This is a genomic window from Marinomonas sp. ATLA20 (genome assembly GCF_057180105.1).
Genome location: NZ_JBXUKU010000003.1, coordinates 173015 through 288357, shown reverse-complemented (window position 1 = coordinate 288357; position 115343 = coordinate 173015). Strand labels below are relative to the sequence as shown.

Sequence of the window (115343 nt, the reverse complement as noted above, 5' to 3'; positions counted from 1 at the left end):
CACTCACATTTGCATTATTAAAAGGCACCACATCTGTCACGCTTGGTTTGCCTTCTGTGAGCGTACCGGTTTTATCAAAGGCGATGGTTTTGATTCGGCCTAATTGCTCTAACGCCAATCCGCCCTTAATCAAAGCGCCTCGACGAGTGGCCGCCGCTAGACCAGAAGTGATCGCGGCTGGCGTAGAAATGACCAAGGCACAAGGACAGCCAATCAATAACAAAGCCAAGCCGCGATAAATCCAGGTATCCCAAGGTTGAGCGAAAGCCAGAGGTGGAATCAAAATCACTAAGACAGAAACCAGCATAATCACTGGCGTGTAGATGCGACTGAATTTATCCAAGAAGCGCTCAAGTGGTGCTCGGCGCTCTTCCGCTTCTTCAATAAGATGCAAAATCCGATCTATGGCGTTATTACCGGGTTGTGACACGACCTTGAGTCGCACCACTCGGTCAGCCAACAAGCTGCCAGCGGGAACTTTTTCATCTCGTAATCGCTCAACAGGTACAGATTCACCCGTCAACGCGCTTTCATCGAAGCTTGCCATTTCGGACAAGAGTTCCGCATCCGCAGGCAAGCGCTCACCCGGTGACACTTCAATTTCATCTCCTGGACGTAAATCCGCAATAGAGATTTTTTGGCGCTCACCATTTTTGATAATCAAGGCTTCTTCTGGCAGCAAGGCCATCAAGGCGCTGACGCCCTTGCGCGCACGATTTGCGGCAAAGGATTCCAAGCACTCGCCAATCATAAACAGCAACAACACCATGGCCGCTTCTGCGGTGGCACCAATAAATAATGCGCCTATCGCCGCGACACTCATCAAGGTTTCAATGGCAAACGGCGAGCCACTGCGCATCATTCGCCATGATTTTTTCACGATGGGCACTAAACCAACCAAGGTGGTAACAATAAACGCCGTCTCACCCAATACAGGATTTAATTGCGTTATTCCCCAGCTCAATAACATCAATAAGGCTAATCCAACAATTGGACCGTATTCCGTTAATTGCTGGCGAGAAAACCATGAAGCCGTTTGTTGTTCAGAGTGGATAGGCTTTTGGCTCTGCTGCTTGGAAGCACTGGCGTCAAAAGAAACTAAGTCAAAGCCAATACCTTTTACAGCGTTTTGAATTTTGTCTGACACATCAGCATTCGCCGACACTCGAAGTTTTTCAGTAGAGAAAACCACATTGGCACTTAATACACCTTCAACAGAAGTAACCGCCTTCTCAATGGAACGCGCACAACTGGCGCAATCCATTCCGCTAACTCGCCAACTATAGTTTTGTTTTCCGGTTACTTGGGCTGCAGGGGTATCGTCAGCTTCCGCGGATGTACAGCAACTGGCGTCGCCTTCGTCATCGGAAGAACAGCAAGAACTTTCTTTTTTCCCACTATCTTCGCTTGTGCAGCAAGAGGAAACCTCACTCGATGTCGAGCAACAAGAACGGCTCGTTTCTTGATGTGAGTGTGATGAATGGTCTTTTGCTTGATGACACTGACATGAAGAATGAGATTGGCAATTTTCTTTATGTTGATCTGATGATTGATGCATAAATCTCTCCTGTTATGAGTCTATAACAGGAGTGTAGACCTTGGAGCATACTCCAAGGTCAAGCAGCAGTTTGATATTTAATTTAAAAAGTGTGTTTACGCTTTCACCGAAACACCTTCTATTTCTAATACCGTTTTCGCGTCAGTGCGTTCCATGATTTTCACCAAGGCCGATTGTATCACTTCGTCTTCACGCACATCACTTTGGCCCGCAAAACGCTGATCTTGTGGCTCTGCGCCTTCTTCAGCCGTAAAAGTCACAATCACTTCTGTGGCGATCTCTTCTGTGTCACCAAAGTAGGCAATGGAGAGTTGCGGATAACCTTTGAAACCCATTTTGACTTTCTTCGCGATACGTTTTTTAGATTTGTCTATGTTCATGCTGCCTGCCTAAAGGGAAAGGTATTGAGTCTCAATAAAAGCCATTACTGAATTAAACCACAAAGCAGACTAATCAAGGTAAATTAAACATAAAATAACCCCACCCTAGGTACCCTCTTGCCAAGAAGATGGGAAGAAAAAGCTCTAAGCTCCTCCCCCTGGCAAGGGGGAGGTTGGGAGGGGGTAAATCACTTAATTAAACTAAGCGCCCCTCTAAACTCATCCGCTCGACAATCCCCAATCAATTCAAACAAGCACATTTCCAGACTGGTCACTTCCGCGCCTTTTCGAGCTAACTTGGCGAGTGCCATGTCTTTATTCTCTATCGTTCGTGACGAGACACAATCGCTAACCAACTCCACATCATAACCCAAATCAAGCAAGCCTAACGCCGTTTGATACACACAAATATGCGCTTCGATGCCGGTAATCAGCCACGAGTTCATCTTGACCTTTTTAACTGCATCAACAAAAGCAGGCTCGCCACAGGCGCTAAAGGAATATTTAGCGATCGGCTCCACCATGTCCAAAACTTCGCATAGTTCTGGCACGGTTGCGCCCAATTTTTCTGGGTTTTGCTCTAACCACAGAATCGGCATTCCCAGTAACTTGGCGGCTTTTACCAGCTTGACCAAATTGGAAATAAAGGCCTCGCTGTCATGAACAATAGTCGCTAGCTTTCCTTGAACGTCGATCACCACCAAACCAGTTTTGTCTTTTCTCAACATGCTATTTTCCTTTTTATTTTTATCCGTTGCTTTAAACCAATTTAATACCAAGGGACGTCAGCAAACTCACCGCTTCATATCGACAAAAGATGGCGTTTTTAATGGTGTTTTTCTTCACATCAATATCGTAGTTGGTCGCGCCATTAAAATCTGCGCCGGTTAGATTGGTATTCACAAACAAACTATTGGTTAAATCGGTTCCCGTAAAACGCGCTCGGGAAATTGTTGCTTCTCTAAAATCCACATCATGGGCTCGGCAATCTTCAAACACGATACCAGATAGTTTTAAGCCATAAAACGACGATGCATTAAGCAGACATTCTTTAAAAAATAACGGCGCACCGAGCTCCAAGCCACGCCAATAGGCTTTTGTCCAGTCCACACCCAAAACTTTTGATTCATAAAACTGCACGTCGGAGAACTTACTATTTCTGACATTTACCGCCGTTAATTTGCACTTACGGAACTGACAATCCTTAAACGTACAGGCATCAAAGAAGGCTTCACTGAAATCGCACGATTCAAACTCGCAAGACTCAAATACTTTACGACTCACCTTGCCCTGCTCCATAGACAAATCCATAAAGGTCTTACCATAAAAAACTTCATCGTTCGGCAATTGCTGTGAATTCGTTAAATTGGCCATTAAATTCTCCTGAGACTAGAAAAACTAAGGTAACAAGAGATGTCAGCGTGCTCAATCTAATAAGCTTATTTAGCTTAAAAAACCGTTCGCAAAAACTTTTTTGCACATATGTGCAAAATGTCATCGGTTTGTCATAGACAAAGATTATTGTTTAGAAAATTACATGTTTTTCTAAGGAATAACCTATGACCATCTTGCTCACCGCAGCAGAGCAAAAAAAGCCAAATATTTGGCAACGTGCAAGGCATTCATTTGCTGTTGCCCGACACGAGCCAGCCAATTTGATTGGTCTGGTTCTGGCTATTTTCTTTGCCTATTTGATTCTTGCACCTGTGCTCTCCATTCTTGTGGATTCCTTTATTGTACAATCCGGAGACGAAGCAAGAACCCATCAAGACGAAGGCAGTTTCACTCTTTACTATATTGTTCGCACTCTGTACTCACGCATTTCTGAAATCCTTTTATGGCAACCTCTCTACAACACCTTAGCCATTGCGGCCAGTACGGTGGTGTTTTCCATGAGTATTGGCGTAGTGCTGGCGTGGTTAGTCAATCGCACCAATATGGCAGGACGTGCTTGGTTCGCCACGGCGTTGATTGTGCCTTTTATGCTACCGACTTGGACCTTCGCCCTCGCTTGGACGACGATATTTAAAAACCGCACTGTTGGTGGACAACCTGGCTGGCTAGAATCTTTAGGCATCACCACTTCAAACAGCGTGGCTTACGGTTATTTCCCCATCGTTTTTATCTTGGTTTTGCATTACACGCCCTTGGTCATCTTGATTGTCGGCAATGCGTTACGTCGCCTTGATTCACAAATGGAAGACAGCGCTCGGGTACTTGGTGCACCATCACGAACCATCGCTTTTTCTATTGTTCTGCCGTTAATTCGTCCTGCGTTAATGTCTGCCGCTTTATTGATATTTGCCGATTGTATTGGCGAGTTCGCCGTGCCTTATATTTTAGGTTTACCTGTGCGCTATGACACCTTAGCAACGGGTTTGTATCGAGCGCTAGACACCCGTCAAAACGGCGTGGCTGCGGTCATTGCTGGCGTGATTATGATCATCGGTGTGATTACCTTACTGATTGATGTGCGCATGATGAAAGAGGCTCGGCGCTTCGTCACTGTTGGCGGTAAAGGCAATATGGACAGACTGCGCAAACTGGGCCGTATGCGTTTACCAGCATCTGGCTTTGCGGGGGCTTTTGTATTGATCGGAGTAGTTCTGCCATTACTGACCTTGTTCTTATCCACCATCATGATTTTGCCCGGCCGTTTTACACTGGAGAACTTCACCTTTGACTATTGGATTGGCAGTAATTTAGACACGGTTGCCCTACGCAATGGCATCTTGCTAACACCAGAATTTTGGCAAGCCGCATGGAACACTATTGTCATTGTCGGCTCGTCTTCAATGATCTCTGGCGTACTCGGTTTGCTAGTGGGTTATGCGGTATTACGCTGTTCATTCAAAGGCGTTGGCGCTTTCTTGCGTCAGATTACCTTCTTACCTTATTTGGTTCCCGGCATTGCCTTTGCGGCGGCGTTTTTATCTTTATTCGCTGTGTCGCGCGGCCCAATTCCAGCACTGTACGGCACGCCAGCCATATTAATTATTGCTCTAGTGGCTTCCAAAATGCCCTTTGCCAGTCGATCTGGTATCGCAGCTATGACACAGCTGGGCAAAGAGCCGGAAGAAGCGGCACGTATTGCTGGTGCTAACTGGTTTAGCCGCATGACCAAAATCATTATTCCAATACAAGCGGGACCATTGGCAACAGGGATTCTGCTGCCATTCATTTCCGGTATTAAAGGCGTCAGCCTATTCATTATTTTGGCGATTCCATCCACGGATGTTCTCACCACCTATTCACTGCGTTTACTCGATTACAACTACGACCAAGCTGCCAATGCGGTGGTCTTGATGATTGCGCTTATCGCTTGGCTTGGCACCGTATTGATCCAAAAGATCTCAGGTACCGGTTTGGCTCAAGGTCTGGAGAATTAATATGCCTACTATCACATTAACCAATCTAACGAAATGCTACGACGGCAACACTGAACCTTCCGTTGACCAAGTATCACTGACAGTGGAAGACGGCGAATTCATGTGTTTGCTCGGCCCTTCGGGCTGTGGCAAAACGACTATTTTACGCATGATTGCAGGTATCGAACATTCCACCAGCGGCGAAATTGCCGTGGATGATTTGGTGGTCGATTCGGTTCACCAATCCTGTTTTATTCCACCGGAACAGCGTCGTATTGGTTTTGTATTTCAAAACTATGCCCTTTGGCCTCACATGACAGTAGAACGCAATGTGGACTTTGGTTTGCGCTTACAAAAAGTACCAGCCCAAGAGCGCAAAGAGCGCTGTTTGGATGTGATGAGCAAGTTACGCATTTTGGAATACGCAGACCGTTATCCGTCTCAATTGTCTGGCGGCCAGCAACAGCGTGTCGCTTTGGCACGTATGCTGGCGGTGAATCCAGGTGTGCTGCTACTAGACGAGCCATTATCGAATCTAGATGCGACTCTGCGACTGGAAATGCGCGCCGAGCTACGTCGCTTACACCAAACTTTTGGTACCACGATTATTTTTGTTAGTCACGACCAATGGGAAGCCATGACGCTGGCCAACACCATTGCAGTGATGAATAAGGGACAACTACAGCAAATCGGCACACCCGATGAAATTTACGCTGAGCCAATTAATCGCTTTGTGGCGGAGTTCATTGGCAACCCAAAAATCAATATGATCAAGCTCACAGAATCATCAAGCGACCAAGTCGATATTGCCAACCATATCCTAGCAAGATTAGAGGAAAGCAAACACGCTGAAGTCTGCGCAATTCGTCCTGAAGAAATTGTGCTGTCCGATAAAGCCAATGCCAATACCTTGCCAATGACGATAGAAAACATCATGCCTACTGGTGGCAGTTGGGTGATTGAACTGAGTTTTGGTGATGACCGATTGTTTCACTCTACGCAATCACGTCCGATATGGCGTGAAGGTGAGCAAGTTAATGCGTATTTACCTACCCAATCACTGCACTTTTTTGACCAAGCTGGCCATCGTCTTGTACTGCCAGAAAGTCACATCGACTACACCAATGTATTTACAAATTTGACTAGTTCAAGCCAAGCACCAAATGCTCAACCTTTCGTTAATCAAGCATAGAAGACTCAAACTTAAACTCGAAACTAAGGACAATGTTATGACTTTCACCATGAAAAAAAGCCTTATTGCATTAACCGTTAGCCTAGCCACACTTGGGTCTGTTTCCGCATCAGCAGCAGACTCGTTTGATCTTCAAGCTCTGATAGAGGCAGCGAAACAAGAAGCGCCACTGACCGTGTACGATTCCACGGGGAAAATTGTTAAACAAGCAGAATCTTTCAGCCAAAAATACGGTATCCAAGCAACGGGGATTAAAGCCAAGGCTTCGCAAGTCCTCGAAATTGTGAGCCGTGAAGCCAAAGCCGGCAATGTAAAAGCCGACGTTGCCATTCTGGCCGATGCCCCTGCAGGCATAGAGCAGCTTTTATCAAAAGGTTATGTCACCAGCTGGGTTCCAACCGATCTAGCTGAACACATTCCTGCCACCTACCAAAACCCACTTACAGTCGTTTTAGCTCCCAACATTTGGGCTTACAACACAGGTCTTTATGACACTTGCCCAATCAGCAATATTTGGCAACTGACTCAACCAGAATGGCGTGGCAAAGTCGCCATGCAGGATCCGCTTGGCAAACCGTCATATACGGATTGGTTTAACCAGCTAGCCACACACCACGACAAAGCCATGGCCGATGCTTATCAAGCCGAATTCGGCAAACCATTAAAAACCAACGAAAGCAGCGCAACCGCGGCTTTCATAAAAGCACTTGCTGAAAACCGCCCATTGGTCACCAGTTCAGACACTGAAGCCGCCAACGCCGTTGGCGCACCAGATGTGAAGGACAGCTTTGTTGGCATGGTCAGCGCGGCTAAGTTCAGAAACAATAAAAATGGCATGAAGCTTGGCCTTTGTGCCGACATGGTGCCATTTAGTGGCTGGAGCTACCCAGGCTTAGGCTTTATCACCACAGGAACAAAAAGCCCTAATGCCGCGAAACTCTTTATTCATTACATGATGACAGCTGAAGGCATCGCGCCACAGGGCGTGGATGGTAAAATGTCCACCAATCAGACTGTTAAACTGCCTACTGACGAGCCTGCAGGGATTGATAAAGTACGCGATCAAATCATGGGGTATGACGCATCCACAGCAAAATCTGACTGGGAAAGCCGTCAAGATTGGCAAGACCTGTGGAGCTTGAGCTTCAAAAATTAAGCGGTAACAGTCTTTAACTATCACTAAGAATGAAATCAGTTGGGACGAGACTTTTCCAACTGATTTATATATAACAAATAGAAAAGGATCCCTCCTTGACCCTCAACAACATCAAAGAAAGCGAATTAGAAAAACGTGAGGCCGCCCTGCATGACATTACTCTTAGCGCAGGTGCATTAGCTTTGGAACGCTATCGCGCCAGAAACCCTGGTGACTTCAGCATGAAAGGCCAACAAGACTTTTTAACAGAAGCCGATGCGCTAGTGGAAGAGCACATTCGTCAGGCTATTTATCGACTTTTTCCTAACGATGGATTGCTTGGCGAGGAAACAGGAGGCTCAGTCACCAACGCATCCCTTTGGGTGGTTGATCCGATTGACGGCACCGCCAACTTCGCTCGCGGCATCGATCATTTCTGTATTTCCATTGCTTTTGTCCATAACGGCGAAACACTACTTGGTGCGATCTACAACCCTACGACAAACGAAATATATTTAGCGCGCAAAGGCCATTACGTCAGAAAAAATGGCCTACCGCTGCGAGTTTCTAGTATAACGAATACCCATAGCTCTTCCTTTGAATTAGGATGGTCTACACGGGTTCCCCAAGAAGTCTACTTGGCAATTGTTTCTTCATTACTAGCAAGTGGTACCAATATTCGTCGTGGCGCATCTGGCGCGTTGGCATTGGCTTGGGTAGCAGAAGGTAGAACTGACGGCTACGCTGAATCACATATGAATGCATGGGATTGCTTAGCAGGTTTACTCATGGTGCGTGAAGCTGGCGGTCGAACAGGCGTTTACCCTCAGACTCACGAGGAGATAGCGTATGGCGGGGCTATTCTAGCCGTCGCACCTGGAGTCGCGGAACAATTTTCCAGCGATACCATAATCTCGCTATCCGATAACGTTCATAACACTAAAGAAAGCACGCTTGGGCTCACCGCCTAAGCCTGTTCGACCTATACAATGAAAGAGACAGCTATGACCCTAGGAAAAGTAAAAAAACGCTACCCGCGCCCGCCAATAAGCCTAATTGAAAGCAACATTCCCGGCTGGGGTGTAGATATCTACATTGGCGGCTCGACCGGTGTGGCAGACGCAGAACTACTTGAAAAACATAATATAAAAGTGGTGCTTAACTGCGCGATAAATCTAGATATTGATCTTGTAAATTCACAAGAACCTAACCCACCAGAACACCTACTAAAACATGGTTGGGCGCCTGTGCGTTATTACAAAATTGGCATGATCGATGGCCCAGGAAATCCAGAGTCCATGGTATTAGCAGGTTATCACTTAATGCGTTCAGCTCTAGATCAGGTAATGCCTGAAAAAGCCTCCTATAAAGTTCGTGAAAAAGGCAATATATTGGTGAATTGTCGTGGCGGCCGCAGCCGTTCCGTCACCATAGTCGCCTTGTTTTTGCATTTGGAATACCCTGACCGCTACCCGACACTGGATTCAGCCATTGCGCACATTAGGGAAAAACGAGAGCTTCATCCAGATGAATGGTATGAAACCCCAAAACCTGCCTTAATTCACCTAGCAGAGCGAGCCGCCAGCATGGAAAAGATACTACGCGATGCGGGCTTTGGTCAGGATATGAGAAAAGCATGAAAAACCAGCAACCGAAAAATATCGCCAGCGCCGCAGAAGTAGCCAAACTCGCTGGCGTTTCTCGGTCTGCTGTTTCTCGCACCTTTACTCAAGGTGCGAGTGTTTCCAAAGACACTCGTGAGCGTGTACTGGCGGCGGCTGCAGAACTGAATTACCACGTCAATCATCTTGCCCGTGGCTTATCTAACGAGAAAAGCCGCCCCGTTTGTATTCTTGGTGCCAACCTGAATGCACCCTATCAAGCTAGCTTGCTCGATGCCCTCACCCAGCGTTTGCAATTAGCTGGCCGAGCTGTGATGGTGATCAATACGTCTGGCGGCGAAGCCAGTGCTGATGCAGCATTAAGACAAACGTTAAATTATCGCGCGTCGGCAACGATCGTTTTATCCGGGACACCACAAACCACTTTAATCGAAACCTGCGTAAAGAGTGGCCAACAAGTTATCCTTGTGAACCGTGCTGGCCAATTTGAAGGCACAGACCACATCAGTATCGACTATCAATCCGCCATGGCCGACGCACACCATATGCTTTTAAGAGCCGGCTGCACAAACCTTGCCGTTGTCTCGTCGACCATTCAATCACCCAGTTTACTGACTCGTGAAAAACTCTTTATTCAAGCCGCCGAAGACGCTCAGCAAACTTGTATTTTGTTGCGAGCAGGACCAACCAGTTACCAAACTGGCGTAGACGCAGCACGACGTTTATTAGCCTCACGCGAGAGACCTGACGGTGTCTTTTGCGTTACAGATTTGATCGCCTGTGGTTTTATAGATGTGGCTAAAAATGAGTTTGGTTTAAGAATTCCAGAAGACATCTGCATTGTCGGATTTGATGATATTGAGCAGGCAAGTTGGCTTGGCTACCAGCTCACCACTTTTTCACAACCATTAGGCGCTATGGTCGATGCCATTTCAGAACTCTTGGAAAACGTCTCTGACAAAGCGCGTAGCAAGCAACATTTAACCTTCCATGCACCACCCGTTTGGAGACATTCGGTTCGACCAAGCTAACCACATCGCCCCTTTTCTCTGTTAGTAAAGTCGAGCGATTTTGTTATTTTTTTCTCGATTGAAGCATCGTACTCTTTTGCGTCAGAGCTTTTTTAATAGGGAGTAATCATGCTCAACAAAACACAAATCAAAGTACGCGGCTATCACTTAGATCTTTTTCAACACGTTAACAACGCTCGTTATTTAGAGTTTATAGAAGAAGGCCGCTGGGCTTTCTTTGATCAGTTTTTCGAACGCGACGACTGGATGCAAGAGGATTTTGTTTGGCCCGTTGTTAATATCAATATCAACTTTAAATCGCAAGCAAATTTCGGTGACCTACTCGAGGTACAAACCCACTATACAAAGATAGGTAATCGCAGCATCACCATGAAGCAAACCATTGTAAAACTCCCTACCAATGAAATGGTTGTTGAAGCGGATGTAACCTATGTATGCTTCTCCAAAGCCGCCAAAGCCGCTGTTCCTTTTCCTGATGACATCAGACAAAAAGTCGAGCAATCTATTGCATCTTTAGAGTAGACATAAAGCCGTTCTGATTTTTTGTATGAACAGTGTGGGAAATAAGTGCAAAGGTCGCGTATAGATTAGGGAAAGCCTTGATTTTCATTGAGAAAAATCGCTCTGCCACTTAAGCTAAGTGTTAACAAGGAGACATTAGCATGAAAGCAGAACGACTGAAAAACACCATTACGTTTCTCGTAATGATCTTGAGTATTCTGATCATATTGAGGCTATATTTACCCTATTGGGCGCTTTATACAGTGAATCAAAAATTGTCCGATATGGGCGATTATTCAGGGCATATAGAAAACGTCGACATAGATATTTATCGAGGTGCGTATCAGCTGCAAGAGTTGTCTGTTTCAAAAGTAAAAGGCACACACAAAGTGCCCTTTGTTCGTGCTGACAACATAGATATTGCATTAAGCTGGCGAGCATTGTTTAAAGGCGAAATTCTTGCTGATATCTCCCTAGATTCGCCACAAGTAAACTTTGTCGACAGTGACAAAGCAGATAATGCCCAATCAGGTAAAGGTGGCGACTGGCAAGGCGTCGTCGAAGGACTTATACCCATTACCATCAGTAACATCAGCTTAAACAATGGCAATATTGCCTTTCGCAATTTCGAATCAGAGCCGCCGGTTAACGTTCAACTTACCGAACTTCACGCTGACGTGACCAATCTAACCAATATTGCCGGACAAGACGGTAAACGTGTGGCGAGCTTAAACCTAGACGCAAAGTTACTGAATTCAGCCTCTTTGGAAATGAACGCAGAGTTCGATCCTTTTGTCTCTGACGATTTTAACATCGCCTTAAAAACAGAATCCGTCTCACTGCCTTTGCTCAATGATTTTGCCCGAGCCTATGCCGAGTTTGACTTTCGAGCAGGCACAGGCGAAGTGGTCAGCGAACTAAAAGCAGAAAATGGAGAGTTAACAGGCTACGTAAAACCCTTATTCAAAAAAGTCGATATTCTGGATTGGCAACAAGATGCTGTAGAAGATGGCGATGGCCTATTCCAACTTTCTTGGGAAGGGTTAAGTGGCGGACTAACAGGCTTATTTACCAACAGCGATACGAACAAAGCCGCCACCATCATCGAAATTACAGGCTCACTAAAGGATCCTGAAATTAGTGCATTTGACGCTGTTTTAGAAGCATTGAAAAACGCCTTTATAGAAGCGTTCGATAACAAGTTTGAAGGGCTTAAACCAAAAAGTGATAATTGAACCTCACTAACATCAGATAATAAAAAAGGGCTAGCAGCCCTTTTTTATTATCTTGAGTCAAATCACCTCAATAGAAATTACCAGCTCAATGTCACTTTCTGCCCTGTTTCCAACGATTTCTGTGCGGCATCAGCAAGCATTTGCGCACGACGTCCATCTTCGAAACTTGGAGAAACAGGCTTCTTGGCCAAAACGTTTTCGATGAAAGACGTTAACTGCAAATTGTAGGCATCCACATAACGATCAATAAAGAAGTTATAAAGTGGGTCTTGTACTTGCGTAGTGTCTTTGGTGAAGCGCGTTACCGAGGTTGGCGTTTGGTTATTTGAAATCACCATGCCTTCTGAGCCAAACGCTTCCACTCGTTGATCATAGCCATAGATCGCACGACGAGAGCCATTAATGTGAATCAAACGACCAGATTGGCTTTTCATAATCAACATCACGCTATCCACATCACCAATTTCGGTGATCTTTTCATCCACCATAGCGCTACCAAAAGCTTGTAACTCAACAATCTCTTCACCTAAGACAAAACGCGCCATATCAAAGTCATGAATGATCATATCGCGGAAAATGCCGCCAGACGATTTAAGATACTCTACTGGCGCCATGCCTGGATCTCGACTAGTAATGATAATCTGCTCTAACTTACCAATACTGCCATCTTGCGCCGCTTTTACCACAGCCGCATGGCTTGGGTCATAACGACGGTTAAAACCAATTTGAATTGGTACATGGCAGTCTTTAATTTGCTCTAAACACGCATTAACCGTAGCCGTATCCAAATCAATTGGCTTTTCACACAAAATCGCTTTACCGGCTTTAGCTGCCTTTATGATCAAGTCCACATGAGTATCCGTACTGGTTGCGATCAAAACCGCATCCACGTCAGGATCAGCCAAGGCCACTTCTACACTATCCGCTACCTGAGCACCGGTTGCTTTTGCTACCGCTTCCGCCGCTGGTGCATAGACATCAAACACATATTTCAAATTCGATTGAGCAAACGCCTGAATATTTTGGGCGTGCATTTTTCCGATTCGACCAGCACCGAACAAAGCAAAATTAAGCATTTTATTATCCCTTCAATGTTATTTTCACTGCTCTCTAAAACAATATTGGCATCACCGAATACCCCCTCCCAACCTCCCCCTTAGCAGGGGGAGGAGCTTAGCACTTTTGTCCCCTCACTTATGCCTTCAAAGGGAACAGAACTTGGTACTTTTGTCCCCTCCCCTTATCTTCAAGGGGAGGGTTAGGGTGGGGTTATCTATTAAGTTACCAACAATAGTTTCGATAACAGCTGTTATTTTTATTTAATAATGTGTGTTCTAAACTTTCTTGTCACGCTCAATAATCCACTCATGATCCGGATCATTATGAAAAATCCAGTTACGACTAGGCCCTGCCATAACGTTCAGGTAGTAGGATTGGTAACCATGTGGCACGCCTACTGGATGATAACCTTCTGGCACCATGACAAGATCACCGTCTTCCACGGCCATGGTTTCGTCAATACTTCGGTCATCCGTATACACACGCTGGAAAGCAAAGCCTTGTGGCGGATCAATCTTGTGATAATAAGTTTCTTCCAGCTGAGTTTCAGCAGGCGCCGCATCGGTATCGTGTTTATGCGGCGGATAGCTTGACCAGCCGCCGCTTGGCGTAATCACTTCACAGACTAACAAGCTGTCAGCGGGTTCGTTACCGAATAAGATATTGCACACATGGCGAGTGTTGCTGGTGACGCCTCGCGTTTCGTATTGGCATTGCTCCGGTATGATCAATTTCGCTTGGAATCCACCTTTGCCTGGTGCCTTACAAAAAGCCACTTCCACATCGGTAATGGCTTCAATACAAATCTCGTCCTGTGCTGGCGAATACACCGAATAAGGTGCTTTTTGCTCGAACACACTCATACGATCACCAATGTCTTTCCATGCTTCCTGCTTGGTACTGGCATTGACTTTACCTGATAAAACCACCGCGCATACTTCATCGGTTCCAGTTTGAATCGTAACGGATTCGCCCGCTTTCAGTTGATAGGCTTCAAAGCCAACATACTGCCAATTGGCACTTTTAGGTGTCACTAATTGAGTCTGTGACAGCCCTGCTTTCTGATTTTTTTTACTGAGTCTGTTTTTACTTAATAAGGACATATTAAAAACCTCGAAACGGATTATTTCATGGTTGGCATTGAAAACTCTGGACCAGCTCGTAAGCCTGTTGGCCAGCGTGCTGTAATGGTTTTCATGCGAGTGTAAAAACGAACACCGTCTGGCCCATGCATGTGTAGAGGCCCAAACAAAGAACGCTTCCAACCACCAAAACTATGGAACGCCATAGGTACAGGTATTGGAACATTTACGCCCACCATACCGACTTGAACTTTCTCGGTAAACTGACGTGCTGTGTCTCCATCGCGAGTAAAAATAGCGGTGCCATTACCATATTCATGTTGATTAATTAGCGCCAAACCTTCTTCATACGAATCCACTCGGACCACACACAAAACTGGGCCAAAGATCTCTTCGTCATAAATGCGCATGCCCGCTTTAACCTGATCAAACAAAGTGGGCCCAACAAAATAACCTTGCTCGTGGTTCTTACGCACAAAATCACGGCCATCCACCACCAAAGTGGCGCCCTCTTCAACACCTGAAGTAATGTAGTCACGTACTTTTTGCGCATGTTCTTTGCTGATGAGCGGCCCCATGTGCGGCTCTTCTTCAATGCCAAATTGTTTGTACAAACCCGGCCCTATCGTCATGGTGGAAATTTCTGTTTTCAACTTGGTAATCAGATTATCGGCAACATCATCACCGACACACACCGCAACCGAAATCGCCATACAACGCTCACCTGCGGAGCCATAAGCCGCTCCCATTAGCGAATTAACTACTTGATTTGGATCGGCATCAGGCATCACCAACATATGATTTTTTGCACCACCCAGAGCCTGAACACGTTTGCCGTGAGCACTGGCAGTGGCATAAATGTATTCTGCGATTGGGGTAGAACCAACAAAGCTCACCGCTTGAATGCGTTCATCGGTCAGCAGGACATCAACCGACTCTTTATCGCCATTAACGACATTAAACACACCATCCGGCAAACCGGCTTCTTTTAACAACTCAGCAAGACGCATAATGGTACTTGGGTCTTTTTCAGACGGCTTCATCACGAAGGTATTTCCACAAGCGATGGACACAGGAAACATCCACATTGGCACCATGGCAGGGAAATTAAATGGGCTAATACCCGCACAAACGCCTAGTGGCTGCATCAGGCTATAGCTATCGACACCACGACCAACATTCAAACTGTGCTCACCTTTTTGTAGATGAGGAATACCACAAGCAAATTCCACCACTTCCAGACCACGAGTCAATTCACCCATTGCGTCTGAATATACTTTGCCGTGCTCGCTGGAAATCAATTCCGCCAACTCATGGCTATGTTGTTCTACCAAGGCTTTAAACTTAAACAGTACACGAGCACGATTTAATGGCGTCACTTGAGACCAAGTTTCAAAAGCCGTTTGTGCTGCGGCAATCGCACTTTGTGTTTCTTCAACCGTACTCAAGGAAATCTGCAATGAAACATCACCCGTTGCTGGGTTAAAGACCTTCGCTTGGCGTGAGGAAACACTTTCTACCGTTTGGTTATTGATGAAGTTACCCATAACGTTATTAGACATTTTCTTCTCTCTTCTTTCTTATCTTTTAAAGTACATGAATGACCAGTGCGGGTTAAAAATGAAAACCGGCCTTTGCTAAATTCGCTGACAAATACTCATAGCCTTTTGTCGCATAAGTTAATGGATGCGCAATAGCAGGATCTTGCTCTGCTTCCACAACAATCCAGCCCTCATAATCGGTGGCTTTCAGCACTTCAAAAATTGGGAAATAATTGATACCTCCATCGCCAGGCACGGTATAAACGCCCTCCAGAACCGCGTTCAAAAAGGCACTGTCGCGATTGAGGTTGTCTTTCAAAACATCCAGACGGATGTCCTTACAATGTACATGCACTATGCGTTTAGCGTGCTTCTTCGCCATCGCTAAAGCATCACCACCTGCAAAGGTAATGTGCCCTGTATCCAGCAATAACCCCACATTGTCGCCCGTCATTTGCATCAATTTATCAACCTCTTCCGCGGTTTCAATCACGGTGCCCATATGATGGTGGTAGGCCATTTTTACGCCTTCAGACGCCATATAATCAGCGACTGCTGTCATGCGTTTTGCGTATTCTTCCCATTGATTTTGGGTCATACGCGGACGTTGTGACAAAGGCACAGATTGATCCCCATGAACACACCCGCTGACTTCGGCAAATACCATGACGTTAGAACCCAAGGCCTTTAGTAGATTTAGATGGTCCTGCATGGCGGCAATTTCGTCTTCCACACTCCGCTCCAACAAACGAGCGCTGTACCAACCGGACACCAAAGATAAGTCGTGTTGCTTTAAAATCGGCCCAAGCACACTGGCATCACGGGGAAATTTGTTACCTAATTCAATACCGCTATAACCTGCTTGACGCGCTTCGCTCAAGCAAACTTCTAACGGTGTATCGGCACCTAATGATGGTAAATCATCGTTGGTCCAAGTAAGGGGATTAATGCCAATTCTGATCTTTAAATCAGTTGTCACATTATTATTTTTATTCGTGCTGTTCATGAAGTTGCTCCAAGATCTATGTTCTTTTTTCTACTTTTTACTTTCTATTTAAAAGTAAAAGTGAAAGTAAAAATTAATAAGGCTGCTGTTGTTTCGCTATTTTGTACTGACGCTCTGCATCGACCACCTGCTCACGAGTCGATACTTCTGGCACCGCTACATCCCACCAAGCACCGCCTTCTTGTGTACTTGGCATTGGGTCCGTATCTATAGCGATCACATAGGTTTTGTCACTGGCTTTGGCTCGAGCTAAAGCTTCTTCTAAATCGGCAAGACAAGCGATTTGTTCAGAATTAGCCCCTAAGGCTTTGGCATGAGCGGCAAAGTCAGTCTTTGGCGCACCCGCTTCAACGGTATGGCAGTGCTGCAATAAATTATTGAATGACTCGCCCCCACAAGCTTGTTGCAAGCGATTGATACAGGCGTAACCACGGTTATCCAAAACAACAATGATGAGCTTCAAGCCCAACATCACCGACGTGGCGATTTCAGAGTTCAGCATCAAATAACTGCCATCTCCCACCATTACAATCACTTCGCGCTCAGGCGTTGCCATTTTTACACCAAGCCCACCCGCTAACTCGTAACCCATGCAGGAAAAACCATATTCCACGTGATAACCGAGGTCTGATGAAGTACGCCATAACTTGTGCAATTCTCCAGGCAAACCACCCGCTGCTTGCACTAAAGTAGTGTTAGCCGTTGCTGCGCGATTAATAACACCAATGACATTCGCGTCGGTTGGCAAGTAGTTATGATCGCTTGCTTGTTTTGGTAAGGCTGTAACCTGATCCACTGCCGCGAGCCAATCAAGGTTCAAGGCTTTCGCTTTATCGCTCCAAGTAGATGGTGTTTGATAACTTTCAACCTCGGCCAATAACTCTTGCAGTGTGACTTTTGCATCACCAATTAAAGGCATAGCATTGTGTTTTTCGGCATCAAAAGACGTGACATTGATACTTAATAAAGTGTGATCTGGATTGGCGAACAAGGTACGCGATGCCGAAGTAAAATCTTGCAAACGCGTGCCAATCGCGATGATTAAGTCTGCTTCTTGCGCTGCGGCATTCGCAGCACTAGAACCCGTTACACCCACCGCACCAAGATTAAATTCATGATCCCAAGGCAATGCACCTTTGCCTGCTTGCGTTTCACAAGCGGGAATATGACATTGCTCAATTAAGGCAGTGGCTTCTTCAAGTGCCAAACTGTAATGCACACCGCCACCTAGTAGAATTAACGGCTTTTTCGCCTGCTTGATCGCGGCAACCGCTTTCGCTAACTGATCCACATCGGCGCGATTTCGACGCGGTTTATGAAGTTTTTTCGCAAAGAAACTAACAGGATAATCAAACGCCATAGTCTGCACATCTTGCGGCAATGCCAAAGTAGCAGGTCCACCAGTGGCTGGATCTAACATGGTATTAATAGCCACAGGCAAGCTGGTAATCAGCTGCTCTGGTCGATTGATACGGTCGAAATAACGCGATACGGGACGAAAACAATCGTTCACCGACATGGTAGGGTCGTTAAAATGCTCGACCTGTTGTAATACTGGATCAGGCGTTCTAGTAGCAAAAACATCACCCGGCAAAAACAGTATAGGTAAACGATTCGCCATCGCCATGCCTGCAGCCGTTACCATGTTAAGCGCGCCTGGACCAATAGAAGAGGTACAGGCCATAATACGTTGGCGACGATGTTGCTTAGCGTAAGCGCTAGCCGCTAGCGCCATGCCTTGTTCATTATGAGCTCGAAAGGTCGTAAACTCGTCTTTAACTTGAGCCAAGGCTTCGCCCATCCCAGCCACATTGCCATGACCAAAAATCGCCCACGCACCACCAAATAAAGGCACTTCCACGCCATCCACCACAGTGAATTGGGCCTGCAAATGTTTGACCAAGGCTTGCGCCATTGTTAAACGTATTGTGTCCATTATGCCTCCTTCCTTTTCATCATCTGGCTGTCGTTTCTCTGCTGCCACAATGCACTCATTTCTAAATAGTTTTGCGTTACACGTTCAACAAACACGGCATCATCAATGTCATTTCTTAACCAAGCTTTAACCGGTTCAGAGAATAGTGTTCGGCCAATGGCAAAGCCCTTACAAATGTCTTGTCCTGCAGCCGCTTCGAAGCCTGCTTTTAGTGCGTCTACTGGCGCATCCAAGCCTAACAGCACAACACCACGACAATACGGCGCTCGGGCCTTGATTAAGTCGCCAATATTTTGCCAAGCCGCTTTACTCGGAGAAGGTAATTTCCACCAATCTGGGAATATACCCAAGTTATAAAAACGCTCGATGGAACGTGACAAGGTATCGTCTTTTACTTCAGATCCCACAGGCGGAATGATCTCCACTAGTAACTCATGGCCCGTTGTGCAGCAAGCGCGATACAGATCCATAACCTTTTGCTCTTGCTCATTACGCAAACTGACGTCATCATCTGGATGATAAAACACCAAGCATTTCACAATATGATTGGCCGGCCATGTTGCAATCGCTTGTCCGACGTTATTGCCTAATTCGAAACGCAATGGGCGGCTACTTGGTAACTCCACTGGTCGAGCGATCCAAAAATCTTTACCGGTGATATCGTTTAAAACATCTTGGGCAAAGGTACCATCCGCCAAGATTCCCGTACCGCCAACCTTGCCTTCTAAAGCTGAAGATCCTTGATAAGCGGCTTGTAGAATCAATTTCTTTGCTTTCGAGATTTGCGACAAAGGCGCGCCCGCTTCACGACACATATCGACAAATTGGCGTCTGTGGTCGAATGCTAAGATACACATGTCTTGCCATGCTTTTGTTGGATCTTCGCGCAACATGCGCTGAGTGGTGACACGATGCAGATAGTTCAACACGGAATCAAGGTCAGGTCTTGGAATGTCATCACGATTAGCCAAATAATAATCCAGTTCTTCAAGACTAGGCATGGCAGGCGAACATCCATGGCGAGAAACCACAATCGCACCACACGCATTGGCGTAGTCGCAGGCTTTTTCCGTCGTTTCACCTGGAATCCAGCCACGTAAATAACCACTCATAAAAGCATCGCCAGCGCCCAATACGTTCAGCACATCCACAGTGACACCATAACGAGTGATACCTTCGTCTAAGGTTTCAGGAATGTCACCTTTAAAGACAGAACAACCCAAGGCGCCACGCTTCACCACAAACTCCGCTGAGGACACTTTACGAATGCGCTTTAAGCACTCAATGGTGTCTTCACTGCCACCAGCAATATGAAACTCTTCTTCCGTTCCGACCACCAAATCGCACAAAGGCATAATAGACAGCAAATGCTGAGTAACAGAGTCATTGGATACAAAACGATTTTCGCCTTCACCTTTCCCCGTCAACCCCCACAATACAGGTCGATAATCGATGTCGACCACCACTTTTGTGTTATTAGCTTTGGCGTATTTGATCGCTGCCCTTGCCGCCTGATCTGTGCCTTCGGTAGAAAAATGCGTTCCAGTAATGAGCAAGGCTTTCGCCGAAGCAATATAGGCTTCATCAAAATCGTTTTCACTGATCGCCATGTCCGCGCAGTTTTCCCGATAAAAAATTAATGGGAACGTGTCTTTGTCTTTGATACCAAGCAACACCAAACCAGTTAAACGCTCTTTGTCGGTCACCACATGAGAGACATCCACACCCGCTCGCTCAAGCTCTTGGCGCACAAATCGCCCCATGTGCTCGTCACCAACACGAGTTAACATAGCCGACTTCAATCCCATTCGAGACGTTCCAAAGGCGATATTGCAGGATGAACCACCAAGGTATTTTTTGAAACTACTCACGTCTTCTAATGGCGCACCAATCTGTTCCGAATATAGGTCAACCGCGGCGCGCCCTAAGCAAATAACATCCAATTTTTTATTATTCATTTTTGATCTCCATCGTATTGCTCTACCTCGACCCAAGCTTTTTTATCAACGGATTCCACCACGCTGTCGAGAATGATATTAACCTGGGTCGCAGCACGAAAATCTGGCCATAAAGGCGCATCATTAACAACACCTCGAAACAAGTCTCGAATTTCAACGGCTTTCATATCGTTGAAGCCTAAACCATGGCCTGCAGACACGCAAAAAGCTTGATAATCCGGATGCTCCGGTCCCACTAAAATACGTTTAAATCCTTGAGTCTGAGGATTACCTTCAGCAATGTACAAAGACAATTCAGACAAGGTTTCTTGGTCGAAAATTAAACTTCCTTTGGTGCCTGTAATTTCGAACGATAAACCATTTTTTCGCCCCCATGCGATACGTGATGCTTCTAATGTACCTTGGGCGCCATTGGCAAAACGCACCATCATATGCGCTTGGTCGTCGTTTTCGACTTCGCCAACACCGGGTTTCGAATCGTCGAGCGTTGGAGCCAGTGGACGTTGTTGATGCACGATTTTTAAATCGGCACACAATGATGTAATCGGCGCGACGAGATGAATGGCCAATTGCACAAGATGTGAGGCTAAATCATTCAGCGCTCCAGTTCCCGCAAATTGCTTTTGTAAACGCCAGCTAAAGGGCAAATTGGCGTCAGCAAGATAATCTTCGTTGAACACACCTCGAAAATGCACCACCTCGCCGATATCTCCACGAGCAATTAATTGCTTAGCAAATTGCACTGTTGGATTCTTAATATAATTAAAGCCAACCAGTGTTTTCACACCGGCTTTTTCGGCCGCTTCGGTCATTTCTTTGGCGTCTTCAGCGTTTAACGCTAAGGGTTTTTCACTGTATACATGCTTGCCGGCGGCAATGGCCGCCAAGGCGATCTCTTTATGCAAAAAGTTCGGCGCGCAGATATCGACCACATCAATGTCAACATCCTTAATCAAGGCCTTCCAATCCCCTGTTGAGCGGTTAAAACCTAACTCCAAAGCCTTCGCTTTAGCTAATTCAGCCGTGGCATCGGCTAACATTTCGCAGTGCAATTGACTGTGGGGAATGGCAAAAGCCGCCATTGCATTTCGATAAGCAATCGCATGAGCTTTGCCCATGTACCCTGAACCCACCAAACCAACACGCATTTGTTTTTTTGTCATGATGTCGTCCCTTATGCGGTGGCATCCAAACGGCTAAATTCTTCCAGTTCCGCCGTCAGCTCATCCAACTCTTGGCCGCCTGCCATCATTTCCAGTACGTCTTCGCGGCTCACTTCGGATTTCATAAAGGAACCTAGGCTCTGCCCACGATTCAATAACGTAAAACGATCGGCAATAGGATAAGCATGATGGACATTATGAGTAATCAAAATCACCGCCAACCCTCTGGCTTTGGCTTTCGCCACGACCTTCAAAACATTGGCAGATTGCTTCACACCAAGGGCCGCAGTGGGTTCATCAAGGATCAGCACCTTGGCACCAAAGTGAATGGCACGAGCAATCGCTAAACACTGCCTTTCCCCCCCTGACATAGTACCAATCGCTTGGGAAGGGTCACGGACATTAATGCCCATTTCGGCCATGCCTTTTTGAGCAATTTGATTAGCGGTTTCAATATCAAAACGCTTAAAAATGCCGCGCCCTTTGGTGATTTCTCGCCCCATAAAAAAGTTACGTGTCACACTCATTAAAGGCACTAATGCAAGATCTTGATAAACGGTCGCAATACCTGAATCAAGGGCTTCTACTGGTGATTCGAACACCACTGGTTTGCCTTCAAACAAATACTCACCATCGCTTGGTGCGTGAACACCTGCTAGGGTTTTGATCAAGGTGGATTTACCAGCGCCGTTATCACCTAGCAAACAGTGAACTTCACCCAGTTTCACCTTCATGTCGATGTCTTTGATGGCAATAACTGAACCGAAGTAGCGGCTCACTTTTTTTAATTCAATAATAAATTCGCTCATTTTGTTCTCCTAAATTCTGATTCTAAAAAGTCAACTCGAGTACGGGCTCGCCGCTAATGTCGGGCCTCTGTTACCTTTTTACGAATGTAGTTATTGAACAAAACCGCGATTAACAACATGGCTCCCAAAAACACGCGGAACCAATCTGAATCGATACCGGTGAAGAAGATGCCCATTTGTACGACACCAAAGATCAAGGCGCCAAAACACGCACCAATGACTGAACCATAACCACCGGTCAGTAACGCACCACCGATGACCACAGCAATAATGGCTTCGAACTCTTTTAAAACACCGCGGTCAGCGGATGCGGAACCAAATTCAAACACCTGACAAGCCGCGTAAACCGTTGCGGTGAATGCCGTAAACATGAACAAAGAAATTTTGACTTTATCAACTGGCACACCAACGTTTCGCGCCGCTTTGTCATCGCCACCCGTCGCAAAAATCCAGTTACCGTATTTCGTACGCAATAGAACCCAACTTGCAACGACGGCTAGGAATACACACCAAACAATCACCATTGGAATACCTTCAACCACTGGAGTGCCATCATCGTAAGAACTAATCAAGCCAATATTGGCGAACCAGGCAAACAGGCTTTTACCAATGACACCGCCAAACACCGCGGCGAGCCAATCTCCATCGGCGTATTTGTCGATACCGCCCACTATGGTGCGATTGGTGAATAGAATAGAAAGCGCGATGGTCAAACCACGCAACATGAAAAGGAATGCAAGACTCACAATAAAAGAAGGCAAACCAGTCTTAACAACTATGTAGCCATTCAGAAAACCAATTAGCATGGCACCAGCAAAAGCAAAAAGAATCGCCCCCCAGATTGGCCACCCCCAATAAACAGCAGGAATCGTCATCATCATGCCAGCAAAACCAATCATCGAACCAATCGACAAATCAAACTCGCCTGCAATCATCAATAGACAGGCACTAATAGCAATCAAACCTAATTGTGCTGATACGGTTGTCCAGTTCATGATGCCATCGGAGGCAAACATGCCGGAATCCCCTGCGGTGATAAAAAAGAAAACAAACACTAATAATGCACCAGAAATCGCCCCAAATTCAGGCCGATGCAACAACCGCTTCCACGTGGAAACCTTGCGAACTCGTTCATCTCCAGCTGATTTTTCTTCTCTTGATTTATCTTCTGCCATTTTAGATAAATCAACCGATTGAGTTTGATCAGTCATAGCGTCACACCTTACTTTTTATAGTTATTTTTTTGTGATTTCTAAACATGTTTAGCGAGCAGCCCTACTTGCCTAACAACTCGTTACGTCTCTTATTCTCGTACAAATTGCTCTTTAAGTAGCGTACTCAGTAACACGATAGAGCTTAATGTCTTTTCATTTCAACAATGGAACCATAATAGAATATTTATTTCATTTTATTCAATAGACAAAATAAAAATTTACATTAAATACAAAATAAATTGCCCAAAAAACATCAGAAAGTCTTTATAAAATGAAAATAAAACCATAAAAAACAATTAACTATTTAAAAAAATTCATTGCAGAATAAAAAATTTCGAAATATTGCAATTATGAAATATTCATTCTAACATCATTCCAATTCTGCTCAAAAATAGATCAGAGTTAGAATTTGCTAAATCCAAAAATAAGTAATAACAAAAATAATTAAACGAAACGGAGATAGTCGTAATGAAGAAATTCCTGAAGAAAGGTACAGCCATACTCGTCGCCGGCGCTGCGACTCTAGGCGTTATGTCCATGCCCACAGCGGCTCACGCTGAAGGTGAACGTTATGTGTTCATTTCCCATGCACCTGATTCTGATTCTTGGTGGAACGTGATTAAAAATGCGGTAAAACAAGCTGCTTCAGACATGAAGGTCACCGTTGAATACCGTAACCCGCCAACCGGCGATTTAGCCGATATGGCAAGAATCGTCGAACAAGCCGTTGCGACTAACCCTGATGGTATTGTGCTTTCAATTGCAGATTTCGATACCTTAGAAGGCCCTTTAGAGAAAGCCTCTAAAAAAGGCATTCCATTCATTACCATGAATTCAGGTACACAAGAGCAATCCAAAGCATTAGGCGCACTACTGCATGTAGGGCAACCTGAGTTTGCCGCTGGCTTCGGTGCTGGACAGCGCGCGAAGAAGCAAGGAGTAAAATCCTTCTTATGTGTTAACCACTACATTACCAACCCAGCATCTGTAGAACGTTGCATGGGGTTTGCCAAAGGCCTAGGTGTTGAGCTTGGCAACCAGATGATTGACTCTGGATCCGATCCAACCAACGTAGAAACCAAAGTATCGGCTTACCTTCGTAAGAACCCAAATACTGATGCAATCCTAACCTTAGGGCCAACCTCTGCTCATCCAACGTTGCGAGCATTGGAAAAAAATCGCAATCTGAAAAACATTTATTTTGGTACTTTTGATTTGAGCGGGCAAATTTCGGCCGCCATTAAAGATGGTCGAATTAACTTTGCTATCGACCAACAACCTTACTTACAAGGTTACTTACCTATTAGCTTCTTAACGCTTTACACGCGCTACGGGTTGATTCCAAGTAACGATGTGAACTCTGGTCCTGGTTTCATTACCAAAGACAACATCGCGCTTGTTGAAAAATACGCGGGGGAATTCCGTTAAATCTATTGATTAACAAAAGCTGAGGTCATCAACGACCTCAGCACAACCTCTCGGCAAGTATTTATAATAAAAAATCGCTATAATGCGAGTCGTTAAATACATAGCTAGATCACAATTTTAGGAGCCACTGTTTGGGCGCACCAACTTCTCTTGACCAACTACAGCAAGCCATTAGCCGAAACTACGACGATTTAAGCAAACGCTTACAACAAGTAGCACGTTTTTTACTAGAGCATCCTAATACTGTCGCTTTAGAAACGGTAGCAAGTCTTGCTGAGCAATGTGATGTGCCCCCTTCTACATTGGTTCGTTTTGCGGCAGCTTTTGAATACAATGGCTTTAGCGAGATGCAAAACCTGTTTCGACAAGCACTCGTTGAGCAGACATCCAGCTATAGCGAGCGAGTTAAGTTGAGCAAAAGCACTGTCAGTACCACGATTGATGCTTCGCACATTCTAGAAGAGTTCAGTAGCAGTAATGCATTTTCCATGAACCACATGAACCACCACTTCTCTCAAGAAATGCTCAACAAAGCAGTCGACTTGCTTGAAAACGCGCAGAATATTTACCTCATTGGTTTACGCCGTGCATTTCCAATTTCAAGCTACTTTGCTTACAGCTTAAGACACTTAAATAAAACGACCCACCTTATTGATGGCGGTGGGGGAATGCTGATTGAGCAAGCCAGCAATATTCGCAAAAACGACGTTATCATTGCGACGGCATTTAGCCCTTATGCCAAAGAGACCGTTAATGTCTGCGAATATGCATTCAAAGCAGGCGCTCAAGTCATTGCTATTACTGATAGCAAAATCAGCCCATTAGCCGCCCTTTCAGACGTTTGTTTTGATATAAAAGAAGCGGAAGTATTGGGGTTTCGTTCGCTAACATCCTCTATGACATTGGCACAGACCCTACTTGTCGCTTTAGCGTATCGACTCAACAGCGATGGTAAAATGGGCGACACCAAACAAATAGAGTGGAAACATTAGTTATCCTGTTCGAAGCGCTTTCCTAAGCCGACAACGTCATCATTGCCATAGCCAATTGCTTTGTAAAATTCGATGACGGTTTGATTCGTATTACGAACTTGCAGATTTATTTTAGGACAGCCTTTAGCAATGATTAATTCTTCAACCGCTGTCATAATTGATTGTCCGTAGCCTTTTCTTTGATGGTCTGGGCTAACAGCTAAATAGTTAATCCAACCTCGGTGACCTTCATAACCTCCCATTACCGTAGCAACCACGCTATTATTGACGACGCCAACAAGAAATAAATCGGCATCCACCTTAAGCTTACGAGCGATGTCTTTATCTGGGTCGTTCTGAGAGGCAAGCAAACCACATTGTTCCCATAGATCAATTACCACTTTTCTGTCTTTTTCTTCATAACGGCGAATATTCATAATCCTCAAATACCTCCTATTTAGTTGCCATCGCTAATGCTTTCTCTCCTCGCTTTAGCACCCAATACAAGTAAGCCACAACGATTAAATTAAACAGCAATACAGCAACGTTAACATGGCTAGGATTTTGGTAAATAGCATAAAGCTCAAAGGGAATATAAAGTGAGCCGCTGATGAAAGCGAACCACTCAGTCCAGCGCAATTTATGCCATAACCCATAGGCGATAACAAAGCGGAAACAGGCATACATTAGGGCGATAATTATCACCAATACATGATCTTGCTGGATAACTTTCTCAACGAAAGTTAACAGCAAATTAACGTAATAATTGTTTGGAGAGATGGGCCAGCTTTGCATGACCTGAGCCGCGAGCTGATGGAGGTCTTGCTTAGCGATAACATTGACACTAAGCGCTAGAAATAGAGCCAGTAGACCTTTCACTCCATCAACAACCGCAATTGCTTTTAAGCCTTCAAACTTCATATGCTCGACTTATTTGATAAAAAAACAGCATACTAGAATTGGATGACAAAAAAGTGATTGCTTTATGAATTTTGCTTAGCTCGACACAGTGTAGGACTCTTTGTAATAAAAAACCCCGCTATTCTTATGAATGCGGGGTTGAGTGTTGGTAACGCAAATAGACGCAGATAAGAGATTAAGCTAGATCAAAACGATCCAGCTCCATTACTTTGGTCCATGCTGCAATAAAGTCTTTCACAAAACGTTCTTGTGAATCAGAGCAAGCATACACCTCGGCAATCGCACGAAGTTGAGAGTTTGAGCCAAACACTAGATCGGCACGTGTTGCAGTCCATAAAATCTTACCGGTTGTACGGTCACGACCTTGGAACTCCTCCTCTTCTTCAGAAGTAGCAAACCACTTGACTCCCATATCCAATAAATTCACAAAGAAATCATTGCTTAGTGCTTCTGGTTGCTTCGTCAACACACCATGCTGAGATTGATCTACATTGGCATTTAGCACACGTAAACCACCTAACAACACTGTCATTTCTGGTGCTGAAAGGGTTAGCAATTGCGCTCTGTCTACTAACATTTCTTCAGCAGACACAGTGTATTTACCTTTTAAGTAATTACGGAAGCCATCTGCAGCAGGCTCAAGGAAAGCAAAAGATTCCACATCAGTTTGCTCTTGAGAGGCATCCGCACGACCAGACGTAAATGGCACAGTCACATCATGACCGGCTGCTTTTGCAGCTTGCTCAACACCAACCGATCCACCCAAAACGATCAAGTCAGCAATAGAAACTTGCTTAGTTGCACTTTGACTATTGAACTGGGTTTGAATGCCTTCTAACACAGACAACACTTTAGCAAGTTGTTCTGGCTGATTTACCGCCCAATCTTTTTGTGGTGCTAAACGAATACGAGCGCCATTTGCACCGCCACGCATATCTGAACCACGGTAAGTCGATGCAGAAGCCCAAGCAGTCGATACTAACTGAGCAACACTCAAACCAGATGCTTGGATTCTTGCTTTTAGATCAGCGATATCTTGGTCATTAACTGACACATACGTTACCGCTGGAATCGGATCCTGCCATACCAACTCTTCTTGTGGTACCAAAGGCCCAAGGTAACGAGCCACTGGCCCCATATCACGGTGGGTTAACTTGTACCAAGCTCGAGCAAACGCATCGGCAAGTTGGTCTGGATTTTCATAAAAACGTTTAGAAATTGGTGCGTAAATTGGATCATCACGCAATGCCAAATCGGATGTAAACATAATTGGCGCATGACGTTTAGATGAATCATGAGCATCTGGAACAGAACCTGCCGCCGCACCGCCTTTTGGAGTCCACTGCCACGCACCTGCTGGGCTTTTGGTTAATTCCCAATCATACTCAAACAAGTTTTCAAAGTAGCCGTTGTCCCAAGCAATTGGGCTCTTCGTCCACGCACCTTCAAGACCACTAGAAATCGTATCGACACCTTTACCCGTGCCCATACTGTTGTTCCAGCCAAAACCTTGCTCAGTAATACCCGCCGCTTCTGGATCAGCGCCAACTTGAGCCGCATCACCTGCACCGTGGGCTTTACCAAAAGTGTGACCGCCAGCAATCAAGGCAACGGTTTCTTCGTCGTTCATCGCCATACGCTCAAAAGTGTCGCGAATATCACGAGCTGAAGCCAGTGTATCTGGTTTGCCTTCTGGACCTTCTGGGTTGACATAAATTAAACCCATTTGAACGGCTGCCAACGGGTTTTCAAGCTCTCGATCACCAGTGTAACGCTCGTCATCCAACCACGTTTTCTCGGTTCCCCAGTAAATGTCTTCTTCTGGTTGCCATACGTCTACGCGACCACCAGCAAAGCCAAAAGTTTTGAAGCCCATGGATTCTAATGCACAGTTACCCGCTAAGATCATCAAATCTGCCCAAGAGATCTTACGGCCGTATTTTTGCTTAATAGGCCAAAGTAAACGGCGTGCTTTGTCTAAGTTAACGTTATCTGGCCAGCTGTTTAATGGTGCAAAACGCTGAGTACCTGACGTCGCGCCACCACGACCATCAGCCGTACGATAAGTACCTGCACTGTGCCAAGCCATACGGATAAAAAATGGACCGTAGTGACCGTAATCGGCAGGCCACCAATCTTGAGAGTCCGTCATCAGAGCGAACAAATCTTGACGAAGTGCGTCAAGATCCAAGCTATTAAATTCTTTGGTGTAATCAAAATCTTCGCCCATTGGGTTAGATTTTGGTGAATGCTGGTGCAGAATATTTAAATTCAACTGATTCGGCCACCAGTCTTTATTGGATGTACCACGGCCAGATGATTGATTTGCACCTGCGGCACCATGATTAAAAGGACACTTACCTTCGTTAGACATAACGCTCTCTCCTGCTTGCTGCTTAGAACATTTTATTTTTCAGTAACGCTTGATTAACTATAGTTATAAACTTAAAAAGAGTGAGTAACTAATAAATAAAAACTAAGAAGACAATAGGCAACCCCATCATCCTCAATTAAATTGTGTTGCTGAGGAATAGAATTTATTCGTAACAATAACAGACAAAATAGGTAGTATTACCACTATCTTCACTGATACTAAGTCATCATAGAGGCCTTTTATGCATGTTATCAACGCCCGTTTACGCCAACGTCCAGAACTGTTTTCTATCCATATTGACCAAGGCCAGTTCAGTAAAATTGAAGTTCAACAAGACACATTAGCGGCTTCAGAAGACACCATTGACGCTAGTGGAAACTTAGTCTGTGCGCCTTTTGTCGAACCACATATTCATCTTGATGCAGCATTAACAGCAGGCGAACCGGAATGGAACCAAAGCGGAACACTCTTCGAAGGCATCGAACGCTGGAGCCAGCGCAAACCGATGCTAAATGAAGCCGATATCCGACGCCGCGCGCTATCAACAATAGAATTATTAGTACAAAACGGTGTACAGGCGATTCGAACTCATGCTGATACCACAGACCCAACACTAATAGGCGTTCGTACGCTTTGTGCTCTACGTGATGAATTGAAAGACAAAATCGATTTACAAGTGGTTGCCTTCCCACAAGACGGTATGCTGTCTTACCCAAATGGCTTAAAGCTGATGGAAGAAGCCTTAGAAATAGGTGCCGATGTGGTCGGTGGGATTCCACATTTTGAGTACACTCGTGAATTGGGTGAGAAATCCGTCAAACTCATCGTTGAACTAGCGAAAAAATACGATCGCTTGATTGATGTACATTGCGATGAAATCGATGATCCAAACTCACGATTTTTAGAGTTTCTTGCCTGCGAAGCCTTGCTCCATGATATGGGATCGAAAGTCACAGCAAGCCATACCACAGCAATGCATTCATACGACAACGCCTACTGTTCGAAGCTATTTCGATTATTGAAGAACTCCGGCATTAACTTTATCTCCTGCCCAACCGAAAGCATTCACTTACAAGGTCGTTTTGATACCTACCCGAAACGCCGAGGCGTAACAAGAGTCAAAGAACTAAGAGAAGCCAATATCAACGTCTGCCTAGGCCAAGACTCTATCTTCGATCCGTGGTACTCACTCGGTAACGGCAAACTACTTCGTACGTTAGATTACGCCATGCACATCTGCCAAATGATGGGGTATCAAGACTACGCCCGAGCGCTAGATATGATCACAGACAACAGCGCAAAAACCATGTGCTTACAAGGTTATGGCATTGAAGTAGGCAATGCCGCGAATTTTATCTTGCTGGAAGGGCATGACGACTACAGCGTGCTACGTCAGCAAGGGGAAGTATTGTTGTCGGTTCGACATGGTGAAATCATCATGCAACGTCAACCATCTCAAGTCATTACTGAGCCTTGGATTACGCAAGCGATATAATCATTAATATATCAATGTTTTTTCAGAAAAGATGAAAGAGCGAGTCTTCTCATCTTTTCTGAATATCCAACGACCATTAAGCAAAACAACTCAACGTCATCATTCAAAACAACATAATAGATTAAAATTTGATCATTTTTTTGCGCTTACAAACATCCTTTCCTAGACTGTAAAGAACTTACAAGACAATAAAGGATTATAAATGCGCGTCCACTCTATTCGAATCAAAATGATGTTACCGATTATCTTCCTTTCGCTTATTTTAATCTCTCTATTTGCCTTCATGATGCTCATGAGCAATATGCAAAAAAACAATATGAAACTGCAAGCCGAACACTATTTCGAGGCGATTTCAGAAGTATTAAATGCAGACCGAGACATTTACCAAGCACGACTTGCACAAGAAAAAATGCTCGATGGGCAAGGACCTAAAAATGGGAACGAAGCCGAATTTAGAGAAAACGCTCAACAAGTTTTTGATCGCTTTCAGCTTTATCGAAAGTATCTCGAAGACGAACCATCAGACCTACTAACACCTTTTGAATCCTTTAATAGCCTTTATACTGAATGGATAAAAACAAGTGAGAGCCTTATTGCCACCTCAAAGGGCAGCATTCAATTCTCAGAAGCAATGATAAATTTAGATAATAAGTTCAAAGTTATTCGCGATATGCTCGACCAAGCTGGAGAAAAACTAAGAACACACACACATGATATAAAAGATCAAATAAACTCAGCCCAAGAATTGAATAACTATGTCGAAGCAATCACTGAAGTATTAAATGCTGATAGAGACTTATATCAGGCTCGCTTAGCCCAACAAAGATTCATTAATGGCATAGGTAGCAATGAGGAAAACATAGAAGAATTCAAACTCAATACAACACAAGCTTTAGAAAGATTCAGGGCTTACCGAGGCCACCTGATTAATGAACCGGAATTGACAAGACCTTACAGTAAATTTGATGTCCTCTTTAATGAATGGTTTGAAGGAAGTCTCATTAATTTTAACTCACCCGATGCTCAGACCACCCATAAACTTCCTAAAGAAATCATTGAAGCAGATGAAAAATTTGATGCCATTCGAGCCCTATTAGATAAAGCAGGTGACAGTGTTAGAAATCATTCCAGAGAAATAGAAGAGATAACTAAACAAAATATTGCCCGTAATCAAGACATTGCAATGATAGTCACAGGAATTGCTTTTGTTATTGCGCTTATTTTTGGCTACATTATCCCACTCAAAATCACCAAAAATGTCGAAAATATGGGACGTCGTATTAAAGAGATCGCTGAAGGCGATGGTGACTTAACTCAGCGAATCAATTCAGATTCAAAAGACGAACTTGGCGACTTAGCCCATGAGTTTGATAGCTTTGTCGAGCAACTTAGATCCATTATTAGCAACATCCACAAACAATCTTCTGCATTAGGCAGTATGACTACGGAATTAAAAAACGCCTCAGATACAACCAATAATATTACCCATGCACTAGTAAATGCATCGTCCTCTATGATCAATGCAGGGCAAGAAATGAACCTTTCAAATCAACAAATGGCGGAAGTAGCAAAAGACACCGAAACAGAAGCCACTACGTCTAGCCAATTAACATCACAAGGGATTCAAGCGGTCAATACATCCCACAAAGCCATATCTAGCCTTATAGGTGATATTGAAGAGTCCTTAAAACGAGCCGATCAGCTCGAAAAAAGCTCAGAGAATATATCATCTGTTCTTGAAGTGATAAGGAACATTGCCGAGCAGACCAACTTACTTGCATTAAATGCTGCCATTGAAGCCGCCCGTGCTGGCGAACAAGGTAGAGGATTCGCCGTCGTTGCCGATGAAGTTAGAACTCTAGCCACTCGAACCCAGAAGAGTACAGATGAAATAGAAACCATCATTGAGCAACTTAAACTGAATGTAAAAGAGTCTTCTATTTCCACTCAAAATAGTCGTGATAATGCCGACAACACAGCGTCAAACTTTGAACAAGTAATCACGATATTTGACTCGCTCAATACCTCATTTGAAAAAGTACAACAAATGGCCTCAAAAACAGCCCAAGCGACCCTCGAACAGTCGGCATTATCAGACGGAATCAACCAAAGCCTAGTCCAGCTAAAAGAACAAACGGATGGCGTTAAAGATGTTTCCGTTCTAATAAATGAACAGTCCACACAGATAACAGACTTGTATAAAACGCTTAATAATGAAGTGGGGAACTTTAAGGTCTAGCGTTACAGAAGGTGTTGCATGGCAATTAAGGCTGAATAGCTTCTTGCTCTTTAACAAGGATTAAAGGATTAAACAATTAAAGAGCAAGAGCAAAATGGTATATCTATTTCTCTGTTGGGCAGCTTTCCATACCAACGCGGTAAGTCGAGACAGATCCCATCCCAGAAAACTTACGGAAAGCGTTAAAAGCATCATAGCTAGGTTTGTAGCTCACAGTATAATTCATGTTTACTTGTGATCCATAATTACCACAGCAGTTAGGGCTGAAAGAGGCATCTTGGCTAATAATCTGAAAATCCTCTAGATTGTTCTTTTTACCAAAAGCAATAAGCTCGTCTGTTTTTGCCTTATATATCGCTCCCACATCCGCATCACTATTAGGCGGAATATTTTCCATATAAGAAAAAGACGTCATATCTTTTACATCGCAAACAGGCGCTTCAGAAGTTTCTTGAGCAACAAGCAGATTAGAAAAAAGTACAGCAGGCACGGCAATAAACAGTGCACATGAAAGAGTTTTCATATGAAACATCCTATGTGATTTAAAATATCCATTGAAGCAATGATGGCTCATTACTTCGGTTGATTAAAAATGAACCCAAACAGGCCAATAACTCATGAGATAATAGCATTAATCAGACTAAGATTTATGAAATTGCCACCAAATTTTCCGCTTTACCATCAGCAAACGCCACAACATTTTCAAAAGCGATTTTGAAGTAAATCTCATAACTGGCTTTTTCAACATAACCAATATGCGGTGTGCAGAGCACATTTGGTAAAGACAACAAAGGCTCATTCTCTGTCGTTGCAGGCTCGCTTTCAAATACATCAACAGCCGCTCGTTTATTCGGGTTAGCCAGCATTTCTGCATACAAGGCACCACTTTCGATAAGTTCAGCACGACTAGTATTTACCAACAAAGAATCCGCTTTCATCAAGGCTAAATCCGCTTCCGTCACAATGGCTTTAGTGGCGTCATTGAGTCGCAAATGCAAAGTAATAATATCCGCTGTATGAAAGAATTCAGCCTTCGATTCAGCGGCAGAAAAACCATGTTCCTTGGCTAATACTCTGGAGCTTTCACTACCCCAAACTAGCACCTTCATACCAAAGGCTTTCGCATATTGCGCGATACGTTGACCGATTTTACCGTATCCCCAAATTCCTAAAACTGCGCCATTCAACACTCGACCTAACCCCAACGAGCCAGACTGTTGCCAATGACCTTGTGAAAATTGAGAAACATATTCGGGAATATGTCGACTTGCCGACATAACCAAGCCCCAACATAACTCGGACGGCGCAACCGGGGAACCAATACCTTCTGCCACAGTCACACCATATTTGTGGCACAGTTTGACATCAATGTGATTGCTAATTTTGCCTGTTTGGCTGATCAGTTTTAAATTAGGTAAGTTAGCCAGCAAATCTTCAGAAATGACCGTACGTTCGCGTATCAAAACCAGCACATCAAAATCTTTTAAATTGACCACCAAATCATCAATACTAAGAAAGGTTTCGTTAAAAACATGTACATCGTGGCCTTTTAATACATCAAAGCACACAAGATCTTTAACCCTATTTTGATAGTCATCCAGAATCGCGATTTTCAACACCGTGTCTCCTTAAGGTAAAAGTATTTATTTTTTCCGCTATTTTCAGACCGATATGATGAACTTAAACCATAAAAACATCCAACCAAATACAGCCACAGCGTTTCAATTACCCTTAAGGTTAGCACCCTCTTGCGTTGTGTTAATGGCTCTTATTGGATAAGGAATGACAATACCTTCTTCTTTGAACCGTTTATGCAAAGCCTGTATGAACGCAGATTTAATAAAAAACCGCTGGAAGTACTCATGTGATCTCAGCATCACCGTAAAGTTGATGCTGCTATCATCAAAGGTATGAAACAAAATGAAGGTGTTGTAACTTTCTACACCAAATTCGTGATTCTGCAGTATTTCTCTGGCTACTTCTAAGGTCACTCGTTCTACATGATCTAAATCTGAATCGTAATGCACACTCACTTCAACAGGAACAGACAGCTCCTTAGTCGGATAAAAGTAATTAATAATTTTAGACTCAGATAACACACTGTTCGGCATAATTATCGTGTTATTTGGCAACATACGAATCCAAGTCGAACGCCAGCCAATTTTTTCGACAAAACCCTGCTCGCCTGAATCCAGTTCGATGTAGTCCCCCACTCGAATAGGTTTATCCATGACCAGTTGAACACCGGAAAAGAAGTTCACCAAGGTAGGTTGTAACGCCAATGCAACAGCAAGAGAACCAATCCCTAAAGAAGCAACCACAGGCATAATAGAAATGCCCAATGTCCCCATTAAGACCAAACCACCAATAGCCACAACAAAGGATCGACTCACCCCCACCACTATCGATTGACTGCTTAATAAAACTGATGAGCTTTTACTGTAATAGCGAATAAAGCCCGTAACCATACGATCAATAAATATAACCGCTGCCAATATCAACAAAAGTGGCAATACGTATTTCGCTATGCTTCTTGTCGCAGTGGCCATTGGTGAAGAACCGGAAGCGAGAGAATTTTCAAGCAACAAAAATCCTATCCAAAAAATCATTAAAGACAAAGGTATGCGAATGGCTCTTATCAGCAGACTATCAAAGAAATAATGAGTTCGATCGGTAATTCGAATTATGCGGATTAAAATAAGGCGCTTTACAAGCAGTAATGCACAGATAACAACCACGACAACCACTAGAATTAGGACCCAATTCGGAGTGCCCAAGAGCCAGTTAGAAGCTTGTGTATGTAAGGATTGAAAGAAGTCCATCAACATGGCCTCAACATGATTCACTTAACTAGAGGTTGCAAGATCCATTCCGAAAGACAGTCCCACCAATGTTAAATCAAGTTAAGAACACACCATGGCCTAAAAAAAGCCCCGCACATGGCGGGGCTAAAGACAGACATTACAATTTCAGATTTATTAAAGCTCTTGTACGACGTCACGAGCACAGTAGTCGTGCATTTACACGCGCTCGAATACCGTTGCTATACCCTGCCCCATACCAATACACATAGTAGCAAGGCCAACAGTCGCGTCTTTTTCACGCATCACATTTAGCAAGGTTGTTGAAATACGTGTACCTGAACAGCCAAGCGGATGACCAAGGGCAATCGCACCACCATTCAAGTTCACTTTATCGTCAACCTGATCAAGCAATCCAAGATCTTTTAGTACTGGAATAGATTGAGCAGCAAACGCTTCGTTTAACTCAACAATCTCGATATCAGCAATCGTCATACCTGCACGCTTAAGTGCTTTCTTAGTCGCTGGCACTGGTCCGTAACCCATAATCGCAGGATCACAACCCGCCACCGCCATGCTACGTACTTTGGCAATAGGCGTTAAACCAAGTTCCTCAGCTTTTTTCGCAGACATCATCAGCATAGCCGACGCACCGTCAGACAAAGCTGAAGATGTTCCCGCTGTCACCGTACCGACTTTTGGCATAAACACAGGCTTCAGCCCAGCCAAAGATTCCATAGAGGTTTCTGGACGAATTACTTCGTCCACTTCTACAAGGATTTTATTGCCATCAGCATCATGACCTTCGATAGATACGATTTCGTTATTGAAACGACCCTGCAAGGTCGCTTCATGAGCAAGACGATGCGAACGTACAGCAAAGGCATCTTGGTCTTCTCGGCTCACGCCATGCATTTTGCCTAGCATTTCCGCTGTAACCCCCATCATCATGGACGCTTTAGCCATATGTTTAGACAACGCAGGGTTAACATCTACGCCGTGCATCATATTGACGTGCCCCATGTGCTCGACACCACCAACAACAAACACATCACCTTGGCCTGTCATAATAGCTTGAGCGGCCGTATGGAGAGCAGACATAGATGAACCACAAAGGCGGTTCACAGTTTGCGCTGCACATGTAATTGGCAAACCAGCTAATAAAGACACTGCACGGGCCATATTAAAACCTTGCTCAAGGGTTTGGTTTACACAACCCCAGATCAAGTCTTCTACGTCTTTTTGATCCACATTTGGGTTACGCTTGAACAATTCTTTTACCAGCGCCGCCGATAAGTTTTCTGCACGTACATTACGGAACACGCCATTTTTCGTTTTACCCATTGGTGAGCGAACGGCGTCGATAATAACGACATCATTTGGATTCAGTTTCATGGAAATTCTCCTCTAGCCTATGGGAAATTATGCGCCGTAATAAGTGTCGTTGTTTTTCGCCATGTCACGCATTTTTGCGGTTGGCTCATACAACTTACCTAAGTGGCTGTATTTGTCTGCAAGGTCACAAAAAGCCTGCAGTCCCATTTGGTCTAGGTAGTGCAATGCACCGCCAAGGTATGGAGGGAAACCAATACCATAAATCAATCCCATGTCCGCTTCTGCTGGCGATGCCACTATATTCTCTTCAAGACAACGTACTGTCTCAATACAAAGTGGAATCATCATACGAGCGACAATATCGTCTTCGCTTAACTCAGATTTAGATACCACCACAGAGGAAAGCAAAACATCTATCTCTTCATTAAAGATCTTCTTAGGCTTGCCTTTACGGTCTGGCTCATAGGTATAAAAACCTTTGCCGTTTTTCTGACCAAATCGTTCCAGTTCAAACAAACGATCAACCGCATTAGTGCCTTCGTGCTTCATACGATCTGGGAAACCTTCCGCCATGACTTGATCCGCATGATAAGCCGTGTCAACACCAACAACATCCAGCAAATACGCAGGCCCCATCGGCCAACCGAATTTTTCCATAGTTTTATCAATCACTTGGAAATCCGCGCCTTCTTGCATCATCAAAGAGAAACCAGCGAAGTAAGGGAACAATACGCGGTTCACCAAGAATCCTGGGCAGTCATTTACCACAACCGGTGTTTTACCCATAGCTTGAGCATAAGCAACAGTTTTAGCGATAGCCGCATCGCTGGTTTTTTCGCCGCGAATAACCTCAACTAAAGGCATGCGATGGACTGGGTTAAAGAAATGCATACCACAGAAGTTTTCTGGGCGTTTCAGATCTTTTGCCAATTCAGTAATGGAAATCGTTGACGTGTTAGAAGTCAAAATAGCGTCATCGGCGATTTTACTTTCTACTTCAGCCAATACTGACTTTTTGATTTTGACGTTTTCAACAACCGCTTCAACCACAAGGTCAACGTGTCCAAATTCGCCATAGCTCAGCGCAGGAACTATCGCATTCATCGCTTTAAACGCTTTTTCAGTCGTTAAACGTCCGCGCTCTACTTGACCATTGAAAAGTTTATTCGCTTCACTCAAGCCCAATTCTAGGGCTTCAGGACGAATGTCTTTCATAATAATCGGCGTGCCTTTTGATGCGGATTGATAAGCAACACCGCCACCCATAATGCCCGCCCCCAAAACAGCGGCTTGCTTCACAGGCGTCGCACCTTTCGAGTATTTACCCGCTGTTTTCTTAATTTGTTGATCACTTAAGAACAAGTTAACCAAGGATTTCGCCACTGGACCTTTAGCTAGCTTTACAAAGCCTTTGATTTCAGTATCAAGCGCTTTTTCCATCTCTTGGCTGATGCCTTTTTCAATGGTTTTAATCGCCGCCATTGGCGCAGGGTAATGTTTACCCGCTTTTGCACCGACCACACCGCGAACCGATTCGAAGACCATCATTTTTTCGATAGGTGTAAATTCCATCGGTGCACGCAATTCATTACGACGAGCATGATAATCGAGCTTGCCATCCAACACTTGTTGAACAAGGTGACGAGCAGATTCATTGACTTTCGCCGCAGGAACAACCGCATCTACCGCACCGTCTTTAAAAGCATCTTCGCTGCGTTTCTGAGCACCACCACAAATCCACTCACAAGCATTATCCGCACCAATCAGACGAGGTAAACGAACCGTTCCCCCCCAACCAGGGTAAATGCCCAATTGCGTTTCCGGTAAACCTATTTTTGCTGTCGTTGCCATAACTCGATAATCACACGCCAACGCTAACTCCATACCGCCGCCAAGTGCGATACCATTAATGGCTGCTACCGTTGGACAACATAGATTCGATATATCATTAAAAATACTGTGGGCATGACGCAATTTATCGGATAGATCATCGTCCTCTAGTTTGAACCAAGAAGTAAATTCTGTAATGTCTGCGCCCACGACGAAAACGTCTTTTGCACTGGCAAAAATAACGCCTTGTAGATCATCAATGTGTTTAAGGGCATTAACGGCTTCGGCCAATTCATTCAAGGTAAGGCTATTGAATTTATTGACCGACTCACCGACCAAATCCAGAGTGACGGTTGCCACACTGGCATCATCGACTGCAACCTTGATTGCTTGTCCTTCGAAAATCATGCTGGTCTCCAATTATTTTTATTATGATGACGGTGGTTATCTAGCTCACCGTCATCCGGTGTGTAAAAAGTCAGTTGTTTTAAAAGTTAGTTTCTAAAAAAACTACAAACTCTTTTCTAATTCAGGCACGGCATCAAACAAATCGGCGACTAAGCCATAATCCGCCACTTGGAAAATAGGCGCATCTTCATCTTTGTTGATGGCAACAATCACCTTAGAGTCTTTCATACCCGCTAAATGCTGAATCGCACCAGAAATACCCACTGCGATATACAGATCTGGGGCAACCGTTTTACCGGTTTGGCCGACTTGTAAATCGTTTGGCACAAAGCCCGCATCAACAGCGGCACGTGAAGCACCAATGGCTGCGCCCAGTTTGTCTGCAACCCCTTCCAGCAATTTGAAGTTATCGCCGTTGCCCATGCCTCGACCACCAGAAATGATCACATTAGCCGCGGTCAATTCAGGACGATCAGATTCAGCCAATTGTTCTTTCACAAAACGGCTGCGATCAGATGCAATCACTTGAGAAAGCACTTGGCGTTCTGCGCTACCACCCGTACTTGCCGCGGCATCAAAACCTGTGGCACGAACGGTCAATACTTTTACTGGATCCGTTGTTTTTACCGTCGCAATGGCATTGCCAGCATAGATTGGACGAACAAACGTATCTGCAGATTCAACTTTAATCACGTCAGATAACTGCGCTACGTTCAATAATGCCGCCACTCGTGGCAAGGTATTTTTACCTGTAGTGGTTGCTGGCGCCAAAATGTGTTCGTAGCCGTTAGCAACCTCAACGATTAATTTAGAGACATTTTCAGCCAACTGATGTTCATAAGCGGCATTATCAGCAACCAAAACCTTAGTCACTCCAGACACTTGTGATGCTTGCTCAACAACGGTTTGGCACTCAAAGCCGACAACCAATACATGAACATCAGCGTCAATTTGTGTCGCCGCGGTCACTGTATTCAAGGTCGCAGGCTTTAGAGATTTATTATCGTGTTCTGCAATGATTAAAACGCTCATGACACCACCTTCGCTTCATTTTTAAGTTTGTCTACTAACTCAGCAACAGAGCCAACTTTAATACCACCAGCACGCTGCGGCGGTGGTGTAACAGAAACGATGCTGACATTAGACCCAACTTCCACACCTAAATCGGCAGGTGTTTTTACATCCAATGGTTTTTTCTTCGCTTTCATAATATTTGGCAGAGAAGCAAAACGCGGTTCGTTTAGACGAAGGTCTGTCGTAACAACCGCTGGCAGGGTAATCGCCAAAGTTTGCAAACCACCATCAATCTCACGAGTAACTTGTGCTTCGCCGTTTTCAATAACAACTTCTGACGCAAATGTTGCTTGAGGGTAATCCAATAGCGCTGCCACCATTTGACCCGTCTGATTATTATCAGAATCAATCGCCTGCTTACCCATAATCACCAAATCAGCAGCTTCGTCTTGAGCAACCTTGGCGAGGAGTTTGGCAACTGACAAAGAATCTAAACCATCCTCTGCTTCAACCTGAATTGCTCGATCTGCACCTAACGCCATTGCTGTACGCAAGGTTTCTTGACAAGATTTTGAACCAACAGAGACCACAACGACTTCAGAAGCGACGCCTTTTTCTTTTAGGCGTATAGCTTCTTCCACTGCAATTTCACAGAAAGGGTTCATGGACATTTTGACATTGGTAAGATCGACCGCAGTATGGTCGGATTTGACGCGAACTTTGACGTTGTAGTCTATGACTCGCTTTACAGATACTAAGATTTTCATAAGCCCCTCGTATTTATTATTAAGTTCTGTTTCATACATACCGTCTAGATTTTCACTAGATTGATAGCATGCAAATATTCCCTATCAATAGAACTCTTCACTTACCCTCTATAGTAGTTTGGGAATGCTTTTCATCAATAACAAAAAAGCGCCAGTTAACTGACAAAAATATTCACGCTTCGTTCAAATAGCGCATTATGTGTGAAATGGGCTCTGCACCCTTTCCACATAATGAGTCTAGTCCTAATAACAAAAAAGCCCCACTGATAAGTGAGGCTTGATTGACTTTATTAGAAGGTATTACTTATTACGCGATAAAAACGCAGTAAAAGCTTGATGTGCCTCTGTTGAACGTAGGCGGTCTTTAAAGATTCGACCTTCTCGCATTAACGCCATTTGAACATCATCCTGCGCTCGATACTTTAATAGATCTTTGCTTAATGCTACCGCTTCAACAGGCAGCGCCGCCGTTTTTTCGGCATAACGCAATGCTACTTTGTAGGCTTCACCTTCTTCGCATATGTGGTTAACCAGACCTAATTCATAAGCCTGCATACCATCTACAACCTCACCTAAAACAAGTATCTCAAAGGCTTTTTGATGGCCCACTAACTGGGGCAATAAATGACTAGACGCTGCTTCGGGCACCAGTCCTAATTGCACAAAAGGAAACTGCAATCGCGCTTCACGGGATGCAAGTACTAGATCACAATGCAGTAACATAGTTGCACCAACCCCAACAGCCCGACCTTCAACACCTGCTATAAGTGGTTTTTTATAACTACTCAGCACTTGTAAAAAAGCCATAATGGCTTCCATTTTCTCTGGCGTTTGAGCAATCTGCACAAATTCATTAATGTCATTACCCGAAGAAAAATCACTCCCCGCGCCATGAATTAAGGTCACCTTTATATCGGCGTCCAACTCTGCTCGACGTAATGCATTCGTTAATGCCTGATACATGTCCAATGTAATCGCGTTTTTCTTTTCAACTCTGTCTAAACACAGAATTTGTACACCAGACTCAATATTTTCAGTAACAAAATCACTCATTACTGGCTCCCTTATGATGGTAGTTTAAGTACCTGTTCATCAACCAATTTGCGTACCATTGGGCCGTCTTCAGACCAACCATGGCAGCTATTCACTAGCTTAGACACAGCGGCTGGAACTTGCTCAGGATATTTTTCTCCCAGCGGCCCCCACATTGTTTGAAAAGCGGTTGTCGCAATTACTGGAAAAAGCTCCAACACATGAGTACAACCTACTTTTCCGCTAAAGGTTTCTTTTAGCCAACGACTCCAGCCGGGTTTGAGACGAGTGCCTTTTAAAACCGAAAAACTAGGCACTGCTCCTGCGCAATTAGGAAAGGGATAGGAGTCCATAGTGACCGACACCTCTTTTATTAAAAAGGTGTCATCTAGGGTCAAACAGGCGCGAATATCATGAAAGGGACTGCCTTCAGGCACCAAGCTATCATCAAACTCACGCGTAACATCGTAGGATTTGAGGTCCTGCATGCTTGCCTCAATATCCCACAGCCCATCTTCGCGTAAAAAACCATACGACTCGATACAACGCCGGTGCATTAGCTTACGTTTAACCTGTGCCATTGCTGCTCTCCCAATACTTCAAAAAGCGGTAAACACAAGACTTAAGCATGCTCTTGTTCGCGCAACGCACGACGCAATACTTTCCCAACATTGGTTTTCGGCAACTCTTTGCGAACCTCAACAAACTTAGGAACTTTATAAGCCGCAAGGTTTTCTTTGCAATATATGCGCAACGCCTTTTCATCCAGTGTTTCAACATCGGCTCTTAGAACAACAAACGCTTTTACCGATTCGCCCGTTTTATCATCAGGCACACCAATCGCTGCAGATTCCAAAATCGAAGGATGAGAGGAAAGACAATCTTCCACTTCCGTTGGATACACATTAAAACCGGACACAATAATCATGTCTTTTGCACGATCAACAATTTGCAAATAACCATCGGGATGCTGCATCGCAATATCACCGGTGATTAAAAAGCCGTCTTCTGTCATGACTTCACGCGTAGCTTCTTCACGGTTCCAGTAGCCTTTCATTACCTGAGGTCCACGTACGCATAACATACCCGACTCCCCTTGTGGCAAGGCTTCACCATCACTCCCTTGGATCTTAATGTCCGTTTCTGCAACAGGTAGACCGATTGTACCGATACGTTCTTTGCCGATAGGGTTAAAAGACACAACTGGCGATGTTTCCGTTAGACCATAGCCTTCTACAATTTTGCAGCCAGTAACCCTTTCCCATTCATCGGCAGCGGCATGAGTTAAAGGCATGCCACCTGAACAAGTAAGTTTAAGAGTAGAAAAATCGAGGGCCTTGAACTCAGCTTTGTTACACAAACCAACAAACAAGGTATTTAATCCAACAAAGCCAGTAAATGGCCATTTTTTAAGCTCTTTGATAAAGCCTGGCAAATCTCGAGGATTCGGAATCAATACCGTATGAGCGCCACGCTCCAACAACGTCAGACCATGAATTAGAAATGCATAAATATGATAAAGCGGCAGCGGGGCAATATAGACCTCATTCTGATCATCAATAATCGAGCGGAGTCTAGAGCTTAACTGATACATATTGGCGACTAAATTGGCATGCGTCAGCATCGCCCCTTTTGCAACCCCAGTGGTTCCACCAGTGTATTGCAATACAGCAATTTGCTCTGGCTGAAATTCTACTTTTTCAACCGCTTTACCTTTGCCTTTCGCTATCACATCGTTAAGTGTAGAAGCACTGGAAATATGATATTCCGGCACCATTTTCTTCACGTACTTAACTACGGAATTTACTAATAAGCGTTTTAAAGTCGGATGAAAATCTGCAATTTCGGTGATAATAACGTGTTTTATTGACGTTTTAGCCAATATTTTTTCGACGTTATGCGCCATATTAGCAAACACCACCAATGCTTTTACGCCAGCATCGTTAAATTGATGCTCAAGCTCTTTTGGTGTGTAAAGTGGATTGGTATTAACAACAATTAAGCCAGCCTTCATAGCGCCAAACAGCACCACAGGATATTGAATAATATTAGGCAATTGTACAGCAATCCGATCACCGGGCTTTAAGTCGGTTTCGTGCTGAAGATACGCAGCAAAGGCGTCAGATTTTTCACCTAACTCACGGTAAGTCAGAGTGCGGCCGACGCTGGTAAAAGCAGGACGGTCGGCAAACTTTTTCGTTGCTAACGCTAAGACATCATTTAGTGACTGATAGCCATGTGGGTTAAGCGACTCTGGTAAATAGCTGCCCGGTGGTTTTCCAATATTTGCATTGCTTGGAGAAGAAGTATCCATAGTCATAATAAGCTCCATTTGTTTTTTTTATTTAGGAGAAAGTGATCAAGCATAAAAGCTCAACTACATAAAGTGTAGTTGAGCTTTAGAGCTATAAAATGATTAAAAGATCCCTTATTGAGGGAAAATTTGCGTCAATTTTGTCGCCAACATAATGTCTCCATCAGCACGGATTTTTCCCTGCATAAAAGCAGCCATGCCATCTAGCTCACCACTCATGACTTCTTTTAAAGTATTCAAATCCATACTCAGAGTCACAGTTGGATCGTCATGCTCCCCTTCTCCCATCGAGCATTTACCGTCCTCGATACTTAAGTGATAGCTGTCTGCATCATCTAAGTCAAATTGAAAAACCGCTTCCATATCATCCGCTTCATCAGCGTCGAAACGATTTAACATGGATTCAAAAACTGCTTTTGCTTCACTCATAATATCAACCTCTTCAATCTTTCAAAAACTTTATTACCCATGAACTAAAAAAGAATACATGGGTGGTTATTTATTGCGCTAATTAGGCATTCAAAAATAAGAAATTATCTTCTTCCATCGCCAATAAGTTATCAGCGCCAGACAGCATAGCCTCTACATGAGCGCGAGTACGTGGCAACAATCGATCGTAGTAGAAAGTTGCTGTTTGCAGTTTGGCAGTATAAAAGCCCACTTCATCTGTGCCTTCGTCTAATTTAGTCTGTGCGGTGACAGCCATACGAGCCCAGAAATAAGCTAGTACCACATAACCCGAAAACATCAAATAATCAACGGAAGCCGCACCCACTTCATCTTTGTTGCGCATGGCTTTCATGCCGATCTTCATCGTCACATCGCCCCATTCACTATTCAGTTTATCCAGGGCGGTGATGTAAGATTTAACACGCTTATCACCTTTATGCTCTTTACAGAACTTATGGATGATTTTGGTAAAACGACGCAGTGTTGCACCTTGAGTCATCAGTACTTTACGACCTAAAAGATCCAACGCCTGAATGCCAGTAGTGCCTTCGTACAACATCGAAATGCGGCAATCACGAACGTTTTGCTCCATGCCCCATTCAGCGATAAAGCCGTGACCACCAAACACCTGTAGACCATGATTTGCAGATTCAAAGCCGGTTTCAGTTAGAAAGGCTTTAGCAATCGGAGTCAGTAAAGACATCAATTCATCCGCCTCTTCTTTCTCTTCTTTAGAGCCCTTTTTAGTGATATCCACCAACTTAGAACAATAATGAATTAAAGCGCGACCACCTTCAGCAAAGGCTTTTTGCGTTAACAACATACGACGTACATCGGGGTGAACAATGATTGGATCTGCGGCTTTTTCTGGCGCTTTCGGACCTGACAAAGAACGCATTTGTAAACGATCTTTAGCGTATGCCACAGAGTTTTGTAGTGCCCATTCTGCATGTGCCAAACCTTGTAAAGCCGTACCAAGACGTGCCGTATTCATGAACGTAAACATGCAGTTCAGACCACGGTTCGGCTCACCAATGAGAAAGCCCTTCGCGCCATCGAAATTCATTACACAAGTCGCGTTACCATGAATACCCATTTTGTGTTCGATAGAACCACAAGATACCTGGTTGCGATCTGCCATTTCACCAGCATCATCAACATTGTGTTTTGGTACGATGAACAGAGAAATACCTTTTGTACCCGCTGGGGCATCTGGTAAACGAGCCAATACAATATGGACAATGTTGTCCGCCATATCATGTTCGCCCGCAGAGATGAAGATTTTAGTACCTGTAATGGCATAGCTGCCATCGTCTTGCGGCTCGGCTTTGGTTTTCAACATACCAAGGTCAGTACCACAATGTGGCTCAGTCAGACACATGGTGCCTGTCCATTCACCAGAAACAAGTTTCGTTAAATAGGTTTGTTTTTGCTCGTCAGTGCCGTGTAGCTCGATGGTATTCATCGCGCCGTGACTCAAGCCTGGGTACATCCCCCATGACCAGTTGGATGTGGCGATCATTTCCGTCACCATCATGCCAAGAGAATCTGGTAAACCTTGTCCACCTACTGCTTCAGGGTGCGACAATGAAGGCCAGCCACCTTCAACATACTGCTGATAAGCTTCTTTGAATCCGTCAGGCGTTGTCACAACACCATCTTTAAACTGACAACCTTGTTGGTCACCAACACGGTTTAGAGGAGAAAGCACTCGCTCGGCAAACTTAGCACCCTCTTCCAAAATCGCCGCCACCATATCTGGCGTCGCTTCTTCAGCGCCCGGCAAATTAGCATAGTGTCCGTGAAAATCTAGAACTTCTTCAGTGACGAATTTGATGTCGCGCAGTGGCGCTTTATATTCAGGCATGGCCTATGACCTCTTCTTGTTTTTATTCCATCCGTTCCAATAGGAACCTCTTATGGTAGAAAGGTTCCTCTATCGGAGGCTATCTCTCAATAACAAAAGGTGCCAAAGTTAATGACAAAATAGACCAAGCTTAGGATTTCACCAGTCAAACAAAGAGAATAATCACCATTCAAGCCAATACAAAGCTAGCAAATATAATCAGTTGAACCTTTATTAAAGCAGCTCGCCACCATGACTAAGAGCAAATTTCAGCCAATCACCTTCGATACCACCGATAATTTCTAAGCGACTGCCATCATGCCAAGAAGAAGTTGTTATCAAGACTTCGCCTCTCGCTACGTTCACCAAAAGCGCTTCGTTTGAACTAATTAAAAATACGCCTTTAATACGGTAAACCCCAGCAAACCTGGACAGTTCTTGAATAATTGACTTTACCTTTTCTTGAGTAAAGCAATCCTGTCTAGGCCAATGCCAGCCGACGACCTGCATGTCACCTTGTTGTTTGTGATAACTCCAATGCTTGTCTTGATCTGTCGTTTCAACGGCACCATGAACATGTTGATGAGAGGAATGGTGAGAGTGTTTTTCTGGTGTATGTGAGTGCTTTTCTACGGTAGAAGAAGCATTCGATAAATCTATCAGACCAATATCCAAAGAATCAGCACTCAAAGCCATAGGATCTGACATAAAAACAGTGGGAGTTGACCCCATTGAAGTAAGCGCACCAAAGCGAGCTTTTACTCGGTCAATATCTTCTTGCTGATAACGATCAACATGGCTCAATACAATACCGTCCGCAGACTCTATTTGGTCATTGAAAATATCGTGCTTTGTATAACGCTCATCATTTAAATTCCGAGCATCCAATACGCAAAATGCCCCCGTCAATAACAGCACATCTTGATAAGCCGCACTGCGTAACTTCTGCAGAATTTGCTTTGGATGACCAAGGCCAGATGGCTCAATAAGAATACGGTCAGGGTTATATTGGCGAATTAATTGGTTTAGCCCTTGCTGAAAAGTAGCCGATGTCGTGCAACAAACACAACCACCCGGAACCTCACTGATGGCGACATCTAAATCCGCATAAAACGCACTATCAAGACCAATATCACCAAACTCATTAACCAACACAGCCCAACGTTCATTTGGAGGCGACTGCGCAAGTAGATGACGAATTAAAGAGGTCTTCCCCGCTCCTAAAAACCCCGTCACCAACGTGACTTTTATACCCTGATAACGCATGGCGAAAAATTCTCAAAATGTATAAGCGAATATGATACTTGTCGTTCCATCTGTTTTCTTTTTGTTGTCCAAAACTTGGCTATTGTGGGTGAGGCCATAAGAAGCCTTCATACTAAGGTTATCTCTGAGTTTTACGCTAACAGAAGTCTCCGACTTCGAACGCGTATTCTTATTATCCTGCAAAGCAGCTTCCGTACTTAAAGATTGTTGGAAAGTCGCATTAGAACTAATTTCATATTCATACTGCAATTCCAAATGCACTATCGAAGTTTCATCCTCTTCGCCTTCGTCTGTCATACTAAAGGAATAACCTGGGCCAACACTGTAATCTAAAAACGAACTATCATGGTCGAACAAACGCGCGGAGTAACCAACAGACACTGTATTTTGGTATTCATAGCCACTAAATCGATCATCGGTATAAGACCCATAGACAAATACAGAAGTGTTATTACTGCTTAATTTGTAGTCACTTTGTGCGGATAAGAACATTTTTTGTGCCGTTGTTTTAGTGTCAACTTCGCCCTCATTTCTACCTCTTTTATAAAGTGTATCTAACTCATATTTGGCTTTCCAAGCCGTAAAATCCTGCTTAACGGTCGCTTTTGCTTTTACGGCCGTACTTTCAGTATTACCAGTAATAGCAATAACGCCTAATTCTAATTCCGCACTCAAAGGCTCTAAAGGGGTAAAGGGAGTATCAGCAGCATAAACAGCAGGCGCGGAACAAGCTAATACAGCAAGCACGACTCGTTTTATAGGCTCCATTTGTATGCGTTCCTTCTATCTCATCAAACTGATTCCATGATGGCTAAGAAAGGAAGTGACGGAGAATCCAATAACATTCAGATTCAGAAAAAACAGACCTCTAACCTCCTTCCTAATACAGCCATTAGGTTTAAGAGATATTTTTGCACTGATACAAACTTATCACAGTCAAAATTCTGCTAACTATATGCAAAGTAATAGATAAGAAAATCACACACCCTTACACTTAAAAATCCTACTTCTGAGTGTTAGAACGCACCCTCACATTATTATTAACGTCTTTACTCTGGCGAATCAGTTCGTCGCCAGCGAAGGTTTGAGAAGACTTAGCCAGACGATCGTAAAGCAGAACATTCACCGAGGCGGCAAGATTCATACAACCAACCGTTGGAACAAAGACAACAAAGTCGGCTCTATCAACAACCTTTTGACCTATCGTGCCGTCTTCCGGACCAAAAATATATAAGGCTTTTTCAGGGTGATGAAAAGAAGGTAATGGCGTCGCACCTTGGATTAAATCGACACATACAACCTTAGTATCGGTATCAACAGCATCAATTAAGCTATCAACACCAAGGCTTTCTATGTTGATCAATGGAATTGATGAAATGGCTTTTTTAGTGTCTGTCGACATTTTTTCTGCGCGATCATAACGATGGCCAGAATACAAAACTTGATCCACTTGATAACACCCTGCCGCTCTCATTACAGAACCAACATTTGAGGTACTCTTAGGATTAGTTAACCCTATGGTGACAAACTCATTTCCCATCAAAAAACTCACACTAGAATTAAATAAGAACAAGGATAATATCACTTTTATGCATTACGCTTGCCATTCTTTATAACGCTATCAACACGTTAAACATGACTTATTCTGTCGCAAAAAATAAGAAAAAAGCCGTACAACTTTCATTACCCCTTTCGATCATCATTGAAATAGGTACACTGAAAGAAATAAGAAACCAACAAAACCATTCAGGTATCCAATGAATTTTATCAAAAAATTTGGCCTAACCTTACTTGCGGCCGCTACATTTCAAACCCAAGCAGCTTCTGTTTGGAAGGTAACGTCAGGTGTTAATACGCTCTATATTGGCGGTACGATTCATTTACTCACGCCACAAGACTACCCTTTGCCAAAAGCCTACGATAAGGCCTATCAAGCCTGTGACAGCGTTGTTTTTGAAACGGATATGGAAACCTTAGGAAACTCAGCTTTCATAAGACAAATGCAATCAGAGTTGTCTTATTCCGATGGCACCACCATAGATGAAGTCATCTCACCTGAAACCTATCGATCACTAAAAATCTATTTAAACGCCAGACAAATCCCCATTACCGCGATTCAACACCTAAAACCCAGTGCACTTGCTATTTCCCTCAGCATGATTGAATTAAAACATCTTGGCTTTACCAGTGAAGGTGTCGATCAGTTCTATGCACAAAAGGCGCGACAAGACCACAAACCTAAGAGCTGGTTAGAAGAACCCCAAGCTCAAGTTGACATGCTCAGCAACCTCAATAACCAAGATAGTAACGAGGTCATTAATTACACTTTGTCAGATATCAAAGACATGCCAAAAACGATGGAAGACCTTAGAAAAAGCTGGCGCACAGGTGATATGGAAACCATGGCAGACATTGAATTAAAGGACTTTAAACAAGATTACCCAGAGGTGTATCAATCACTTTTAGTGGAGCGAAATGATCTGTGGATGCCTCAAATTGAAAACATGCTCACTAATGACGAAGTCGAATTCATCATGGTTGGGGCAATGCACCTTGCAGGTCCAGACAGTTTACTCGCAAAACTTGAAGCCAGCGGTTATCAAGTTTCGAGATTATAACCCCCCTTTCACTGTCTTTTAACGGTCAAAAAAGTCTCATCAAACAGTAAAAACACACAAAACTAGTGCGTTTTTACTGCTAAATCCTGCCTTAACGATTATTTATTACAATTTATCTCCCCAAATCACCTCGAATTTTTTATACTTGCCGCCGAAATTATTTACTGACCAAATGATCAGTTACTAAATTATCCCGGCGTTTCTTATTGTGATGCTACTGAATCCGTAAATTCGCAATAAAATAATCGCCGTCGTCTACTAGCAAAAGGTCCCCCTCATGCTCGAACGTTATTTTCAACTTAAAGCGCACAACACCACAGTACGTAATGAAGTTGTCGGAGGTATAACCACCTTCCTAACGATGGCTTATATTATTTTCGTTAACCCTTCTATTCTTGCTCAAGCAGGAATGGATCAAGGCGCCGTATTTGTCGCAACTTGTCTTGCTGCTGCAATTGGTTGCTTGATTATGGGCTTATACGCAAATTACCCCATTGCTCTTGCACCAGGCATGGGACTAAATGCTTTCTTTACCTACGGTGTAGTCTTAGGCATGGGCTACACATGGGAACAAGCACTTGGCGCGGTTTTCTTATCCGGTATTCTTTTCATTTTCATCAGTATTTTTAAAATTCGTGAATGGGTTATCAATGCCATTCCGTCTTCGTTGAAATTGGGGATTGCAGCTGGTATCGGTCTTTTCCTAGCAATGATTGCATTGCAAAATTCCGGCATCATTGTCAAAAACCCAGCTACTATGGTGTCTCTAGGCGACCTATCTTCACCATCAGCGATTTATGGCTTACTTGGCTTTTTTGTGATCTGTGCTTTGGCGTATTTAAATGTCACCGGCGCTGTGATGATTGGCATACTTTTCGTCACCATTTTGTCTATTCTCTTTGGTCAAAATGAATTTGGTGGCGTAGTTTCTATGCCACCATCTGTTGCACCTACTTTCCTCGCGATGGACATAGAAGGTGCTTTTCAAATCAGTATGCTAAGCGTGATTTTTGCCTTTTTCTTTGTGGATTTATTCGATACGTCAGGCACCCTAATCGGTGTTGGTCAACGTGGCGGTTTATTAGATAAAGAAGGTAAATTACCTCGCCTTAAAAAAGCCTTGTTGGCTGATTCTGGCGCAACGGTTGTGGGTGCTGCATTAGGTACCTCTTCTACAACAAGTTATATCGAAAGTGCTTCTGGCGTTGCCGCTGGCGGACGTACTGGTTTAACGGCTGTTGTTGTAGCGTTATTGTTTATTCTCAGCTTATTCTTTGCGCCGTTGGCTGGATCTATTCCTGCTTATGCGACAGCGGGCGCATTAATGTACGTTGCAGTATTGATGACAAGCAGCTTAGCGCACGTAGACTGGGATGATATTACAGAAGCCGCACCGGTTCTGATTGCCGCTTTTACGATGCCACTAACCTACTCGATCGCGGATGGTATTGCTTTGTCTTTCATCAGCTACGCTGTGATCAAACTATTGTCAGGTCAAGGTAAGCAAGTCGGCGCTGCTGTGTATCTATTAGCTGCGTTGTTTATCGCTAAATTCTTTATCTTCGTCTAAATCAGATAAAGCAGTAGCAATTTAAAGAAACAGGAGCAAAGTCAGACTTTGTTCCTGTTTTTTTTGCCTTAATTTTTCCAATTATTCCTATCTTCATTACTGTCTAAACGTTTTTGTAGTCGCGCGAAAGTATCTACTATATTATTCGCCCTCGAGTTTCACCTACCATATTAGCTACCCACCAAGTGAAGAAACATGTCTGACAACGCGCTCTATACGGATTTATCTGGCTATTACGACTTAATGTGTGCCGATATTAATTATCAAGCCCAGAGCAACAGTGCGCATCGGCTTCATCAAATTTTTGGAAATGGTGGGAAACAGCATTTAGATTTGGCTTGTGGAACAGGACCACATATTAGCTACCTTAGCCAAGAAGGTTATCAATCTAGCGGCTTGGATATTAATCAACCCATGCTAGATCTTGCCAAACTACGATGCCCTGATGCGCAATTCGAGCTAGGTAATATGTGTGCATTTGATACGACTGAGTCTTATGACTTAATTACGTGTTTTTTATACTCGGTTCATTACAGCGGGAACATCAATAACCTAACCAGTTGCATTCAAAGCGTACACAAATCACTCAGTACTGGTGGTGTTTTTTGTTTTAACTCGGTAGATAAGAACCATATAGACAATACGCTTTCTGCGAAGCACAGCGTCTCTCACGACAATAGCGAGTTCTCATTTGGCTCTTCTTGGTATTACTGTGGTGAAGGTGAAAAACAAACACTAAAGCTGAGCATTGAAAAAACCACCGCGCTACAAACTCAACTTTGGGCAGATGAACATCCTATGGTGGCATTAAGCTTTAATGAGCTACAGGCTCTGTTAACGCCATACTTTGATGTCCATGTCTTTGAACACGAGCACGACAAAATCATACCGTGGGATCAGCAATCTGGTAATGCAATCTTTTTGTGTGTCAAAAAATAAAGAAGTCTTGCTGGTTTAAACTTACGACTCAGTCATCGAACGGTATTTTAGAATCAAAGCAATAATTTCATGATCGCTAACGGAAGAAGATAAAGACTCGTTAATAGAACGTCTCTGTGGCAAACGAATATTGAATTTACTTTTCAATAATCCAACAACTTGCGAGTCGGAGTTAGGATCGAACGTCTGGCTTGCAAAATTGCAAATTCGCTGTAGTACAAATTCTTTGGCTGTATTTATCATGTATTACCTATGGTTTTAGAGAAAAACAACAAGGCTTCTCCCTTTTTTTGTTTTTAAAAACGGGTCTAAACAAATAGACCAAGCGCTTATTAGCAAACTTCTTATTTAAATAAAGTATAAAAAAGGCAAGGTGAGAGAGAAGTACTCTCTGCGTTACTCTGTACTTTTAGGGATAGCTTTTGGGGAAAGCGATTAACCGAATGCATAATAAGAACGATGAGTTTCTAATATGAGCCCAATTAACCGCTTTGTCTACTAATGCTTTCGTAAAAACAAAGATAATACTGTCCTAGTTACAGAAATTAGGACGCATTATGGTTCTTCTTGCAGAGGTAAAGTCACTTCCACCAGCAACCCACCCAATGCACTTCGAGTCGCTTTGATCGTACCATTATGCTGGCGAACCGCATTTTCTGCGATAGCCAATCCCAACCCTGCGCCGCCACTGTTTCGATCACGGGCGGTTGAGACCCGATAAAAAGGCCGGAAGATAGAATCAAACTCATCATCGGCTACACCGTCGCCATCATCTTCTACTCGAATAGATAACGTATTGGAATAAACACCCAATGAAACCTGAATCTGGTTTTTACCATAGTGAATCGCATTACGGACAATATTCTCCAAAGCGCTCATCAACAGCTGCGGATGGCAATTAATCATACGATTTGGAACCTCAGACAAAAGCAAGGCTTTTCCCACTTGCTCCGCCTCAAACTGACTGTCCGCTAGCAAGGCATCAAAGAGGCTTGATAGAGGCTGAATCTCTCGATTCAAATGACTGTCGACTTGCACACTAGATAGTTCAAGCAGCTTACCTATCATTTGCTCAAGACGCTGAGCTTCGGTATCAATACGAGTTAAATCCGTACTGTCACCTAACTTTCGTTTTGCTAACGCTTGCGCCATTCTTAAACGCGTCAAAGGCGAACGCAGTTCATGCGAAATATCCGACAATAAACGCTGCTGACGTGAAATCATCAAGTTAACCGCTTCTACCATCTGGTTAAAACTCGCACCCGCTTGGCGAAACTCTGACGTGCCTTTTTCAAGCTCAGGATCAATTTCAAACACACCTTTCGCCACGCGCTGTGCCGCCAACTCTAATCGACGGGCAGGTTGGCTCAAGGCCCACGCCAACCACAATAATAAAGGAGTACTAACCAACATAACGGCCAACAATAAGCGAAGAGGATGATCAAATAACTGCAATAAAAAATGCGGAGGTTCACTCCAGCGAGTGCCGATATATAAAAAATAGTCCTTTTGGGCTAGCCGAATAGGCAGCGGTCCAGAAATCATCGTTCTCCCATACAATTTCTGCTGAGGATCTTGAGGGTTATCAATAGAGGTCACAAAATTACGTAACGCCTTATAACTGAAATCAGGACGGCGCTCTGTGGTAATCACATTACCATCTAGGTCGGTGATAAAAAGGCGCAGCTTATGATCACCAGGGCGTCGACGAGCGCCCCCTTCTATTTCGGGTAAGACTTGCGCTATATCTGGGGCAGAAGCAAACGTGCGCTCAACCTGATCTCGTATTTGCAGCATGCGATCAAAGTGAGGCGGATGAATATCCCGAGCTTTACGAGGATCGAAATGTGGTAACGCCAAAACGGCTAAAATCACCAGAAACATGGTAAACCAAAAAATGGCAAAAATACGCCCGTATAAACTGGTGATCTTTGGTAAACGCATCAGTCGCTCTCCACCAGCAAATAGCCACGCCCACGCAAGGTTTTAATACGTGGTTTGCCATTCGGCCAGTCAGGGAGTTTCTTACGTAAATTAGAGACATGCATATCAACCGCTCGATCAAAGGCCGCCAAACGCTTACCCAATACATCAAGACTGAGTACCTCTTTCGTTAGTACTTGCCCTGGATGAAGTAAAAAATGATGCAGCAAGGCAAACTCAGTACTGGTCAAATCTAATAGCTCTCCATTGCAATACGCCTCAAGACGACCTGGATAAAGCTTAATATCTCGGTAAGTCACGAAATCATTTTGCTGCTGACCTTTGCTTGTCTGAGTCCTGCGTAAAATGGCACGAATTCTTGCCAGTAACTCTCGCTCACTAAAAGGCTTTGGTAAATAATCATCCGCCCCAAGCTCAAGACCGACAACACGGTCAATCTCTTCCCCTTTTGCCGTCAACATTAAAACAGGCACATCCCACTTTTCTCGCAACTGCTTCAAGGTCTCAAAACCATTGAGCTTAGGCATCATCACATCAAGCAATATCAGATCCACACTGTCATCCATCGCAGCCAAACCCGCCTCGCCATCATAAGCAGCAGAAACAGCACAATTTTCAAAAGACAAAACCTCTTTGAGCAAATCACTCAATTCAACATCATCATCAATGATTAAAATATGTGGCATCAACAGTTCCTAAAACGATTTAATTAATCAGCAGCTAGCACTCTTTAACGCTATTTTACGTCGAAATGCTAAGCACAGTGCAGCCTTTACGATACTTTACCTAGCCGATACGCCACTTTACCTTACAGCCTCTATTCTACTTCCATGCGTTCAAAACGCAGTACGTATCAATCATCTGATCCTCTAATGTATATAAGGAAGAAAATATGAAAATGGCAAAAAAACTGATTATAGCCGCTGTTGTGTTTCCACTAGTATTGAGCACCAGCGCGTTTGCGTTTGGCGGAAAAGATCACAAAGGCCCACAGGAATGTCGCCCAGGCTTAAACCGCGGCATGATGAAAAATTTAAATCTAACAGACAGCCAAAAAGAGCAATTCAAAACGCTACGCAAAGAAAATAAACAAGCCATGAAAGAAGGCTTCAACGACAAAAGAGAGCAAAGCGAAAACGCTCGCATGGCGCATTTTGATAAAATAAACGCCCTACTGACAGCGGACAAATTTGATCCAGCCAAAGCCACCGAATTGGCACAAGAAAAGTCTGATAAACAAGTTAAACGTCAAGCACAGATGCTAAGTAACCAACACAAAATGCTTAGTATCTTAACACCAGAACAAAAAACCAAGTTCATCGATCTTCAAAAAGAGCGCATGGAAGACTGTGACGACATGCCTCGCCACCACGGAAAAGAACGTCACTAAGTCGCTATCACTAAAGATAAAAGTCACCGAAAGCGACCATTAGGTCGCTTTTTTCGTTTTACCACGTAGGCGACCGCTAGTACCTCTTAACACATTAACTTAACTGCGTTTCCAAATTCTTGCTACTGCACGATCACTACCTAAAAGGCCTACAATCTCACAGACCAAGCCCATTAGAAAAAACACCATAATAGGAATAACACCAGCCGCTTCGCCCGTCATCAGCGACATGACTAAAGAAACAGACGCCAGCAAAAAACAAAGCAATCCCAACACGATCAATATAGTTCGATGGGATGGCTTATAATCAAATTCCCCTTCACCGGACTCGAACATTCCCAGTACTGGAGAGCAGAGCTTTCTCATTACCTTTTTCATAAAACCTTCTTCATTCATTAGGGGGTCAATACACCCTTAGCAAAAAAAATCGCCTACCAGAATACCTTATATATCATTAAGCTGGATGAAAAATTAGAAAATAAGGAAAAATGTTAGGCTGAATGGCTAAAGTTTATCAAAAAATGACCGATGGCATAGAGGTAAGGGGATAATGTAAAAGCTCGAAGCCCATTCTCATTAATCGAATTATCGGAGAAAAACATGAAAAGTATTATTGCAACAGGAATTGCAGCAGCAGTAATTTCCCTGTCTATGAATGCACATGCCTCACCAATGACGTATGTTGATTATACAATTGGTACTGTTGACTATGATGCAGGTTCTGATGACGGTGATTATTCTGCTTTAACTGCCTCTATCGAGACACCTATTCTTCCTATCATTTCAATAGAATCCATCGACCTCAATGATTTCGACATTTTAAAATTAGGCCTTGGGGCTTCTTTTGACGCTGGCAGTGCGACCAATATCTATGGATTGGTTCACTATAACGATTATGAAGGCAATGTAGATTCAGATATTAGTTTTAGAGTTGGTATTAACAGTACGATATCTGATCGTCTAGAAGTAAGATTGTCACACACACTTTATTCAGATCAAGATGGCTTAGACAACACTAAATTGTCATTGGGCTACTATTTGACTCAAAACTTCTCGCTGTCAGGAAACTATCAAATGGCAGACAATTACAACATTATGTCTGCAACAGCAAGATTGAGTTTTTAACGTATTAACAATGCGTTGTTGATCATCAAAAAGGGGAAGCATTATGCTTCCCCTTTTTTATCTTACTGTCCCATCCTAAAAAACTAGCAAACCTTGGTTAACCAATTATGCTTGTCTTCCGCTTTACCCCACTGAATATCATTCAATGTTTGACGCAGTTTCTGAGCAATAGGACCATGCTCTCCAGAGCCTACTTTGTACTCTTTATCATTATGGATAAAAGTACCAACAGACGTTAATACCGCCGCTGTACCAGACAACACGGCTTCCACTTCAGGCTTAGCGGCACGCTCTAGTAACTCAGCAACCGTCAAATCACGCTCACTTACCGTCATACCTAGATCTTTCGCAAGCGTTAAGATAGAAGAACGAGTCACACCGTGAAGGAAAGATGAATCCAAACCTTTGGTGATGATCTCATTGCCATCGATCAACAAGAAGTTAGCCGCGCCGGTTTCTTGTACATCGCCATTTGGACAGAACAAAATTTGGTCTGCTTGCACTTCCGCTTTCGCCTTCATCATAGGACCCAAAGCACTGGCGTAGTTACCACCGCTTTTGATCATCCCCATGTGTGGCGCACAACGCATGCCCGTTTCATCCAATAGAAGGCGAAGCGCTTTAGCACCACCAGTAAAATAATCACCTACAGGAGACAACAAAACATACAACATAGACGTTGCTGTTGGCGCTGCCGCTTTACCTACCGCTGCTTCAGTACCAATATGGGTTGGGCGAATGTACATAGATCCTGGTGGCTCAGGTACATCTGTAGCAAATTCAGCAACAGCATCCACAATCATTTTAGAAACTTGTGATTCATCGATCGTTGGCAAAGACAATAAACGGCTACTTTGAGCTAAACGCTTAATATTTTGGTCCATACGAAACACATGTACACTGCCATCAGCATGACGAAATGCCTTCAAACCTTCAAAACAGGTACTTGAGTAATGCAGTACGTGAGCACCGGGATGCAACTGAATGCTGTCCGATGCAACAATGCTTGCGTCACTCCATTGATTATTTTCGAATGTTGCCAATGCCATCTTAGGCATAAACACGCTACCAAAAGCCGCCATTATTGTTTCCTATAAAGTTAAATGATTACAAACAACACCAATGATCAACACAAGTGTTATGTAGACTCTAGACTTTTCTTCTCGCCCGATCCGCAAATAGTAAAACGGAAAACAGTCCGAAGAAAGCAAATCGTAAACTACAGATCAAACAGAGTGTGTATTTCCAGTATATTTACTAAATTGTACTAGAGAATAGACTGACAAAAGAGTGATGAGACGTGAAAAGAATATTACCTTCTTGGTAACAAGGGCTCAATAAGCCAACGCACATCCTAAAGCAAAAAAGCCTAAGAAGCGGCTAAAACAAACTTATCACCACCGTTATTCTTGGCGTGATACATAGCTTGATCAGCAGACTGCACCAAATCCAGCGATTGCTTACCGTTTTCAGGGTACTTAGCAATGCCTATACTGGCAGAAACAGACAGAGCAGAACCTTCGACTACAAAAGCTTCAGATAAAGCCGCACGGATTTTTTCTGCAACCAAAGCGGCATTTTCCGTGTTATTTACTTTATTTAAAATAATTAAAAACTCATCGCCCCCCAGACGCCCAACGGTATCTGACTTACGGACACAACCACCCAGCCTCGCCGCAATTTGCTGTAACAACAAATCACCAACCGCATGACCATAACCGTCATTAATATCTTTAAAGCCATCAATATCAATAAACAAAACAGATAAACCAACCTGCTCACGCTCTGCCAAGGTGAGCGAGGCCTGCAAACGATCTAAAAGCAAAGTACGATTCGGTAACCCCGTCAAATCATCATGACCCGCGGCATAAAGCAGCCGAACCTCCATTTCTTTACGTTCAGTAATATCATGGGCAACCGCGATTCTTACCTGATGTTCTTCCGACCACCTAGCTGACCAAAGCACATTCACCACCTTGCCATCTTTACGAACCCAACGATTCTCAAAGCGCGGCAAAATCTTTCCACAGATCACAGACTCAGCGACCCCTAGAGTCTTTTCTCTATCCTCTGGATACACCATATTTACCATAGGCTCACCAATCACTTCATGGGGCGCATAACCAAACATAGTTTCAAAAGCCGCACTCACAAAAACGAAACGTCCATCACGATCAACAACACACACAGCATCCAGCATCAGCTCCATTACATCGGCAACGCTAATCGCTAGCTCATTGTTTTTCATAAAACATTACACCTAAAGGTAAAAATCAATATCATTAATGGATTGTAGATGACAATGAATCAAAGTGCTCTCACATAAACACTTATTACCTGTACAGCTTGAATAAAAACCTATGGCAATTACATAGCGTAATGAAACTAACTAACATTAAAAAAATCAAAGACATGCATTGCATACCCAGTCACAGCGATATTCGCCACAACCGTCAACCAAAACACCACCAAAAAGCGTCGCTTCTTCGTCTTATGCCGAAATGCCTTCTGCCCCAACAAAGCACCGAACCAACCGCCAAGCAGAGACAGTAAATGTAACGTCGACTCAGGCACTCTTTGCTTGCCCCGCTTAGCAGCTGACTTATCCATACCATAGACACAAAAAGTGATTAGGCTTAAGCAGCCATAAAAAGCAAACACGTAAAACATTTCAACTCACTTTAGCTATCTAACAACAATATATTCAAATTTAAGATGATGCATAAATTCACGAAAAATCAGCAGCTGAGCATAAAAAGTCACAGAGGTATCAGACTCATCAGATTGAGCTGGACGCCCCGCTGCGATCTCGGCATATAGACCAAACAAGCGCTCCAGATCATCACGCTGAAAGCGCCCCTTACCTTCCACCCCGACCGCTCCGCTCAACTTCGCGAGATCTTGAATAAAAGGCTGATCCGTCACCAAAGAATACCCATCATAAGGTACTTTCTTAGCGACCCGCTCAATCTCGTCCTCGATATAATTAATCGCGTATTCGATATCATCGTAAGTCGGCGGTGAATGCTTAAAATATCGTAAGCTGACTAAATCAAAGCCAACAGGCAAAAAAACCACATCCTGCTCATCTTCCACGGCAAAGCTAGACTCATTCCCACCAATCGTCATCAACACATTTTTTGACATAAATTACTCAAACAGGCCATAGGTTTATTCCCTTTTAATAACGTAATTAAAAAGTAAAAGAAAGGGAACAAAACAGTCCGAGATGAACTCTCCCACACTTCTCCAGTCTGATGAATCAACAGATAAATAAATTGGAGATTATTAATCATGAATATTAACTCACTGCTAAGCAGCATCATGGGCTCTACAGGTTCAGGAATTGACAAAGCCGTCACCAAAGCCAAATCAAGCTCCATACCCGGCGGATTCATGGGTGGCGCGGCCGCTGGCGGCTTAGCCGCTATGCTATTAACCAACAAAAAAGCCCGGAAAATGGGCGGCAAAGCCATCAAATATGGCGGCATGGCCGCCGTAGGTGGAATGGCTTACAAAGCGTGGCGTACTCATAAAGAAAACCAAACCACGACACAAATCACCAACATTGAACCTAATCAGAGCTTCGGCACATCCACCACACCTGCAGTTCCAGCCGGCAGCATTTTTGACCTTGCAGAAGAAAAACCAACGCAGCAAGTTGAAAACATGCGCCTAATCTTAATTCGAGCCATGATCAGCGCCGCCAAAGCAGACGGACACATAGATACCAATGAACGCACTCGAATCGAACAACAAATCAGCGACCTTGGCATCAATGCAGAAGAACAAAAATTCCTGATAGAACAACTACGAGCAGCCAGCGACCCAATCACCATCGCACGCCTATCAGAAAGTGAAGAACAAGCCACAGAGATTTACCTTGTCTCCATGCTCGCCATTGATATCGACACCGCAGAAGAACGCCGCTACCTAGACCGCCTAGGTGACGCACTGCTCTTACCAACCGACCTACGCCAAAACATCGAGCAAGAAGTAAAAAGCGCTCAAACACTGTGACCAGATAAATTAAGGCGCTCTATAGAATATATAGAGCGCCTTAGAATCAATTACCAACCAGACTACTTATTCAGTTTGCCGCGAATGGCTTCCATACGTTTTCGATTCACGCCAAAGTCGGAATGCCCAACTCGAGACGCCGAGCGAATATCGACAACCACTTCTCCATCACGCTCTTGCGAAAATAAGAACTCCACATCATCGACAAAGCGAAACACCGCCGACGTAAACTCAGCGTGAATGTAATCCGCTTTATTCACCACAACCTTAGCTCGCTTCGAAGACTCCAGCACGGCGAGCACTTTGTCATGAGCATCAAGAGCAGAGCCTTTAACCACTATAGCTTCAATAAAATGCTTATCATTAGCTTGAGCCTGACTACTCACACAATTTGGCGATCTAGGACAAACCGCTAACTTCCCATTCGTAACACCTAGATTCGGCATAATACTCGAGCACCCCTGCAATAATATAAACACCAATAAGTATAAAAGCTTTCTCGTAAACATACCCAACCCTAGTGCATGAAACCCAGAAAAAACAGAAACCGCCTCAGTTTACAACCGCCAACAACTCATCCCTAATCAAGCATAACAAAAAGGTTTCACGCTCAATCGACATACCTTTTTTATCACTGTTTTTAATCGTATCGAGATTATGATTAATAGCATCGTGAACATTAATCCACACTGGCTTCATACCGTTTTTGACTTCGTAATCTTCCAAACTCGTCTCGCCTAACTGCTCATCAATCTCACAGGTATAGCAATAAGACTTCATCTGCATGATCTCAAAACCATCCCTATTCCAAGGACGAAACTCCTCATACAGACCAAACGCCTCGACATTACGAATATTCCGCGCTCCCGTCTCCTCCGTTAACTCACGGATCAAACCTTCCACCTGATTCTCACCTTCATCAATCCCTCCACCCGGCAAGGTATAATCATCGTAACGCTGGGTATACAACATCAAAATATCCTCGCCGTTTAAAATAATCCCACGGGCAGCAAGACGTAAAAAAGAGGATTGATCGACAGGCTCGATACTGGGGTGGATAGAAGATTTTAGTAAACGCATAGATTGGGGTACTTCGTGTAATTAAGATAATTTTTTACTTAGTGAATTAAGCGCATCAGACTCCGTTACCCGAACAACGCCACTACGCAATTTCACATTCAATCTCGTTCTGTAACTTTTCCAGCTCATCAAGAATTCGAAGAAATTTTGTGCCAAAGCGAGTCACACGATATTCCACTCTAGGTGGTACTTCATTAAAGTCAACGCGTTCCAAAATACCAAATTTTGTATTTTTTCTCAGACATTCATTCAGCACCTTAGTCGTCAATCCCTCAACACTTCGGACCATGGCCCCAGGTCGATTAATGTCATTTGCCAAAAGCTGGTAGATGGTTAATGACCATTTACAACCATAAATAGTCTCAACCATACGCGCACTTTTCTCAGGTGCAGACTTCTTTGGAAATATTTTTTCCTGTTCTTTCATAAAGATATACCAATAAGTACCTACCGCACCAAATTGTGCCTAATTTTCAATAGTCTACGGGGATTGTAATCTACTTCCACACTTTAATATTTACCTGTAGAGATAATCAAATGAAAAACATAAATAGTTCTTACGCTTTAATTCTAGGCGGCTCTAGCGGAATGGGATTTGCGACAGCAAAGCAACTACTCAAACGTGGCATTCCAACCATCATTGTAGGCAGCTCCACGACAAAACTTGCGGCTGCTAAACAGGAACTTGCCGAATTGGGGCATATTGAAACGCTGCAAGCAAACTTATACAAAACCGATGACGTTCAACGCATACTGGATTTTGTCGCTAATCATGACAGCCATATAAAATATTTCGTAAATGCAGCGGGGAAATTCAAACCAACGGCATTTTTAGAACACGATCATAAGGATTACGATGCGTATCAGGAACTGAACCGTGCGGCATTCTTTATATCTCAAGCCGTCGCCAAAAACATGGCATCTAATGGCGGCGGTTCAATTGTACATATTGGCTCAATGTGGGCAAAACAAGCCATCAAAGCCACACCATCGTCGGCTTACTCAATGGCTAAAGCTGGCCTGCATGCACTCACACAACATATGGCAATGGAATTAGCTGACCAGAACATTCGCGTCAATGCGGTTTCACCTGCAGTGGTAAAAACCCCTATTTACGAATCCTTCATTGACCCAAGTGCAATCGATGAAACACTCGCTACATTTGATGGCTTCCATCCAATTGGAAGAATTGGCACAGCCGAAGATGTCGCCAAGACAATTAACTTTCTACTAAGCAGTGATTCAAGCTGGGTAACTGGCGCTATTTGGGATGTGGATGGTGGCGTAATCGCAGGCCGAAACTAATCCCTTAATTAAGATCCCACTAAATATTAAAACTAAGGAGTCTACAATGACCCAACCAAACCGTGTTTTTCTGTACGCTGAACTTCAAGTATCAGCACCATTTACTGAAGAAGTATGGCAAGAAGCTAACCCAGCAATGCAAACAGTCACCGGGCTTCGAAATAAAACTTGGCTAAGCGGCATCAACAATCACTCCGTAGGCGGCTTCTACGAGTTCGACTCAGTACAAAACGCCCGCGCCTACGCAGAAGGCATGTTGTCCGATATAGCCAAATCAATAAACGCCAGCCTCAGCATTAAATTATTTGATGGTGACGTCGTGGCCGAAGCAAGTAAAGGCATGAGCTCTCCCTACTTCAACGCCTAACAGCCATAACGGTTTTCCCTTAATCCCCCTAACCTTCTCCTTTTTATTTCCAAGGGGAAGGCGGAGGATGGGGTTGTTCTTTGGGCCTTCAAGGATATTTGTTACTTCTCAATGACTTTGAGCTGCAAGTTTATTCCGCCCTGCTGGGCGGGTAACTTTTGTCCTCTGTTTAATTCAGAAAAGTACAAAAGTAACCAAAAGGTCTCTTTATCGGGCTATCGCCCAAACGTCTCATTCACTTTGCTTAACATCCTGATTAGCAACACGACTTTTATCGTAAGGCATAGATTGATCTTGCTGCTGGAGAGAGCCTTTCCGTTAATGACTCGGAAACTCCATAGAGTCGCGCAATCGACTATCTAATAGAAAACGCGTCGAACTGACTTCTTCGTAGCTATTCGTATAAAACTAAAACGTAGGGCATCATAAGCGCAGCGTAATGTGCCGCTGAAAGCGAAGCTTTCATCGTATGGTAGATCGCAGCTTTAGCCCGACGCGGAATTTAGATTCCATTCAAACGCCTTGGGTTCCTGACCTTTATTCCGCTCTACTGGGCGAGGGCTTAGTCCCTTCCCCTTTTGTCTTCCAAGGGGAAGGCGGAGGATGGGGTTGTTCTTTTATCGGGCTATCGCCCAAACGTCTCATTCACATTGTTTAACATCACATCTAGCAACACGACTTTTATCGTAAGTCATAGATTGGTTATTTAGTAAGAGATAGATCATCAAACAATGACCCAGAAACTCCATAGAGTCGCGCAATCGGGATTGCGTCGAAGGGGCTTCTTCGTAGCTATTCGTGTAAAACTAAAACGTAGGGCATCATAAGCGCAGCGTAATGTGCCGCTGAAAGCGAAGCTTTCATTGTATGGTAGATCGCAGCTTTAACCCGACGCGGAATTCATGCTCCATTCAAACGCTTTGGATTCACAACCTTCATTCCGCCCTGCTGGGCGAGGGCTTAGTGCCTTTCTCTTTTGTCTTCCAAGGGGAAAATTAAGATGGGGGTAATTTCTTCTTCGGGCTATCGCCCAAACGTCTCATTCACATTGCTTAACGTCACGTCTAGCAACACGACTTTTATCGTAAGGCATAGATTGGACTTGCTGCTCAAGAAAGCCTTTCTGTTAATGACTTTGAGATTCCTTAGAGTCGCGCAATCGGGATTGCGTCGAAGGGGGTAACGCCCGTATTTGCGGCTGGCTTGGAGCGTAGCGGAAAACCAGTCCGCAAACATGCGCTTGTTAGGCATTTACTTCTCGCTCAACGTACTCAACGAGCAACTCAAGAGATACCTTGTGCCACTCGGCTAGATAAGAGCCCTTTTCTTGTACAACTCTTTCAGCATCCTTACCTAGAAACAGCAGCATCGAAAGGAGATCCTTAATTTTCAGATCCGGCTCAGGCTCGTGAGCCATTCGATTGCGGATTCCCTTGAAATTTAGCAGGGACTCATATGTTTTCTGCTTTATTATACCAAGCGCAAAAGATAATTGGATTAGCCTTGCCAAACTATCTCCTACTACCTTTTGAACACCGATATCATTTACGAACTTCGACTTCACAGCCTCACCAAGGATTACTTCAATTTTAGCTGCTGCTCTTATTATATTCAGAGCGTGCTTATCCATAAGATCGAGATGGAGTTTGATTCTTTCTTTCAAGGAATCATCTACTTCGTTTTTTACGTAATCGTCTGGTCTGCCCATGAATGTTCCTTTGCCTAACAATTAAGGGTTATACAACAGCGTAGCTGTGGCTATAACCCACTGTTGAACGGCTGCGTTGTCTATATAGGGGATTTGCTTTTTTCATGGTAGGACCTCCCTGTTATATAACTCGCTAAATACCAAAGCCTGTCTGGACTATGGTGCTTCAGATCGTCTTTGATCACCACTATGTTGGTTCTTTATTAGCTCTTTTGTAGCGCGATTTCACCCGCGAGGCAAGCGATTCCCTCAGTCCTTATGACCTGATGCGTTTTTTAGAACTTACTCTTCTCTGTCGCTCAGTGAAGCGGCCTAGCTCGGTAATTAATAATGCACATGCTCTTTAGTTTTTTGTAGTTCTAAAGAGCGACTGCCTTAGAAAATAAAAAAGGTTGGGAATAAAAAGCGTTTGAATGGCGGCACATCAGTCTTATGTTAACAGCCTGATTTTCATAACCATCCTTGTTATAAAAAACAAAAAGCCCTTATAAAATAAGGGCTTTTCGAGTAGAACTTCCATTGAGGTTGATGCTATTTATTGCGGGGATGCCTCTACCGCCGCGACTTCAAATGAGGTTGGTGTTTTTCATGTGGGGATGCCTCTACCGCCACGTCATCTACATGCTTAGTATCGTTATCTCAGACGTTAATGTCAACAAACTGTACATTTATCAACCTAAGAACATATCAAATTAAGTCACAAAAAAACAACGACAATACAATGAAAGCTTCGCTTTCAGCGTCAGATCACGCCTCGTGCCTCGTCTCATCAGACCTACGTTCTTTGGTACCTATTATTGAATTCACTATGAAGTCAGTTCGACGCGACGAAGTTGCGCGACTTTATGGAGTTTCAGGGTCATTGTTTAACGAACCATCTCTCACTAAATAAACCATCTAAGCCTTACGGTAAAAATCGTCTTGCTAAACCTGTATTAAACAATATGAATGAGACGTTTGGGCGATAGCCCGATAAAGAGACCTTTTGGTTACTTTTGCGGATCTGGGCAAAAGTTACCCGCTCAGCTTTTTCCTGAATTAAAAAGCGGAATAAACCTGCAGCTCGGAGCTATTGAGAAGTAACAAATATCCTTTAAAACCCAAAGAAATAACCCCATCCTAACCTTCCCCTTGAAGAAAGGGGAAGGAACTAGCCCGCTCAGCAGAGCGGAACCAAGCTTGCAAACTAGGAATCGCTGAGAAGTAACTATTTGACCTTATAAAAACAAAAAAAGAGGCCGAGGCCTCTTTCTAGTCGATCTTAAAAAAGGTCTAAGATTTATCACCGGAAATCCGGCTACCTACCGCTGAGGTTTGATCTTTATACTTGGCGTTATCCCTTTTGTTATAAGGACGATCAGCCGAACCCGACATGGTTTCGAAGTTGATGGCACCAATAGTCATGCCCGGACTTAGGGCGATGGGTAGTTTGCCGCCGTTGAGGAATTCTAGAACGATGCCGCCGCTCCAACCTGGGTCGATGCGGTGTGCGGTGACGTGAACCATTAAGCCAAGGCGTGCCAAGGAAGAACGTCCGTCGAGCCAACCAACTAGGTTGTCAGGTACAGTGACAGATTCTTTGGTGACGCCAAGTACGAGTTCGCCCGGATGGATGAAGAAAGGTTTGCCATCTTCGACAAGGATTTCTTCGCTCATGACGGATTCGATAACTTTGCTTAAGTCAGCTTTTGAGCTGCTTAGATCAAGATAAGGCGCTGGGTGACCTTGAAAGACACGAAACGAGTTGCCCAATCGTAGGTCAACAGATACGCCGCTGATAACGCTGTTATCTGGGCGAGGCTCGATGACAATGGAACCTTCGTCTAGGGCTTTTATAATATCTCGGTCACACAAACGCATTACTTTTCCTCAATCGTCGCTCATGCCAATAATAGGCATCGCTGTTTGTTCATTTTGTTGGGATGCAAGGGTAGCACCAAGCTTGCGTGCAATCGACTGATAAATGCCTGCGGTATCACTTTCTGGGGCATTTACCACGATTGGTCGGCCTGCGTCGCTTTGTTCGCGGATCGCTAGGCTTAGTGGTAGTTTACCCAATACATTGACATCGTATTCTTTGGCTAGGCTCGCACCGCCTTCGTCGCCAAAGATGGCTTCGTGATGACCGCAGTTGGAGCAGATGTGCGTCGACATGTTTTCCACCACGCCCAATACTGGAATGTTTACCTTGTTGAACATTTCAATGCCGCGGCGAGCATCCAATAAAGCGATGTCTTGTGGTGTGGTGACAACAACTGAACCGGCAACGGGGACTTTTTGTGCAAGCGTTAATTGAATGTCGCCTGTACCCGGTGGCATGTCGATAAATAGGTAATCAAGATTATCCCAATCGGTTTGCGTTAAAATCTGCATCAGAGCACCTGTCACCATAGGGCCACGCCATGCAACTGGCGTGTCTTTGGTGGTCAGAAACGCCATGGACATCACTTGTACACCAAAGGCCGTTGGTGGGATGAAGAATTTCTCGTCACGGACTTGTGGGCGAGTACCCTCTTCAAACCCTAGCAACATGCCTTGGCTTGGGCCATAGATGTCTGCATCCAGAATACCAACGCGAGCGCCCTCTTTTGCCATAGCAAGAGCAAGGTTAACGGTCGTGGTAGATTTGCCCACGCCACCTTTGCCAGACGCTACGGCGATGATATTTTTCACGCCTTTCATGCCTGGAATGCTGCCTTGTGTGGCTTGGCTTTTAACTTGAAAGTCGATGTCTAACACCAAGTTACGAGAATCGCCCAAGAGTTCTTTGATCTTGGCTTCTAGTTGAGCTTGTTGTTTTTGCGCAGGATAGCCGAGCGTTAAAGTGACATGAACTCGGCTGTCGTCTGCAACAACATTCCAAGCAGCACCATAAGGTTGGCCGCTGTTGTCGTCGATTAGGGTTTCTAAAGTCGCCTGTAGTTGGGCATCAGTTAGCATGGGGGCTCCTAGTTAGGCGTATTTTAAAGAGTGTTTATTTTATAACGTTGAGCCAAGTGTGGGGGCAAATTGCAGAAAAGCAAGACTGGGATACAAGACTAGCGCTTGCACACGCGGGATTGGGACTTATAATGTCGCTTTTCTTAGAGAATCTATCTTTTAGGCGCTTTATTCATTCGTCATCTACGTCTAATTATTGATAGAATACCCGACCTTTTTTAATCCAGCAGGCTTATCAAAAATGGCACAAACGCAACGCAAAATTTTAGTCACCAGCGCCCTTCCTTATGCCAATGGTTCTATCCATTTGGGGCATATGCTGGAACACATCCAAACCGATATCTGGGTGCGTTTTCAAAAAATGCGCGGCCATCTTTGTACAGCAGTGTGTGCGGATGACGCTCACGGCACGGCGATTATGATCAAAGCCGCGCAAAATGGCATTACATCAGAAGAGTTGATCGAAGGGGTTCGCCAAGAACACATGGCAGACTTTAATGACTTCTTGATTGGTTACGATAATTACCACTCAACACATTCTGACGAAAACCGCGAATTCTCAAACAGCATTTACACAGCTCTTCGTGACAATGGCAAAATCGCGGTACGCTCTATCGTGCAAGCGTACGACCCAGAGAAAGAAATGTTCCTTGCGGATCGTTTCATTAAGGGGACTTGCCCTAAGTGTAAAGCAGAAGATCAATACGGCGACAACTGTGAAGTCTGTTCTGCCACCTACACACCAATGGAAATGATCAATCCGCGCTCTGTTTATTCTGGCGCGACGCCAATTGAAAAAGACTCAGAACATTATTTCTTTAAATTGCCAGACTTCCAAGATTTCCTAGCGAAATGGACACGTAGCGGCACTTTGCAAGACCAAGTGGCTAACAAGCTATCTGAGTGGTTAGATTCTGGTTTGAAAGAATGGGACATCAGCCGCGATGCGCCTTACTTTGGTTTTGAAATCCCAGACGCACCGGGTAAGTATTTCTACGTTTGGCTAGACGCACCAATTGGTTACATGGCGAGCTTCAAAAATCTGTGTGATCGCACCGAAGGTTTGGAGTTTGATGATTACTGGGCGAAAGATTCTGACGCCGAACTTTACCACTTCATCGGTAAAGACATTATCAATTTCCACGCTTTGTTCTGGCCTGCCATGCTGGACTGTGCTGGCTACCGCACGCCGACAGCGGTTAACGCACACGGTTATGTAACCGTTGACGGCGAAAAAATGTCTAAGTCGCGCGGTACCTTTATTAAAGCCCGCACTTACTTGAAGCATTTAGATCCGCAATACTTGCGTTACTACTATGCAGCCAAACTAAACTCTCGGGTTGACGATATCGATCTTAGCCTAAGCGATTTCTTGCAGCGCGTGAATTCAGACGTCGTGGGTAAAGTCGTTAACATAGCGAGCCGTACAGCGAGCTTCATCAACAAGAAGTTCGATGGTCAATTGGCTAGCGACGTGAGCGAAGCGGAGATGATTCAATCTTTCGTTGACGCTGGCGATGTGATTGCCGAGCACTTTGAAAGCCGCGAATACGGTAAAGCCATTCGTGAAATCATGCGCCTTGCTGACGTAGCGAACGAATACATTGCCGTTCAAGCGCCTTGGGTGTTGGCAAAAGACGAAGCAACTTTACCGAAGGTTCAGGACGTTTGTACCGTTGCCTTGAACTTGTTCAGCATATTAGCAACTTACTTGAAACCAGTCATGCCAAACTTGGTGGCCGACGCGGAAGCCTTCCTTGGCAAAGAGCTAACTTGGGATAACCGCAGCGAATTGTTGTTTGGCAACACGGTGAACAAATTCAAGCCGCTGATGGGTCGTATTGAGCAAGCACAAATCGATGCCATCATCGAAGAAGGCAAGGTAGAAGCGGCGGCAGAGGCAGCAGCAAAAGAAGCGGCGCAACCGACTCAAGCGGAAACCGAACTCAGCAAAGAACCCATCGAAGCAGAAATCAATTTCGATGACTTTGCGAAAGTGGACTTGCGCATCGCTTTAATCGTGAAAGCCGAGCACGTTGAAAAAGCCAATAAGCTGCTAAAATTGACCTTAGACATTGGTGGCGAAACACGCACTGTGTTCTCTGGTATTAAGTCAGCTTATAAGCCAGAAGACTTAGAAGGCAAACACACCGTGATGGTTGCCAACCTTGCACCTCGCAAAATGAAGTTTGGTATGTCAGAAGGCATGGTATTGGCTGCAGGCCCTGGTGGTGAAGAAATTTATCTTCTAGAACCTCACGCTGGTGCAAAACCTGGCCAACGCGTCATGTAAGGTAAGCCACACGACATAGTCCTATACAGACAAGAAAAGCAATACATTCCAGTGCTCACCTTAGTAAATAAGAAAGATTCTTAATAAGGTGGGCATTGGCATTAATAAAGAAACATAAATTGAACTTATATAAGCATAACTTATTATCTATATACTAAATCGGACTAGAAATACAAAAGCTTTAGTCTTGTTAGTTATAAGCAGATTGGTATAGTTACGCTCAAAGATACTTTTCTCTTAAAGGTATCTAAAACCACATACTATTCACCGCATACTTTGGATTTGAGATGACTGAATATCTCCTGATACTGGTCAGTACCATTCTGGTTAATAACTTTGTATTGGTACAGTTTCTGGGCCTATGCCCTTTCATGGGCGTGTCTGGGAAACTAGAAACCTCTATTGGCATGGCAATGGCGACGACCTTTGTTTTAACCTTGTCCAGCCTGTGCAGTTATCTAACTTATACCTACATACTTCAGCCATTTGGCCTTGAATACCTACAAACCATTTCTTTTATCTTGGTGATCGCCGTTGTTGTGCAATTCACTGAAATGGTGGTCCATAAAACCAGTCCGCTACTGTATCGCGTATTAGGTATTTTCCTACCTCTTATCACCACAAACTGCGCCGTATTGGGTGTGGCTCTGCAAAACATCAGCAAGCAAAACGGTTTTGTTGAATCCATTCTTTATGGTTTTGGTGCGGCGGTGGGCTTTTCCTTCGTATTGATTTTGTTCTCTGCCATGCGCGAACGCATCAACGTGGCGGATGTACCGACTGTTTTCAAAGGTTCCGCTATCGGCATGATTACCGCTGGTCTTATGGCCCTTGCTTTCATGGGCTTTACCGCCCTTGTGCAGATTTAGGAGTCAGACGATGTTTACTGTTTTACTCGCCATCGGCATTTTAGTTCTTTTATCGCTTATTTTCGGCGCTATTTTGGGTTATGCCAACGTGCGTTTCCACGTTGAAGGCGACCCAATTGTCGACCAAATCGATGCCCTTTTGCCGCAAACACAGTGTGGCCAATGTGGTCATCCAGGCTGCCGTCCATATGCCGAAGCCATTGCTAACGGTGAAGCCATTAATCATTGCCCTCCTGGTGGTCAAGCCACTATCCAAGCCTTAGCCGATTTGCTGGATGTAGAGGCGGTTCCTTTAGATGGCGATCACGGCGCAGAAAGCGCGAAACGTGTCGCGGTAATTCGTGAAGACGAATGCATCGGCTGCACTAAGTGCATTCAAGCGTGCCCTGTAGACGCGATTTTAGGTGCGGCGAAACAAATGCACACCGTCATAGCGGATGAATGCACAGGCTGTGACCTTTGTGTCGAGCCTTGCCCTGTAGATTGTATTGATATGGTAGAAGTAGGCGTGACAGCGAAAACTTGGTCTTGGGATAAACCGCAAGGTATCGCGGCAACGTCGTTAAACGTTATTGCCACCGACCGCCAAGCGGAGGTGACGCACTGATGCAAGCAGATAAACAACAAACAGCACAGGTTTTTTCTTTTCACGGCGGCATTCACCCACCGGAAAACAAAGCGCAATCTCTGCAATTACCGTTGGGGAAACCAAGTTTACCGAGCGAGCTTATTTTGCCTCTTGGACAACATATTGGTCAGAGCTCTCGCCCGTTAGTAAAAGTCGGCGACAAGGTATTAAAAGGCGAAACCATCGCAATTAATAATGGTTTTTTAAGCAGTTTTTTACATGCGCCAACTTCTGGCACTATTGCAGCTATTGAAGAACGCCTAATTGCCCATCCATCTGGTTTAAGCGACCTTTGTATTATCCTCACACCTGATGGCAATGATACATGGGCGAACCTTGAGCCACTAAGCAAATGGCAAGAGATCAGTAAAACAGACGTTCTGGCCTATTTGTCTGAAATGGGCATCATAGGTATGGGTGGCGCTGGCTTTCCAACTCAAGTGAAACTTCAAGGTGCCCACAAGAATCCGCTCACACATTTCATTATTAACGCGGCAGAATGTGAACCTTACATTACCGCTGATGATATGTTGATTCGTGAGAAAACCTTAGAGTTAGTGTTAGGCATCGAGATACTTCAACACCTTGTTGAAGCAGATAACATTGTCATTGGTATTGAAGACAATAAACCGACCGCCATTGCCGCATTAAAAGCCGTATTAACAGAACGCAACAGCAAGATTCAAATTGCGGTTGTGCCAACTAAATACCCTTCAGGCGGCGAAAAACAATTAATCCAGCTATTAACGGGCAAAGAAGTCCCAAGTGGACAATACCCAGCAGACATTGGCGTTTTATGTCAAAACGTCGGCACCTGTGTGGCAGTTCACGATGCGATTACACTTGGTAAACCACTCATTTCACGTTTTACCACCTTAACGGGCGATGCATTAAAAAACCCGCAAAACGTCGAAGTACTGTTCGGTACGCCAGTAGCGCACCTATTAGAATACGCCGATTCTGAACCGAAAAAACTCAGCCGCTTGATCATGGGCGGCCCAATGATGGGCTACACCTTAGATTCAGCCACGGTACCGATTGTAAAAACCAGTAACTGCATTTTAGCCGCCAGCAAAAAAGAACTGCCTGCGCCGGCACCAGAGCAAGCCTGTATCCGTTGCGGCATGTGCGAACAAGCCTGTCCTGCCAGCTTGTTACCCCAACAGTTATTGTGGTTCAGTAAAAGCCAAGAATTCGAAAAAGCCGAACACCATAACCTATTCGATTGCATCGAATGTGGCGCTTGCTCTTATGTTTGCCCAAGCAGCATTCCACTGGTGCAATATTACCGTCATTCCAAGAGCAGCATCCGTGAAGCTCGCGAAGCCAACGTCAAATCAGACTTGGCGAAGCAACGCTTTGAAGCCCGTAAAGCACGCCAAGACGCTGAAGCCGCGGAGAAAGAAGCCAAACGCCTTGCTCGTCAAAAAGCAACATCAGACAAAGCGACGGATAAGAAGAAAGCAGCACCAGCAAAAGCAGCTCCAACGGCCGCCGCTGCACCTGCAACCAACGACGAATCGAAAAAACTCAAAGTCGATATCGCCATTGGCAAATCCAAATTGAAGAAGTTGCAAAAGCAGTTGCTTGAAGCGCAAGAAAACGAACACGTGGAAGAGATCAACAGCTTGCAACTGCAAGTTACCGATCAAGAAAAAGCCATCGCAACACTGGAAGAACAGCTTGCGCAAATTCCAAGCGCAGCGCCTGCCACTCCAGTGGCAAATACCGCCAAAGCAAGTCCAGCGCCTGTTAGCGACGAGCTGAAAAAAGCCAAAGTTGATGTAGCCTTGATTGGCGTGAAGCTGAAGAAACTGCAAAAGCAGCTTATAGAGACACCAGATGATCAAGAGTTGAAAGACAAGATCAGCGCTTTTGAAACCGATCTAAAAGCCGCGCAAGACACAGTCAGTAAGCTAAATGAAAGTGCTCAGGCAAGCGCAAACGCGGCAGCAACCGAACCAAAAGCCGCGGTTAGCGATGAATTGAAAAAGCTAAAAATCGATGCCGCCATTGCCAAAGCGGCGGTGAAGAAAGTCGAAAAAGCCTTGAAGAAGGCAGAAGAAATAAACGCGCCAGAAATCGAAGCGATTCGCCAGCAATTACAAGAAGCCCAGCAGCGAGCTAATGAACTGGAACAAGCCTTAGCTAATCCAGAAGCTGCAGCACCCAAAGCGGCTCCAGTAAAAGCAGAACCTGAAACCAACGTCGATGCCGACGCAGCTAAGAAGCGCAAAATAGATCTAGCCATTGCCAAGGCTGGCATTAAAAAGGCCGAGAAAAACATTCAGCTCCTGAAAGAGCAAGGCAAGGACGAGGCTGAAATCAATGCGTCGGAATGGCCGAGCAAATTAAAAGAGGCACAGGATAAACTCGCCGGACTTGAGAAGGAACAGGCATCTGAGGCAACAGCACCCTCTGTCGCAACAGACACAAGTGCAACAATTGCCACCGCTAACATCGATGCGGATGCCGCTAAAAAACGCAAGATCGACCTAGCTATTGCTAAGGCCGGCATTAAGAAAGCCGAGAAAAACATTCAGCTTTTAAAAGACCAAGGCAAAGACGAAAGCGAGATAGAAGCATCGGAGTGGCCTAAAAAGCTCATTGAGGCACAACAAAAGCTCGCCGCGCTTGAAGCAGAAGAAAGCACATCAGCTACTTCCGTTTCTACGCCTGTAGAGAAAACAGCAGCTAACAGTGAAGCCAAAGTCGAGCCTGAAATGGATCTAGCGACGCAGATCAAGAAAGAAAAAATCGCTGTCGCGCTCGCCAAAGCGCAAATTAACAAGCTCAACAAGCGTTTAGAAAACTCGCCTGAAGACGCCGACAGCATCAATCAAGAAATTGCCGCTACTAAGCAACGTCTGCAGAGCGCCGAAATCTTGTTAGAAAAACTTATTCATTCGCAAACCAACATGCAAGAGAATCGTTAAATGGCATTATTGAGGATCACCTCCCCCCACACACAACGTGCAGGACGTCGCACCTCTTGGGTGATGCAGATGGTCATTTTAGCGACCATTCCTGGCATAGTCGTACAGACTTGGCTATTTGGCTGGGGCACGCTAATCAACCTAATGATCGCCTGCATCACTGCATTATTAAGTGAAGCGGCTATTTTAGCCATTCGTCGTCGTGCTGTCGGTTTCTTCTTGAAAGATTACAGCGCTCTATTAACCGCGGTGCTGTTAGGCGTTGCCTTGCCTCCCGTTGTGCCTTGGTGGGTAACGGTGACAGCGGTGGCGTTTGCGATTATCTTTGCCAAGCAACTTTATGGTGGCTTGGGCAACAACCCGTTTAACCCTGCTATGGTCGGTTATGCCATTGTCTTGGTGTCTTTTCCTGTGCCTATGAGCCAATGGCTTGGCGTACAAAGCATGATTCCTGCAGGCGAGACGTTGTCCTTCATGCAGAGCTTGCAGGCTATTTTCCATCACTTACCCGTGATTGATAGTTACACCATGGCAACGCCTTTAGATGGCTTCAAACACAAAGACCTATTAGATTCGCAAGCCGCCTTTAGCAGCATTGCTGCACTTCAAGGTCCCAGCTTAAACAGCTGGCTTTGGGTAAACGCAGCATATCTTGTCGGTGGTCTTGGATTGATCTGGCTACGTATTATCACCTGGCACACGCCAGCGGCAATGTTGGGTGCATTACTGGTCATGGCGGGTGTTTTTCACCTATTTGACCCAAGCAATACAGCAACGCCTTTCTTTCACCTAACCACTGGCGCAGCCATGTTTGGCGCCTTCTTTATTGCCACTGATCCTGTGTCGTCTTGTACCAGTAATCGCGGCAAGCTGATTTATGGCGCAGGCATTGGCATCTTGATCTACATTATTCGCTCTTGGGGTGGTTACCCTGATGGCGTGGCATTTGGCGTCTTGTTAATGAACTTCGCAGCACCGTTAATCGATTACTACACACAACCAAGAACCTATGGACATAAAAAAGCCAAAACCGGTTTAAAAATTGGGGAGGATAACTAATGGAATTGTTCGCCTCTATTCGTCGCAATAGTCTTGGTTTGGGTATATTCGCGGTACTGACAGCTGGCCTTATTGCCATTACTCATCAGCTGACAGATCACACCATCAAGAACAATATTTTGGATGCGCAAATTTCAGCCTTCAATGAGATTTTGCCGGCTGACTTATACGACAACGATTTAACCAAAGACACGGCAATTCTGCCTGCTGACCCATTACTTGGCAGCGAGGAAGGAATCAAGATTCACATCGCTCGTAAAAATGGCGAAGTCTCTGGCATCATCTTCGAAACCATTGCACCACGCGGCTATAATGGCAACTTAGACATGCTGGTTGCCATTGATAAAAACGGCGTCGTCACTGGCAGCCGAGTCATCAGTCATAAAGAAACACCAGGGCTTGGCGACAAGGTAGATCTTAAAAAATCCAAATGGATTTTAAGCTTTGCCAACAAGTCGTTAGAAAATCCAACCCTAAAAGGTTGGGCAGTAAAAAAAGACGGTGGTGATTTTGACCAATTTACCGGTGCGACCATTACCCCTCGTGCCGTGGTTCGTGCCGTAAAAAATACGCTAATTTATTTTGATCAACACAAAGATACGCTGTTAGCGTATTAGGATAGCCCCATGACAACGAACTCAGAAGCAGCCGCAAGTGATGCTACTCCAGAAGAGAGTAAGCCAAGCGCCAATTACGCTGAAATCATTTACAACGGCATTTGGAAAAACAACCCAGCCTTAGTTCAATTGCTTGGCTTGTGCCCTATGTTGGCAGTGACCAGCACAGTGGTCAACGCTTTAGGACTTGGGTTGGCGACTATGGTTGTATTGATCGGTTCCAACATTGCGGTTTCCATCATTCGTAATTACGTTGCGGATGCCGTGCGCCTACCGGCTTTTGTGATGATTATCGCGTCGTTTACCACCTGTATCGAATTAATCATGCAGGCTTATACTTACGAGCTTTATCAAATTCTAGGGATTTTCATTCCACTTATCGTGACTAACTGTGCGATTCTTGGACGTGCTGACGCCTTTGCCAGCCGCAACCCTGTGCTACCTTCTGCGCTTGACGGTTTTATGATGGGCTTGGGCTTCATGTTTATCCTTGTCACCTTGGGCGCAATGCGTGAGCTAATCGGACAAGGTACACTGTTTTCCGATATGCAGCTTCTATTCGGTGACATGGCAATTCATTGGAAAATCGTCGTTTTTGAAAACTACCCAAATGTCTTGTTTGCTGTATTGCCACCAGGTGCCTTCATTGGCTTAGGTTTGTTGATTGCCGGTAAAAACTACCTAGACGAACGCGAGAAGAAACGCGTTGCAGCGCAAAAAGCCAAAGACGGCCCAAGTGCATCAAAACGCGTTCGTGTGACTGGGCAAGTTAGTTAACACTTTACACCAAGATCAAGACAACCCCATCCTAGCCTTCCCCTTGAAGATAAGGGGAAGGAATAAAAAAGCTCTAAGCCCCTCCCCCTGCCAAGGGGGAGGTTGGGAGGGGGTCAAAAAATTAATAACCCCATCCTAGCCTTCCCCTTGAAGATAAGGGGAAGGAATAAAAAGCTCTAAGCTCCTCCCCCTGCCAAGGGGGAGGTTGGGAGGGGGTCAAAAAATTAACAACCCCTTCCTAGCCTTCCCCTTGAAGATAAGGGGAAGGAATAAAAAAGCTCTAAGCCCCTCCCCCTGCCAAGGGGGAGGTTGGGAGGGGGTCAAAAAATAAATAAAGGCTATTTACTGTGAACAAAGACAAGCGCTACGAGATTTTTTCTCGCTTACGAGCTGAAAACCCAAATCCCGTAACTGAGCTGGAGTACAACTCGCCTTTTGAGCTTTTGATTGCGGTTTTATTTTCCGCACAAGCCACTGATGTTAGCGTCAACAAAGCCACGCGCAAGCTTTTCCCTGTGGCCAATACACCAGAAACCATGCTGGCCCTTGGTGTTGATGGTCTAAAAAGCTACATTAAAACCATTGGCCTGTTTAACGCCAAAGCCGAAAATGCCATTAAAACTTGCCAAATTCTGATCGAAAAACACAACAGTGTTGTACCTGAAACGCGCGAAGAACTGGAAGCCCTACCCGGCGTTGGCCGCAAAACGGCTAACGTGGTTTTAAACACGGCGTTTCGACAAGTGGCCATGGCGGTGGATACACATATATTTCGTTTTGGTAATCGTACCAAAGTCGCCCCAGGTAAAAACGTATTAGAAGTCGAGATGAAGCTACTTAAGTTTGTGCCAAAGGAATTTCTCTTGGACGCTCACCACTGGATGATTTTGCATGGCCGCTACATCTGTGTAGCTCGTAAACCTAAATGCGATGCCTGTATTATTGAAGACCTCTGTGAGTACAAAGACAAGACATCTACCTAATTAAGTTATAGACCTTTAGTTAAGACTCTTTAGTTAACTAAAGACTAACCTAAATTTAAATAACATCGCATTTATTAAACCTTTCCAGCTCGGCATTCTTACTCTATTAGATTTCACTTTTTTAGAGGGAGAATGCCATGAGTCATCGTTTAACCCAAGCCCAGCTTGATGCCCATTGGATGGCCTACACAGGCAATCGTCAATTCAAAAAAGATCCTCGTATTATCACCTCGGCCGCCGGTAACTATTACACCGACAGTGATGGCAGAAAGATTTTTGATGGTTTGTCTGGCTTATGGACGTGTGGTTTGGGACATAGCAACCCAGCCATTAACGAAGCGGTAGCTCAGCAAGTTAAAACCCTTGATTACTCCCCTGCTTTTCAATTCGGCCACGAGAAGTCTTTCTTGTTAGCAGAGCAAATTACTGAATTTATGCCTGCTAGCTTAAACCGTATTTTCTTTACCGGCTCTGGTTCTGAATCTGTCGATACGGCATTGAAAGTGGCTCGCGCCTATTGGCGTAAGAAAGGCATGGGCACCAAGACCAAATTCATCGGTCGTGCCAAAGGTTATCATGGTGCGGGGATTTCAGGTTTCAGCGTCGGTGGTATTCCTGCAAACCGTACGCTTTACGGCCAAGGTTTAGAATCCTACCACCTTCCTCATACGCAAGTTCCAGGCAGCGAGTTTTCCAAAGGCATGGCCGAGCAAGGCAAAGAGCGCGCGGATGACCTGCTAAATCTAATCATGATGCATGATGCGTCTAACATTGCCGCGGTGATTGTTGAGCCTATGTCAGGCTCCGCGGGTGTGATTGTGCCACCGAAAGGCTATTTACAACGTTTGCGCGAAATCTGTGATCAGCACAATATCTTGTTAATTTTTGATGAGGTCATTACGGCTTTTGGTCGTATGGGCGCAAAAACTGGCGCAGAAGCCTTTGGCGTGACGCCTGACGTGATTACCATGGCAAAACAAGTAACCAATGGCGTTATCCCAATGGGCGCTGTGGCCTTCAAACAAGAGATCTACGATACCTTCATGGATAACGGCGGCCCTGACTACATGCTGGAAATCCCTCATGGTTACACCTATTCGGCTCACCCTATTGCTTGTGCCGCGGCGCTAGCATCACTTGATGAAATCAAGAAGCAAGGCTTGATTGAACGTGTTAACAGCATGAGTTCAAGCTGGGAAAACAGCGTCCACCAGCTGAAAGATGCCAGCCCTATGATCACAGACATTCGTAACTATGGATTTGCCGCAGGTATTACTATTGCGCCAATCGATGGCGAGCCAGCGAAACGTCCGTTCCAAATCGCTATGGCCATGTGGGACAAAGGGTATTATGTACGTTATGGCGCTGATACTATTCAATTAGCCCCGCCATTTACAACAGAGCAATCCGAAATCGACAGCCTGATCAATGCTCTGGGCGAGACAATTAAGCAACAAAACTAACAGACGCTACCAGCCTTAGTAATACACTCTAATCAAGGTGTTGCCGATAAGTTCCCAGCAACACCTTGATTCATATCAGTTTTATCTAGCTATCACTTGTCTAGCATCTTGCACTATAATGGCTGTCCTAGAAGAGTCATCAACGACCTTGGATCTTCACCCAGTAAAGGATAAACCAATGTCTATTTCACATTCGCCTTACGTTCGCTGCTTTTGGACAGGCACATTGTATTTAACCAATGGCAAAACCATGCCTATTCATTGCACACACATATCAACACAAATGATAGAAGTGGAAGCACCTGAAGGTTTACAAGGGTCTAAAATGGTGAAGCTAGAGTTGAAGGCAATTCATGAGGGAAAAATAGCCACTCTGAAAGTATTATGCGATCCGCAACTGGATGTTTTTAACGAGCATAATAAACACTATATAAAACTTAGCTATCACACCATTTCAGATAAAGACGTGAACTTTATCAAAGAATTCGCCGACGCTCATTCCTAGCCCATAACAAAGATAAGCTAGGATAGCGTAGCGGATCACTAGGTGTGAATTTTACTCTGCGTCGTCGCCGTCCGCTTTTTTCGCTGTCTCTTCCGCTTTCTTCACGCGGATTTTAGAACCATCAACATCCATACCGTTTAGGGTTTTGATTGCCACTTTTGCTTCGCCCACTTTTGGCATTTCAACAAAGGCAAAGCCTTTAGATTCGCCCGTTTCTTTGTCCATCACAATCGTGCAAGACTGTAAAGTACCATGAACGGCAAACAAACTTCTCAACTCTTCTTCGGTGGTGTTGCGGGCTAGATTTCTTACTAATAATTTCATATTTTTCTCTTCATAAATAAAAAAGGCATGGACGTTATGCTCCATGCCTTCAAGTTTGATTGCGCCATTCTAACGGTTTAAGACAAGGTTGTCTCAAACAAGGCCAACAATTTTTCACTGTCCACTTCCATGCAAACCTGTGTCATTGGAACATCTTTCCAATGTGGTTCAGGGAAAGTCATGCCTTGTGGTGCAAAAATCGTTTGCCCAATACCAATGCCTTCGCAAGCCACACGCACCGCGCCAAGCTCGACACCAAAAATACTCGGGTCCATTACATAGGCAATCGTCGATGCATCATGGAAGTAACAACCATCCATATCAAAGCGGCTGCTGTAAAAATTAATGTAATGCTGAGCGCAATCATACAAGAAACCACCTTCAGTAGGATTCGCTTCTCTAATACGTTCTAGAATCGGGTTATCCAGCAACACTTGATGAGTGACGTCCAAACCAATCATGGTCACTTGCCAAGGCGCGGTGAAAACCAAATCAGCAGCATGAGGGTCGTTCATGATGTTGGCTTCTGCTACTGGCGATACGTTACCGTATTCAATTGCTGTACCGCCCATTAGAACCACTTCATCAACCAAGTTGGCCACTTCTGGATCAATCTCCAACGCTTTTGCCAAGTTACCTAGCGGACCAAGAGCGATAATAGTCACTTCACCTGGAAACTCACGGACAGTATCAACAATAAATTGCGCGGCACTTTTATCGATGGCTTTACCTTTTGGTGCTGGCCAATCAATATTACCGAAGCCATCTGCACCGTGAACAAAATCTGGATGTGGGCGTGGGGCAATCTTACTTGGTACGGCAACGCCTTTTGCAACAGGCACGTTTACTTTCGCAATCTCAGTCAAGGTGATGGCGTTTTGTGTTGCCAAATCTACAGACACATTACCAAAGGTTGTCGTTAAACCTAGTACATCAAGCTGTGGTGCCTGAAAGGCGAAGAAGATCGCCATTGCATCGTCTATACCTGGATCTGTATCAATTATAATTTTACGAGCCATGTTTCAATTCCTCTTTTCACTATTCGTTGTTGGCTATGTATTTTGGCTAACGGTTGTGCTTAGCAAGAAAGGCCGTCACTTCATCTTGCGTTGGAATTGCTGATGCGGCACCTAAGCGAGTAACGCAAATTGCCGATGCGGCACAGGCACGAGTAATAACCTGCGTCATATCTTCATCATTCATTAGAGAAGACAAGCAAAAACCAATAAAGGTATCGCCAGCTGCTGTGGTATCAACCGCTTCTACAGAAAATGCTTTTACCGATAACTTCTCATTACCGTTAAAATAACACACCCCCGCTTTGCCAAGCGTCATCAATACAGCAAGCTCAGGATAAGCCTTTGGAAACGCTTCAATCGTGCTATCTATGTCTGCCGTGCCAATCAAATCCATGGCTTCGACTTCGTTAACTATTAACAAATCAACAAAACCAAGCACTTTCTTAGTGAGCTCCGCATCCATAGGCGCTGGATTAAATGCGACCTTAACTTTGTTCTCTTGCGCTTTGCGCATGATATATTCAATCAGGTTAGTTTCGTTTTGTAGTAACACCCAATCACCAGCGTTTGCTTGCGACAATACTTGGTCAACCTGTTCTTCCGTTAGCGCATGATTCGCACCTTGGTACAAAATAATCGAGTTTTCCGCTTCTTTGGTTAGCTGAATAATCGCATGACCGGTTGGTACATCAATTCGGTTTATCAAGCCGGTATCAACACCAAGGGATTCTAGCTGATCAATCACAGCTTGATCACTGTGATGAATCGCACCAACGTGTTTTACATCAGCGCCCGCTTTAGCAAGAGCTACGGATTGGTTTGCCCCTTTACCACCCAATAAACACTGATAGTTATTAGATGCCATGGTCTCGCCTGGTCGAACAAAATGATCTAGCTGATAAAGGTGGTCGAGGTTAATCGAACCAAAGTTATAAATTGTCATAATTCTCTTCCTTCAAGATCAGCGTGCTTATTTTATCGGCACATTTTATTCCACTGCTCATTTTTCAAAGCATGCATGCTATGTCAATTTACCAGCGAATACTGACCAAGTGTACAAAAATAAAAAACGCTCCAATTCTGCAAGAATGGAGCGTTTTTTGAAAGCTTATTTTCTATATCAACAAGTAATTACTTATCGTTATCTAGAAAACCACGACCTTTTTGAGCGGCAATACGCATACGAAGCGCATTCAACTTGATAAAGCCTGCAGCATCTTTCTGATCGTAAGCACCAGCATCGTCTTCGAATGTTGCGATAGAGCTATCAAACAAGCTGTTTTCAGATTGACGACCAACAACCGTTACGTTGCCTTTGTACAATTTAAGACGAACCGTACCGTTAACATATTTCTGAGACGTGTCGATCATCGCTTGCATCATGCGACGCTCTTCAGACCACCAGAAACCGTTGTAAATAATTTTCGCGTAACGAGGCATCATTTCGTCTTTCAAGTGCATCGCTTCGCGGTCTAGCGTAATAGACTCAATCGCACGGTGCGCACGCATCATGATGGTGCCACCAGGTGTTTCATAACAACCACGTGCTTTCATACCAACAAAACGGTTTTCAACTATGTCTACACGGCCAATACCGTTCGCGCCACCAACCTTGTTTAATGTTTCCAAGATGGTTGCAGGAGACATAGCTTCACCATTGATAGAAACTGGGTCGCCTTTTTCGTAACCGATTTCGATGTAAGTTGCTTCATTTGGCGCATCTTCAGGAGATACAGACCAACGCCACATATCGTCTTCTGGCTCTGTCCATGGATCTTCCAACTGGTCACCTTCAAAAGAGATGTGCAGTAGGTTAGCGTCCATAGAGTAAGGTGATTTTTTCTTCTTAGTAGAAAAATCCACTGGGATATTGTGCTTTTCGCAGTACGCCATTAGGGTTTCACGAGACGTTAGGTCCCACTCACGCCAAGGGGCAATAACTTTAACGCCAGGTTTCAACGCGTAAGCGCCAAGCTCAAAACGTACTTGGTCGTTACCTTTACCTGTTGCGCCGTGAGAAATGGCATCTGCGCCAGTTTCATTGGCAATCTCGATCAAGCGTTTAGCGATCAAAGGACGCGCAATGGACGTACCTAATAGGTATTCGCCTTCGTAAATAGTGTTAGCACGGAACATTGGGAAAACGAAGTCGCGAACAAACTCTTCGCGCAAATCTTCAATGTAGATTTCCTTAATACCCAACGCTTGAGCTTTAGCACGAGCTGGTTCAACTTCCTCACCCTGACCCAAATCAGCGGTAAAGGTAACCACTTCACAGTTATACTCTTCTTGAAGCCACTTCACGATTACGGAAGTATCCAGGCCGCCAGAATAGGCAAGCACTACCTTCTTCACGTCAGACATTATCTCTATTCTCCTCAACGAGCTCGCGCTCCCACGCCAATGCTTTAAAACCAGTACATGGCGGCGCAAATAATTTAAAAAAAGGGGCTGTAAGTGTAAGATCTCGATTCTTGCTTAGCAAGCAAAAAGCCCTGCTCTACTAAGATAATTCAGTAAAACAGGGCCCTTTTAGTAAATTATAGAGAATCAAATAATATATAAATCAACTTGCGTCATTTTTTTCCAAGCGAATCGTCACGCGTCGGTTACGTTCTCGGCCTTGGCTCGTATTATTCGTCATAGCAGGATAGCGCTCACCGTGATAACGAGAAATAATTTTCCCTGCGGGCACGCCTTTCTCAAGCAAATACGAGGTAACTTTTTCCGCTCGTACTTTTGACAGTTCACGGTTATCTCGGCGAGAGCCAATAATATCCGTGTGACCATCAATATAAATGTACTCGACACTTGGGTCAGACGACACGTATAAGGCAACCAAATCCAAACGCGCCTTAATTCGATCAGTAAGGTTCACACCATTGGTTGGAAACAGAGCCGCCGTTCTGGCGATTTGATCGTAGTTCACCGGTAACAAACTAGCCAAACAGCGTCTAAATTCATTGTACGCTGGGGCAAAATTAATATTCGACAAGCCAACTTCCACAGTCTCGCGATTGTTTTCCCAGGCCGTTCCTGCGACAACAGGATGACGCCCACGATCCAAACTCGTGAGCATTCTTTCCGCGACTTTGCCGCCCACTTCCACCGTTAACCCGTAACCAGGATAAGGCAGAATATCTAAGGTTTCTGGCCTTAATCCTGGCGACCAATCTGGTGCTTGGGAAATAATATACACCTGACCGGGACCAAGCTTTTCATTCTGCGGCTGCAAAATAAACTTCATTGGTTCGCCCGCTTCTTTTATAAAGTGGCCTTCGCCATAGTTCGGCACGGGGTGCGTTAAACTGCACGAAAAAATGTCGCCCGAAAGTAGCCACTCAGAATCCGAAATACCGGATTGATAGTGAGTTATGGCCTGGGCTTGCATAAATGGCATAGCAGCAGCCAATAAAAATGTTGTGCGAATTAGAAGTAGTTGGGGAATTCCCATTTAGACATCTCGTTCAAGCATTATCAAATGTGTTATGATCCGATCCTATTGTATACCGTTACTGTTGATCAAGCGGCAGAATTAAGGACCTTCTTTTGTCAAACCATGAAATCAAAGATAGATTCCGCGGCTTCCTACCTGTTGTTATCGACGTAGAAACCGCAGGCTTTAATCAAAAAACCGATGCTTTATTAGAAATGGCAGCCAGCATCCTTCGAATGGATGAAAATGGCGACTTATATATCCATGAAACATTAGAGTTTTTGATTAAGCCATTTGAAGGCGCAAACCTTGAAAAAGCAGCGCTGGACTTTACAGGCATAGACCCTTTTGCTCCCGATAGACAAGACATGCCAGAAAGCGAAGCACTTGGCCAAATGTTTAGCAAAGTTCGAAAAGAACTAAAGTCTGTTGGCTGTAAACGTGCCATTCTTGTTGGCCACAATGCTGCATTTGACCACGGATTTTTAAACGCAGCTATTGAGCGAGTGGATATTAAGCGCAACCCATTTCACCCTTTCTCTAGCTTCGATACCGCAAGTCTAGCAGGTTTGGTATTTGGACAAACAGTATTAGCAAAAGCCTGTGAAGCGGCGTCTATTCCATTCAGTAACTCCGAAGCACATTCGGCAAAGTACGATACGGAAAAAACCGCAGAACTATTTTGTGAAATGGTGAATCGCTTAAAACGACTTGGTGGCTGGCCACTGGTTGAAAACGAAGCAGAAGATAGCATGGCCGCTATTTTTAATTCAGGAAAATAGCTCAATTGGAAAAACGCGTTTTTACGTGGATAACGCGTTTTTTTATTTACCCTTTAGAGAGTGCATTCATATGCAAGGAAAGCGAATCTTATATTTGATGCTGGGCTGGTTCTCTCTGATCACAGGCATCATTGGCATTTTCCTTCCCTTACTTCCCACAACACCGCTGGTGTTACTCGCTGCTTGGTGTTTCTCTCGTTCCTCTGTACGATTCCACACATGGTTGATTGAACATAAATTCTTTGGCCCTATTGTGCGTGATTGGCAATCTTCAGATGGCATCCCTCGCAAAGCAAGAAACCGTGCCATTATTTTTATGTGGGCCGGTATGGCCATTTCGATCTTTATTGTTTCTCGCTTTTGGGCAACGATAGGATTAATTACCATAGGCCTCTGTGTCAGCACTTATTTATTACGCATGCCGATTCGTTCTGAGGGCGTATCAACCGCAGACAGTACGAACATCAATGAGCCTGACAATGAATCGTCAGACACATTAAAAAAGCCAGAAGAAAAAGACGGAACCAACTAACCAATAGCCACTTATTTTTACATACACAGCAGAAAGGCACTTTATGATGACACGCCGACATTTTCGACTCTTTGTCTTTTACCCATTTGCAGCTCTGACTGGTGTAACGACGGCTACTTGGCTGGCTGCGCCATTTGTCGCTGAGCACTATCTAACCACTTATTTTCAAGAACAAGGCGAAGATGTAACTGTTGGCAAGCTGTCTATTGATTTCTTCCCACCTAAAGTTGATTTGAAAAACATTGTTATTAATGACAAATCGCAAGACACCTTGACGCTTGAACGCGCTGTTTTCGAAGTTGAAATTTGGCCGCTCTTGACTAAAACAGTTCATATCTCAGAAGCCAAAATTGAAGGTTTAAACTTAGTCGTCTCTCAAAAAGAGAAAGATTGGATTGTTGCCGGTATTAATACGTCCCAATTCATTACACCGGAAGACCAACAAGAACCTGAGCCAGAAGCTGAATCGGAAGAAAATACGAGCGCACCTTGGACCATCAAACTGCCTTCGTTTTCCTTTACAAACAGCCAAGTTGATTTATCTCGCCAGCCAGACCTAAACGTCCCAGCTGAATCCGATAAATTCGTCTTAACAAATTTGTCTATTGAAGACCTATCCGGCCAAGAACTCACTTGGCAAGGTGAAATAGCGCTATCAGCCCTCGTCAACGAAACAACACTGTATTTAAATAGCCAATTTGACTACTCACCAGAACAAGCCAATGCTGACGTCGATATTAAAAACACACGATTGCTAATAGAAAGCTTTCGTCACTTCTTACCTTCTCCATATAACGAAGGCAAAGGCCAACTGGATCTCGCAGCAAATTTTCAATTTACTCAGCAGCAAGTTAATGGTGCACCTACTTTTGACATCAAAAACCTAACCCTAAACACGCAAATTGAAAACCTAGATTTACCGTTAGGAGAGCAAGACAAAGCCTCTACTAAATCTACAACACTGGCACTTTCAAAAGCCAATATAAACTTTGTTTCAGCCGATCAGCTAGCGGCGGCGGGAACGCTTAACTTACAATCTACACAATCATTCTTTGCGCAGGCCGATATAGCCGCACAATTTGATCAGCTAACTCTAAACACGCCGTTCGATGTTAAACGTGATAAACAGGGATTAGCAGCAAACGGCAATCTTGATTTACAGCTAGAGCAGCCTCTATTTACTCAAGCTGAACAAAAAGCACAGCTCGATACACTTACGCTTAAAACACCCTTCGATATCAAGCAGAATGAGCTTGGATTAGCCGCCAGCGGTGACCTTGACTTACAGTTAGGAAAATCCCTATTTGCACAAGCGGAACAACGCGTACAGTTCGATAATTTGACGTTGAACACACCTTTCGATGTCAAACAAGATAAGCAGTCGGGGCTGACCGCCAACGTGGCCTCTACAACACTGGACATGAATGCACTTTCTCTATCATCAGAAAGCCTTGCCGTGCAAAACAAGCAGCTACACATTGCATTAAACGATGTCGCTTTTACTATGGATAACAATGAATCTCTTACTGCTTCATTGCTCGCCGATATTCAAAGCAAAAACCTATCAGTACAGCAAGCTGGTAACACTGCAAACTACGAAGAATTCAATTTATCTAACACGCTTTCCCTACAAAAAAACAGCGATACGCTTTCGGCTAAAAACAGCAAACTGTCCATCGACATTAAAGAGTTGAAAGGGACACAAAGTGACGAAAAACAATTTTCATTAGGTGCCGCAAAACTGACAGCGGACCAATTGAATGTAGAACAAGCGAATCAGCAGCCTCCTGCAGTAAAGGGTACTAACCTAAACTTCACCAGTGAATCGCTGGACAGCATGTTGACGAATCAGAAGCGCATTGCTTCTTGGAAAAATGCCGACATTAGCGGTCTTTCATTCACTCAGCAAGATAAAGACTTTGATGCTTCATTAGAGCAAGTAAGCATCAAGGATTTAACCGTTTCCGAACAGCTAGCAAAAGAAGGTAGCAAACAAACACTTCCACCACTGGCTCATGTTGGCAGCATTCAAGTAGAGCAATTGAGCGCAAATCAAGATGGCGCGAAAATCAAGCAGATTACGACAGACTCAGCCAAGGCCAGTCTCATTTTGGATACACAGAAACGTATAGAAAATCTCGTTTTTGTCGATGTAGAACAGCAAAAAGCACCTGAGCCAGTGCTCAAAAATCCAAACGTTCCAAGGGAAAAAGACGCCAACAATGCCATTAGCAGCACTCAGGACGGAGAACAGAATCCGGCATTTAAAGCACCTTACTACGTTGTTTTAGACGCTTACGATACTACGGGGAAATCCAGTATCTATATAAAAGACAATAGCATTTCACCAGCACTGCAACGTTCTTTAGACATAGATACATTGTCATTGCGTAACCTAAACACGCAGAAAAAAGATCAAGCCACCGTGTTGGCTTTAAAAGCACGCAATGGCAAATACGCTACGTTAACAAGCGATATCACCATTTGGCCTTTGGCAGACAAACTCACCTTAAAAAGCGACGTCGTTATTCGTGAAGCGGAATTGCCACCCTACTCCTCTTATATTGCCAGCGTTTTAGGCTACCAAATTGACTCAGGACAACTGGATCTAGACTTAAAGCTTAATGCAGATAATGGCGTGTTAAATGGCAACTCGCATATCGTATTAAGGGAGTTTGATCTGGGTGGACGCAAAGAAAGCAGTTCCGCTATCAAAGCGGGCGCTGTTCCACTTAACATCGCCGTCGGCATTCTTAAAGACAGAGACAACAACATTGATCTCGATATCCCCTTGTCTGGTGATATTGAAAAACCAGAATTTGGCTGGCAGGACTTCTTGCTTCTACCAGTTCGGAAAGCATTGTACAGCGCATCAAGCACATACTTAATGCAGACGTTTATTCCTTATGCCAATGTCATTAGCATTGCGCAATTTGCCGGTGATCAACTACTCAAAATCCGCGTAGAGCCTTTGATATTTGACGCAAAAGACGACGAATTAAACGACTCGCAAGACGCCTTTTTAAAACAACTTGTCGCCCTAATGAAAGACAAAAAAGACAGTCAGCTAAAAGCCTGTGGTGTAGCAAGCTATCTCGATCTAGGGCTTGAGAAACCACCAGTATCGATTGATAGTGATACACGGGAAGCCGCCAGCAACCTAGCACAGAAGCGCGCCGATCACTTAAAAGACTATTTGGTAAAAGAAGGCATCTCGTCATCACGAGTTTTCCTTTGCACTCCTGAAGTGGACCTATCTAAAAGCAGTAAACCAAGAGTAGAATTAAACTTCTAAGACCTCTTATTAACCGCTTTTAAAGTACATCAGACTTACCCCAAAAGCCGTGATAGAAAACCACTCTATCACGGCTTTTTAATGTCAAAAATACGCAAAGAAACCTGCGAATCAGTGCAACCTAATCTAGACTTAAACACCCTCCATTGAAAAGCAAAATAAACAGACCATAACTATATTAGAGCGTTTGAAATCCCTATCTGGGACATTTGCTAAACAGCCGACATCCCTTTGTAGCAAAGCAATTGGTCGATGTTTTAAAGACTCACTAAAACATGATCAACATCAAGAGAAGGCTACCCTAACTAGGTTAGTCTTTAACAAAAGCTAGCAAGTATAGGAGGCAATTATGCCGATTGAAGACCACAATTTAATAAACGAATTTCCTGAATATAAAGATGACATCCACCAGCTAAAAATGGACGATGCGCACTTTAAAAGACTTTATGATGAATATAATCACTTAACAAAAGAAGTGGAAAAAATGGAGCAAGAACTTACCCCAGCTCCAACCATGGAAGAAGAAAAATTAAAGAAGCAACGTCTACAGCTGAAAGACACCATACAAGGCTACATTAAAGCATCGAAACTCGCTGCTGAAAAAGCGTAACAACCTGCACCATAAACTCCTTATCAAAGAGCGGCTCTTACTTTAGAGACCGCTCTACTTACTTCCCAATAAACTAGCTCAGATCTTCCAGAAACTCACTTCTCTGCACGTCATTTCTAATACTGCATTAACGTTAAAACGGCCAATTTTGTATTTTGAAGCTTTTATAAATTCATTCTCATTTGAAAACGAATATCATAAACATTACCATACGCAGCTTATTCACTGACACTTGGTTTACCTATGACCTTAAGAACCACCTTAATGATGATGCAAGCCTGTGGAGCGCTTGTTTTTTCTACTGTGATTTTTGCCGAAAATACCGCCAATGACATCACACAAGACAGTTATCTCAATGATGGAGATAACAACGTTAAGGATGGATCCAACATAGAACTTCAGACTCTTCAGGTACAAGGCCGCGCACTGTCTTACTACAAGGAAGATGAAGCAGCACTTGCAACTCGCACCGCCACGCCGATTGATGAAACGCCTCAGTCTATTCAAGTGGTGACAGAAGCCTTGATTGAAGACCAAGCCGCACGACAAATCACAGATTTGTATCGCTCAATATCTGGCATGTCGCAAAACAACGTATCCACTGTAACCTTACGCGGCTTTAGCCAAGACGAAGTCTTGTACGACGGCCTTAAAGGCGACCCATTTGGTGACTTCTCTATTCCTCAACTGTTTACCATTGAGCAAATACAAGTCCTCAAAGGCCCATCTGGCGCAATCTACGGCGCGGGGGAACCTGGCGGTGTCATTAACTATGTAACGAAAAAACCGACTTATGAACAGAAAAACACCCTCAAAGTCAGCGCAGGTAACAAAGACTTCCTAAGTGGTAGCATCGAATCCTCAGGCCCAGCCAATGAAGACGCCTCGCAACGCTACCGTGTTGGAATCTACTCCGACGGTCAAGATTCCTACCGAAACAATGTGGAAGAAGAAAACCAGATTATTGACCTTGGTTATGCTTGGGACATCGATGAAAACAACACTCTTACCGTTCAATACACAGACATTCATCAATACATTTCTGGTGCCCGTTTACGAGGCATTCCAACCGATGACGATGGCAACTTCTTAGCGGATACTTCTTGGAACAATAACGAAAAAAGTGATTACCAAGAGCTCGATGCACAAGTCTTTCAGACTCGCCTAGACCACAGCATCAACTCATGGCTGGACAGCAACCTCTCAGTTCGTTACTTCGAAAACACCGAAGCCCAGAAATATCATGAAATAAACAAACTGATAGATAGCAATAGCGATGGCACTGCAGATACCACGCAACGACAATATCGTGACCAAGTCCGTACTCGCAAAGGCATTACGCTTGCAGGTAATTTAATCGCCGAATTAGGCGATCATACTCTGCTAGTCGGAAGCGACTATTTCCACCAGAAAAATAGCTTTCTATACAGCTATGCAAACAAAGCCGATGGCGTTTCTAATCTTAGCCTAACTAACCCTATCTACGGCCAAGATGATGTTAATACCTACACCATGAACTTAAAAACCGATGAAACCACAACAACGGATCAAATTGGTTTGTATGTTCAAGATCAATGGAAAGTAACCAATCAACTAGACTTGCTCGCTGGCGCTCGTATTGATCGGATTGAAGAGAAGTACGACGGTTACAAGGTAAAAACAGGGACCACAAAAGCAGACTACAACGACACCGGCTACTCCAGCCGAATTGGTGCTACTTATAAAATCAATGACAACTGGAAACCTTATACCTCGTTCTCTACTGGGTTCGTCCCACAAGACGCCGCAGACCAACAAAAATCAGCCGATGGCCGCTTATTTGACCCAGAAGACAGCAAACAAATTGAAGTCGGTGTTCGCAGTTATTGGTTTAACAACCGCTTAAACGTAAACCTAGCGGCTTACCACATCACCCGTGAAAACATCCTACAAGAAGACCCAAATGACAGCGACTTGCTGGTTTCCTTTGGTAAAGTTCGCAGTCAAGGGGTTGAGCTAGATGTCATGGCAGACATAACCCCTCGTTGGGTAGCCAACCTAAGTTACGCTTACAATGACACCATCGTAGAAGAAGCGACTGACGGCATTCAATACGCCAACGGTGATCGTTTTGCTAATACGCCTTATCACCAGCTCGGTTTGTGGACACGATACGATTTCCCAAGTATCACTTCCTCTATTGCCTTTGGAGCCGACTTCGTTAGCGACCAGATAAACCGACAGGGCCAAACCGTAAAACCTTACACCGTCTACGACATGTCATGGCAGACACAATGGCAAGATTGGCGATTCCAGCTAAACATCAAAAACTTGCTTGATAAAGAATACGCTGTCAGCGGCTTTACCGAAAAAATTGGTTCATTCGTCGGCGAACGTCGTCGCGTTTACCTCTCGGCCGCGTACGATTTTTAATCAACAAAAGTGAGGGAATAAAACCCGCCAAACCCTCCCCCACTAAAAGGCTGGGAGGTAGTGAATTTGCGACAAAGTAACAACCCCATCCTAACCTTCCCCTTAATAAGGGGAAGGGACTGGAACATGCCCTTAGCTCCTCCCCCTGCCAAGGGGGAGGTTGGGAGGGGGTTTTGCTCGTTTGACTACCCGTAAAACACCTCATTCCAGATAGGTATTTTGACCTAGATCAAACGGGTCTTAATTAGACGTTTAATCCCGCCCTTAGAGCTTGAGTTCGATCAACACGCAGGTAAACTCCGCCCGTTTTGATCGATCGGTGAACCTCATGTCTCAAGAAAAAGCCTTCATGCCAGAATTACTCTCTCCAGCAGGTTCGTTAAAAAACCTGCGTTATGCCTTCGCCTATGGCGCAGATGCCGTTTACGCTGGGCAACCGCGCTACTCTTTAAGAGTACGCAATAACGAGTTTGACTTGGAAAAGCTGGACATTGGCATTAATGAAGCCCATGAGCTGGGTAAAAAGCTTTATGTTGTCAGCAATATTGCACCTCACAATGCAAAGCTGAAAACCTATCTGCAAGACTTAGCACCGGTGATTGATCTAAAACCAGACGCGCTCATCATGTCCGATCCGGGCTTAATCATGATGGTTCGTGAAGCCTTTCCAGATCAAGCCATTCACCTTTCAGTGCAAGCCAATGCGGTCAACTGGGCAACCGTGAAATTCTGGCAGCAACAAGGCATTTCCCGTGTCATTTTATCTCGTGAGCTGTCACTGGATGAGATCGAAGAAATTCGCCTAAAAGTGCCCGATATGGAACTGGAAGTCTTTGTGCATGGTGCGTTATGCATGGCGTATTCTGGTCGCTGTTTATTGTCTGGTTACATGAACAAGCGTGACCCAAACCAAGGCGCTTGCACCAATGCTTGTCGTTGGGAATACAATGCCCACGAAGCGACACAAGATGACGTAGGACAGATCATCGCCAGCAACGGCTCATCGGTACAATATCAAGAACCTTCAGTGCAAATCCAACAACCAACAGATCAGCTCTTTTTACTGCAAGAACGAGGTCGTCCAGACGAATACATGCCTGCATTTGAAGACGAACATGGTACTTACATCATGAACTCAAAAGATTTACGTGCCATTCAACACGTTGAGCGACTCGTAAAAATGGGCGTACATTCTCTAAAAGTAGAAGGTCGAACAAAGTCTTTTTATTACTGTGCCAGAACCGCACAAATCTATCGCAAAGCCATTGATGACGCCGTCGCGGGTCGCCCATTTGATGCCAGTCTCATGAGCAGCTTAGACAACCTAGCAAACCGAGGCTACACCGATGGTTTCTTACAACGCCATCGTCATGTGGAGCTACAGAATTATGAAACTGGCAACTCCATTAGCGAACAGCAACAGTTTGTTGGTGAAGTCATAGCAAGCAACGAGAATTCGCTCACAATCGAAGTAAAAAACCGCTTCAGTGTGGGAGATTCTTTGGAATTGATGACACCGCAAGGCAATGTCACTTTTCAATTAAGCGAGTTAAATGACAAACAAGGTCGCCCTATCGACGTGGCAAAAGGCAGTGGCCATGTGGTTTCTATTCCTTGTCCCCAGGGTATCAATGCTTCAATGGGCATCTTGCTAAGAAACCTACCGGAAGGACAAACCACTCGCCAACCTCATGCTAGCGCGACGGCATAGAGACAAAGCAATGGCACTATTAATCAACGATCGATGCATAAACTGCGACATGTGCGAACCAGAATGTCCGAACGACGCCATCACTATGGGCGCGAAGATTTATGTCATCGATCCAGATAAATGCACAGAATGTGTTGGTCACTACGACCAACCCACCTGTGTCGCCGTCTGCCCTATCGACTGTGTTAAACCCGACCCTGACAGACGCGAAACAGAAGAAGCGCTATACGAGAAGTTTGTGGAAATGCATTTTGATACCAGCGTTTAACGCCCTACCAATATCAAACACACCTTAGATAGCAGGCAAGTTCTGCGCTAACCATTGCTGGAATTGTGCTTTCGGTAATGCACCCGACAAGCGAGCCACTTCTTTGCCATGATGAAAGATCATCAAAGTAGGAATAGAACGAATATTAAAGCTGCCCGCTGTAGTTTGATTCTCTTCGGTGTCTAACTTCAAGAAACAGGCTTTTGTCGACATGTCACCCGCGACTTGCTCGAAAATAGGCGCGAACTGCTGACAAGGCCCACACCAAGACGCCCAAAAATCGACAACCACAGGTAAGTCATTGTCGTTGATGTAGCGTCTAAAATTATTATCACCACCCATAATAGGGCTAGTTGAGAGTACGGGCTTTTTACACTTGCCACAAAGAGGCTTATTACCCAGCTTGTCTTTCGGTACACGGTTCTTTGTTCTGCAGCTTTGACAAACGATTTGGATCGGTGAATTGGTCATTTTGAGCCTCGTGATTAAGTGCTTTCATTCATAAACAGAACGAGATTAAATCGAAATACTGCGTGCTTGCCAACCTTGAAAATAAAAAAAGCGAATCATTTGATCCGCTTTTCTTTGCCTTAGTAGCCTAATTAAACTCACACCACTAAGCTATTCTTCTACATCCGCATGAGCTTCAGCTTCAAAGCTTTCCACCTGCTCGAAGTTCTCCATCCAAAAATAGGAACTCACCAAGCTAAACTGACGGGTTGTACCTTCGTCTGCCACTTGCTTAAGCTGCCAAACAAGCCCAGGCGCTTCAGGGAAGTGCGTGCCTTTAATTTGGTCTTCGTATAAACGATTAATCAGCGCATCATCGCCTTGCCCATTCGCCAATAAACGCACAATGGATGAATGCAACGACTCATCAAATATCGCCATGTCTTCTGCATGACCCGCGGTTACTGTCAGCGCAAGCTCAACGCCGGTAGGATTCGCAAAAATACCATTGAAGGCTTCGCGTAATAAACCATACGCATTAAAGAAACGCTCGTGTAGCAAGCAGTCGGCATACTCTTCCCATGAACGATCATCCACCATATCGTGGCTGACTTGGTCTATTTTACCTTCTGCCAATTCTGGAAATAAATGCGTCATTACGGCCTTGGCGGCGTCCGCAGGTCCAAGATCATTTAACGACATCATGCACATCTCGCGCAGCTCTGCCGCATCCATCTTCTCTACGTCATCCTCGAAATCCATAATGCTCAAAAGAGCACGATAATCTTCGTCAGACCACGCGTTTGGAATCTTGCTAATTTTCTTAAAGGAATCGATTTGAACGGAAAACGTAACTTGCATCTAGCACTCCTATTTGAACGCCATATTGCAGGGAATAACACAGATATAGGCGTTGTAATTAGCCAATAAAAGACCTTAAAAAATGAACAGGTCGAACAACCAATGTACAGGGTGTAGAAGCAAGATGCTATGCATAGGAGAAAATGTTTTAAGTCGTGTTCTCACAAGACATTACAGCGGCACACAAAAAAACAAGATATAAACGAATGACTAATAACGCCTGCATCGGAGGCAAGCATCCTAACAAAAGATGCTTTTTCACCCATATACTTAGCTCTCTTCCACTCTTGTGGTGCAACGTAAGCACCATCACGAAACTGTCGAGCAATTAAGCTCGCTCCCTCCTAAGAAAGTGCCTCATAAAAGCGCAGGATGGTATTAACAACATAGACCACAGGACAGACAAAACCAACACAAAGAAAGGCACAGTTAATATTCCGCCCTCAAGCTCTACATTAAGCAAAAAAGCAGTTAACAGAGAAAGTAAAAAACACAAAAATGTCATGGGATTGGCTGGCATAACATATATCTTCGGAAGATACCTAGCGGCCAAAAGCCACATCAACCAGGTAGGAGAAATCGCCAAAACCAACATAAAAATGACTAAAAGCACCACAAGCAAAATGTCCAATCTAAAATCCCTCTATCAGCGACACTAAATATCTAAAAGCACCCAGCTTATCCATTTAAAATTTACCAAGAAGCAAACTAAACAAGACGTAATAAAGTATATGCTGAGTTTTGTTATGCTTTCAGCTAACTTGGTATGACTTTCACTCATTCACCGAATCACTAAAACGCAAGCGTCATCATTCCGAACGCCACGACCCCAAATAAAATAGGCAAGCCCATGGATCGCGTTCGCGTCCACACACCGTAAGTAACCAGTATCCCGACGCCAGTCGCCAACCAAGACAAGGTATCAGAATGAGTCGGTACTAAAGAAGTGCCAAACATCGCGGCGATCATGGTTGGGCCTAGTATAGTTAACCAAGTCGGCATTGAGCCAACGCCGTCCTCTGTTTGCCTTTTCGCCAAACTTCGTTTCATCCAAAGATATGGCAATAGACGAATTAAATAGGTACCAATGGCAATGCTAGCAAGCGCCAGCCACATAGACATTTCCATACTTATTGTCCTCCCATATCGCGCTGATTTTTCAGAGCGTAGAACAAGGCTGCGCCACACAAAGCCGCTAACGGAATAGCGACATTTGGGTAACCTGACACTTTCAAAATAACAGCGCTAACAGCAGATAAAGCGATCGTTAATGTCCACAAGCGATTATTACAGCGCGGCACAATTAAAACGAAAAACAGAGCCGGCAGAGCAAATGGCAAGACCTCATTGATTAATGGCCAACGTTGCGTCAATTCTCCACCCGCAATAGCACCCAATGCGGTTCCAGCAATCCAGCTCAACCAAGCTAATACCGCCGCTCCTGTGTACCAACCTATCCGTGCCTGATCTGGGAGCTGCGGCAAACGTGCGTGAGCCAGCGCAAAAATCTGATCCGTCAAACCATGCATTAATGGCAGCCACTTCTTATCTTGGTTTAAGTAAGGTGAGAGATTTGGACCATAAACAACATGTCGAGCGTTGATTAGCAGTGTCATGATGACCACAAACCATAACGGCGCGCCAGAAGCCGCCATAGCGACAAAGAGAAACTGTGACGCGCCTGCATAAATAAAGGCTGAAATCAGGATAGTCTCTAACACACTAAAACCCGACTGAACGGAAATCAGACCAAACGAAATCGCCACAGGAATGTAACCACCTAGCAGAGGAATCGCGTCTTTTACACCTTGTTTCCAAGGCGTTCCTGCAAGAGTTTGAGTTGCTGTATTCATGACTGTACCTCCTGTATGGCATCGTCCTGTTTAGTATCAGACTGTTTCGCATAGGTAATGACCATCATTAACGTCGCCCATGAGTCATCAGTTTGATAACAGTGCGGAACATCGGCCGCAAACGTATGCGCCTTGCCAATCTCTAATTCGTGCAGATCATTACTTTCACCCGCCAACAATTTTCCGCTGATCAAGGTAACGGTTTCCGTCGTGCCAGCAATATGCGGCTCTGACTGCTTAACCGTATTTGGTGCACAAGACATCCAATACACATCGACCCGTGGATTCCCCTCACCTTGATCGATCAACCTAACCTGCACACCGTTTTCACCCAGTGGCGACTCCACACTGGCAATAAGATCACCAAAAGGAGCATCCAGTTGAACCGCCAAACGCCAAATGGTTTCTATCGTTGGATTGCCCTCACCCTGCTCAATACGAGACAAATTAGACTTCGCCAGCCCAGCATCCAGCGCCAACTGAGACAAAGACAGCCCCTTTGCCATACGCAACGTTTGTATAGTTCGACCTAACGAACCGAGAATAGGTTTATTCATAGTGCATCTCAAATTGTTCTTTATATAGAACGTTCTATATAAAGAACAGAAGAAAGTCAATGAAATTGTGGGAAATGGAGTGGGATTAGAGGGAGGAAACTTAGGAATACAACACGCGTGAATGGAGTCGAAATCAGGGTCAAAGCTCAGCGCCAAGCAGCGGCGCGCGTTAGCGCATCCAGCCCGAAGGGCGATGCTGCCTTTGCTTATTAAGTGTTTTATAGTCCAGAGTATTTACCATCAGAATCAACATAGTCTACAGCTTCTAAGAACCACCTACCGCTTTCCTTAATTAATCTGTACTCATAATCCGCAACAAAGTCATTGCTATCAGTATGCTGCGTTATGATTTTTGCTTTATCACCATCGATCTCTTCTTTCAGAATAACTTCATGCTCTGAGTCGTGTGAAGAATCAGACCCAAATGCTATAGGCTGAGCCTTAAAATTGGGCTTGCAGTATTTAAAAATTATATTTTTATGATAGAGGCTTTTGGCCATGTTCATGGCTTCGCCAGTATACTCAACTTCAGCTTCTGAAAGGCTATGCGCCTTATCATTCCATTTCTGGTAGTCACTTATAAATGACTGTACTAGGGTTCTAGGTGTATCCATATCATTTCCGTACATGAATGTAGAAAAGAAAGAGATTAATATAACTATAGCCTTCTTAAACACTAACTTCTCCAGTTTGACTTTGACACTTAACGCTCAAATCAGCCGCGCGTTTTTTGCGTCGGCTGCATTTTCTTGTTAGGGCTGATTAGCCCCCGTAGCTCCCTGTATTCACGTTTAATGCACCTATGAACACTTAGCCTTGTTGGTTTTGGTCTGGACATTCTTTCTGTTCTCACTGGATCACTGTATAAGTGCTCTAGGTAGTCTCCACACCCATAGGATTGAAAATAATCCATTGTATTTATTTTAGGCAGAGGGATCAGACAGCCTTCCGATTTGCTGTAGATAGCTCCCTTAACTGGAAACAAAGATAGAAGATCACGCAGCTTGTTATCAAAAGATACAAACATCGGTATAAAGTATCGGCCATCGCTAGTCTCGGTCATAGAAGTAATTAGTTTCTCCATAAATCTAGGTGCGGCCATGTCCCAAGCAATATTATCAAGCTTCTTGAGGAGACCCGACATAGGCATACCTTTCTGTATTTTATTCAGGATTCCAACACTATTCCTATTCAAGAAGTACTTATGTGCAATGATTGATTCCCTATCAAAGTAAGCTCCGACTACTTCGTGAATATAATCAAAGTAGTCGGCCATTTTATTTTTTGCATTTCTATTTGATGAAAGCTGAATTTTCACCATTCCGATTAACTGCAACAAAATCAGTCTTTGGACTAAAACGAAATCCAGGATATGTTCCTTGCCCATTTCAGATGCGTAAAAATCGTGAGCGAAATTTATAGCTCTACGAGCGGCATTACAGTACGTAAATATAGGCCTAGGGTTTGACGTTTTCTTATATTCCTTACAATCAATGCTTCTAAATATCTGTAGACTTACTAAATTCGACCTAAAATCTTTATCAAGTGACTTCCAAAACGATATTTTTGAACCTTCTTCATTGCCAATAAGATTGATGACGCTCTTTACATTCTCAACCATATAAAACAAAGAGTCGAAGTTAAGATCATCATGCAGAATACCATCAATCAAAGGAATGACTTTATTTTGCATTTCTCCGAGCGGCTCGCCTCGAACCAACTTATTTATATAAGAGGCAATATTGGTATCAAGCATCAAGGTGTAGTCAATACCAAACTTCACCTCATTTAAGCTAAACATATCTCTTAATAGGTCATCCTCAAGGAAGTAGATATGTTCAGACTCAAAATAAGGGACAAGATAATTCAGAGGAGTTTTAGTGTACTTCTTGACTGACGGTGGGAGCGCACTGCGCTTATAGGAATCCAAGCAAACAATACCCACTAAATCTGGATGCTGTGCTTGCATAGTTGACCATGCAATTAATGCATCATCTGGTGTTTTGGCCTTCGATAAAATGGATGCGCATAGCTGTACGTCCTGATGTTCAAATGCTTTCATTAACCTTCCTTGAACTGAACTATTATTGCCCTAACGCCCCATTAAGAGGCAAAAGATAGTTGGTTAAAATAAGCGACGAAGGAGCAAAAACCAACTGTTTTTTTGTCCTGCTTTAATGGCTTGTTATGTTACTTATTACGCTGAACTAACTTTATACTCTTTAGCTTTTTCATTAAATGTAAGCTCAATATGTTTAGGATAATTATTTCCAACGCTCTCTAACATTTCTACTAAAACTTTTAGCTGAATATAATACAGTTTTTTCTTTTTAGTCCTATCTGATGCTATGTAAAAGCCAACAAGTGATTTACCTACAGGAACAAATGGTGCAAATATAGAACTATGAATAAATTGATTACAAATATCCCAATAGCTAAGAGATTCTTTTTGACCAGCATATAGATCATAAAGCTCAGGGAATTTATGCTGATTTAATAATGTAATAGGTTTGTCGTTGGCAGGATATATAGCTAACTCAACTTTAGTATTTTTTATAGCATCCGTAACTTTATTTGACTCCATCAATTTTCTCAAGGCAAACAAGCCCAAGAAGACTTCTTTCTCTAAAGTAAACAGGGATCTTTCAGACCACTTTTTTTGATTATACCTTTTCGCCAATTTTGCTGCGATTTTCAAACATTCTTGTTTCCAAGGTACAGAATCTGAAATCAACGACAATCTCCATTTAGTAACATAACAATTAAGGGTTATACGGCAGCGTAGCTGCGGTTATAACCCACTGTTGAACGGCTGCGTTGTCTATATAGGGGATTTGCTTTTTTCATGGTAGGACTTCCCTGTTATATAACTCGCTAAATACCAACGTTTGTCTGGACTACGCCGCTTCAGATGGTCTTTGATCGCCGCTATATTGGTTCTTCATTTGCTCTTTTGTAGCGCGATTTGATCCGCGAGGCAAGCGATTCCCTCAGGCCTTATGACCTGATCTGTTTTTATACTCTGATCTCTCCGTGTGCTAACGCTAACTGCCATTGTCCCATGGCAGCATGATGCGAAGCCGTTCTGTCACTTTGCTATTAGAGACGTCGCCAAGATAAGTTACAGTACGTTCTCCACAAGCAGGACATGAACAACTTGATTCAGCCGTCTTTTCACTGTCTTCCTTGGTTTGTCGCTCGTACATGTCTAATTGCTTATCCACCCGCTTCTTCACTTTGGCTCTTATGGCATTAGACAAACAGCCATAATGCCGGATGCGCATAAAGCCCCTTGGTAACACATGGAGTAAAAAGCGCCTTGGTAACACATGGAGTAAAAAGCGCCTTACCAGTTCTTGTGGCGTGAGTGTTAAAAGCGACTGCTTGCCGGAACGATAGTCTCGATATTGAAGGCTGATTTTATTGTTATTCCACACTTGGAAACGATTGTTGGATAAGGCTATTCGGTGACTGTACCGCTCCAAGTAACTAACTAATGTCGAGCGGTATTCAAGCACCGATTTGCAATAAACAACCCAAGGCTTTTGCATCAAAACATTCAGTAGCTGACTCACTTCCGTTTGGGATAACGCTGGCAGTAACCCTTCGCTAAAAGCGGCTCTTAGTTGACTGACCATGGCACCTCTAAAACAATTTGATAACAGTTTCACCGGAAGAAAATAATTTTTCCTCAGACTATGCCAGCCTTGATGAAAGCGGCGGATCACGGTCGTACCTTCCTCATCCGCCCTACGAAAACCAGCATTAACGATGCAGTCAGTTCGACGCGACGAAGTTGCGCGACTTTATGGAGTTTCAGGGTCATTGTTTGAAGATGTATCTCTTACTAAAAGAACAATCTATGCCTTACGATAAAAGTCGTGTTGCTAAACGCTACCTTAAACAAAGTGAATGAGACGTTTGGGCGATAGCCCGATGAAGAGACCTTTTGGTTACTTTTATGGATCTGGATAAAAGTTACCCGCTCAGCAGAGCGGAAAAAAGGTTGGGAATACAAAGCGTTTGAATGGAGCCAAAAGTACGAAAAGAGATTGATTCCCGCCTTCGCGGGAATGACTGGGTTTAAAGCTCGATGACTCTTGAGTTGTCGCCGAGGCGACTCCCAACGTGACTGACAAGGATTAGGATATCTGGTTTGTAGTCATTCTGTAGCGAGTGACAAATCGTTTCTATGGTGGCTTTGTCGAGTCCGTCGAATGGTTCGTCTAGTAGTAAGACGGGAGAATGTCTTAGCAGCAGCCGCGCTAACGCGAGGCGTTTGCGCTGTCCGCCGGAAAGATTACGGCCTTGGGAGCTGAGTAAGGTGTCTAGGCCATTGGGTAAGTTGCGTGCCCACTCGCCTAGAGCGACGGCTTCTAATACCGCCCAGAGTTCGTCATCGCTGGCATTGGGTTTACCAAGCAGCAAGTTGGCGGCGATGCTTTGTTGGAAGATATAAGGCGATTGTGGCAAGTAGCTTAGCTTTGCCTGATAGGTTGGGTTGTTGTATACAGGGTATTTTTCGCCATTAATAAAGGCTTCTCCAGAGGATAAACAGTCACCGGCGATGGAAGCAAGTAAAGTGGATTTTCCTGAGCCACTTGCACCTCGGATCCAAACAAATTCACCATGGTTTACTTTAATATCAGTAACTTGGCTGCCCAAACCACTAGGAGCATGATAGCCGCGCCATTGTTTAAACAAGAGTTGTTCGATCTGTGGGATCGACTGCTCTGACATTGGCTCAGTATCGTGGTGAAGTTGGTTAAGTCTGCGTAAGCCAACTTGCGACTGGCCTTGCGCAACGAAGGATTGTACTAAGGGCAATACCAGTTCATTCACTGCCAATAAAGATAAAACAAAACCCACGACCCAAGTTCCCTGCACGCCGTCTATTAAGGTCCAGCGTTGGGTTTCTGGGGTAAAGGCACTGAGTAGATAGAAGCTGCTGGCGATGAGCAAGATGGTCACACCATATGATAACAAACGCCCAAGGCTCACAGCCTGCTGGATGCGAATTTCTGTTTTTCTTTGGCGTTCATCCAGTTGATCAAGACGCTGTGCGTAGTCTTCCCAGTGGCCTCGAATGGTTAAGGTAATCAGTGCCGAAAAAAAACTAACAAAGCGGCTACGGCGATGTACGCCAAGTATTTGCCCAACGTGCACCGCATGGCTAGCAAAATGCCCACATACATAAGGCACCACGAAAACATGAAATAGCGCAGCAATAGATAATGGCCACAACAAGGCAGGCAGAATGAAATAGGCCAAAATCGCCACGCCAGCATAAGCTAATAAGGCGTATATCCAAGGCAAAAACACCACCAAGGGCCAGCGAATAATTTGATCCAAGTCGCTGACTAGGCGCTGTAGCAAGTCGCCACGGCTTTGTTGATGAAGGTTCGCAGCATCTTTGGCAACGCGCTGATCCCACACCCAAAGGCGCAAAGTTCGCAGCAAGCCTAATAAATGATTATGGGCAGTCACTTGTTCGCCATAGCGGCCTGCGGTTCTTAGGATCGCAAGCCCTCGAACAATGGCGCCTGGTGTTAGATAGTTAAATACGATACCCACCCCCATGGCCGTTGCCAAGCCTGCCGCGGAGATGAACCAACCAGAAAGCCCCAACAAGCCAACGCCCGCTAAAGTCGCAGCCACGCCGGTTAACAAAGGAATCACAAAACCCCAAGGGTTTGCCAATAAAAGTCGCTTAAGCGAGAGCTTGGCGGTTTTCTTTGCGTGACTGCTCATGCAAGCCTCCTTTGGTTAGTGCCCAATGTTTGTCTGCCCATGCAATCGGATGTGTATCATGACTGACGATCAATAAAGTTTTACCTTGAGATGCGCTTTTAAGTGTGTCGAGTACCGCTTGAGCGGTTTCTTTGTCTAAGCCAGAACAAGGCTCATCAAGTAACCACAAATCGGCTTTTGATAATAAGGCTCTGGCAATAGAAAGACGCTGCATTTGCCCGCCAGAAAGCCCTGCTCCTAATTCGGTTAGTTTGGTATCTAACCCGTCGGGAAGCAGCTGTATAAATTCGTCGCACTGGCTTTTTATGAGCGCTGTTTGTATCTCTTCTTCATTTGGTAGCCCTGCGCCCTCTTTGCCACCCAGCCCTAAGAGTAAATTACGACGAATGCTGCCGTTTACCCATTCCGGTGTTTGTGGCAACCAAGCCAGTTTGGCTCGCCAAGAAGCCAAGTTTAATTCTGGGAATGGCTGACCATTGATCAAGCACTGCCCATCAAAGCCTTCTTCAAAACCTAGTAACAAATGCAATAGACTGGATTTACCCACTCCCGATTCACCACTCAGCCAAACCCGTTCGCCCTGGGCAATATTGGCCGTAATTGGCGCGAGTCGATAACGCCCCTCTTCCTGCCAGCTCAAGTCTTTGAATTGAATAGATTTCAACGTATTTAAAACAGCTAATCCAGTGTTCTCTTGGTGTGAAGTGGATGCATGCACTGGTGTTTGTAGGATATCTAACAAATCCGTCGCGGCGGCTTCGGCTTTTTGTTTCGCATGGTAGTCATTACCAAGCTGACGTAGCGGCAAATAAAATTCCGGTGCAAGCAACAGAAGGAACATAGCTTGCGTCAAGGTAACGGGGGAGCTGCCCACTTGCCATGGTAAGATTTCTAATAAGCCAAGCCCTAAATACAAGGCAATCATGGCGATAGACAATGACGCGAAAAGTTCTAACGTAGCCGTTGATAAAAACGCTAATACCAAAACCCCCATGGTTGTCTTTTGGTATGAAGTAGCACTGTCGGACAAACGCTCGCGTGCTTCGCCAGTTCTGTTAAGGCGTTTGAGTTCTGATAAGCCTTGGCTTAAGTCCATGAACTGATTGGACAACATGGCCAAGACATTGAATTGACGACGGTTGGCTTGCGCCGCTTTATGACCCACAAAGATCATGAAGATAATGACCAAAGGCGCGGTCATCATGAAAACAAAGAAGGCGATCCAAGAAATAGAAACAACAGACAGTAGGATCACACAAGGAATTAGGGTCACCATAAACACTTGTGGTTTATAGCGACTAAAAAAATCGTCTAACGCATCTACTTGTTCATAAACACGAGTAGAAAGCGCCGCATCTTCTTCTATTCTTAGGCGCGCTGGCCCAAGATTTGTCAGATGCGACACCAATTTACGTCGCAAGCCGTAACGAATATCGCGGCTTGCGCTGGTGCAAATACGTTCTCGGCCAAAGTTCGCCAAGGCACGTAGTAATAGAGCAAATAACCCCAAGACTAAAAGAGACAAGGAAAAAGACTGGTGTAGCGCCATGTCTGAAAACACATTCGCTAACGCCCAAGCCTGTAGCACTAAAGACACGGCAAACAACACACCAAAGCCTTGAGCAAGACGGTACTTTGATGATTGCTGATTCGCTAACTGATCTAAAAACACGGTTTCCGGTGTTTTAATTCGACCAGTTCGACGGGCCTTTTGTTTTCCCTTTTCTCGCGTCATAAGGCTTACTTCTGCTCCTCTTCACCTTCGTAGCCGCTAAATTCTAACCATACGGCATTAACAATACCGAACGAACAGGCTAACAATACGCCTAGAACCCAAGCAAAATACCACATAACTTATTCCTCTTATTGCTAGAAGACAGAGCCCAAAGCGCTCTATCTTCTATATCAATGACTAGTAAAGTGAATGATTGTTTTCTTCGATGTGTTTCTTAGTCAGACGACCATACATCACAAAGTAGTTCCATAACGTGTAAGCCAGAACAATCGGTACGAAGATACAAGCCACCACAAACATAATCATCATGGTGTTTTCACTAGACGTCGCATCCCACATAGTCAAACTCATGTTTGGAAAACTTGAAGACGGCATCAAGAATGGGAACATTGACCCACCAGCTGTCACGATAATGCCAGCAATGCCCAGTGATGAACTCAAGAAAGACAAAGCGCCTTTTCTCATCACAGCAGTCAGTGCCGCCACCAGCATTCCAGCAACACCAATGATTGGAGCTAACATAAGTGCTGGCACTTTTTCATAGTTCACCAACCAAGCACCAGCTTGAACTTCGGCTGTTTTCATCAAAGGTGTTACCACTGCATTGCCATCGATAGCGCTGGTTAAGACATAACCATCAATACCGTAAGCCAACCACACACCCGCTAAGATGAACAACACAGCAGCTAATGCACCGGTAATTGCCGTGATACGACTGGCTTTTACAAGTAGCGCATCATCTGTCTTCATTTGTAACCAAGCACCGCCTTGCGTCATTAGCATTAACAAGCTGACCAAACCACAAAGAATCGCAAATGGGTTTAGCAGAGCAAAGAAAGAGCCAGTGTAAGTTGCACGCATGTATTGATCAAATTCGAACGGCACGCCTTGCAACAAGTTACCAAACGCCACACCGAAAATGATTGGCGGAACAGCTGACCCAAAAGTGATTCCCCAGTCCCAGCTTGTACGCCATTTAGTATTTTCGAGTTTAGAACGGTAGTCAAAGCCGATTGGACGGAAGAACAACGCGGCCAATACCAACAACATTGCAAAGTAAAAGCCAGAGAACGCTGTCGCGTACACCACAGGCCAAGCGGCAAATAACGCACCGCCTGCTGTAATAAACCAAACTTGGTTGCCGTCCCAATGAGGGGCAATCGAGTTGATCATGATACGGCGTTCAGAATCCGTACCACCGATCACTTTAAGCAGACTGCCTACGCCCATATCAAAGCCATCAGTCACAGCGAAACCAATCAGTAAGACACCGATCAATACCCACCAAATCACTTTTAATAATTCGTAATCCATCTTATACCTCCTGCTTTAGCTGAGCCGTTTCTTGTTCAAGTGCGTAACGCCCAGTATGCAAACTAGAAGGGCCTTGTTTCGCAAAGCGAATCATCAAGTACATCTCAGCAATTAGGAACGCTGTGTAAAGAAGTCCGAAGCCTGCAAGGCTGATCCAGATCTCTGTTGCTGTTAGGCTAGAGACCGCAACATGAACCGGTAATATTTCACCAATAGCCCAAGGCTGACGACCGTATTCCGCAACAAACCAACCTGCTTCATTGGCAATCCAAGGAAGTGGCAAACAAATCACGATAAATTTCAGGAACAAAGGACTTTGACCAATGCGACGACGCGCGTTTTGGTAAAAAGCAGCAGCGAAGACAAACAGCATTAGGAAACCACAGCCGACCATGATGCGGAAGGCAAAGAACAATGGCGCAACTTGCGGAATAGAGTATTCAACCGCTTGATCGATCTCTTCAGATGTCACTTTGTTCATGTCTTCGTTGAATGCTGTTACCAACAATCCGTAACCAAGATCGTCTTTTACTTTCTCGAAGTTTTCTTTTACTAGCGGATCCGTTGAACCGCTGCGTAACTTCTCAAGCAACTGGTTGGCATAAATACCATTGATAATACGTTGGCGGTTATGCTCTTTCAGCTCTTTGATGCCCGTTACTTCTTTGTCGAGAGAGCGTGTTGCGATCAAGCCCATTAGCCCAGGAATTTTGATAGCAAATTCGGTTTCTTCAAGCTCTTGGTTCGGGAAGCCGATTAAGGTGAAGTCTGCTGGTGCTTCTTGTGTTTCCCATTCCGCTTCAACCGCTGCTAATTTCACTTTTTGCACTTCGCCTAGCTCGTAACCTGATTCGTCACCTAGAAGGATAACGCTCAAGATAGACGCTAAACCAAACGCTGAAGCGATAGCGAAAGAACGGCGAGCAAACGCAAGGTCACGGCCTTTCAATAAGTAGTAGCTTGAAATAACCAGAACAAACATCGCCCCTGTTGTATAGCCAGCCGATACAGTGTGAACAAATTTCACCTGCGCCACTGGGTTTAATATCAAAGCACCAAAGTCGACGAGCTCCATACGCATGGTTTCGTAGTTGAACTCTGATCCTACTGGGTTTTGCATCCAGCCATTGGCGATCAAGATCCACAAAGCTGACAAGTTAGAACCTAGCGCTACGCCCCAAGTCACCATTAAATGTTTCACTTTACTGAGGCGATCCCAGCCAAAGAAAAATAAACCAACCAATGTCGACTCAAGGAAGAAAGCCATCAAGCCTTCAATGGCCAAAGGGGCACCAAAAATATCGCCGACGTAATGAGAGTAGTAAGACCAGTTAGTCCCGAACTGGAACTCCATTGTCAAACCCGTTGTTACACCTAGCGCAAAGTTAATACCAAAAAGTTTACCCCAGAACTTAACCATGTCTTTGTAGACTTGCTTACCCGTAATGACATAGACAGACTCCATGATTGCCAGTAAGAAAGCCATCCCCAGTGTTAAAGGGACAAACAAATAGTGGTACAGAGCAGTGAAAGCAAACTGAAATCGCGATAATTCCACTACAGCTTCGTTAATCATATAACTTCAACCCATTCATTTGATTGAGAAAAAAGACGATCGTAGACACTTATTTGATTGAGTGTTCTTGTTATCCAACGCCCACCGAAGCCTCAAAACATTTCAAGGCTTACTATAAGTCCAGATTATGAGTGCAGAAGCGATCCAAAACATTGCGTTAGATCAAGATAAAGAGAGTGAAAGGAATAAGTAGTAAAAAAGGTTGTTTTAAAGAGGTAATGAAAGGGTTCTAAAACATGAGGATAAAAAACCAAACATGATCATGGAGGCTGTGACGCATTTCGTTCAGCCTCCATGATTGCTATTTATTGGGCTATCTCTTTAGCTATTTTTTCAAGACTGTTTCTAAATATACCTTAGCGTCGTCTTGCCCCATGTATTTTGCCAAAATAGACAGAGGCACTTCTTTTAAATTTACCACGATCAGGCCATCCAATGAATTATGAAAAGCTGGATCTACATTAAAGCACACCAGCTTACCGTTCATTTTTAAGTACTGACGAATCAATACGGGCAAACCTTTGCCCTGTTCCATTCGCGATAAAACTTTAGAAAGCAAGGTGACACTCGCCAAGGAAGACAACAAATTAGGCTGCCAAAATACCGACCCACTGTTGCGCAGTGGCGTCGATGGCATCACCAAGCTGGCTTTCTCCTTATCGTAATAATGAATCGACAAGGTTGCGGCGATCAATTGACGTGCCGTATGGCTGTATTCATTACTGATGCTGACAGGGCCAAATAAATGCGTATATTTTGGGTTGCGAGAAGCAAAGGTAGCAATCCCCTTCCATAGCAAGAGCAGCGAATTTAAATTCTTTTGATACTTAGCCGCGACAACCGATCGACCCATTTCAATGCTGTGATCCAGGCTATCAATAAATGCTTGGTCATAGTTAAACAAGCTGCGCGAATACAAACCTTTTAAGCCATGCGCTTCAATAAGTTTATCCACCAGCCCCATTCGATAGGCCCCAACGACTTCTTTATTACCATGATGCCAAACAAACAATTGATGGTAGTAAAGGTCGTATTCATCCACGTCACAGGCCAAACCACTTCCCTCGCCCACCGCGCGGAAGTTTTCTTCGCGGATACGGCCAATGTCTTGCATCAGCAAGGGGATAGATTGCGTCGGAGCGCAATAAACACTGAACTCGCCTTGCTCCACCAACAGCATATCGCCTGGCAGATTAGCAATTTCACTCTCTAAAAGACTCGGATCAATCGGCTCGATGATGGGCAAATCTTTGTTGTCATCTTGGACAATCGATTCCTGAGCATGTTGAGGGCTCATTAAATAGGTATTCAAACGTAAGTAGCTGACAAGGTCTTGATTGCTTTCAAACTGGCTCACTTCCGCAAACGGTATAGCACTGCCGATAGAAATCTCAATGACTGAGGATTTTTTATTAAGCAGTTCTCGGCCCAACATAGCGGTTCGTAGCAAAGGATGGATACGACCAGCTTGATAAAACAACTCGCTATTTTTGCCATTAATAAAAATCGGCACCGTCGTCGCTTCGCTGCGCTTTAAGAAATTAGCGACCGACTGACTCCATTCGATGTCGGCTAACGCCTGCTTTTCTATCGACTTTTCTGCTGACTGATCATTAGATTTTTTCGGATAAGTGGACACTTCCCCTGCAGGAAAAACAATTAACACGCCGCCCTCAGCCAAATGGCGATGAGCATCTCGAATCGCCTTGCCATTGGTACGTTGCGCCGATTTACCGCCAAACACATCCACGCCAATAAATAAGTCACTGATTTCTGGCAAACGCTTAAGTAACTCATTGGCCAGTACTTTTACATCACTGCGAACGCGTCCAACTAGGTCCGCCAAGACCACACCTTCAATCGCGCCAAGAGGATGGTTGGCAACAATGACCACAGGCCCATTTTGGGGAATATTCTCAACAGCACCTTTAGCAATGGAATAATCAATGTTCAACGCTTCAAGGGTGTAACGCATAAATTCAAAGCTGGTCTGGCTGCTGGGCCTTTGTTGATACAAGCGATCTAATTTAGCGAGTCCTGTCGCCCATTCAAGAACGGATTCTCCAACGCCAAATGGCGTGATTCTTTTTAAACGAAAAGGACTGGCCAACATAATCAAACTCCGCTCTTGATAATTTTGTTTAGGATGCCTTGTGAATTTTTAAGATCCCGAAGCGATAAAAACACCGCACATAACCAAACCAAACACGCCATGATAAACAGCAAACCACCGTCATTGCCGACTACTTCACCGACTGCGTTAAACTCAGGCATCACCACGCCAAGCGGAGTAAACAGGTGAAAAATAATCGCACCAGTCATTATCCCCACCGCCATCAAAGCCCCCAAACCATGCCAACGGGTAAAGAGCAAAACCGCAGCAATCAGTTCGGCCACCCCAATAATGTAACCACCGTAATGACCGAAGAATTCTAAGCCTGACCAAGCACCCAACACGCCGAAGATATGGTCGGTTTCGTAGGAACCAGTGAATTTAAAAAACAGCGACTGCACAAACACAAAGGCGATAAACACCGTTGGTACATATTTCACAATTTGCTTATTCATTTTATTGACCTTATTTATAAGTATTATTTTTTACCGATCAGGCTTGGCCAATTGGCATCCGCTTGTTTGATGTGCAACGCAGGATCTTGATCCCACTTGCGTTTGATGTTGTCGTCATAATTCAGATACAGCTTGCCATCGACCACGGCCCAATTTTTTGGATCAGAAGAGGCGAAGTCGTTCTTGGCAGACACAGCCCAAGCGCAATAGCCACCATATTGCGGAGCGTATTTTTCCGGTTCAGCTTTGAACATATCGAGATGCTGTTGCGAGGCAAAATACCAATCAGCGCCTTTATATTCAGTGACGAACTTGGCACTGCCTTCGACCGGTTTTTGGTCCGTAAAGTAAGCAACCGTGTCATAGCCGCTAAGTGCTTTATTACTAAAATAGCCGGTGTAAATTTCATCTTGCGCAAACGCCAGACTGCTCATAAACAAGGCTAAAAACATCATTAAACGTGTCATATAAACTCCTAAAGGGTTATTAAAAGTGAGAACGAGTTAAAAGAGAGCATCAACAAGGGGAACCTTCTCTTGAAAATGAGAGTCTTGAAAGCAAGGGTCTTGAAAACAATAACGCTGTGCCGCCAGCGCTTCTGGCGTTAAATTAGAGCAAGGCGATCCGGCCACATAGCTCATTTGAAAATTGTCTTTTGCGACCTGAATGCGAGTAAAACTAACGGTTTGAGCGTCTTCTCTGTGCATACAAACCGACAAGTGAGAATGTTCAGGATGATGCTGAGAGTGAAACATCAACAAGTCATTCGCTGTTTTTGTTGCAAGTTCGTTATAAATAGATTGTCGATAGGCAACCGCGCTTTCTAACGCTACCGCAGAAGAAAAATGCGGTGATATGGCGTAATCAATAGCGACGCTTTCACCATCCCATTGGAATTCCCGCACCTTGTCACAGCCCAATTCAAAGGCCAATAAAGTAAAAGGAGCAAACCGTTGAAGATCCAACAGGTCAAACTGCAGCTCGACTTGGCTGATACTTGTCGCACTGGATAAATGCTTTAATAACTGCCCACGACTAACCAGCTCACCGGCTGGCTTGTGGCCTTGATAGTTATTCAACAAACAAAGCGACAGCCCTTGCTCGTTCAAACTGATCCAACTGCCTTTACCGACAGGATCCACTGGCATCAACACCTGAACACCCTGTTGTAAAAAGAACTGAGGTGGCAACGCTGGTGCACGTTCTTTTTGTTCATCACGATTGAAAAATAATTGATAGCCTGATTCATCAATCCACCATGAAACCGAACACATAATTATTGGCCTCGCAAAAAAGTGGCGGTGGCGGGTGCAATACCAAAATCATCATCGATGGTTTTATGCATTAAACTGGCTGCGACTTTTACCATGGCAAAATGGTGATTGGCGTGCAGCGCCGCAAAGGTAATTTCGCGTTCCAAGGTCGAAGACATGAGACAGGCTTGCGTATGCGAAACAGAGACTTCGGTCAAAACATTCACGCTTTTCTTAAGCTCTTTTTCCGATAAGCCAGTAAGCCAGTTTGTCAGCTCGTCGATTTCAACTAAGGCAACAGAGCGCGATGTTTCCACCCTATGACCACGACGTCGCTGGTTGTAATCAATCACAATGCCCGCCCGATGAATGGCATGAAAAACATCCAGCCAATGACGAAAGTGTTCACCGATAGAGCTGCTGACATACGGTTTCGTCGACGTTTGATAAGACTCGTCATCTAACATCTGCAAACAACGAGAAGCCTGAGCAAACACCTCAAGACAACCTTGCACCGTTGGCACATAGGTCGCTGCGGGGAAGTCACTGACTTGTTTTTTTTTCAATACCGATTGCATAGGTTTTCCTTACAAGAACATCTCTTAATTTAATCAGTAGCCGGATAATGCTGAATAAGTGCTTTTTCTTCTCGCCACGCTTTTAACAAAGCTCGAATCGTCGGCGATTTAAAACCACGCTTTTTCTGCAAGGCGCCTATCTCGAACAAAATTCGATACTGCTTTAGCAAGGTGCTGAAAATTTCGGATAACCTGGTATTGCGGTCCCAAATATGTGTGGCTTCGCTGCTTGCACCATTCATTTCTAAAATAGAAAAGCTTTCACCTGCCATGAAAGACTCAATATCGGCAAACTTGATGTCTAAACGGCCGTAGTAGTAGCCATCAACGTCTTTTAAGATCTCATCCAATTTGCGCGTTAATGCTTGCGTGATGTATTGATTGCCATTGCGAAAAATCGAGCCACGGCTGTGACTGCCTGCAAACGCGAGAGGATATTCCTCACCGTCTGCGGGAATCCAATCCAGCTTTTGTGTATGACGTGGGAAATACAAATGCGCTAACTGACCGGCTCGCGGGCAACGCTCAATCAGCTGTCTTAAACTATGCGTGCCGTCACCAACCACACTGGGGGTGTATTTCAAGGTGATGGAAATAATCTCGCCCTGTTCCTGCCCTGGATAACGCACATAGAAGACACCTGCTTCCGCTTGATATGGCGCTTTACGTTGCAGTAGAAACTGAGCGGAGATAGGAAACGTTTGAATATAGTCATGAAGTTGCGCTGTGGATTTCAGTAGCTTGACACCAACACCACGACACCCTAAATCTGGCTTAGCCACAATGGGAAATGACAACTGCGCGACGTCCATTGCTTGCTGTGCGTCTTCTAATTGAACAGCAACGCTCTCTTGGTTTTTCGTCAGGGTAATAAAAGGCTCAATCCATTGCTTGGCTACTGGGCCAGCCAAATTCAATATGTCTGTTTTGGACTCGCCCACCATGCCGCTCAACTTGATGCTAGGATTGGCAATTAAAGGCAAACAAACATCGCCGTGACGCACACCAAGTAACAGACTCTGCACGACCACTGGCGCGTAA

Annotated in this window: 106 protein-coding genes and 1 pseudogene (2 of these 107 running past the window's edge); 37 read left to right on the top strand and 70 right to left on the bottom strand. The window is 44.4% G+C overall.

Features of this window, described 5'->3' with window-relative positions; all coding sequences use genetic code 11:
- The 4 genes from AC2A4J_RS07740 to AC2A4J_RS07725 all read right to left on the bottom strand — a co-directional run.
- Positions 1 to 1558, bottom strand: partial view of a zinc/cadmium/mercury/lead-transporting ATPase gene (locus AC2A4J_RS07740; RefSeq protein WP_484175557.1) — the 5' portion only. It extends 836 nt beyond the left edge of the window; the window shows 1558 of its 2394 coding nt (coding positions 1-1558); the start codon lies at positions 1556 to 1558; its stop codon lies beyond the left edge, outside the window.
- 95 nt (positions 1559 to 1653) lie between these two features.
- Positions 1654 to 1938 carry a hypothetical protein gene (locus tag AC2A4J_RS07735; protein WP_484175556.1) on the bottom strand — a complete coding sequence of 95 codons (285 nt, stop codon included), beginning with the start codon at positions 1936 to 1938 and terminating at the stop codon, positions 1654 to 1656.
- 188 nt (positions 1939 to 2126) lie between these two features.
- Positions 2127 to 2666: a hydrolase gene (locus AC2A4J_RS07730; protein WP_484175555.1), complete on the bottom strand. Its 540-nt coding sequence runs from the start codon at positions 2664 to 2666 to the stop codon at positions 2127 to 2129.
- Positions 2667 to 2697: 31 nt separating this feature from the next.
- Positions 2698 to 3312 carry a pentapeptide repeat-containing protein gene (locus tag AC2A4J_RS07725; RefSeq protein WP_484175554.1) on the bottom strand — a complete coding sequence of 205 codons (615 nt, stop codon included), beginning with the start codon at positions 3310 to 3312 and terminating at the stop codon, positions 2698 to 2700.
- A gap of 185 nt (positions 3313 to 3497) precedes the next feature.
- Here AC2A4J_RS07725 and AC2A4J_RS07720 point away from each other — a divergent pair, with 185 nt between their 5' ends.
- From AC2A4J_RS07720 to AC2A4J_RS07685, 8 genes are all read left to right on the top strand, one after another.
- Entirely contained in the window at positions 3498 to 5327 is a 1830-nt protein-coding gene (locus AC2A4J_RS07720) for an ABC transporter permease (protein WP_484175553.1), read from the top strand.
- Between the two features lies 1 nt (position 5328).
- Positions 5329 to 6498: an ABC transporter ATP-binding protein gene (locus AC2A4J_RS07715; protein ID WP_484175552.1), complete on the top strand. Its 1170-nt coding sequence runs from the start codon at positions 5329 to 5331 to the stop codon at positions 6496 to 6498.
- Positions 6499 to 6535: 37 nt separating this feature from the next.
- On the top strand, positions 6536 to 7654 hold the full coding sequence (locus AC2A4J_RS07710) for an ABC transporter substrate-binding protein (protein WP_484175551.1): 1119 nt from the start codon (positions 6536 to 6538) through the stop codon (positions 7652 to 7654).
- 95 nt (positions 7655 to 7749) lie between these two features.
- Complete coding sequence (locus AC2A4J_RS07705) at positions 7750 to 8604, top strand: inositol monophosphatase family protein (protein WP_484175550.1); 855 nt, start codon at positions 7750 to 7752, stop codon at positions 8602 to 8604.
- A gap of 33 nt (positions 8605 to 8637) precedes the next feature.
- Positions 8638 to 9273: a dual specificity protein phosphatase family protein gene (locus AC2A4J_RS07700; protein WP_484175549.1), complete on the top strand. Its 636-nt coding sequence runs from the start codon at positions 8638 to 8640 to the stop codon at positions 9271 to 9273.
- Positions 9270 to 10286, top strand: a complete 1017-nt coding sequence (locus AC2A4J_RS07695) for a LacI family DNA-binding transcriptional regulator (RefSeq protein ID WP_484175548.1) — start codon at positions 9270 to 9272, stop codon at positions 10284 to 10286. Before AC2A4J_RS07700 ends, AC2A4J_RS07695 begins: the two co-directional genes overlap by 4 nt.
- 108 nt (positions 10287 to 10394) lie before the next feature.
- A complete protein-coding gene (locus tag AC2A4J_RS07690; protein WP_255825351.1) occupies positions 10395 to 10808 on the top strand; it encodes an acyl-CoA thioesterase in 414 nt (137 codons plus the stop codon).
- 140 nt (positions 10809 to 10948) lie between these two features.
- The gene (locus tag AC2A4J_RS07685) at positions 10949 to 12022 is read left to right on the top strand and encodes a DUF748 domain-containing protein (protein ID WP_484175547.1); all 1074 of its coding nucleotides are present in this window, start codon (positions 10949 to 10951) and stop codon (positions 12020 to 12022) included.
- Between the two features lie 77 nt (positions 12023 to 12099).
- Here the strand turns inward: AC2A4J_RS07685 and iolG are convergent, their stop codons facing one another.
- The 9 genes from iolG to AC2A4J_RS07640 form a co-directional block, all read right to left on the bottom strand.
- The gene (iolG, locus tag AC2A4J_RS07680; RefSeq protein ID WP_255825353.1) at positions 12100 to 13098 is read right to left on the bottom strand and encodes an inositol 2-dehydrogenase; all 999 of its coding nucleotides are present in this window, start codon (positions 13096 to 13098) and stop codon (positions 12100 to 12102) included.
- Positions 13099 to 13356: 258 nt separating this feature from the next.
- Entirely contained in the window at positions 13357 to 14184 is an 828-nt protein-coding gene (gene iolB, locus AC2A4J_RS07675) for a 5-deoxy-glucuronate isomerase (RefSeq protein ID WP_484175546.1), read from the bottom strand.
- Between the two features lie 20 nt (positions 14185 to 14204).
- Entirely contained in the window at positions 14205 to 15725 is a 1521-nt protein-coding gene (locus AC2A4J_RS07670) for a CoA-acylating methylmalonate-semialdehyde dehydrogenase (protein ID WP_484175545.1), read from the bottom strand.
- A 52-nt stretch (positions 15726 to 15777) separates the two neighbouring features.
- Positions 15778 to 16710 (bottom strand): myo-inosose-2 dehydratase, encoded by a 933-nt coding sequence (gene iolE, locus AC2A4J_RS07665; RefSeq protein ID WP_484175544.1) that lies wholly within the window; start codon positions 16708 to 16710, stop codon positions 15778 to 15780.
- Positions 16711 to 16783: 73 nt separating this feature from the next.
- Positions 16784 to 18646: a 3D-(3,5/4)-trihydroxycyclohexane-1,2-dione acylhydrolase (decyclizing) gene (gene iolD, locus AC2A4J_RS07660; protein ID WP_484175543.1), complete on the bottom strand. Its 1863-nt coding sequence runs from the start codon at positions 18644 to 18646 to the stop codon at positions 16784 to 16786.
- Positions 18646 to 20604, bottom strand: coding sequence for a bifunctional 5-dehydro-2-deoxygluconokinase/5-dehydro-2-deoxyphosphogluconate aldolase (locus tag AC2A4J_RS07655; protein WP_484175542.1), 1959 nt, complete (start codon positions 20602 to 20604; stop codon positions 18646 to 18648). The genes iolD and AC2A4J_RS07655 overlap by 1 nt, the downstream gene beginning before the upstream one ends.
- Positions 20601 to 21767: a Gfo/Idh/MocA family protein gene (locus tag AC2A4J_RS07650; RefSeq protein WP_484175541.1), complete on the bottom strand. Its 1167-nt coding sequence runs from the start codon at positions 21765 to 21767 to the stop codon at positions 20601 to 20603. The genes AC2A4J_RS07655 and AC2A4J_RS07650 overlap by 4 nt, the downstream gene beginning before the upstream one ends.
- Before the next feature lie 11 nt (positions 21768 to 21778).
- Complete coding sequence (locus tag AC2A4J_RS07645; protein ID WP_110573690.1) at positions 21779 to 22576, bottom strand: ATP-binding cassette domain-containing protein; 798 nt, start codon at positions 22574 to 22576, stop codon at positions 21779 to 21781.
- Between the two features lie 53 nt (positions 22577 to 22629).
- Complete coding sequence (locus AC2A4J_RS07640) at positions 22630 to 23787, bottom strand: ABC transporter permease (protein ID WP_484175540.1); 1158 nt, start codon at positions 23785 to 23787, stop codon at positions 22630 to 22632.
- Between the two features lie 471 nt (positions 23788 to 24258).
- Between AC2A4J_RS07640 and AC2A4J_RS07635 the strand changes: the two genes are divergently transcribed.
- Entirely contained in the window at positions 24259 to 25218 is a 960-nt protein-coding gene (locus AC2A4J_RS07635) for a sugar ABC transporter substrate-binding protein (protein ID WP_255825363.1), read from the top strand.
- A 131-nt stretch (positions 25219 to 25349) separates the two neighbouring features.
- Positions 25350 to 26210, top strand: a complete 861-nt coding sequence (locus AC2A4J_RS07630) for a MurR/RpiR family transcriptional regulator (RefSeq protein ID WP_255825365.1) — start codon at positions 25350 to 25352, stop codon at positions 26208 to 26210.
- Here AC2A4J_RS07630 and AC2A4J_RS07625 read toward each other — a convergent pair.
- The 3 genes from AC2A4J_RS07625 to katG all read right to left on the bottom strand — a co-directional run bounded on the left by AC2A4J_RS07625 (position 26207) and on the right by katG (position 29484).
- Positions 26207 to 26626, bottom strand: a complete 420-nt coding sequence (locus AC2A4J_RS07625) for a GNAT family acetyltransferase (RefSeq protein WP_484175539.1) — start codon at positions 26624 to 26626, stop codon at positions 26207 to 26209. The two genes, AC2A4J_RS07630 and AC2A4J_RS07625, sit on opposite strands and share 4 nt — an antisense overlap.
- A gap of 16 nt (positions 26627 to 26642) precedes the next feature.
- Positions 26643 to 27110, bottom strand: a complete 468-nt coding sequence (locus tag AC2A4J_RS07620; protein WP_484175538.1) for a DUF2127 domain-containing protein — start codon at positions 27108 to 27110, stop codon at positions 26643 to 26645.
- Positions 27111 to 27285: 175 nt separating this feature from the next.
- Positions 27286 to 29484, bottom strand: coding sequence for a catalase/peroxidase HPI (gene katG, locus AC2A4J_RS07615; protein WP_484175537.1), 2199 nt, complete (start codon positions 29482 to 29484; stop codon positions 27286 to 27288).
- 241 nt (positions 29485 to 29725) lie between these two features.
- Between katG and codA the strand changes: the two genes are divergently transcribed.
- Together codA and AC2A4J_RS07605 are read left to right on the top strand one after the other, a co-directional pair.
- Entirely contained in the window at positions 29726 to 30979 is a 1254-nt protein-coding gene (gene codA, locus AC2A4J_RS07610) for a cytosine deaminase (protein WP_484175536.1), read from the top strand.
- Between the two features lie 229 nt (positions 30980 to 31208).
- The gene (locus tag AC2A4J_RS07605) at positions 31209 to 33218 is read left to right on the top strand and encodes a methyl-accepting chemotaxis protein (protein ID WP_484175535.1); all 2010 of its coding nucleotides are present in this window, start codon (positions 31209 to 31211) and stop codon (positions 33216 to 33218) included.
- Positions 33219 to 33321: 103 nt separating this feature from the next.
- Here the strand turns inward: AC2A4J_RS07605 and AC2A4J_RS07600 are convergent, their stop codons facing one another.
- From AC2A4J_RS07600 to AC2A4J_RS07530, 15 genes are all read right to left on the bottom strand, one after another.
- Positions 33322 to 33741 carry a hypothetical protein gene (locus AC2A4J_RS07600; protein ID WP_255825373.1) on the bottom strand — a complete coding sequence of 140 codons (420 nt, stop codon included), beginning with the start codon at positions 33739 to 33741 and terminating at the stop codon, positions 33322 to 33324.
- Positions 33742 to 33865: 124 nt separating this feature from the next.
- Positions 33866 to 34834 carry a D-2-hydroxyacid dehydrogenase family protein gene (locus AC2A4J_RS07595; protein WP_484175534.1) on the bottom strand — a complete coding sequence of 323 codons (969 nt, stop codon included), beginning with the start codon at positions 34832 to 34834 and terminating at the stop codon, positions 33866 to 33868.
- Between the two features lie 105 nt (positions 34835 to 34939).
- A complete protein-coding gene (locus AC2A4J_RS07590; protein WP_255825374.1) occupies positions 34940 to 36040 on the bottom strand; it encodes a mechanosensitive ion channel family protein in 1101 nt (366 codons plus the stop codon).
- 198 nt (positions 36041 to 36238) lie between these two features.
- Positions 36239 to 37414 carry an acetyl-CoA C-acyltransferase FadA gene (gene fadA, locus AC2A4J_RS07585; RefSeq protein WP_484175533.1) on the bottom strand — a complete coding sequence of 392 codons (1176 nt, stop codon included), beginning with the start codon at positions 37412 to 37414 and terminating at the stop codon, positions 36239 to 36241.
- A 27-nt stretch (positions 37415 to 37441) separates the two neighbouring features.
- A complete protein-coding gene (gene fadB, locus AC2A4J_RS07580) occupies positions 37442 to 39592 on the bottom strand; it encodes a fatty acid oxidation complex subunit alpha FadB (RefSeq protein ID WP_484175532.1) in 2151 nt (716 codons plus the stop codon).
- Positions 39593 to 39694: 102 nt separating this feature from the next.
- Positions 39695 to 40624, bottom strand: a complete 930-nt coding sequence (locus AC2A4J_RS07575) for an electron transfer flavoprotein subunit alpha/FixB family protein (protein WP_255825377.1) — start codon at positions 40622 to 40624, stop codon at positions 39695 to 39697.
- Positions 40621 to 41373, bottom strand: coding sequence for an electron transfer flavoprotein subunit beta/FixA family protein (locus tag AC2A4J_RS07570; protein WP_255825378.1), 753 nt, complete (start codon positions 41371 to 41373; stop codon positions 40621 to 40623). The genes AC2A4J_RS07575 and AC2A4J_RS07570 overlap by 4 nt, the downstream gene beginning before the upstream one ends.
- A gap of 300 nt (positions 41374 to 41673) precedes the next feature.
- Complete coding sequence (locus AC2A4J_RS07565; RefSeq protein WP_255825379.1) at positions 41674 to 42426, bottom strand: enoyl-CoA hydratase-related protein; 753 nt, start codon at positions 42424 to 42426, stop codon at positions 41674 to 41676.
- Between the two features lie 11 nt (positions 42427 to 42437).
- The gene (locus AC2A4J_RS07560) at positions 42438 to 42986 is read right to left on the bottom strand and encodes a DUF2889 domain-containing protein (protein ID WP_255825380.1); all 549 of its coding nucleotides are present in this window, start codon (positions 42984 to 42986) and stop codon (positions 42438 to 42440) included.
- Between the two features lie 41 nt (positions 42987 to 43027).
- A complete protein-coding gene (locus AC2A4J_RS07555) occupies positions 43028 to 44725 on the bottom strand; it encodes an AMP-binding protein (RefSeq protein WP_484175531.1) in 1698 nt (565 codons plus the stop codon).
- A gap of 108 nt (positions 44726 to 44833) precedes the next feature.
- Positions 44834 to 45148 (bottom strand): SCP2 sterol-binding domain-containing protein, encoded by a 315-nt coding sequence (locus AC2A4J_RS07550; protein ID WP_484175530.1) that lies wholly within the window; start codon positions 45146 to 45148, stop codon positions 44834 to 44836.
- 82 nt (positions 45149 to 45230) lie between these two features.
- Complete coding sequence (locus AC2A4J_RS07545; RefSeq protein WP_484175529.1) at positions 45231 to 47036, bottom strand: acyl-CoA dehydrogenase C-terminal domain-containing protein; 1806 nt, start codon at positions 47034 to 47036, stop codon at positions 45231 to 45233.
- 213 nt (positions 47037 to 47249) lie between these two features.
- Positions 47250 to 48281: a CobW family GTP-binding protein gene (locus AC2A4J_RS07540; protein ID WP_484175528.1), complete on the bottom strand. Its 1032-nt coding sequence runs from the start codon at positions 48279 to 48281 to the stop codon at positions 47250 to 47252.
- Between the two features lie 12 nt (positions 48282 to 48293).
- On the bottom strand, positions 48294 to 49049 hold the full coding sequence (locus tag AC2A4J_RS07535) for a DUF481 domain-containing protein (RefSeq protein ID WP_484175527.1): 756 nt from the start codon (positions 49047 to 49049) through the stop codon (positions 48294 to 48296).
- Positions 49050 to 49284: 235 nt separating this feature from the next.
- Positions 49285 to 49821, bottom strand: a complete 537-nt coding sequence (locus AC2A4J_RS07530) for an RNA methyltransferase (protein WP_484175526.1) — start codon at positions 49819 to 49821, stop codon at positions 49285 to 49287.
- A 217-nt stretch (positions 49822 to 50038) separates the two neighbouring features.
- On the opposite strand from AC2A4J_RS07530, the gene AC2A4J_RS07525 reads away from it, so the two are divergent.
- The 3 genes from AC2A4J_RS07525 to AC2A4J_RS07515 all read left to right on the top strand — a co-directional run bounded on the left by AC2A4J_RS07525 (position 50039) and on the right by AC2A4J_RS07515 (position 53408).
- Complete coding sequence (locus AC2A4J_RS07525; protein WP_484175525.1) at positions 50039 to 50899, top strand: TraB/GumN family protein; 861 nt, start codon at positions 50039 to 50041, stop codon at positions 50897 to 50899.
- A gap of 277 nt (positions 50900 to 51176) precedes the next feature.
- The gene (locus tag AC2A4J_RS07520) at positions 51177 to 52469 is read left to right on the top strand and encodes an NCS2 family permease (protein WP_255825387.1); all 1293 of its coding nucleotides are present in this window, start codon (positions 51177 to 51179) and stop codon (positions 52467 to 52469) included.
- A 195-nt stretch (positions 52470 to 52664) separates the two neighbouring features.
- A complete protein-coding gene (locus tag AC2A4J_RS07515; protein ID WP_484175524.1) occupies positions 52665 to 53408 on the top strand; it encodes a class I SAM-dependent DNA methyltransferase in 744 nt (247 codons plus the stop codon).
- Between the two features lie 21 nt (positions 53409 to 53429).
- Here the strand turns inward: AC2A4J_RS07515 and AC2A4J_RS07510 are convergent, their stop codons facing one another.
- The 3 genes from AC2A4J_RS07510 to AC2A4J_RS07500 form a co-directional block, all read right to left on the bottom strand.
- A complete protein-coding gene (locus tag AC2A4J_RS07510) occupies positions 53430 to 53651 on the bottom strand; it encodes a hypothetical protein (protein ID WP_484175523.1) in 222 nt (73 codons plus the stop codon).
- Positions 53652 to 53963: 312 nt separating this feature from the next.
- Entirely contained in the window at positions 53964 to 55352 is a 1389-nt protein-coding gene (cpxA, locus tag AC2A4J_RS07505; protein WP_484175522.1) for an envelope stress sensor histidine kinase CpxA, read from the bottom strand.
- Positions 55352 to 56038, bottom strand: coding sequence for a response regulator (locus AC2A4J_RS07500; protein WP_484175521.1), 687 nt, complete (start codon positions 56036 to 56038; stop codon positions 55352 to 55354). The genes cpxA and AC2A4J_RS07500 overlap by 1 nt, the downstream gene beginning before the upstream one ends.
- 206 nt (positions 56039 to 56244) lie before the next feature.
- Between AC2A4J_RS07500 and AC2A4J_RS07495 the strand changes: the two genes are divergently transcribed.
- Positions 56245 to 56742, top strand: coding sequence for a CpxP family protein (locus AC2A4J_RS07495; protein WP_484175520.1), 498 nt, complete (start codon positions 56245 to 56247; stop codon positions 56740 to 56742).
- Between the two features lie 99 nt (positions 56743 to 56841).
- On the opposite strand, the gene AC2A4J_RS07490 is transcribed toward AC2A4J_RS07495, so the two are convergent.
- On the bottom strand, positions 56842 to 57120 hold the full coding sequence (locus AC2A4J_RS07490; RefSeq protein ID WP_255825394.1) for a hypothetical protein: 279 nt from the start codon (positions 57118 to 57120) through the stop codon (positions 56842 to 56844).
- Between the two features lie 222 nt (positions 57121 to 57342).
- Between AC2A4J_RS07490 and AC2A4J_RS07485 the strand changes: the two genes are divergently transcribed.
- Positions 57343 to 57867 (top strand): hypothetical protein, encoded by a 525-nt coding sequence (locus tag AC2A4J_RS07485; protein ID WP_484175519.1) that lies wholly within the window; start codon positions 57343 to 57345, stop codon positions 57865 to 57867.
- Positions 57868 to 57950: 83 nt separating this feature from the next.
- Here AC2A4J_RS07485 and AC2A4J_RS07480 read toward each other — a convergent pair whose 3' ends face one another.
- From AC2A4J_RS07480 to AC2A4J_RS07465, 4 genes are all read right to left on the bottom strand, one after another.
- The gene (locus AC2A4J_RS07480) at positions 57951 to 58949 is read right to left on the bottom strand and encodes a branched-chain amino acid aminotransferase (RefSeq protein ID WP_484175518.1); all 999 of its coding nucleotides are present in this window, start codon (positions 58947 to 58949) and stop codon (positions 57951 to 57953) included.
- Positions 58950 to 59236: 287 nt separating this feature from the next.
- Positions 59237 to 60115: a diguanylate cyclase domain-containing protein gene (locus AC2A4J_RS07475; RefSeq protein WP_484175517.1), complete on the bottom strand. Its 879-nt coding sequence runs from the start codon at positions 60113 to 60115 to the stop codon at positions 59237 to 59239.
- Positions 60116 to 60252: 137 nt separating this feature from the next.
- Positions 60253 to 60537 (bottom strand): DUF1294 domain-containing protein, encoded by a 285-nt coding sequence (locus AC2A4J_RS07470; RefSeq protein WP_484175516.1) that lies wholly within the window; start codon positions 60535 to 60537, stop codon positions 60253 to 60255.
- Positions 60538 to 60552: 15 nt separating this feature from the next.
- Positions 60553 to 61014, bottom strand: a complete 462-nt coding sequence (locus tag AC2A4J_RS07465) for a hypothetical protein (RefSeq protein ID WP_484175515.1) — start codon at positions 61012 to 61014, stop codon at positions 60553 to 60555.
- Positions 61015 to 61161: 147 nt separating this feature from the next.
- Here AC2A4J_RS07465 and AC2A4J_RS07460 point away from each other — a divergent pair, with 147 nt between their 5' ends.
- Positions 61162 to 61887: a tellurite resistance TerB family protein gene (locus AC2A4J_RS07460; RefSeq protein ID WP_484175514.1), complete on the top strand. Its 726-nt coding sequence runs from the start codon at positions 61162 to 61164 to the stop codon at positions 61885 to 61887.
- 62 nt (positions 61888 to 61949) lie between these two features.
- Here AC2A4J_RS07460 and AC2A4J_RS07455 read toward each other — a convergent pair whose 3' ends face one another.
- The 3 genes from AC2A4J_RS07455 to AC2A4J_RS07445 all read right to left on the bottom strand — a co-directional run bounded on the left by AC2A4J_RS07455 (position 61950) and on the right by AC2A4J_RS07445 (position 63394).
- The gene (locus AC2A4J_RS07455; RefSeq protein WP_484175513.1) at positions 61950 to 62333 is read right to left on the bottom strand and encodes a DUF1499 domain-containing protein; all 384 of its coding nucleotides are present in this window, start codon (positions 62331 to 62333) and stop codon (positions 61950 to 61952) included.
- 106 nt (positions 62334 to 62439) lie between these two features.
- Positions 62440 to 62967, bottom strand: a complete 528-nt coding sequence (locus AC2A4J_RS07450) for an NUDIX hydrolase (RefSeq protein WP_484175512.1) — start codon at positions 62965 to 62967, stop codon at positions 62440 to 62442.
- An 82-nt stretch (positions 62968 to 63049) separates the two neighbouring features.
- Positions 63050 to 63394: a winged helix-turn-helix transcriptional regulator gene (locus AC2A4J_RS07445; RefSeq protein WP_255825405.1), complete on the bottom strand. Its 345-nt coding sequence runs from the start codon at positions 63392 to 63394 to the stop codon at positions 63050 to 63052.
- Between the two features lie 110 nt (positions 63395 to 63504).
- On the opposite strand from AC2A4J_RS07445, the gene AC2A4J_RS07440 reads away from it, so the two are divergent.
- Positions 63505 to 64272: an SDR family NAD(P)-dependent oxidoreductase gene (locus tag AC2A4J_RS07440; protein ID WP_484175511.1), complete on the top strand. Its 768-nt coding sequence runs from the start codon at positions 63505 to 63507 to the stop codon at positions 64270 to 64272.
- A gap of 46 nt (positions 64273 to 64318) precedes the next feature.
- Positions 64319 to 64639, top strand: coding sequence for a YdhR family protein (locus AC2A4J_RS07435; protein WP_484175510.1), 321 nt, complete (start codon positions 64319 to 64321; stop codon positions 64637 to 64639).
- A 1243-nt stretch (positions 64640 to 65882) separates the two neighbouring features.
- Here AC2A4J_RS07435 and AC2A4J_RS07430 read toward each other — a convergent pair.
- From AC2A4J_RS07430 to apbC, 3 genes are all read right to left on the bottom strand, one after another.
- On the bottom strand, positions 65883 to 66347 hold the full coding sequence (locus AC2A4J_RS07430) for a hypothetical protein (protein WP_484175509.1): 465 nt from the start codon (positions 66345 to 66347) through the stop codon (positions 65883 to 65885).
- 1272 nt (positions 66348 to 67619) lie between these two features.
- The gene (dcd, locus tag AC2A4J_RS07425; protein ID WP_110573774.1) at positions 67620 to 68207 is read right to left on the bottom strand and encodes a dCTP deaminase; all 588 of its coding nucleotides are present in this window, start codon (positions 68205 to 68207) and stop codon (positions 67620 to 67622) included.
- A 9-nt stretch (positions 68208 to 68216) separates the two neighbouring features.
- Positions 68217 to 69287: an iron-sulfur cluster carrier protein ApbC gene (gene apbC, locus AC2A4J_RS07420; RefSeq protein WP_484175508.1), complete on the bottom strand. Its 1071-nt coding sequence runs from the start codon at positions 69285 to 69287 to the stop codon at positions 68217 to 68219.
- Positions 69288 to 69528: 241 nt separating this feature from the next.
- Here apbC and metG point away from each other — a divergent pair, with 241 nt between their 5' ends.
- The 10 genes from metG to AC2A4J_RS07370 all read left to right on the top strand — a co-directional run bounded on the left by metG (position 69529) and on the right by AC2A4J_RS07370 (position 81417).
- On the top strand, positions 69529 to 71580 hold the full coding sequence (metG, locus tag AC2A4J_RS07415; protein WP_484175507.1) for a methionine--tRNA ligase: 2052 nt from the start codon (positions 69529 to 69531) through the stop codon (positions 71578 to 71580).
- A 287-nt stretch (positions 71581 to 71867) separates the two neighbouring features.
- On the top strand, positions 71868 to 72449 hold the full coding sequence (rsxA, locus tag AC2A4J_RS07410; protein WP_012069258.1) for an electron transport complex subunit RsxA: 582 nt from the start codon (positions 71868 to 71870) through the stop codon (positions 72447 to 72449).
- Between the two features lie 10 nt (positions 72450 to 72459).
- A complete protein-coding gene (gene rsxB / locus AC2A4J_RS07405) occupies positions 72460 to 73056 on the top strand; it encodes an electron transport complex subunit RsxB (protein ID WP_255825517.1) in 597 nt (198 codons plus the stop codon).
- On the top strand, positions 73056 to 76013 hold the full coding sequence (rsxC, locus tag AC2A4J_RS07400; RefSeq protein WP_484175506.1) for an electron transport complex subunit RsxC: 2958 nt from the start codon (positions 73056 to 73058) through the stop codon (positions 76011 to 76013). The genes rsxB and rsxC overlap by 1 nt, the downstream gene beginning before the upstream one ends.
- A complete protein-coding gene (gene rsxD, locus AC2A4J_RS07395; RefSeq protein WP_255825521.1) occupies positions 76014 to 77072 on the top strand; it encodes an electron transport complex subunit RsxD in 1059 nt (352 codons plus the stop codon). It begins immediately after the preceding gene.
- Positions 77072 to 77689 carry an electron transport complex subunit RsxG gene (rsxG, locus tag AC2A4J_RS07390; protein ID WP_484175505.1) on the top strand — a complete coding sequence of 206 codons (618 nt, stop codon included), beginning with the start codon at positions 77072 to 77074 and terminating at the stop codon, positions 77687 to 77689. The genes rsxD and rsxG overlap by 1 nt, the downstream gene beginning before the upstream one ends.
- A gap of 9 nt (positions 77690 to 77698) precedes the next feature.
- Complete coding sequence (locus AC2A4J_RS07385; protein WP_484175504.1) at positions 77699 to 78466, top strand: electron transport complex subunit E; 768 nt, start codon at positions 77699 to 77701, stop codon at positions 78464 to 78466.
- Between the two features lie 347 nt (positions 78467 to 78813).
- A complete protein-coding gene (gene nth, locus AC2A4J_RS07380; protein ID WP_255825525.1) occupies positions 78814 to 79449 on the top strand; it encodes an endonuclease III in 636 nt (211 codons plus the stop codon).
- Between the two features lie 137 nt (positions 79450 to 79586).
- A complete protein-coding gene (gene aptA / locus AC2A4J_RS07375; protein WP_484175503.1) occupies positions 79587 to 80912 on the top strand; it encodes an omega-aminotransferase AptA in 1326 nt (441 codons plus the stop codon).
- Positions 80913 to 81090: 178 nt separating this feature from the next.
- Positions 81091 to 81417 carry a hypothetical protein gene (locus tag AC2A4J_RS07370; RefSeq protein ID WP_484175502.1) on the top strand — a complete coding sequence of 109 codons (327 nt, stop codon included), beginning with the start codon at positions 81091 to 81093 and terminating at the stop codon, positions 81415 to 81417.
- Between the two features lie 51 nt (positions 81418 to 81468).
- On the opposite strand, the gene AC2A4J_RS07365 is transcribed toward AC2A4J_RS07370, so the two are convergent.
- The 5 genes from AC2A4J_RS07365 to AC2A4J_RS07345 form a co-directional block, all read right to left on the bottom strand.
- The gene (locus AC2A4J_RS07365; protein WP_255825531.1) at positions 81469 to 81741 is read right to left on the bottom strand and encodes an RNA recognition motif domain-containing protein; all 273 of its coding nucleotides are present in this window, start codon (positions 81739 to 81741) and stop codon (positions 81469 to 81471) included.
- Positions 81742 to 81818: 77 nt separating this feature from the next.
- Entirely contained in the window at positions 81819 to 82760 is a 942-nt protein-coding gene (locus tag AC2A4J_RS07360; RefSeq protein ID WP_484175501.1) for a nucleoside hydrolase, read from the bottom strand.
- A gap of 46 nt (positions 82761 to 82806) precedes the next feature.
- Positions 82807 to 83703, bottom strand: a complete 897-nt coding sequence (locus tag AC2A4J_RS07355) for a ribokinase (protein WP_484175500.1) — start codon at positions 83701 to 83703, stop codon at positions 82807 to 82809.
- Positions 83704 to 83891: 188 nt separating this feature from the next.
- Positions 83892 to 85124, bottom strand: coding sequence for an argininosuccinate synthase (locus tag AC2A4J_RS07350; protein ID WP_255825537.1), 1233 nt, complete (start codon positions 85122 to 85124; stop codon positions 83892 to 83894).
- 202 nt (positions 85125 to 85326) lie between these two features.
- A complete protein-coding gene (locus AC2A4J_RS07345; protein WP_484175499.1) occupies positions 85327 to 86214 on the bottom strand; it encodes a flagellar protein MotY in 888 nt (295 codons plus the stop codon).
- Positions 86215 to 86309: 95 nt separating this feature from the next.
- Here AC2A4J_RS07345 and rnt point away from each other — a divergent pair, with 95 nt between their 5' ends.
- The 7 genes from rnt (at position 86310) to AC2A4J_RS07310 (ending at position 95806) form a co-directional block, all read left to right on the top strand.
- Positions 86310 to 86978, top strand: a complete 669-nt coding sequence (gene rnt, locus AC2A4J_RS07340) for a ribonuclease T (protein WP_484175498.1) — start codon at positions 86310 to 86312, stop codon at positions 86976 to 86978.
- A 70-nt stretch (positions 86979 to 87048) separates the two neighbouring features.
- On the top strand, positions 87049 to 87510 hold the full coding sequence (locus tag AC2A4J_RS07335; protein WP_255825543.1) for a YbaN family protein: 462 nt from the start codon (positions 87049 to 87051) through the stop codon (positions 87508 to 87510).
- A 43-nt stretch (positions 87511 to 87553) separates the two neighbouring features.
- Positions 87554 to 90805 (top strand): DUF748 domain-containing protein, encoded by a 3252-nt coding sequence (locus AC2A4J_RS07330; protein WP_484175497.1) that lies wholly within the window; start codon positions 87554 to 87556, stop codon positions 90803 to 90805.
- 349 nt (positions 90806 to 91154) lie between these two features.
- The gene (locus AC2A4J_RS07325; RefSeq protein ID WP_255825547.1) at positions 91155 to 91415 is read left to right on the top strand and encodes an HP1242/YdcH family protein; all 261 of its coding nucleotides are present in this window, start codon (positions 91155 to 91157) and stop codon (positions 91413 to 91415) included.
- A gap of 243 nt (positions 91416 to 91658) precedes the next feature.
- Entirely contained in the window at positions 91659 to 93827 is a 2169-nt protein-coding gene (locus AC2A4J_RS07320; RefSeq protein WP_484175496.1) for a TonB-dependent siderophore receptor, read from the top strand.
- A 328-nt stretch (positions 93828 to 94155) separates the two neighbouring features.
- A complete protein-coding gene (gene trhP / locus AC2A4J_RS07315) occupies positions 94156 to 95538 on the top strand; it encodes a prephenate-dependent tRNA uridine(34) hydroxylase TrhP (RefSeq protein WP_484175495.1) in 1383 nt (460 codons plus the stop codon).
- Positions 95539 to 95548: 10 nt separating this feature from the next.
- Positions 95549 to 95806, top strand: coding sequence for a YfhL family 4Fe-4S dicluster ferredoxin (locus AC2A4J_RS07310; RefSeq protein ID WP_114411839.1), 258 nt, complete (start codon positions 95549 to 95551; stop codon positions 95804 to 95806).
- Positions 95807 to 95830: 24 nt separating this feature from the next.
- Here AC2A4J_RS07310 and trxC read toward each other — a convergent pair whose 3' ends face one another.
- From trxC to AC2A4J_RS07210, 20 genes and pseudogenes are all read right to left on the bottom strand, one after another.
- Positions 95831 to 96277, bottom strand: a complete 447-nt coding sequence (trxC, locus tag AC2A4J_RS07305) for a thioredoxin TrxC (protein WP_484175494.1) — start codon at positions 96275 to 96277, stop codon at positions 95831 to 95833.
- 150 nt (positions 96278 to 96427) lie between these two features.
- Positions 96428 to 97117, bottom strand: coding sequence for a hypothetical protein (locus tag AC2A4J_RS07300; protein ID WP_441806374.1), 690 nt, complete (start codon positions 97115 to 97117; stop codon positions 96428 to 96430).
- Between the two features lie 792 nt (positions 97118 to 97909).
- Positions 97910 to 98245: an AzlD domain-containing protein gene (locus AC2A4J_RS07295; protein ID WP_484175493.1), complete on the bottom strand. Its 336-nt coding sequence runs from the start codon at positions 98243 to 98245 to the stop codon at positions 97910 to 97912.
- A gap of 2 nt (positions 98246 to 98247) precedes the next feature.
- Positions 98248 to 98970, bottom strand: a complete 723-nt coding sequence (locus tag AC2A4J_RS07290; protein WP_484175492.1) for an AzlC family ABC transporter permease — start codon at positions 98968 to 98970, stop codon at positions 98248 to 98250.
- Positions 98967 to 99527 carry a helix-turn-helix domain-containing protein gene (locus AC2A4J_RS07285; protein WP_484175491.1) on the bottom strand — a complete coding sequence of 187 codons (561 nt, stop codon included), beginning with the start codon at positions 99525 to 99527 and terminating at the stop codon, positions 98967 to 98969. Before AC2A4J_RS07285 ends, AC2A4J_RS07290 begins: the two co-directional genes overlap by 4 nt.
- Positions 99528 to 99745: 218 nt before the next feature.
- Positions 99746 to 100141, bottom strand: a complete 396-nt coding sequence (locus AC2A4J_RS07280; protein ID WP_484175490.1) for an NTF2 fold immunity protein — start codon at positions 100139 to 100141, stop codon at positions 99746 to 99748.
- 101 nt (positions 100142 to 100242) lie between these two features.
- A complete protein-coding gene (locus AC2A4J_RS07275) occupies positions 100243 to 101589 on the bottom strand; it encodes a hypothetical protein (RefSeq protein WP_484175489.1) in 1347 nt (448 codons plus the stop codon).
- Between the two features lie 135 nt (positions 101590 to 101724).
- On the bottom strand, positions 101725 to 102261 hold the full coding sequence (locus AC2A4J_RS07270) for a hypothetical protein (RefSeq protein WP_484175488.1): 537 nt from the start codon (positions 102259 to 102261) through the stop codon (positions 101725 to 101727).
- A 310-nt stretch (positions 102262 to 102571) separates the two neighbouring features.
- Positions 102572 to 103237, bottom strand: a pseudogene (locus tag AC2A4J_RS07265) (transposase); the annotation flags it as partial.
- 373 nt (positions 103238 to 103610) lie between these two features.
- On the bottom strand, positions 103611 to 105278 hold the full coding sequence (locus tag AC2A4J_RS07260; protein WP_484175487.1) for an amino acid ABC transporter ATP-binding/permease protein: 1668 nt from the start codon (positions 105276 to 105278) through the stop codon (positions 103611 to 103613).
- Positions 105238 to 107013: a thiol reductant ABC exporter subunit CydD gene (gene cydD / locus AC2A4J_RS07255; RefSeq protein WP_484175486.1), complete on the bottom strand. Its 1776-nt coding sequence runs from the start codon at positions 107011 to 107013 to the stop codon at positions 105238 to 105240. Before cydD ends, AC2A4J_RS07260 begins: the two co-directional genes overlap by 41 nt.
- Before the next feature lie 5 nt (positions 107014 to 107018).
- On the bottom strand, positions 107019 to 107129 hold the full coding sequence (gene cydX / locus AC2A4J_RS07250; protein ID WP_110573853.1) for a cytochrome bd-I oxidase subunit CydX: 111 nt from the start codon (positions 107127 to 107129) through the stop codon (positions 107019 to 107021).
- A 61-nt stretch (positions 107130 to 107190) separates the two neighbouring features.
- A complete protein-coding gene (gene cydB, locus AC2A4J_RS07245) occupies positions 107191 to 108327 on the bottom strand; it encodes a cytochrome d ubiquinol oxidase subunit II (RefSeq protein WP_484175485.1) in 1137 nt (378 codons plus the stop codon).
- A gap of 1 nt (position 108328) precedes the next feature.
- Positions 108329 to 109903: a cytochrome ubiquinol oxidase subunit I gene (locus AC2A4J_RS07240; protein WP_484175484.1), complete on the bottom strand. Its 1575-nt coding sequence runs from the start codon at positions 109901 to 109903 to the stop codon at positions 108329 to 108331.
- A gap of 325 nt (positions 109904 to 110228) precedes the next feature.
- A complete protein-coding gene (locus tag AC2A4J_RS07235; RefSeq protein ID WP_484175483.1) occupies positions 110229 to 112016 on the bottom strand; it encodes a lysophospholipid acyltransferase family protein in 1788 nt (595 codons plus the stop codon).
- Between the two features lie 2 nt (positions 112017 to 112018).
- Positions 112019 to 112471, bottom strand: a complete 453-nt coding sequence (locus AC2A4J_RS07230) for a hypothetical protein (protein WP_484175482.1) — start codon at positions 112469 to 112471, stop codon at positions 112019 to 112021.
- Positions 112472 to 112494: 23 nt separating this feature from the next.
- A complete protein-coding gene (locus AC2A4J_RS07225; protein WP_484175481.1) occupies positions 112495 to 112938 on the bottom strand; it encodes a YHS domain-containing (seleno)protein in 444 nt (147 codons plus the stop codon).
- A gap of 36 nt (positions 112939 to 112974) precedes the next feature.
- Positions 112975 to 113745 carry an NRDE family protein gene (locus tag AC2A4J_RS07220; RefSeq protein ID WP_484175480.1) on the bottom strand — a complete coding sequence of 257 codons (771 nt, stop codon included), beginning with the start codon at positions 113743 to 113745 and terminating at the stop codon, positions 112975 to 112977.
- 2 nt (positions 113746 to 113747) lie between these two features.
- Positions 113748 to 114302, bottom strand: coding sequence for a hypothetical protein (locus AC2A4J_RS07215; RefSeq protein WP_484175479.1), 555 nt, complete (start codon positions 114300 to 114302; stop codon positions 113748 to 113750).
- 29 nt (positions 114303 to 114331) lie between these two features.
- A protein-coding gene (locus tag AC2A4J_RS07210; protein ID WP_484175478.1) for a D-alanine--D-alanine ligase crosses the window boundary here: on the bottom strand, positions 114332 to 115343 show its 3' portion. 122 nt of this gene lie beyond the right edge of the window; only the last 1012 of its 1134 coding nucleotides appear in the window; its start codon lies beyond the right edge, outside the window; the stop codon is at positions 114332 to 114334.

Bases quoted from the DNA above. Each gene is read 5' to 3' on its own strand.
- AC2A4J_RS07735 (WP_484175556.1), bottom strand. From the start codon at position 1,938: ATGAACATAGACAAATCTAAAAAACGTATCGCGAAGAAAGTCAAAATG.
- AC2A4J_RS07730 (WP_484175555.1), bottom strand. From the start codon at position 2,666: ATGTTGAGAAAAGACAAAACTGGTTTGGTGGTGATCGACGTTCAAGGA.
- AC2A4J_RS07725 (WP_484175554.1), bottom strand. From the start codon at position 3,312: ATGGCCAATTTAACGAATTCACAGCAATTGCCGAACGATGAAGTTTTT.
- AC2A4J_RS07720 (WP_484175553.1), top strand. From the start codon at position 3,498: ATGACCATCTTGCTCACCGCAGCAGAGCAAAAAAAGCCAAATATTTGG.
- AC2A4J_RS07715 (WP_484175552.1), top strand. From the start codon at position 5,329: ATGCCTACTATCACATTAACCAATCTAACGAAATGCTACGACGGCAAC.
- AC2A4J_RS07710 (WP_484175551.1), top strand. From the start codon at position 6,536: ATGACTTTCACCATGAAAAAAAGCCTTATTGCATTAACCGTTAGCCTA.
- AC2A4J_RS07700 (WP_484175549.1), top strand. From the start codon at position 8,638: ATGACCCTAGGAAAAGTAAAAAAACGCTACCCGCGCCCGCCAATAAGC.
- AC2A4J_RS07695 (WP_484175548.1), top strand. From the start codon at position 9,270: ATGAAAAACCAGCAACCGAAAAATATCGCCAGCGCCGCAGAAGTAGCC.
- AC2A4J_RS07690 (WP_255825351.1), top strand. From the start codon at position 10,395: ATGCTCAACAAAACACAAATCAAAGTACGCGGCTATCACTTAGATCTT.
- AC2A4J_RS07685 (WP_484175547.1), top strand. From the start codon at position 10,949: ATGAAAGCAGAACGACTGAAAAACACCATTACGTTTCTCGTAATGATC.
- iolG (WP_255825353.1), bottom strand. From the start codon at position 13,098: ATGCTTAATTTTGCTTTGTTCGGTGCTGGTCGAATCGGAAAAATGCAC.
- iolB (WP_484175546.1), bottom strand. From the start codon at position 14,184: ATGTCCTTATTAAGTAAAAACAGACTCAGTAAAAAAAATCAGAAAGCA.
- AC2A4J_RS07670 (WP_484175545.1), bottom strand. From the start codon at position 15,725: ATGTCTAATAACGTTATGGGTAACTTCATCAATAACCAAACGGTAGAA.
- iolE (WP_484175544.1), bottom strand. From the start codon at position 16,710: ATGAACAGCACGAATAAAAATAATAATGTGACAACTGATTTAAAGATC.
- iolD (WP_484175543.1), bottom strand. From the start codon at position 18,646: ATGGACACAATACGTTTAACAATGGCGCAAGCCTTGGTCAAACATTTG.
- AC2A4J_RS07655 (WP_484175542.1), bottom strand. From the start codon at position 20,604: ATGAATAATAAAAAATTGGATGTTATTTGCTTAGGGCGCGCCGCGGTT.
- AC2A4J_RS07650 (WP_484175541.1), bottom strand. From the start codon at position 21,767: ATGACAAAAAAACAAATGCGTGTTGGTTTGGTGGGTTCAGGGTACATG.
- AC2A4J_RS07645 (WP_110573690.1), bottom strand. From the start codon at position 22,576: ATGAGCGAATTTATTATTGAATTAAAAAAAGTGAGCCGCTACTTCGGT.
- AC2A4J_RS07640 (WP_484175540.1), bottom strand. From the start codon at position 23,787: ATGACTGATCAAACTCAATCGGTTGATTTATCTAAAATGGCAGAAGAT.
- AC2A4J_RS07635 (WP_255825363.1), top strand. From the start codon at position 24,259: ATGAAGAAATTCCTGAAGAAAGGTACAGCCATACTCGTCGCCGGCGCT.
- AC2A4J_RS07625 (WP_484175539.1), bottom strand. From the start codon at position 26,626: ATGAATATTCGCCGTTATGAAGAAAAAGACAGAAAAGTGGTAATTGAT.
- AC2A4J_RS07620 (WP_484175538.1), bottom strand. From the start codon at position 27,110: ATGAAGTTTGAAGGCTTAAAAGCAATTGCGGTTGTTGATGGAGTGAAA.
- katG (WP_484175537.1), bottom strand. From the start codon at position 29,484: ATGTCTAACGAAGGTAAGTGTCCTTTTAATCATGGTGCCGCAGGTGCA.
- codA (WP_484175536.1), top strand. From the start codon at position 29,726: ATGCATGTTATCAACGCCCGTTTACGCCAACGTCCAGAACTGTTTTCT.
- AC2A4J_RS07605 (WP_484175535.1), top strand. From the start codon at position 31,209: ATGATGTTACCGATTATCTTCCTTTCGCTTATTTTAATCTCTCTATTT.
- AC2A4J_RS07600 (WP_255825373.1), bottom strand. From the start codon at position 33,741: ATGAAAACTCTTTCATGTGCACTGTTTATTGCCGTGCCTGCTGTACTT.
- AC2A4J_RS07590 (WP_255825374.1), bottom strand. From the start codon at position 36,040: ATGGACTTCTTTCAATCCTTACATACACAAGCTTCTAACTGGCTCTTG.
- fadA (WP_484175533.1), bottom strand. From the start codon at position 37,414: ATGAAACTGAATCCAAATGATGTCGTTATTATCGACGCCGTTCGCTCA.
- fadB (WP_484175532.1), bottom strand. From the start codon at position 39,592: ATGATTTTCGAAGGACAAGCAATCAAGGTTGCAGTCGATGATGCCAGT.
- AC2A4J_RS07575 (WP_255825377.1), bottom strand. From the start codon at position 40,624: ATGAGCGTTTTAATCATTGCAGAACACGATAATAAATCTCTAAAGCCT.
- AC2A4J_RS07570 (WP_255825378.1), bottom strand. From the start codon at position 41,373: ATGAAAATCTTAGTATCTGTAAAGCGAGTCATAGACTACAACGTCAAA.
- AC2A4J_RS07565 (WP_255825379.1), bottom strand. From the start codon at position 42,426: ATGAGTGATTTTGTTACTGAAAATATTGAGTCTGGTGTACAAATTCTG.
- AC2A4J_RS07560 (WP_255825380.1), bottom strand. From the start codon at position 42,986: ATGGCACAGGTTAAACGTAAGCTAATGCACCGGCGTTGTATCGAGTCG.
- AC2A4J_RS07555 (WP_484175531.1), bottom strand. From the start codon at position 44,725: ATGACTATGGATACTTCTTCTCCAAGCAATGCAAATATTGGAAAACCA.
- AC2A4J_RS07550 (WP_484175530.1), bottom strand. From the start codon at position 45,148: ATGAGTGAAGCAAAAGCAGTTTTTGAATCCATGTTAAATCGTTTCGAC.
- AC2A4J_RS07545 (WP_484175529.1), bottom strand. From the start codon at position 47,036: ATGCCTGAATATAAAGCGCCACTGCGCGACATCAAATTCGTCACTGAA.
- AC2A4J_RS07540 (WP_484175528.1), bottom strand. From the start codon at position 48,281: ATGCGTTATCAGGGTATAAAAGTCACGTTGGTGACGGGGTTTTTAGGA.
- AC2A4J_RS07535 (WP_484175527.1), bottom strand. From the start codon at position 49,049: ATGGAGCCTATAAAACGAGTCGTGCTTGCTGTATTAGCTTGTTCCGCG.
- AC2A4J_RS07530 (WP_484175526.1), bottom strand. From the start codon at position 49,821: ATGGGAAATGAGTTTGTCACCATAGGGTTAACTAATCCTAAGAGTACC.
- AC2A4J_RS07525 (WP_484175525.1), top strand. From the start codon at position 50,039: ATGAATTTTATCAAAAAATTTGGCCTAACCTTACTTGCGGCCGCTACA.
- AC2A4J_RS07520 (WP_255825387.1), top strand. From the start codon at position 51,177: ATGCTCGAACGTTATTTTCAACTTAAAGCGCACAACACCACAGTACGT.
- AC2A4J_RS07515 (WP_484175524.1), top strand. From the start codon at position 52,665: ATGTCTGACAACGCGCTCTATACGGATTTATCTGGCTATTACGACTTA.
- AC2A4J_RS07510 (WP_484175523.1), bottom strand. From the start codon at position 53,651: ATGATAAATACAGCCAAAGAATTTGTACTACAGCGAATTTGCAATTTT.
- cpxA (WP_484175522.1), bottom strand. From the start codon at position 55,352: ATGCGTTTACCAAAGATCACCAGTTTATACGGGCGTATTTTTGCCATT.
- AC2A4J_RS07500 (WP_484175521.1), bottom strand. From the start codon at position 56,038: ATGCCACATATTTTAATCATTGATGATGATGTTGAATTGAGTGATTTG.
- AC2A4J_RS07495 (WP_484175520.1), top strand. From the start codon at position 56,245: ATGAAAATGGCAAAAAAACTGATTATAGCCGCTGTTGTGTTTCCACTA.
- AC2A4J_RS07490 (WP_255825394.1), bottom strand. From the start codon at position 57,120: ATGAAAAAGGTAATGAGAAAGCTCTGCTCTCCAGTACTGGGAATGTTC.
- AC2A4J_RS07485 (WP_484175519.1), top strand. From the start codon at position 57,343: ATGAAAAGTATTATTGCAACAGGAATTGCAGCAGCAGTAATTTCCCTG.
- AC2A4J_RS07480 (WP_484175518.1), bottom strand. From the start codon at position 58,949: ATGGCGGCTTTTGGTAGCGTGTTTATGCCTAAGATGGCATTGGCAACA.
- AC2A4J_RS07475 (WP_484175517.1), bottom strand. From the start codon at position 60,115: ATGAAAAACAATGAGCTAGCGATTAGCGTTGCCGATGTAATGGAGCTG.
- AC2A4J_RS07470 (WP_484175516.1), bottom strand. From the start codon at position 60,537: ATGTTTTACGTGTTTGCTTTTTATGGCTGCTTAAGCCTAATCACTTTT.
- AC2A4J_RS07465 (WP_484175515.1), bottom strand. From the start codon at position 61,014: ATGTCAAAAAATGTGTTGATGACGATTGGTGGGAATGAGTCTAGCTTT.
- AC2A4J_RS07460 (WP_484175514.1), top strand. From the start codon at position 61,162: ATGAATATTAACTCACTGCTAAGCAGCATCATGGGCTCTACAGGTTCA.
- AC2A4J_RS07455 (WP_484175513.1), bottom strand. From the start codon at position 62,333: ATGCCGAATCTAGGTGTTACGAATGGGAAGTTAGCGGTTTGTCCTAGA.
- AC2A4J_RS07450 (WP_484175512.1), bottom strand. From the start codon at position 62,967: ATGCGTTTACTAAAATCTTCTATCCACCCCAGTATCGAGCCTGTCGAT.
- AC2A4J_RS07445 (WP_255825405.1), bottom strand. From the start codon at position 63,394: ATGAAAGAACAGGAAAAAATATTTCCAAAGAAGTCTGCACCTGAGAAA.
- AC2A4J_RS07440 (WP_484175511.1), top strand. From the start codon at position 63,505: ATGAAAAACATAAATAGTTCTTACGCTTTAATTCTAGGCGGCTCTAGC.
- AC2A4J_RS07435 (WP_484175510.1), top strand. From the start codon at position 64,319: ATGACCCAACCAAACCGTGTTTTTCTGTACGCTGAACTTCAAGTATCA.
- AC2A4J_RS07430 (WP_484175509.1), bottom strand. From the start codon at position 66,347: ATGGGCAGACCAGACGATTACGTAAAAAACGAAGTAGATGATTCCTTG.
- dcd (WP_110573774.1), bottom strand. From the start codon at position 68,207: ATGCGTTTGTGTGACCGAGATATTATAAAAGCCCTAGACGAAGGTTCC.
- apbC (WP_484175508.1), bottom strand. From the start codon at position 69,287: ATGCTAACTGATGCCCAACTACAGGCGACTTTAGAAACCCTAATCGAC.
- metG (WP_484175507.1), top strand. From the start codon at position 69,529: ATGGCACAAACGCAACGCAAAATTTTAGTCACCAGCGCCCTTCCTTAT.
- rsxA (WP_012069258.1), top strand. From the start codon at position 71,868: ATGACTGAATATCTCCTGATACTGGTCAGTACCATTCTGGTTAATAAC.
- rsxB (WP_255825517.1), top strand. From the start codon at position 72,460: ATGTTTACTGTTTTACTCGCCATCGGCATTTTAGTTCTTTTATCGCTT.
- rsxC (WP_484175506.1), top strand. From the start codon at position 73,056: ATGCAAGCAGATAAACAACAAACAGCACAGGTTTTTTCTTTTCACGGC.
- rsxD (WP_255825521.1), top strand. From the start codon at position 76,014: ATGGCATTATTGAGGATCACCTCCCCCCACACACAACGTGCAGGACGT.
- rsxG (WP_484175505.1), top strand. From the start codon at position 77,072: ATGGAATTGTTCGCCTCTATTCGTCGCAATAGTCTTGGTTTGGGTATA.
- AC2A4J_RS07385 (WP_484175504.1), top strand. From the start codon at position 77,699: ATGACAACGAACTCAGAAGCAGCCGCAAGTGATGCTACTCCAGAAGAG.
- aptA (WP_484175503.1), top strand. From the start codon at position 79,587: ATGAGTCATCGTTTAACCCAAGCCCAGCTTGATGCCCATTGGATGGCC.
- AC2A4J_RS07370 (WP_484175502.1), top strand. From the start codon at position 81,091: ATGTCTATTTCACATTCGCCTTACGTTCGCTGCTTTTGGACAGGCACA.
- AC2A4J_RS07365 (WP_255825531.1), bottom strand. From the start codon at position 81,741: ATGAAATTATTAGTAAGAAATCTAGCCCGCAACACCACCGAAGAAGAG.
- AC2A4J_RS07360 (WP_484175501.1), bottom strand. From the start codon at position 82,760: ATGGCTCGTAAAATTATAATTGATACAGATCCAGGTATAGACGATGCA.
- AC2A4J_RS07355 (WP_484175500.1), bottom strand. From the start codon at position 83,703: ATGACAATTTATAACTTTGGTTCGATTAACCTCGACCACCTTTATCAG.
- AC2A4J_RS07350 (WP_255825537.1), bottom strand. From the start codon at position 85,124: ATGTCTGACGTGAAGAAGGTAGTGCTTGCCTATTCTGGCGGCCTGGAT.
- AC2A4J_RS07345 (WP_484175499.1), bottom strand. From the start codon at position 86,214: ATGGGAATTCCCCAACTACTTCTAATTCGCACAACATTTTTATTGGCT.
- AC2A4J_RS07335 (WP_255825543.1), top strand. From the start codon at position 87,049: ATGCAAGGAAAGCGAATCTTATATTTGATGCTGGGCTGGTTCTCTCTG.
- AC2A4J_RS07330 (WP_484175497.1), top strand. From the start codon at position 87,554: ATGATGACACGCCGACATTTTCGACTCTTTGTCTTTTACCCATTTGCA.
- AC2A4J_RS07325 (WP_255825547.1), top strand. From the start codon at position 91,155: ATGCCGATTGAAGACCACAATTTAATAAACGAATTTCCTGAATATAAA.
- AC2A4J_RS07320 (WP_484175496.1), top strand. From the start codon at position 91,659: ATGACCTTAAGAACCACCTTAATGATGATGCAAGCCTGTGGAGCGCTT.
- trhP (WP_484175495.1), top strand. From the start codon at position 94,156: ATGTCTCAAGAAAAAGCCTTCATGCCAGAATTACTCTCTCCAGCAGGT.
- AC2A4J_RS07310 (WP_114411839.1), top strand. From the start codon at position 95,549: ATGGCACTATTAATCAACGATCGATGCATAAACTGCGACATGTGCGAA.
- trxC (WP_484175494.1), bottom strand. From the start codon at position 96,277: ATGACCAATTCACCGATCCAAATCGTTTGTCAAAGCTGCAGAACAAAG.
- AC2A4J_RS07300 (WP_441806374.1), bottom strand. From the start codon at position 97,117: ATGCAAGTTACGTTTTCCGTTCAAATCGATTCCTTTAAGAAAATTAGC.
- AC2A4J_RS07295 (WP_484175493.1), bottom strand. From the start codon at position 98,245: ATGGAAATGTCTATGTGGCTGGCGCTTGCTAGCATTGCCATTGGTACC.
- AC2A4J_RS07290 (WP_484175492.1), bottom strand. From the start codon at position 98,970: ATGAATACAGCAACTCAAACTCTTGCAGGAACGCCTTGGAAACAAGGT.
- AC2A4J_RS07285 (WP_484175491.1), bottom strand. From the start codon at position 99,527: ATGAATAAACCTATTCTCGGTTCGTTAGGTCGAACTATACAAACGTTG.
- AC2A4J_RS07280 (WP_484175490.1), bottom strand. From the start codon at position 100,141: ATGGATACACCTAGAACCCTAGTACAGTCATTTATAAGTGACTACCAG.
- AC2A4J_RS07275 (WP_484175489.1), bottom strand. From the start codon at position 101,589: ATGAAAGCATTTGAACATCAGGACGTACAGCTATGCGCATCCATTTTA.
- AC2A4J_RS07260 (WP_484175487.1), bottom strand. From the start codon at position 105,278: ATGAGCAGTCACGCAAAGAAAACCGCCAAGCTCTCGCTTAAGCGACTT.
- cydD (WP_484175486.1), bottom strand. From the start codon at position 107,013: ATGACGCGAGAAAAGGGAAAACAAAAGGCCCGTCGAACTGGTCGAATT.
- cydX (WP_110573853.1), bottom strand. From the start codon at position 107,129: ATGTGGTATTTTGCTTGGGTTCTAGGCGTATTGTTAGCCTGTTCGTTC.
- cydB (WP_484175485.1), bottom strand. From the start codon at position 108,327: ATGGATTACGAATTATTAAAAGTGATTTGGTGGGTATTGATCGGTGTC.
- AC2A4J_RS07240 (WP_484175484.1), bottom strand. From the start codon at position 109,903: ATGATTAACGAAGCTGTAGTGGAATTATCGCGATTTCAGTTTGCTTTC.
- AC2A4J_RS07235 (WP_484175483.1), bottom strand. From the start codon at position 112,016: ATGTTGGCCAGTCCTTTTCGTTTAAAAAGAATCACGCCATTTGGCGTT.
- AC2A4J_RS07230 (WP_484175482.1), bottom strand. From the start codon at position 112,471: ATGAATAAGCAAATTGTGAAATATGTACCAACGGTGTTTATCGCCTTT.
- AC2A4J_RS07225 (WP_484175481.1), bottom strand. From the start codon at position 112,938: ATGACACGTTTAATGATGTTTTTAGCCTTGTTTATGAGCAGTCTGGCG.
- AC2A4J_RS07220 (WP_484175480.1), bottom strand. From the start codon at position 113,745: ATGTGTTCGGTTTCATGGTGGATTGATGAATCAGGCTATCAATTATTT.
- AC2A4J_RS07215 (WP_484175479.1), bottom strand. From the start codon at position 114,302: ATGCAATCGGTATTGAAAAAAAAACAAGTCAGTGACTTCCCCGCAGCG.